The organism is Flavobacterium sp. Arc3, from assembly GCF_041431375.1.
GTDB lineage: Bacteria > Bacteroidota > Bacteroidia > Flavobacteriales > Flavobacteriaceae > Flavobacterium.
In genome coordinates this window covers 1-98,543 of record NZ_JASMRI010000017.1, presented here as the reverse complement: position 1 = coordinate 98,543, position 98,543 = coordinate 1, and the positions used below count along the sequence as shown (strand labels likewise).

The 98,543-nt window shown below is 34.4% G+C and carries 87 protein-coding genes and 1 tRNA gene; 43 read left to right on the top strand and 45 right to left on the bottom strand.

Annotated features, from left to right (window positions below; all coding sequences use genetic code 11):
* Positions 1-66 precede the first annotated feature (66 nt).
* Positions 67-480, top strand: coding sequence for a toxin-antitoxin system YwqK family antitoxin (locus QO200_RS13255; RefSeq protein ID WP_371540927.1), 414 nt, complete (start codon positions 67-69; stop codon positions 478-480).
* Positions 470-1,126 carry an SCO family protein gene (locus tag QO200_RS13250; RefSeq protein WP_371540926.1) on the top strand — a complete coding sequence of 219 codons (657 nt, stop codon included), beginning with the start codon at positions 470-472 and terminating at the stop codon, positions 1,124-1,126. The genes QO200_RS13255 and QO200_RS13250 overlap by 11 nt, the downstream gene beginning before the upstream one ends.
* Before the next feature lie 328 nt (positions 1,127-1,454).
* On the opposite strand, the gene QO200_RS13245 is transcribed toward QO200_RS13250, so the two are convergent.
* On the bottom strand, positions 1,455-1,817 hold the full coding sequence (locus QO200_RS13245) for an RNA-binding protein (RefSeq protein ID WP_007137132.1): 363 nt from the start codon (positions 1,815-1,817) through the stop codon (positions 1,455-1,457).
* 148 nt (positions 1,818-1,965) lie between these two features.
* Positions 1,966-2,451 carry a DUF6252 family protein gene (locus QO200_RS13240; protein ID WP_371540925.1) on the bottom strand — a complete coding sequence of 162 codons (486 nt, stop codon included), beginning with the start codon at positions 2,449-2,451 and terminating at the stop codon, positions 1,966-1,968.
* 199 nt (positions 2,452-2,650) lie between these two features.
* Here QO200_RS13240 and QO200_RS13235 point away from each other — a divergent pair, with 199 nt between their 5' ends.
* The 3 genes from QO200_RS13235 to QO200_RS13225 all read left to right on the top strand — a co-directional run bounded on the left by QO200_RS13235 (position 2,651) and on the right by QO200_RS13225 (position 4,562).
* Positions 2,651-3,211, top strand: coding sequence for a 30S ribosomal protein S16 (locus QO200_RS13235; protein WP_371540924.1), 561 nt, complete (start codon positions 2,651-2,653; stop codon positions 3,209-3,211).
* 14 nt (positions 3,212-3,225) lie between these two features.
* Complete coding sequence (rimM, locus tag QO200_RS13230; RefSeq protein WP_371540923.1) at positions 3,226-3,750, top strand: ribosome maturation factor RimM; 525 nt, start codon at positions 3,226-3,228, stop codon at positions 3,748-3,750.
* Between the two features lie 149 nt (positions 3,751-3,899).
* Positions 3,900-4,562, top strand: coding sequence for a tRNA1(Val) (adenine(37)-N6)-methyltransferase (locus QO200_RS13225; RefSeq protein ID WP_371540922.1), 663 nt, complete (start codon positions 3,900-3,902; stop codon positions 4,560-4,562).
* Positions 4,563-4,729: 167 nt separating this feature from the next.
* Here QO200_RS13225 and QO200_RS13220 read toward each other — a convergent pair whose 3' ends face one another.
* Positions 4,730-5,569 carry a hypothetical protein gene (locus QO200_RS13220; RefSeq protein ID WP_371540921.1) on the bottom strand — a complete coding sequence of 280 codons (840 nt, stop codon included), beginning with the start codon at positions 5,567-5,569 and terminating at the stop codon, positions 4,730-4,732.
* Positions 5,570-6,027: 458 nt separating this feature from the next.
* Between QO200_RS13220 and QO200_RS13215 the strand changes: the two genes are divergently transcribed.
* From QO200_RS13215 to QO200_RS13205, 3 genes are all read left to right on the top strand, one after another.
* On the top strand, positions 6,028-7,206 hold the full coding sequence (locus QO200_RS13215; RefSeq protein WP_371540920.1) for an acyl-CoA dehydrogenase family protein: 1,179 nt from the start codon (positions 6,028-6,030) through the stop codon (positions 7,204-7,206).
* A gap of 90 nt (positions 7,207-7,296) precedes the next feature.
* A complete protein-coding gene (locus QO200_RS13210; protein ID WP_371540919.1) occupies positions 7,297-8,079 on the top strand; it encodes a DUF3050 domain-containing protein in 783 nt (260 codons plus the stop codon).
* A 68-nt stretch (positions 8,080-8,147) separates the two neighbouring features.
* Positions 8,148-8,921 carry an SGNH/GDSL hydrolase family protein gene (locus QO200_RS13205; RefSeq protein ID WP_371540918.1) on the top strand — a complete coding sequence of 258 codons (774 nt, stop codon included), beginning with the start codon at positions 8,148-8,150 and terminating at the stop codon, positions 8,919-8,921.
* Between the two features lie 36 nt (positions 8,922-8,957).
* On the opposite strand, the gene QO200_RS13200 is transcribed toward QO200_RS13205, so the two are convergent.
* From QO200_RS13200 to QO200_RS13170, 7 genes are all read right to left on the bottom strand, one after another.
* On the bottom strand, positions 8,958-9,275 hold the full coding sequence (locus QO200_RS13200; protein ID WP_371540917.1) for a 2Fe-2S iron-sulfur cluster-binding protein: 318 nt from the start codon (positions 9,273-9,275) through the stop codon (positions 8,958-8,960).
* A 143-nt stretch (positions 9,276-9,418) separates the two neighbouring features.
* The gene (locus QO200_RS13195; RefSeq protein WP_371540916.1) at positions 9,419-9,658 is read right to left on the bottom strand and encodes a NifU family protein; all 240 of its coding nucleotides are present in this window, start codon (positions 9,656-9,658) and stop codon (positions 9,419-9,421) included.
* Positions 9,659-9,703: 45 nt separating this feature from the next.
* Positions 9,704-10,840: a P-loop NTPase gene (locus QO200_RS13190; RefSeq protein ID WP_371540915.1), complete on the bottom strand. Its 1,137-nt coding sequence runs from the start codon at positions 10,838-10,840 to the stop codon at positions 9,704-9,706.
* A gap of 209 nt (positions 10,841-11,049) precedes the next feature.
* The gene (locus QO200_RS13185) at positions 11,050-13,479 is read right to left on the bottom strand and encodes an ABC transporter permease (RefSeq protein WP_371540914.1); all 2,430 of its coding nucleotides are present in this window, start codon (positions 13,477-13,479) and stop codon (positions 11,050-11,052) included.
* Positions 13,480-13,552: 73 nt separating this feature from the next.
* Positions 13,553-15,970 (bottom strand): ABC transporter permease, encoded by a 2,418-nt coding sequence (locus QO200_RS13180; protein ID WP_371540913.1) that lies wholly within the window; start codon positions 15,968-15,970, stop codon positions 13,553-13,555.
* A 147-nt stretch (positions 15,971-16,117) separates the two neighbouring features.
* On the bottom strand, positions 16,118-16,819 hold the full coding sequence (locus QO200_RS13175; RefSeq protein WP_371540912.1) for an ABC transporter ATP-binding protein: 702 nt from the start codon (positions 16,817-16,819) through the stop codon (positions 16,118-16,120).
* A gap of 57 nt (positions 16,820-16,876) precedes the next feature.
* A complete protein-coding gene (locus tag QO200_RS13170; RefSeq protein WP_371540911.1) occupies positions 16,877-18,115 on the bottom strand; it encodes an efflux RND transporter periplasmic adaptor subunit in 1,239 nt (412 codons plus the stop codon).
* Positions 18,116-18,273: 158 nt separating this feature from the next.
* On the opposite strand from QO200_RS13170, the gene QO200_RS13165 reads away from it, so the two are divergent.
* Both QO200_RS13165 and QO200_RS13160 read left to right on the top strand, forming a co-directional pair.
* Positions 18,274-19,623 carry a sigma-54-dependent transcriptional regulator gene (locus QO200_RS13165; RefSeq protein ID WP_371540929.1) on the top strand — a complete coding sequence of 450 codons (1,350 nt, stop codon included), beginning with the start codon at positions 18,274-18,276 and terminating at the stop codon, positions 19,621-19,623.
* Positions 19,623-20,972 carry a PAS domain-containing sensor histidine kinase gene (locus QO200_RS13160; RefSeq protein WP_371540910.1) on the top strand — a complete coding sequence of 450 codons (1,350 nt, stop codon included), beginning with the start codon at positions 19,623-19,625 and terminating at the stop codon, positions 20,970-20,972. The genes QO200_RS13165 and QO200_RS13160 overlap by 1 nt, the downstream gene beginning before the upstream one ends.
* 133 nt (positions 20,973-21,105) lie before the next feature.
* Here the strand turns inward: QO200_RS13160 and QO200_RS13155 are convergent, their stop codons facing one another.
* From QO200_RS13155 to QO200_RS13140, 4 genes are all read right to left on the bottom strand, one after another.
* Positions 21,106-21,432, bottom strand: a complete 327-nt coding sequence (locus tag QO200_RS13155) for an MGMT family protein (protein ID WP_371540909.1) — start codon at positions 21,430-21,432, stop codon at positions 21,106-21,108.
* 50 nt (positions 21,433-21,482) lie between these two features.
* Positions 21,483-22,118 (bottom strand): LysE family transporter, encoded by a 636-nt coding sequence (locus tag QO200_RS13150; protein ID WP_371540908.1) that lies wholly within the window; start codon positions 22,116-22,118, stop codon positions 21,483-21,485.
* 53 nt (positions 22,119-22,171) lie between these two features.
* Positions 22,172-22,849 carry a tRNA (guanosine(46)-N7)-methyltransferase TrmB gene (gene trmB, locus QO200_RS13145; RefSeq protein WP_371540907.1) on the bottom strand — a complete coding sequence of 226 codons (678 nt, stop codon included), beginning with the start codon at positions 22,847-22,849 and terminating at the stop codon, positions 22,172-22,174.
* 125 nt (positions 22,850-22,974) lie between these two features.
* Positions 22,975-23,481: a nuclear transport factor 2 family protein gene (locus tag QO200_RS13140; protein WP_371540906.1), complete on the bottom strand. Its 507-nt coding sequence runs from the start codon at positions 23,479-23,481 to the stop codon at positions 22,975-22,977.
* Between the two features lie 152 nt (positions 23,482-23,633).
* Between QO200_RS13140 and QO200_RS13135 the strand changes: the two genes are divergently transcribed.
* From QO200_RS13135 to QO200_RS13120, 4 genes are all read left to right on the top strand, one after another.
* Positions 23,634-25,244 carry a murein L,D-transpeptidase gene (locus QO200_RS13135; RefSeq protein ID WP_371540905.1) on the top strand — a complete coding sequence of 537 codons (1,611 nt, stop codon included), beginning with the start codon at positions 23,634-23,636 and terminating at the stop codon, positions 25,242-25,244.
* Positions 25,245-25,457: 213 nt separating this feature from the next.
* The gene (locus QO200_RS13130; protein WP_371540904.1) at positions 25,458-27,026 is read left to right on the top strand and encodes a murein L,D-transpeptidase; all 1,569 of its coding nucleotides are present in this window, start codon (positions 25,458-25,460) and stop codon (positions 27,024-27,026) included.
* A 111-nt stretch (positions 27,027-27,137) separates the two neighbouring features.
* Entirely contained in the window at positions 27,138-29,180 is a 2,043-nt protein-coding gene (locus tag QO200_RS13125; protein WP_371540903.1) for a M13 family metallopeptidase, read from the top strand.
* Positions 29,181-29,473: 293 nt separating this feature from the next.
* Positions 29,474-31,072: a murein L,D-transpeptidase gene (locus QO200_RS13120; protein WP_371540902.1), complete on the top strand. Its 1,599-nt coding sequence runs from the start codon at positions 29,474-29,476 to the stop codon at positions 31,070-31,072.
* Positions 31,073-31,266: 194 nt separating this feature from the next.
* Here QO200_RS13120 and QO200_RS13115 read toward each other — a convergent pair whose 3' ends face one another.
* From QO200_RS13115 to QO200_RS13065, 11 genes are all read right to left on the bottom strand, one after another.
* Entirely contained in the window at positions 31,267-33,363 is a 2,097-nt protein-coding gene (locus QO200_RS13115) for a prolyl oligopeptidase family protein (protein WP_371540928.1), read from the bottom strand.
* 147 nt (positions 33,364-33,510) lie between these two features.
* Positions 33,511-34,800, bottom strand: a complete 1,290-nt coding sequence (locus QO200_RS13110) for a DASH family cryptochrome (RefSeq protein WP_371540901.1) — start codon at positions 34,798-34,800, stop codon at positions 33,511-33,513.
* Positions 34,797-36,332, bottom strand: coding sequence for a cryptochrome/photolyase family protein (locus QO200_RS13105; RefSeq protein ID WP_371540900.1), 1,536 nt, complete (start codon positions 36,330-36,332; stop codon positions 34,797-34,799). The genes QO200_RS13110 and QO200_RS13105 overlap by 4 nt, the downstream gene beginning before the upstream one ends.
* A 1-nt stretch (position 36,333) precedes the next feature.
* On the bottom strand, positions 36,334-36,471 hold the full coding sequence (locus QO200_RS13100) for a DUF2256 domain-containing protein (protein WP_371540899.1): 138 nt from the start codon (positions 36,469-36,471) through the stop codon (positions 36,334-36,336).
* A complete protein-coding gene (locus tag QO200_RS13095) occupies positions 36,458-37,192 on the bottom strand; it encodes a YqjF family protein (protein ID WP_371540898.1) in 735 nt (244 codons plus the stop codon). Before QO200_RS13095 ends, QO200_RS13100 begins: the two co-directional genes overlap by 14 nt.
* On the bottom strand, positions 37,192-38,724 hold the full coding sequence (locus QO200_RS13090; protein ID WP_371540897.1) for a deoxyribodipyrimidine photo-lyase/cryptochrome family protein: 1,533 nt from the start codon (positions 38,722-38,724) through the stop codon (positions 37,192-37,194). The genes QO200_RS13095 and QO200_RS13090 overlap by 1 nt, the downstream gene beginning before the upstream one ends.
* Positions 38,725-38,942: 218 nt before the next feature.
* The gene (locus tag QO200_RS13085; RefSeq protein ID WP_371540896.1) at positions 38,943-41,153 is read right to left on the bottom strand and encodes a TonB-dependent receptor domain-containing protein; all 2,211 of its coding nucleotides are present in this window, start codon (positions 41,151-41,153) and stop codon (positions 38,943-38,945) included.
* 118 nt (positions 41,154-41,271) lie between these two features.
* A complete protein-coding gene (locus QO200_RS13080; RefSeq protein ID WP_371540895.1) occupies positions 41,272-41,622 on the bottom strand; it encodes a hypothetical protein in 351 nt (116 codons plus the stop codon).
* Positions 41,623-41,722: 100 nt separating this feature from the next.
* Positions 41,723-42,718, bottom strand: a complete 996-nt coding sequence (locus QO200_RS13075) for an aspartate-semialdehyde dehydrogenase (protein WP_371540894.1) — start codon at positions 42,716-42,718, stop codon at positions 41,723-41,725.
* Between the two features lie 169 nt (positions 42,719-42,887).
* The gene (gene mscL, locus QO200_RS13070) at positions 42,888-43,304 is read right to left on the bottom strand and encodes a large conductance mechanosensitive channel protein MscL (RefSeq protein WP_371540893.1); all 417 of its coding nucleotides are present in this window, start codon (positions 43,302-43,304) and stop codon (positions 42,888-42,890) included.
* An 89-nt stretch (positions 43,305-43,393) separates the two neighbouring features.
* Positions 43,394-45,838 carry a bifunctional UDP-N-acetylmuramoyl-tripeptide:D-alanyl-D-alanine ligase/alanine racemase gene (locus tag QO200_RS13065; protein WP_371540892.1) on the bottom strand — a complete coding sequence of 815 codons (2,445 nt, stop codon included), beginning with the start codon at positions 45,836-45,838 and terminating at the stop codon, positions 43,394-43,396.
* Positions 45,839-46,303: 465 nt separating this feature from the next.
* Between QO200_RS13065 and QO200_RS13060 the strand changes: the two genes are divergently transcribed.
* Positions 46,304-46,702 (top strand): hypothetical protein, encoded by a 399-nt coding sequence (locus tag QO200_RS13060; RefSeq protein WP_371540891.1) that lies wholly within the window; start codon positions 46,304-46,306, stop codon positions 46,700-46,702.
* On the opposite strand, the gene QO200_RS13055 is transcribed toward QO200_RS13060, so the two are convergent.
* From QO200_RS13055 to QO200_RS13035, 5 genes are all read right to left on the bottom strand, one after another.
* Positions 46,697-47,398, bottom strand: a complete 702-nt coding sequence (locus QO200_RS13055) for a porin family protein (RefSeq protein WP_371540890.1) — start codon at positions 47,396-47,398, stop codon at positions 46,697-46,699. The genes QO200_RS13060 and QO200_RS13055 overlap by 6 nt on opposite strands.
* 299 nt (positions 47,399-47,697) lie before the next feature.
* Positions 47,698-47,784: transfer RNA gene (locus QO200_RS13050), tRNA-Ser, on the bottom strand.
* Between the two features lie 61 nt (positions 47,785-47,845).
* Positions 47,846-48,874, bottom strand: a complete 1,029-nt coding sequence (locus QO200_RS13045) for an asparaginase (RefSeq protein WP_371540889.1) — start codon at positions 48,872-48,874, stop codon at positions 47,846-47,848.
* A complete protein-coding gene (locus QO200_RS13040) occupies positions 48,858-50,000 on the bottom strand; it encodes a 1-acyl-sn-glycerol-3-phosphate acyltransferase (RefSeq protein ID WP_371540888.1) in 1,143 nt (380 codons plus the stop codon). The genes QO200_RS13045 and QO200_RS13040 overlap by 17 nt, the downstream gene beginning before the upstream one ends.
* Positions 50,001-50,059: 59 nt before the next feature.
* Positions 50,060-50,827 carry a TatD family hydrolase gene (locus QO200_RS13035; RefSeq protein ID WP_371540887.1) on the bottom strand — a complete coding sequence of 256 codons (768 nt, stop codon included), beginning with the start codon at positions 50,825-50,827 and terminating at the stop codon, positions 50,060-50,062.
* A gap of 93 nt (positions 50,828-50,920) precedes the next feature.
* On the opposite strand from QO200_RS13035, the gene QO200_RS13030 reads away from it, so the two are divergent.
* A complete protein-coding gene (locus tag QO200_RS13030; protein ID WP_371540886.1) occupies positions 50,921-51,358 on the top strand; it encodes a retropepsin-like aspartic protease in 438 nt (145 codons plus the stop codon).
* A 27-nt stretch (positions 51,359-51,385) separates the two neighbouring features.
* Positions 51,386-52,126, top strand: a complete 741-nt coding sequence (locus QO200_RS13025) for a hypothetical protein (protein WP_371540885.1) — start codon at positions 51,386-51,388, stop codon at positions 52,124-52,126.
* A 56-nt stretch (positions 52,127-52,182) separates the two neighbouring features.
* Here the strand turns inward: QO200_RS13025 and odhB are convergent, their stop codons facing one another.
* Together odhB and QO200_RS13015 are read right to left on the bottom strand one after the other, a co-directional pair.
* Complete coding sequence (gene odhB / locus QO200_RS13020) at positions 52,183-53,394, bottom strand: 2-oxoglutarate dehydrogenase complex dihydrolipoyllysine-residue succinyltransferase (RefSeq protein WP_371540884.1); 1,212 nt, start codon at positions 53,392-53,394, stop codon at positions 52,183-52,185.
* A gap of 183 nt (positions 53,395-53,577) precedes the next feature.
* Positions 53,578-56,355 carry a 2-oxoglutarate dehydrogenase E1 component gene (locus tag QO200_RS13015; RefSeq protein WP_371540883.1) on the bottom strand — a complete coding sequence of 926 codons (2,778 nt, stop codon included), beginning with the start codon at positions 56,353-56,355 and terminating at the stop codon, positions 53,578-53,580.
* A 106-nt stretch (positions 56,356-56,461) separates the two neighbouring features.
* Between QO200_RS13015 and QO200_RS13010 the strand changes: the two genes are divergently transcribed.
* Positions 56,462-57,004: a hypothetical protein gene (locus tag QO200_RS13010; protein WP_371540882.1), complete on the top strand. Its 543-nt coding sequence runs from the start codon at positions 56,462-56,464 to the stop codon at positions 57,002-57,004.
* Positions 57,005-57,076: 72 nt separating this feature from the next.
* Here the strand turns inward: QO200_RS13010 and QO200_RS13005 are convergent, their stop codons facing one another.
* The gene (locus QO200_RS13005) at positions 57,077-57,430 is read right to left on the bottom strand and encodes a hypothetical protein (protein ID WP_371540881.1); all 354 of its coding nucleotides are present in this window, start codon (positions 57,428-57,430) and stop codon (positions 57,077-57,079) included.
* 62 nt (positions 57,431-57,492) lie between these two features.
* Entirely contained in the window at positions 57,493-58,467 is a 975-nt protein-coding gene (locus QO200_RS13000; protein ID WP_371540880.1) for a polyprenyl synthetase family protein, read from the bottom strand.
* A 163-nt stretch (positions 58,468-58,630) separates the two neighbouring features.
* On the opposite strand from QO200_RS13000, the gene QO200_RS12995 reads away from it, so the two are divergent.
* The 5 genes from QO200_RS12995 (at position 58,631) to QO200_RS12975 (ending at position 65,568) form a co-directional block, all read left to right on the top strand.
* Positions 58,631-59,173, top strand: a complete 543-nt coding sequence (locus QO200_RS12995) for a YceI family protein (RefSeq protein ID WP_371540879.1) — start codon at positions 58,631-58,633, stop codon at positions 59,171-59,173.
* A 146-nt stretch (positions 59,174-59,319) separates the two neighbouring features.
* Entirely contained in the window at positions 59,320-59,919 is a 600-nt protein-coding gene (locus tag QO200_RS12990) for a TetR/AcrR family transcriptional regulator (protein WP_371540878.1), read from the top strand.
* Positions 59,919-61,259, top strand: coding sequence for a TolC family protein (locus QO200_RS12985; protein WP_371540877.1), 1,341 nt, complete (start codon positions 59,919-59,921; stop codon positions 61,257-61,259). The genes QO200_RS12990 and QO200_RS12985 overlap by 1 nt, the downstream gene beginning before the upstream one ends.
* Before the next feature lies 1 nt (position 61,260).
* Positions 61,261-62,325 (top strand): efflux RND transporter periplasmic adaptor subunit, encoded by a 1,065-nt coding sequence (locus QO200_RS12980; RefSeq protein ID WP_371540876.1) that lies wholly within the window; start codon positions 61,261-61,263, stop codon positions 62,323-62,325.
* A 66-nt stretch (positions 62,326-62,391) separates the two neighbouring features.
* Positions 62,392-65,568 (top strand): efflux RND transporter permease subunit, encoded by a 3,177-nt coding sequence (locus tag QO200_RS12975; protein WP_371540875.1) that lies wholly within the window; start codon positions 62,392-62,394, stop codon positions 65,566-65,568.
* A 158-nt stretch (positions 65,569-65,726) separates the two neighbouring features.
* Here the strand turns inward: QO200_RS12975 and QO200_RS12970 are convergent, their stop codons facing one another.
* A complete protein-coding gene (locus QO200_RS12970; protein ID WP_371540874.1) occupies positions 65,727-66,074 on the bottom strand; it encodes a toxin-antitoxin system YwqK family antitoxin in 348 nt (115 codons plus the stop codon).
* 299 nt (positions 66,075-66,373) lie between these two features.
* On the bottom strand, positions 66,374-67,378 hold the full coding sequence (locus QO200_RS12965; protein WP_371540873.1) for a TlpA family protein disulfide reductase: 1,005 nt from the start codon (positions 67,376-67,378) through the stop codon (positions 66,374-66,376).
* A 250-nt stretch (positions 67,379-67,628) separates the two neighbouring features.
* Here QO200_RS12965 and aspS point away from each other — a divergent pair, with 250 nt between their 5' ends.
* The 16 genes from aspS to QO200_RS12885 all read left to right on the top strand — a co-directional run bounded on the left by aspS (position 67,629) and on the right by QO200_RS12885 (position 83,022).
* Entirely contained in the window at positions 67,629-69,380 is a 1,752-nt protein-coding gene (gene aspS / locus QO200_RS12960; RefSeq protein ID WP_371540872.1) for an aspartate--tRNA ligase, read from the top strand.
* Between the two features lie 126 nt (positions 69,381-69,506).
* Positions 69,507-69,701 carry a cold-shock protein gene (locus QO200_RS12955; protein WP_007137066.1) on the top strand — a complete coding sequence of 65 codons (195 nt, stop codon included), beginning with the start codon at positions 69,507-69,509 and terminating at the stop codon, positions 69,699-69,701.
* Between the two features lie 241 nt (positions 69,702-69,942).
* Positions 69,943-70,308, top strand: coding sequence for an NADH-quinone oxidoreductase subunit A (locus tag QO200_RS12950; protein WP_091085077.1), 366 nt, complete (start codon positions 69,943-69,945; stop codon positions 70,306-70,308).
* A gap of 72 nt (positions 70,309-70,380) precedes the next feature.
* Entirely contained in the window at positions 70,381-70,929 is a 549-nt protein-coding gene (locus QO200_RS12945; protein WP_371540871.1) for an NADH-quinone oxidoreductase subunit B, read from the top strand.
* A gap of 4 nt (positions 70,930-70,933) precedes the next feature.
* Positions 70,934-71,455, top strand: coding sequence for an NADH-quinone oxidoreductase subunit C (locus QO200_RS12940; protein WP_371540870.1), 522 nt, complete (start codon positions 70,934-70,936; stop codon positions 71,453-71,455).
* 32 nt (positions 71,456-71,487) lie between these two features.
* On the top strand, positions 71,488-72,726 hold the full coding sequence (locus QO200_RS12935) for an NADH-quinone oxidoreductase subunit D (protein ID WP_371540869.1): 1,239 nt from the start codon (positions 71,488-71,490) through the stop codon (positions 72,724-72,726).
* 4 nt (positions 72,727-72,730) lie between these two features.
* A complete protein-coding gene (gene nuoE / locus QO200_RS12930; protein ID WP_371540868.1) occupies positions 72,731-73,261 on the top strand; it encodes an NADH-quinone oxidoreductase subunit NuoE in 531 nt (176 codons plus the stop codon).
* 1 nt (position 73,262) lies between these two features.
* Complete coding sequence (gene nuoF / locus QO200_RS12925; RefSeq protein ID WP_371540867.1) at positions 73,263-74,630, top strand: NADH-quinone oxidoreductase subunit NuoF; 1,368 nt, start codon at positions 73,263-73,265, stop codon at positions 74,628-74,630.
* An 82-nt stretch (positions 74,631-74,712) separates the two neighbouring features.
* The gene (locus QO200_RS12920; RefSeq protein ID WP_371540866.1) at positions 74,713-75,762 is read left to right on the top strand and encodes a 2Fe-2S iron-sulfur cluster-binding protein; all 1,050 of its coding nucleotides are present in this window, start codon (positions 74,713-74,715) and stop codon (positions 75,760-75,762) included.
* A 3-nt stretch (positions 75,763-75,765) separates the two neighbouring features.
* Complete coding sequence (nuoH, locus tag QO200_RS12915) at positions 75,766-76,818, top strand: NADH-quinone oxidoreductase subunit NuoH (protein ID WP_371540865.1); 1,053 nt, start codon at positions 75,766-75,768, stop codon at positions 76,816-76,818.
* A gap of 98 nt (positions 76,819-76,916) precedes the next feature.
* Positions 76,917-77,462 carry an NADH-quinone oxidoreductase subunit I gene (locus QO200_RS12910; protein WP_074723987.1) on the top strand — a complete coding sequence of 182 codons (546 nt, stop codon included), beginning with the start codon at positions 76,917-76,919 and terminating at the stop codon, positions 77,460-77,462.
* The gene (locus QO200_RS12905) at positions 77,462-77,974 is read left to right on the top strand and encodes an NADH-quinone oxidoreductase subunit J (RefSeq protein WP_091085098.1); all 513 of its coding nucleotides are present in this window, start codon (positions 77,462-77,464) and stop codon (positions 77,972-77,974) included. Before QO200_RS12910 ends, QO200_RS12905 begins: the two co-directional genes overlap by 1 nt.
* Position 77,975: 1 nt before the next feature.
* Complete coding sequence (gene nuoK, locus QO200_RS12900; RefSeq protein ID WP_074723985.1) at positions 77,976-78,296, top strand: NADH-quinone oxidoreductase subunit NuoK; 321 nt, start codon at positions 77,976-77,978, stop codon at positions 78,294-78,296.
* A 6-nt stretch (positions 78,297-78,302) separates the two neighbouring features.
* Positions 78,303-80,186 carry an NADH-quinone oxidoreductase subunit L gene (gene nuoL / locus QO200_RS12895; protein ID WP_371540863.1) on the top strand — a complete coding sequence of 628 codons (1,884 nt, stop codon included), beginning with the start codon at positions 78,303-78,305 and terminating at the stop codon, positions 80,184-80,186.
* A gap of 9 nt (positions 80,187-80,195) precedes the next feature.
* Positions 80,196-81,638, top strand: a complete 1,443-nt coding sequence (locus QO200_RS12890; RefSeq protein ID WP_371540861.1) for a NuoM family protein — start codon at positions 80,196-80,198, stop codon at positions 81,636-81,638.
* Positions 81,639-81,651: 13 nt separating this feature from the next.
* Complete coding sequence (locus QO200_RS12885) at positions 81,652-83,022, top strand: NADH-quinone oxidoreductase subunit N (protein WP_371540859.1); 1,371 nt, start codon at positions 81,652-81,654, stop codon at positions 83,020-83,022.
* 185 nt (positions 83,023-83,207) lie between these two features.
* Here QO200_RS12885 and QO200_RS12880 read toward each other — a convergent pair whose 3' ends face one another.
* Positions 83,208-83,855: a hypothetical protein gene (locus tag QO200_RS12880; RefSeq protein WP_371540857.1), complete on the bottom strand. Its 648-nt coding sequence runs from the start codon at positions 83,853-83,855 to the stop codon at positions 83,208-83,210.
* A 550-nt stretch (positions 83,856-84,405) separates the two neighbouring features.
* Positions 84,406-85,167, bottom strand: coding sequence for an NUDIX hydrolase (locus QO200_RS12875; protein WP_371540855.1), 762 nt, complete (start codon positions 85,165-85,167; stop codon positions 84,406-84,408).
* A 326-nt stretch (positions 85,168-85,493) separates the two neighbouring features.
* On the opposite strand from QO200_RS12875, the gene QO200_RS12870 reads away from it, so the two are divergent.
* Entirely contained in the window at positions 85,494-86,978 is a 1,485-nt protein-coding gene (locus QO200_RS12870) for a mannitol dehydrogenase family protein (protein ID WP_371540853.1), read from the top strand.
* Between the two features lie 114 nt (positions 86,979-87,092).
* Here the strand turns inward: QO200_RS12870 and QO200_RS12865 are convergent, their stop codons facing one another.
* From QO200_RS12865 to QO200_RS12840, 6 genes are read right to left on the bottom strand one after another with little or no spacing between them, the layout of a single operon-like run.
* Positions 87,093-87,983, bottom strand: a complete 891-nt coding sequence (locus QO200_RS12865; RefSeq protein ID WP_371540851.1) for a carbohydrate kinase — start codon at positions 87,981-87,983, stop codon at positions 87,093-87,095.
* Entirely contained in the window at positions 87,983-89,479 is a 1,497-nt protein-coding gene (locus tag QO200_RS12860) for a mannitol dehydrogenase family protein (protein WP_371540849.1), read from the bottom strand. Before QO200_RS12860 ends, QO200_RS12865 begins: the two co-directional genes overlap by 1 nt.
* Before the next feature lie 3 nt (positions 89,480-89,482).
* Positions 89,483-90,457, bottom strand: coding sequence for an ABC transporter permease (locus QO200_RS12855; protein WP_371540848.1), 975 nt, complete (start codon positions 90,455-90,457; stop codon positions 89,483-89,485).
* A 17-nt stretch (positions 90,458-90,474) separates the two neighbouring features.
* Complete coding sequence (locus tag QO200_RS12850) at positions 90,475-91,992, bottom strand: sugar ABC transporter ATP-binding protein (protein ID WP_371540846.1); 1,518 nt, start codon at positions 91,990-91,992, stop codon at positions 90,475-90,477.
* A 19-nt stretch (positions 91,993-92,011) separates the two neighbouring features.
* Positions 92,012-93,061 carry a substrate-binding domain-containing protein gene (locus tag QO200_RS12845; protein ID WP_371540844.1) on the bottom strand — a complete coding sequence of 350 codons (1,050 nt, stop codon included), beginning with the start codon at positions 93,059-93,061 and terminating at the stop codon, positions 92,012-92,014.
* A 49-nt stretch (positions 93,062-93,110) separates the two neighbouring features.
* A complete protein-coding gene (locus QO200_RS12840) occupies positions 93,111-94,007 on the bottom strand; it encodes a hypothetical protein (RefSeq protein ID WP_371540843.1) in 897 nt (298 codons plus the stop codon).
* Between the two features lie 504 nt (positions 94,008-94,511).
* Here QO200_RS12840 and QO200_RS12835 point away from each other — a divergent pair.
* Together QO200_RS12835 and QO200_RS12830 are read left to right on the top strand one after the other, a co-directional pair.
* Positions 94,512-95,228 carry a DsbA family protein gene (locus QO200_RS12835; RefSeq protein ID WP_371540841.1) on the top strand — a complete coding sequence of 239 codons (717 nt, stop codon included), beginning with the start codon at positions 94,512-94,514 and terminating at the stop codon, positions 95,226-95,228.
* Between the two features lie 399 nt (positions 95,229-95,627).
* Positions 95,628-96,620, top strand: a complete 993-nt coding sequence (locus QO200_RS12830) for a Gfo/Idh/MocA family protein (protein WP_371540840.1) — start codon at positions 95,628-95,630, stop codon at positions 96,618-96,620.
* Between the two features lie 58 nt (positions 96,621-96,678).
* Here the strand turns inward: QO200_RS12830 and QO200_RS12825 are convergent, their stop codons facing one another.
* Positions 96,679-97,269 (bottom strand): hypothetical protein, encoded by a 591-nt coding sequence (locus QO200_RS12825; RefSeq protein WP_371540838.1) that lies wholly within the window; start codon positions 97,267-97,269, stop codon positions 96,679-96,681.
* A gap of 633 nt (positions 97,270-97,902) precedes the next feature.
* On the opposite strand from QO200_RS12825, the gene QO200_RS12820 reads away from it, so the two are divergent.
* Positions 97,903-98,469, top strand: a complete 567-nt coding sequence (locus QO200_RS12820) for a cupin domain-containing protein (protein WP_371540836.1) — start codon at positions 97,903-97,905, stop codon at positions 98,467-98,469.
* Positions 98,470-98,543: the final 74 nt, after the last annotated feature.

Below are 98,543 nucleotides of genomic sequence, written 5' to 3'. Positions count from 1 at the left end.
TCCGAGAAAAAGATTTAATTTTGAAACACCAAATTATATGTTTAACCAAAAAGTTGCATTAGTAACTTGAATCCAGCTATTGATAAAAAGAAAAAAGAATTAATTCTCTTTTTTGAAGGAAAGAAAAATGGTTTAAGTCAAAAGTGGTATAGTAACGGAAAGCTTCAAAAAGAATCTTTTTATAAAAATAATAAACTAGAAGGTGAAGGAAAATCATGGTGGGAAGACGGTAAACTAGCCTCTGAATCATTTTATATCAATGGAGTTGGCAATGGAGTTCAAAAAGAATGGCACCCCAACGGCAAAATGTCTAAATTAACTACCTTAAAAAACGGTGTTGAAGAAGGAATACAACAAGCTTGGCTTGAGAACGGAAAAGTTTATGTTAACTGCGAAATGAAAAACGGTCGCACTTTTGGTCTTAAGAAAGCGATATTATGTTATGAATTGAAAAAAGAAGAAGTACAATATGAAAAATAGTTTTTACCTACTTGTTAGCCTACTCCTTTTAATTGGATGTAAAAATACAACAGAAGAAAAAGTTGTAAGCAGAGTAGACACTTTGCCTTTTTATGACGATCCAACATTTACACCTAAGTGGCTATCAAAAAAGAGTGATTCATTAAAAAATTTTCATTCTATCGCTAATTTTTCGTTGATTGATCAAGAGGGCAATCCTATCACTAATGCTACTTTTGCTAATAAAATATATGTTGCCAATTTCTTTTTCACCACTTGTCCTGGAATTTGCCCAAAAATGGCGGCTAGCATGACTGTACTACAAAAAGAATTTTTAAATGACGATGGAGTACTGCTACTGTCACATTCAGTTACACCCGAAACTGATTCCGTGTCTGTTCTAAAAAAATATGCAATTGAACACGGGGTAGTTTCATCAAAATGGCATTTAGTTACTGGGAAACGAAAAGAAATATATGCTTTAGGACGTAAATCGTATTATGTTGAAGAAGATTTAGGAAAGAAAAAATCTGAGGATGATTTTTTACATACCGAAAATTTTGTTTTAATTGATAAAAACAAACACATCAGAGGGATTTATAATAGTTTAGATGTCAACAGTGTAAAATTATTAATCGAAGATATTAAAACTTTACAAAAAGAATAAATACAATACAGACAATTATGTTCTAAAATCAGCAAGTTATAATCATACAATAGCAACGTTTACTCAATATAAAGAGCAAATGTTATTCGATTAGAAAAGAATTAAAAACTAAAAGAAGCCGCCTCAAAATAAATTTTGAGGCGGCTTCTTTTAGTTTTCATAGTTAACTGACTTTCTTGAACAATTTCACAATAGTTACAAAAACATTTTATCTATGATTTGCTTTAACGATTCATTTCAAAATAAATGTATAAACCAAAATTGAATTAAAAATAAAAAAGGTGTCAATTTGCATTGACACCTTTTTATATAGTTGTAGAAAAAAATATTAATATCCTCCTCTGTTTCCACCACCACGGTTTTCTCCACCACGGCTGTTTCCACCACCATAACCACCGCGTGAATCTCCACCACGACTGTTATTGTTAAAACTTCTTCTTTCTCCTTCTGGTTTTGGCTCAGATTTGTTAACTACAATTGCACGTCCTTGAACAGTTGCACCGTTCAATTCATCAATCGCTTTTTGAGCTTCATCATCATTTGTCATTTCAACAAAACCGAATCCTTTACTTCTTCCAGTAAATTTATCAGTAATAATTTTTACAGAATCAACTGCACCATAAGCCTCGAAAGACTCTCTTAAATCTGCTTCCTCAATACTGAATGGAAGGCTTCCAACAAAAATATTCATATGTACTTATTTATAATATGAAACAAATATACTCGTTTTATTTTATAACCCACTATAAATTAGCTTATTTCTACTTTTATTTTATTTCAAAAACGCATAGAAAAACAGAAAACCACATCATAAAGCAATGTAATAACCTCCCTCTTCCTTAATTTACTGATGCTTGTGCAATTATAGGCACCTTATAAAAAACTCCTTGTTGGAAATTTAAAATAGCTCCAGCCAAAGGATTATTGTAACTATTTTCCGCATTAAATTTAAAAGTACCTGATATTGTATTATTTTCAATATCATAATCCGTTACTACGATTTGACCATCACCTTCGCCTAAACCAGTGGTAAAAGTTAGCGTACCACTTGCATCCGTTAACTCATAGACTGCAGTATTAGAATCGCCGGTTCCTAAAGAATAGGTTCCTTTTACAGTTGAAGTAGTTTTCAAGGTGATTACTTCATTCCCAGAATAGCCCTTAATTATAAGGTCCCCATTAACACCTAAAGAAGCTGTAGATGCGATAGCTCTCCAAAAGACATTATCTTTTACTCCCTGAAATGACGGGTTATTAAAACTGATATCTTCCTCACAAGAGATTAAGGTAAAAAGCACAATAATAAAAAGAAACGCTTTTTTCATAAATTAGATCTTTAAACAAACAAAAGTATACAATTGACGGATAAATACAGTCAATTATTATAATAAAATGTGGCTAGAAATAGCTTAACTCATTCTAATTCATAATAATAACAAGCTATTGGCATATTAAAATAAATAGTATATCTTTGCAGCCTTAATTAATAGAGGTCGAGTACCTCAAAATTTAATCATTTAGATTATGTCAGTAAAAATTAGATTACAAAGACACGGTAAAAAAGGAAAACCTTTTTACTGGGTTGTAGCAGCAGATGCTCGCTCAAAAAGAGATGGTAAATACTTAGAGAAAATCGGTACTTACAATCCAAATACAAACCCAGCAACTATCGACTTAAACCTTGATAGTGCAGTTAGATGGTTGCACAATGGTGCTCAACCAACAGAAACTGCTAAAGCAATTCTTTCTTACAAAGGAGCTTTATTGAAACATCACCTTGACGGTGGTATTCGTAAAGGTGCCTTAACTCAAGAACAAGCTGATGCAAAATTAGCTACTTGGTTAGAAGCTAAAACTGGAACAGTTGACGCTAAGAAAGACGGTTTAACTAAAGCGCAAGCTGATGTTAAAGCTAAAGCTTTCAAAGCAGAACAAGATGTAAACGCAAAACGTTTAGCTGCTGCAGCTAAAGCGGAGGCGGATGCTATTGCAGCTGCTGCTCCTGCTGAAGAAGTTGCTGAAGTTGAAGCTTCAACTGAAGAAACTCCTGCTGCAGAAGAAAACAACGAAGAAACTCAAGCATAAATTTATAAGCGAAGATGCGCAAAGAAGATTGTTTCTACTTAGGTAAAATCGCCAAAAAATTTAGTTTTAAAGGGGAAGTCCTTGCCTATTTAGACACGGATGAACCAGAGTTATACGAAAACTTGGAATCAGTGTTTGTTGAATGCAACAAACACTTGGTTCCTTTTTTTATTGAAAATAGCTCTTTGCATAAAAACGATTTTCTCAGAATTCGTTTTGAAGACATGAATACCGAAGAAGATGCCGATGCCATTATGGGTAACGATATTTATCTTCCTTTAAAAATGTTGCCAAAACTTAGTGGTAACAAATTCTACTATCACGAAGTTATTGGTTTTGAAGTTGAAGACAAACGCCTTGGCATTGTTGGAAAAATCGAATCCATAAATGACTCAACTGCCCAACCTCTTTTTGAAGTGCTTAACGGTGAAGTAGAAATACTTATTCCAATGATTGATCATTTCCTTGTCAAAATCGACCGTGAAAACAAAAAAGTAATCATGGATTTGCCAGAAGGCTTAATCGAGATGTACCATTAAAAAAGCAATCAGTGATCCGTATTTAGTAGACATTTTTACAACATAATATTCCTATATTACCTCCCAATGTTTATCGGGATGTTAATCCTCAATCTAAAATCATTTTGTTTCAATTCAAACAATTTATTATTCAACAAGACCGTTGCGCCATGAAAATTGGAACTGACGGTGTGTTATTAGGTGCTTGGACTCCAATTGAAAATGAACCCTTTAGCATACTTGACATTGGCGCAGGAACAGGTGTAATTGCTTTAATGCTTGCCCAAAGAAGTACAGCAGAACAGATTGATGCATTGGAAATCGACGAAGAGGCGTATGAGCAAGCCGTTGACAATTTCGAAAACTCTCCTTGGAGTGATCGTTTATTTTGTTTTCATGCTGGGCTTGATGAATTTATTGAAGAATCAGAGGACGAGTACGATTTGATTGTCTCCAACCCTCCTTTTTATTCTGAAGATTACAAAACTAATAATGAACAACGTGATTTAGCACGATTTCAAGATGCAATGCCCTTTGAAGATTTAATCGAAGCTGCCGCAATGTTCTTGTCAGAAGATGGAATTTTTTCGACTATTATCCCCTTTAAGGAAGAAGAAAATTTTATAGCTTTAGCTGTGGAAGCAGAATTATATCCTGTAAAAATCACCCGTGTGAAAGGCACTCCTACAAGCGAAATCAAACGTAGTTTATTGGCTTTTAGCCGAAATGAAATTGGTAATTTTCTTGTTGACGAATTAACTATAGAAATAAGCCGACACAATTACACTCCGGAATACACTGCTTTGACAAAAGATTTTTATTTGAAAATGTAGCACCCAATACAAAGGCACTATATTACACAATCATTCATCTGTTTGATTTGAAACTGAATTACAACTAAGAGACCTAATTGACCAACTTGCAACTTCCTTCTTTATAAATTCTTGATTCATTGAAAAATTAATATCATTTTTTTAAAACTTTAATTATTCATCTTCTTTCATTCCACTGCATTGCGCGTCCTTTTCAAACCAATACTTCTCCTTTTACGGTTTACTTTTTTAAGATCTGAAAAATTAAACAAATATTCACCGTAGATGATTTCCCGTTTATTTACATATTCATGTCGATCTATCATTGTTCCGTATTCATTTGGCGAACATTCTCCAGATTTTACATACTTCAATAATACATCTTTAAAATAAGGATAATATTCTGGAACATTACCACCTATATGACTCATAAATGTCAGCATTGGCATAAACACACCATCGTTTCCCCATAGCCCTATTTTTTGTGGCGAGGGATAACCATAATTTTCGATCGTCCATTTAAGAAGTTTGGCATTTATTCGATCATTTTTAACATTGTTTAATGAATCTAAACGCCCTAGTTGTTGGTCGCGAACAAAAGCAACAGAAAAAGAATCGATTAGTCGTTTATTCAAATTGTTTTTACTACTCGTTATTTTTCGTTCAACACTTAAACTGTCTATACCGTACTTTGCACAAATAGGAAACAATGTCTTATAATGATCGCTATAAGGAGCTACTAAATCGAGTAGCTTATACAAACTTTCCTCTCCTCCAAAGTTTTTGCCGTACTTATCAGCATAAGCAATGTAGGTTTCATATTTACTAAAGGCAAAATTACTCTGAGGTGGGTTATATTTTTTAAATAGCTTATCATACCTTTTTATAAAAGCAATTGTGTCATGATTAGCCTTAAATTTTCTATCAATGGTGTTTGCTTTATTGTAATATGTGATATAACCATTACATGAGGAGACAATGAATATTAAAAATGCAATGCAAACAAGTTTAAATAAAAATGATTTCATAGTATGCTGTTATTTATTAAGAGTAAAGAGACTAGTTATCAAAAGTGAAGGTATTATTTTTTAGCACAATTAACGAACTAAAACTGAAATTTTCATGAGAACTATATTACATATTTACACTCCCGAATATATTGAATTGACTAAGGAGTTTTATTTGAAAATGTAAATTAATTATACCCGAATACTATTCTGTAGGTCGTTATTTATTCCTCCTTATAATAATCCAACACTCTTATTTACCTGAACTTCAAACTGTAGATTTCATAAATAAAAGGGAACATTACAGTCATTATTTTTACAAAAATCAAAAAATATAACATTTGACTTTGGTTTTGTTATATTTCTTTATGTAAATTTGTCAGGTAAAAACAAACAATCAAGCAATTAGCCTTAATTTTATTCTCCAGACTGAATACGATTCCTTTGCTACTGCAATACTATTATAAAAAAAGCTCAATATGAAACCAGATTTATTTCAATCTCCTGATTATTACAACCTCGACGATTTATTGACAGAAGAACACAAATTAGTACGTGACTCTGCTCGTGCATGGGTAAAAAAAGAAGTTTCTCCCATCATTGAAGATTATGCACAACGTGCTGAATTCCCAAAACAAATTATCAAGGGTTTAGGCGAAATTGGTGGTTTTGGCCCATACATTCCTGAAGAATATGGTGGTGCTGGTCTAGACCAAATCTCTTACGGATTAATCATGCAAGAAATTGAACGTGGAGATTCCGGAGTACGTTCTACTTCATCGGTTCAGTCTTCTTTGGTTATGTACCCTATTTGGAAATATGGTAACGAAGAGCAGCGTATGAAGTATTTACCCAAATTAGCTACTGGAGAATTTATGGGTTGCTTTGGCTTGACCGAACCTAATTATGGTTCAGATCCAGGTAGCATGATTACCAACTTTAAAGATATGGGAGACCATTATTTATTGAACGGTGCTAAAATGTGGATTTCAAATGCCCCTTTTGCAGATATCGCTGTTGTTTGGGCAAAAAATGAAGAAGGAAGAATACACGGACTAATAGTAGAACGTGGCATGGAAGGTTTTACTACTCCAGAAACACATCATAAATGGTCGCTTCGCGCATCATCAACAGGAGAATTAATCTTTGATAATGTCAAAGTGCCAAAAGAAAATTTACTACCTAACAAATCTGGCTTAGGAGCACCACTTGGATGTTTAGATTCAGCACGTTACGGTATTGCTTGGGGCGCTATTGGTGCCGCTATGGACTGTTATGATACTGCACTCCGCTACGCTAAGGAACGAATTCAATTTGACAAACCAATCGCCGGTACTCAATTACAGCAAAAGAAATTAGCCGAAATGATTACAGAAATCACAAAAGCACAATTACTAACATGGAGATTGGGTGTTTTGAAGAATGAAGGAAGAGCGACAACCGCTCAAATTTCTATGGCCAAAAGAAACAATGTCGACATGGCAATTAACATTGCACGTGAGGCAAGACAAATATTAGGAGCAATGGGAATAATAGGTGACTATTCAATTATGCGTCATATGATGAACTTAGAGTCAGTAATCACGTATGAAGGAACACATGATATTCACCTATTAATTACGGGTATGGATATTACCGGAATTCCTGCTTTTAAATAGTATTAAACAACTATTAAAGTATCAATAAAATTGATAAAAAAGCTTCTTGGAGACAAGAAGCTTTTTTATCTTTACAGCAAAATCGTACCTATGACTATTCAAGATATCAACAGCACAATTGAACCACAAAAAAAGGTGCTGCTACAGCATTCCTTGTATGCAAAAGTAAAAACAATAGACGATTTGAAGTCTTTCTTAGAAAACCATGTCTTTGCCGTATGGGACTTCATGTCTTTACTAAAAGCACTGCAATCTAAATTAACCTGCACAACGACTCCTTGGTTTGCAACTAAAAATCCAGAAACAAGGTATTTAATCAACGAAATCGTACTAGCAGAAGAATCTGATTTGACTCTTGATGGCCGCCGACAAAGCCATTATGAAATGTACATCGAAGCCATGCATGATTGTGGCGCAAGCACGCTTGAAATCGAAAGCTTCCTTGAAGAGATTAACTCGTTGCAAAATATCTTTGTAGCGATAAAAACCAGCAATTTACATCCCAACATAAAAGCGTTTCTAGATTTCACTTTTAGTGTTATAGAACAAGGAAAACCACATGAAATTGCAGCCGCTTTTACCTTTGGCAGAGAAGATCTAATCCCGAGCATGTTTACGGAAATTCTTAAAAATTTTCAAACTAATTTTCCCGATACTGATTTAAGTAAATTAATTTATTATTTCGAAAGACATATTGAATTAGATGCAGATGAACATGGCCCTATGGCGATGCAGATGATTACAGAATTATGTGGCGAAGATGCTCAAAAATGGACAGAGGTCGAAGAAATCTCGGTATTGGCCTTAGAAAAAAGAATTGGTCTTTGGGATGCTATCGAAGAAACCATTACGATGAACGTAGAGATGGTATAATCCTTCTAAATCCAATGACACAAGATTTTCGTACATACTATTACAATTGACTACTAATAATGTACGTTATGAAAAACCATATCAAAATCACAATAATTGCTTTTTTAGTACTGTTTGTTGTAAGCTGCAGCACCGAAAGCCCGGTTACCGAAAGCAGAATAACACCCATAGTCCAACCAAACTCCACTGAGACAACCGTAGAGCAAATCCCAATTGTAAAAACCCGAGACAACCCAATACACTATTTGGCTCTTGGTGATAGTTATACCATCGGACAAAGTGTTTGCGAAAGCTGTAGGTTTCCAGCACAGTTAAAACAAAGTTTACAGAACACAAACTCAAATAACAGTTTCGTTCTAAAAATAATTGCACAAACTGGATGGACAACCACTAATTTAGTTTTAGCGATTAATAGTCAGAATTTAGTTCCCGATTATGATTTAGTCACCTTATTAATTGGGGTAAATAATCAATATCAGCACAAGTCCTTTTCTCTGTATGAAAAAGAATTTCCTGAGCTAGTAAATAAAAGCATTGCTCTCGCAAAAGGAACAAAAGCAAACCTCATCGTGGTGTCTATTCCCGATTATACATATACGCCGTTTGGTCAAGGTTCAGGGAATTCATCTTCCATTTCATCTGAAATCGATAACTATAATGCTTTCGCAAAAAAATATTGCGACGAAAATAGCATACGATTTATAAATATCACCGACATAACTCGAAAAGGACTTACGAATAAGGGCTTAGTAGCGCAGGACGGCTTGCACGCTTCTGAAGAAGCCTATCGTTTGTTTGTGGAACGAATCGCACCTAAGGCCGCGAGTTCTCTCAATAACTAAAAAAAGCGTCACATTTAAATGTGACGCTTTTTTTTTTTAATTTTCTGGAGCTAACTCTAATTCTAAACCTTCTAAACTTTCAGTAATAGGAATTTGACAACCTAAACGACTATTAGGCTTAACATAAAATGCCTCTGAGAGCATCGCTTCTTCATCCTCTCCCATTTCAGGTAACACGACATCATTAAGCACATAACATTGACAAGAAGCGCACATTGCCATTCCTCCACATGTACCTTCCACAGGGAGCTCATACGCCTTACAAAGTTCCATGATGTTCATTGCCATATCTGTGGGAGCCTGCAATTCATGCACTACTCCTTCTCTATCCTTAATTTTTATTAATACATCCATAATTAAATTATAGTTATAAGTTTTTTACGTTTAGTTAATACCGTTTTGTGTTTGATAAAAGAATAAATCTCCCTAATTTATTTGAAAGATTACAACAAACAGCACGTCCCCGCTTTTACAAGCAGGGATACGGCCAGCATATTTTATAGGATGTTCACAACAGTTTCTATTTGGGGAGCAAACTTTTTAATAGTCGTTTCCACTCCGGCTCTCAATGTCATTTGGTTCACACTGCAGCTTGTACAGGCGCCTTCAAGTCTCACTTTCACATGTTTGCCTTCTTCGATGGACACTAAAGTAATATCTCCACCATCTGAATTCAAAAAGGGTCTAATTTCCTCTAGTGCTTTTTGAACTTCTATTGTTAATTCTTCTGTTGTCATTTTATTTTATTTAAAGATTATAATAGCGAGCTATCTAATCTTATATTATTTTTTAACTGCTGAACAGCCTGCCATTGTAGTAATTTTAACGGCCTCTGAAGCAGGTAAATTTTCATTTCGTTTTACTGTTTCCTGAACAACATTACGTGTCACTTCATCAAAAACATGCTCTACTGCAGATGCAGTTTGCATTGCTGCTGGACGACCGTAATCACCAGCTTCACGTATCGATTGTACAATTGGTATTCCGCCTAAGAACGGAACTCCCAAATCATCAGCTAAGTTTTTAGCTCCTTCTTTTCCAAAAAGATAATACTTGTTATCAGGTAATTCTTCAGGTGTAAAATAAGCCATGTTTTCGATTATTCCTAAAACAGGAACATTAATAGCCTCTGACATGAACATAGAAACTCCTTTCTTAGCATCAGCCAAAGCTACCGCTTGCGGTGTACTTACTACAACCACTCCCGTTATTGGCAAAGCCTGAACAATAGAAAGATGAATATCTCCAGTTCCTGGAGGTAAATCGATCAACATGAAATCTAGTTCACCCCAATCTGCATCAAAAATCATTTGATTCAACGCTTTGGAAGCCATTGGTCCTCTCCAGATTACAGCTTGACTTGGTGCAGTGAAAAAACCAATCGATAGTATTTTTACTTCGTAGCTCTCTACTGGTTTCATTTTAGATTTACCATCAACAACTACAGAAACCGGTTTTTCATTTTCTACATCAAACATGATTGGCATAGAAGGCCCGTAAATATCAGCATCTAAAATACCAACACTGAATCCCATCTTTGCTAATGTTACCGCTAGATTTGCAGTAACTGTAGATTTACCTACTCCCCCTTTACCAGAGGCAACAGCGATTATATTTTTTATTCCTGGAATAGCTTTTCCTTTAATCTGATTTGGACTTTCAGCAACAGCAGCTTCCACTTTAGTATTTACTTTCACTTTTGCTTCTGGCGAAACTAAGTCGTGAATGGTTTTTTTGATATCTTCTTCCGCACGTTTCTTGATGTGCATCGCTGGTGTGTGTAATACTAAATCAACCACAACCTCATCTCCAAAAGTGACTACGTTTGCAACCGCTCCGCTTTCCACCATATTCTTTCCTTCTCCCGCTATAGTAATTGTTTCTAAAGCTTTAAGAATTTCTTTTCTATCTAATTTCATTATAATTGTACTATTTTCAATTGATATTTACAGTTAGAACGTTATCTTTATTTAAACTGATTTCAGATTGTAAAGATACTATGAAAAGTTCTTAAAATAAAGGAATTGGATTGGATTTATTGATGGGGCGATAAGGCAGAATTTGACAAAATAAAAACCCGACTGGCTTTGAATCGCTGTCGGGTCTAATTAGAACTTTTCTTAAAACATTATTCGTATTTTAAATATTTCAAAATATCCATTTTGGTAACTTGATACGCTTTGGCTAAAACAATTACTAAAGTCAAAAACAGTAAGCTCACCAACGCTACAACAAATGGAAAAAAAGGAATATTGATGCGAAACGCAAAATCTTCAAGCCACTTTTGCAATAGAAAATAGGCAGGAAATATACCAATTAGAAAGCCTACTAAACAAAAGAACACATATTGTTTTGACAACTCTTTCAGTAACGTATTGGTTTCAGCTCCAAGCGTTTTACGAATGGCGATTTCCTTTAGTCTTCTTTCCATTGAAAAAGACGCCAATGCAAATAATCCAAAAATAGCGATCACGATCACGATCAAATTAAGAATAAAAAACAAGTTTTTTTGTTTTAGTTGTTCTAGATAGGTTTTGGCAAACGTTTTATTTACAAATTCGTATTCAAAAGGATAATCTTGATTAATATTCTTGTTCCAATAGGTCTCTAATTCTGAAAGTGTTGCCTCTAAATTATCAGGACTCACCTTGACATACACAAATTGAAAATTACTCCATCCTAAGGTTTTTAGATTTACAAAAATCATGGGAGGAATCTTATTTTTTAAACCAGTAATGTTAAAATCTTTAACTACACCTACTATTTTAAATTTCAAGTTTCCTTTATCATTCGCCCAACCCGAGGTGATAATTGTATTTATTGGCTTCTTTAGATTCAACGTTCGTACGCAAGTTTCATTCATCAACATATTGCTTACCGTGTCTGAAGCAAATTCAGGCGATAAATCCCTTCCTTCTACAATCTTAATTTTCATCATATCCAGAAAACCAAAATCCATATTCACATTATGACCCTGAACAAAAACACCATTGTGGGTAAACCCAGAAGTAGAATTGGTATCACCACCAAAAGACCCCTCGAATGTCGAAACTTCTTGGATACCTGACATCTTGAGTAGTTCTTGCTTACTGGTTTCATACTTTTTTAATTTGGTTTCCCAATCATCATATCTAAACCTGATTTGAATAATCTGATCTCCACTAAAACCTAAGTCTTTATCACTCATATAACTCACCTGTTTGTACACTACCAAAGCTCCAACGATAAAAAACGCAGCTATCGAAAATTGAAAAACCAACATGGAGTTTCGCATCCAAATTCCGCTTTTACTTCTAGAGAAATTTCCTTTCAGCACCTTTAAAGTTTCAAATTTCGATATATAAATTGCTGGAAATATCCCTGCTAAGACAATTACTAGAACAAAAATTAAAACAATTTGTAAGTAAAACTCGCTCCCATTTAAAGTTAAATCTTTATTCAAAAAATCATTATAAAAAGGCAATACAAGTTCTACAATAGCTAATGCAAGAATAACCGAAAAACAAACTACAATAGCCGTTTCAAAGATAAATTGCATACTAATCAATGATTTACTAGCCCCTACAACTTTTCTAATACCTACTTCTTTTGCTCTTTTAATAGCCGAAGCTGTTGCCAAATTAATATAATTAACAATGGACAAAACCAATATCAAGATAGACAAACCCATCATAATATAAACCAACTGTAAATTACCCTGTCCTTCTGGAAAATTACTTCCTATAGATGCTTTTGTACCATACAATCGCGCCGTTTTTAGTTGATCTAAAATAATCTTAGACTCCCCATTCTCCTTAATAAACTGAGCAACAGTTTGCCCATTTTCTTTAGCGTTTTTTTGAGTTTTATTCTCTAAAACAATCTTCTCCATTTTTTTAACAACATCTGCAATGGCAACCTCTTTCTTAACTTTGATCATCAATCCATAGTTGTAATTCCCCCAATGCTCGAGGTCTCTTTCCTTGATTAGTCCATTAAATACATAATCAGGTTCTACCGCCGATGATTTTATGATTTTATAAACTGCTTTTACAGTATAAAATTCATTCTCAAAATTGACAGATTTGCCAATTGGATCCTCCTCTTTAAACAGCAATTTTGCACTTGCTTCAGAAATAGCCACACTATTTTTTTCTTTTAGAATAGCAGTTTTCGCCCCTTTAACAATAGGAAAAGGGAAAATATTAAAAAACTCTTCGTCAGAAATGACTGCTTTTTTTATAATCAATTTTTTAGACTGATATTTTAAAAGCCCCCCGTCATAACTATTATGGAAAAAACAAATGGATTCTATTTCTGGAATAGTCGCCTTGCATGTAATGCCAAAAGGAGTTGAGTTAGACGCCCAAATTTCTTTCTGCGGGCCCATTTGATTCAAGACCTGATAAACATTCTCATTGTTAGGATTCCAAGCGTCGTAAGAGTGCTCATTATTCCAGTACAAGGTTGCAAAAATCAACCCCGCAATACCGATACTCAATCCTAAAACATTGAGAAACGAAAACAGTTTATTTTGCTTGAGGTGGTATATAAATATTTTTATCCAGTTGTGTAACATCGTTTATCTTGTTTTAAATTAATCGGCTTTAAAAACCTTTCTAACCTGTTTAATACTGTTTTTACAAAACCTATTATTCGTATTTTAAATATTTCAAAATATCCGTTTTTGTAGCAAAATAGGCTCTGTAAAGCACAACGGATAGAGTTAAAAATAATAAAGTTCCAAATCCAATTAAAAAAGGATAAATAGAAACATCAACTCGATAAGCAAAATTATCAAGCCATTTATTAAGTAAATAGTACGCCGGAAATAAAGCTATCAAAAACCCAATGACACAGAAAAGGATGTATTGCTTAGATAGTTCTTTGAGTAGCATATTCGTTTCTGCACCTAATACTTTCCTAATCGCAATTTCTTTCATTCTTCTTTGTATCGAATAAGAAGCTAAAGCATATAATCCAAAAAGTGCTATTAGAATTACTACTATATTTAACAATGAAAATAGATTCTTTTGCTTTACATACGATTCATAGGTTCTCGCGTATTGTTTATCTACAAAATCATATTTAAAAGGATATCCAGTATCAACCTTAGTCCATAATGTTTCGATATCAGCAATTGTATTTTCAATATTATCCGATTTTAGTTTTACGAAAACCTTATTGATATTTTGAGCAATATCTACCGTTTTAAGATGATAGAAATACATCCCTGACACCTCTACTTCAGGACTTAATAAATTAAAATCTTTAACAACTCCTATGATTTTTAATTTTCTTTGTTTGATAATTAGTTCTTTTCCTATAGGCTCTTTCATGTTCATCAACTTTTGTGCTGTTTCATTAATCACCACAGAAGCAATAGTATCCGAAGCATGTTTCTGATCAAGAGACCTTCCTTTAACTACTTCTATTTTCATCATTTCGAACATACCAAAATCAACTGCAATTGTTCGTGCTTTAAAAAGTTCATCATTGTACAATACACCTCCTAATGAATCATCTGAACCATCAAATGAAATCAATCCTGTAGAAGCTTGTTCTACCCCTTTTATTTTAGCCAGTTCTTGTTTTATTGTACTGTATTTATTGTAGATATTTTGCCCTACGTTTTCCACTTCATAATCCGAATTAGGAAAATTCAAATTAATTTCAATCACTTGATCTCCTTTAAAACCTAAATCTTTATTGGTTAGATAATCGATTTGCTGATACACAATATAAGAACCAACAATAAAGAAAGTAGCCACTGTAAACTGGAAAATCAACATTCCGTTACGCAACCAGATTCCGTTTTTACTTCTTCCAAAATTACCTTTCAGAACTTTTAAAGTTTCGAAATTAGCAACATAAACGGCTGGAAGTATTCCTGCCACCAAAACTGTAATACTGAAAATCAGAATTAATTGCATATAGAATTGACTGCCAATTATTTGTAAACTCTTATTTAAAAAATCATTGTAATACGGCAAAGTCAACTCAACAATAACCAATGCTAGTAAAATCGAAAACAAACTTATTAGAGCAGTTTCAAAAATAAATTGAATAACAATAGTACTTTTTGAAGCACCCACAACTTTACGAACACCAACTTCTTTAGCACGTTTAACTGCATTAGCTGTAGCCAAATTGATATAATTTACAATCGAAAGAATGAGAATTAAAACTGACAACCCGACCATAATCAACAAAAACTGATAATTCCCTCTGCCCTCTGGATATCCATCTGTAATAGAATGTAATCTTGCTTTTGAAAGGGGCTCTATAACTACATCAAAATGTCCAATTTTTTTAGCCATTTCTTCGAAAGTAAAACCTGCTTCCTTGGCATTTCTTTTAATAAAATCAGTATTGTATAAATTTTCCAAGCTGTTTCGAGTATTCTCAATTTTTGATGGATCTTTAACTTTTAAAAGTAATTTAAGGACAAAAGGAGCTGTCGTATTCCCACTTGTAAACTCTTTCATTTTATTCATTACAACATCTGGAGCAATTGAAGAATTCCCCGGAATATGATACACAGCGCGTACCACAAACATTTGATCCAAACATGTTATTTGTTTCCCAATTGGGTTTTCATCACCAAAAACTCGTTTAGCAATAACATCTGAAATAGCTATGCTCGAATCATCTTTTATTGCTGAAACAGCATCCCCACTAATAATTTTGAATGGAAAAAAAGAAAAGAAATTACTTTCTACGTTGATGATTTTATTGACAAATTCTTTCTTTCCATTATAAATAATTTTATCCTTTTGGTACCAACTGTCAGCATATAAGATAGTTTCAACATTTGCGTCTTCATCTAAAATAGGCTTTAGGAATAAAGCACAATCTGAAAAAACTGGCATTCCTGTTAACTCTACTAAAACCTGATGCACATTGTCTTTTTCGGGATTCCAGACGTCATAACTTTGTTCGTCATTCCAATACAACAAAGCGAAAATCAACCCCGCAATACCAATACTCAATCCCAAAACATTAAGAAATGAAAACAATTTGTTTTGTTTGAGATGGTAAATAAATATTTTTATCCAGTTGTATATCATAATTTTTAATTCGTTGATTTTGATTGCTTCGCCAGTTCGCCACTTTGGCTCGTGTGATGATTGAAATCGTAGTTTATTAAAAAAGTTCGCTGCAGAGCAATTCAAAAATGAATTCGATGATTAATAGTATTATAAGTATCATGATTGTTAAATTTTAAAAACATCTACATTTCTTTGATTCATTTTTTCAGAGAAAACAAAGCCATCCTTCATGAGAATGGTTCTTTGAGAAAACGAAGCATCATAATCAGAATGGGTAACCATCAAGATAGTCGCACCTTTAGCATGCAAATCAGTTATTAATTCCATAACTTCATTTCCATTTTTACTGTCCAAATTTCCAGTAGGCTCATCGGCCAAAATGATTTTAGGATCGTTTATCAAAGCTCTTGCCACAGCCACACGTTGTTGTTGCCCACCAGAAAGTTGTTGGGGATAATGTTTCAATCGATGCGCAATGTTTAACTTTTCGGCAATTGCTTGTACTTTTAATTTTCTTTCCGAAGCCTTTACGCTATTGTAAATTAACGGTAATTCGATATTATCATAAACCGAAAGCTCGTCGATAAGGTTAAAATTTTGAAAAATAAATCCAATATTTTCCTTACGAACACTCGAACGTCCTTTTTCTTTTAGTCCAATCATTTCCTGGTTCAACAAGGTATAACTCCCGCCTGAAGCACTATCCAATAGCCCAACAATATTGAGCAATGTTGATTTTCCGCAACCCGACGGACCCATAATCGAAAGAAAATCCCCTTCATTGATTTGCAAATTGATGCCGCTTAAAGCCGAAGTTTCTAACTCTTCTGTTCTGAAGATCTTGGTTAGGTTCTTAATTGTTATCATCCTTTTATAATTTTTTATGTTTTTGATTTAAGAACACAGTACATCTGCATTCGGTTTTTATTGTATATTCAGTTCGGCTACTTCTGTATAGTCGGCATAAGATGACGTTATTACTTTCTCCCCCTGTTTCAATCCTTCTAAAACTTCATAATAAAGTGGATTTTCTCTGCCTAATTTTATTTTACGTCTCACCCCTTTGTTTCCGTTGATAACAAACAGCCACTTTCCAGCGGTTTCTTGATTGAAACTTCCTTTTGGAATCACTAAAATTTTGTTCTTTTCAGATAAAATAAGTTTTACACCAAAGCTTAATCCGTCTTGCAGTGCCAAATCTTCTTTAGAATCAAAAAACAATTCCACTTGAAAACGACCGCTTTTAACCTCCGGAATCACTTTTACAACAGACACACTTACTGTTCTCCCCTTATATTCAATTTGGCCTTTCAAGCCCGCACGGATTTTCTCTAAGTAAAATTCATCCACTTGCGCGCCCAACTTGTAGCCTTCACGAGAATCAATTCTACCAATACTTTCTCCGGCTTGAAATGTTTTTCCTAAAATAGGTTCAAATGAAGTTAATCTTCCTGAAACTGGCGCCGTAATCAGGAAGTTTTTTTTATTACTTCTTAGAATATCCAAACTCATTTCCATCGTTTGGATCGAACGATTAATCTGCGAAATCTGTACCTGATTGGTCTGTTTCTCCTTTTGAATACTCGTACGAATATTACTTTTACGTTCTTCTTGAAAACGCAGACTTTCCTTTATTAAACTCCAGTCATTTCTGGAGATAATATCTTTTTCAAATAATTTTGAATTCATATCATACACTCTTTTAGCATCATTGTAATCATGTTCAATTAGAGCTAGATCTTTAGTCAAACTCAATTCTTGGTTTCTAATATTTAGTTTACCGGTATTCAAATTATTGATTTGCTCAATGATTGCGGTTTCCTGAGTCAGGTAGTTCAATTCTGTGTTAGGATTGTACATGCGTGCTAGCGGTTGTCCTTGTGCCACCATTGCGCCATTTTCTACAAAAATTTCTTTGACTGAACCGCCTTCGACGATATTGACCAACACCAAATTCAATGGCTCCACTTTGGCCTGAAAAACAATAAAATCTTCAAAAAACTCTTGGCTTACTTCTTTTACCAATAGTTCCTCTGCTTTTACATTTAGACTTCGTTTTTTAGATACCGAAGCATAAACAACTGCTCCTGCAACTAAAAAACTCACAAATCCTATTGTTAAGTGCCTGAATTTTCTATTTTTACGGGGAATAACCTTGTCCATTTTTTATAATAATTTACTGGTTATCAACATACAAAAGCATGCCAAGGAATTTATAATTTCTAAAACGATGGTTTTCAATACGGTTGCAAAAAATCAAAAAAATGAAGTGTTCGGAAACGGACAGTCCCTTGTTCAAAAGTGAACAAAAACAAACAATGATGCGAAAAAAACAAGCCAAAATACTTATTGTTGACGACCAAGAAGAAATTCTTTTTTCGGCAAAAATGATCTTGAAGAAGCATTTTGAGGAAATTTTTACAACAAATGACCCAAAAAAAATAATTACTATCCTTGGTGAAAACCAAATTGATGTTGTTATGCTAGACATGAATTACCGCATTGGTTTTGAAGATGGACGCGAAGGCATTCATTGGCTCAAAGAAATAAAAACCCTATCTCCAAAAGTAATTGTACTATTAATGACCGCTTTTGGCAAAATCGAAACCGCAGTAGAAGGCATGAAAATAGGTGCTTTTGATTATATTTTAAAACCTTGGGATAATGAGAAATTACTCTCCACTATAGATAAAGCCGTTGTGGAAAGTCGAAAACTGAGTCGAACATCGAACTCGGAAACCCCTCCTAAAAAACACTTTATTGGTAGTTCCCTAAAAATAAAACAAGCGTATTCCATTGCTGAAAAAGTAGCAAAAACAGATGCGAACGTCCTTATTTTAGGAGAAAACGGAACAGGTAAATTTGTGTTTGCTGAACATATTCATCAGCATTCTGATCGAAAAGACAAACCATTCGTTCATATTGATTTGGGTTCGTTAAGCGAAAACTTATTTGAAAGTGAACTTTTTGGCTATGCCAAAGGTGCTTTTACCGATGCCAAAACCGATACACCAGGACGATTTGAAACAGCCGACAATGGGACTGTTTTTTTAGACGAAATAGGCAATATCCCCTTACATTTGCAATCAAAACTATTGCATGTTTTACAAACAAGAAAAGTCACGCGCTTAGGCGAAAGCAAACCCAGAAATTTAAACGTAAGAATCATCTCGGCAACCAACAGCGATATTAAGGAAGAAGTAGAAAACAAAACTTTCCGAGAAGACTTATTGTATCGTATTAATACCATGGAAATCAATCTGCCTCCTTTGCGAGAACGAAAAGACGACATTGTGCCCATGGCGCACTTCCTTCTAAAGCAGTTAGGTGAAAAATACAATCAAAGCGAAGTCATTTTTGACAAAAACGTGGCCGAATATATGGAACGTTACCCTTGGAAAGGAAATATTAGAGAATTAGAAAATAAGATTGAGAGGGCATTGATCATGTCCGATGACAATACGATTTCGGTAACTGATTTAGACCTACTCAGCTTTGAATATACTGAAACCGCTGAGGAATATCCGTTATTAGAAATGGAAAAAAACGCTATCGAAAAATCCCTTTATAAAAATAACGGAAACATCACTAAAACCGCCGAAGATTTGGGTTTATCCAGAGCCTCATTGTACCGGAGACTTGAAAAATACGACATTAAAAACAACGACTAATGAATAGCTGGAAATTTTACAATGCTCTTTTTGCAAGAGTTTTTATTGTCATTATAACGCTCGCTTTTTCACTTTACCTATTTGGAAACGGCTATTCTTATAGCGCTATTCTAATTTTGGTTTTTTCTTTTTTAATCTGTGCCGAAATGTATTCGTACATCAAAAACAAATTGACTTTTTACGACAAAACCATACTTTCGATACTTAACAACGATTTTTCTGCTAGTTTTCCTGCTGCATACAAAGAAGGAGATTATAAAAATTTGTGTCTGCTGTATGATACTTTAAAAGAGAAACAACACGACCTGAGTTCAAAAGAATTAATCTATCGCTCGATAATAAACAATATCGACACGGCTGCTTTAATTTTAGAAAAAGAAAATGACGACTGGACCATTTTCTTGATGAACGATTGTTTTTCAACTCTTTTTAGCGTCCCGAAAGTGACTAATTGGGAATATCTCAAAAATTACCTGCCGACACTTTGCCAAGAAATTGAAAATACCGGTTTTAACGAATTAAAGACGAGCATTAACATCAAAATCGAGCAACAAGAAGCGCAGACATTTATGTTACAAACTTCGTTAACAAAATCGTTTAACAAAGACTACTTCATCATTCTATTGGACAGCATCCAGCGTGTTATTGAGAAAAAAGAAAAAGAAGCTTGGATTAATTTGATGAAAATCATCTCTCACGAATTAATGAATTCCTTGACACCTATTCGATCGCTTTCGCAAAATTTACTGCAAATCGTAGATCAAGACCATTTAGAAACCGAAGATTTTGAAGATATCAAAAGCAGCATTTCGACCATTATAAACAGAAGCGATCATTTGCAGTTTTTTGTAGAGAATTATCGAAAGCTGGCTGCGCTTCCTACACCAAGCAAAAAACCAACACCAATTCATTTGCTTTTTGAAGATTGTCTTAAAATGATGTCGCCCATTTTCGAATCCGAAAACATAGTAATTATCAACGAAATAGAGAAGCATAAGATAATAGACATTGACAAAAATCAAATAGAACAGGTAATTATCAATTTAATTACCAATAGCATTTTTGCCTTAAAAAACAAACAGGAAAAGAGCATACTTTTAACTACTTCAACAAAAAATAATCGTTTTTACATCACCATATCTGATAATGGTGGAGGAATTGAAAGCGCAATTAAAGACAAAATATTCTTACCATTTTTTACTACTAGAAAAGATGGTGCCGGCATTGGACTTACGCTTTCGAAAAATATTATAGAAGCACATGGCGGTTATCTGAGTCATCAAACTGATTCTGATCTATCAGGAGGTAAAACGCATTTCACCATCTGTTTTATTCCTGGAAATAGTTAAAACGGGAGGAATTCTTGATGCGGGAATTTAAAGGAATTACGCTCAACATTTCAGTACAGAACAGCCGTTTTTTACTGACTAATTAGTGAATGCCCCTATTACATAAGCGTGTTAATCAATTGAAAACAGATCACTATTCACTCATTGGCGGTTGCCAAAAATATTTTTCAAAATCAACAATTTGATTTTCGACTACTTCAATTCCTTCACTTTCTAATAATTGCTGCATCAGATTAGTTCCATCAAAATGAAACTTTCCGGTAAGCAATCCGTTTCTGTTCACCACGCGGTGCGCGGGAACATCATCCATATTATGAGAGGCATTCATTGCCCAGCCTACCATTCTGGCTGAACGGGCTGTTCCTAACGCTTTTGCAATAGCGCCATAAGAAGTAACTTTCCCGTAAGGAATTTGCCTTGCGACAGCATAAACCCTTTCGAAGAAATTCTCGTTTGACATCGTTTTAAATTATAAAAATGGCTTTCGCCGATTGGTAAGTATGCGCTAATCTACCTTAAATAATACCTTATGATATTGAATAAAGTAACTATAGAAATCACGCCCGTTATAGTACCTATGATAGTATTCATATTCCTCAATAGGTAATCAGCTTTGTTTTCTATTTTTTGAAAAAAGGTAATATAAAAATAAAAAACAAGTGAAGAACCTAACACCACTCCGATGACAAAAATAAGAATTGAGCTTGCAGTAAAAGAAAAAATTTCATAGGAAGACAGCGTTATACTGACAAAAACGTAATATGGAATTGGAAAGAAATTAAGTGCCGAAAGCAACATTCCAAGAAAAAATCGCTTCTTTTTACTGCTTTTCTTAATTTTAGCTTTCTTGATTTTTGGCTTTTTGGCTATCCACAAAAAAAACACTGTCAAAGCGCCAAATATCCCGAAGCCAATCTCACGCAAAAGAATGACTATATCTGGCCGAACATCTATAACCCGAGCAAACAATATAGCCAAATAAGCCTGAAAAAAAATAATTATTACTGCTCCAAATACGAACCAAATTGCATTTCTTTTCCCTTCCTTCAAGTTCACTTTAGCTGCCGTCATATTGAGCAAGCCTGGCGGAGTAATACCTATTAAAGCAGTTACAAAACCGGAAAGTAAAGATATAATTAAATTCATAAGCAGGGTGTGAGCATACACAAAAGGCAACCAATTTAAACTTTAAAAAATAATTACTCTTTGATTCTGAATCGAATATACGTAATTGCTTTGTTAACTTCCAAATATTGTTTTTCATAAAAAGTCTGAAAAGCAGTTACTTCCTCTGGACTTCCTTCGTTGACATATACATTGTGATTTGCATACAAAACTTCATGCCCTTCACCATGGAGTAAACCAAGTGTATAACCATGCATGAATTCACTGTCTGTTTTAAGATTTACAACACCATCTTTTTTAAGCACTTTTTTATACAATTGTAAAAACTCAGAATTTGTCATTCTATGTTTAGTACGTTTGTATTTTATTTGGGGATCCGGAAAAGTAATCCAGATTTCATCTACTTCGTTTTCGGCAAAAATATGATTGATTAATTCGATTTGAGTTCGAATAAAAGCTACATTATGCAATCCAGTTTCAACAGCAGTTTTTGCACCACGCCAAAAACGAGCCCCTTTAATATCAATTCCAATGAAATTTTTATTAGGGTATCTTTCGGCTAGACCAACTGAATATTCTCCTTTACCACAACCTAGTTCTAAGACTACAGGGTTATCATTTTTAAAGAAATCTGAATTCCATTTCCCTTTTAAAGGAAATAAATCACCTACTACTTCTTCCCTTGTTGGTTGAAAAACATTGGTAAATGTTTCGTTTTCCTTGAACCTTTTTAATTTATTTTTGCTTCCCACGATTTTTCAAATATTTTTGCAAAATTAAGGAAATATATAAGACCGAAGGCCGAACAAAAGAAAAATTAATAGCAACCACATTATACCTCCTAAAAAAGCAGGATTTGTATTAAATCATTTGGCCATCAGTTTGCTTTATTGTAACCCGATATCAGTTTATCTTCTATGGGCGCTTTGATTTTAGTAACTTCACTTACATTTTCATTAGGAATGGTCATTGACAAGACATAATGTTTGATTTTCCATTCCCCTTCTATCTTTGCTAATACGCCTGAACCCCTGCATATTTTCATTTGTGTATTGAGTAACTCATCAAACCAAGCCGTTTCTTTTGTTTTATCGAAATAAATATGACGCTCCAACACTGTAAAACTCCAAGCTTTGCCTTTATCAAAATAAGGTTTAGCAAATACCTCAAAGGCAGGCTTACTCCAGTTCTCTGTAGCATCGGTACCAATGAAAACAGCATCCTCTGTCATCTTTTCAAAATAAGAATCATACTTTGCTTCTGCTGCGGCTTTATGCCAGGAATCTAGTAAGGTATCGATTTTATTTTCATCAGAAGTAATAGTGTATTTAGTTGGTTTACAAGACACTGCAATTAGAATTAGAACAAAAATGATTTTTTTCATGAGATCAGAATTTAGATAAAAATATAAAATCTTTTGCTCTTTGAAAGAAAAACTGAATTGAAATGATCGAAAAACCTTCTCCAAACGATTCTTAAGCTCTATTTATTTCATAAAAGGACCTAATTCTTTACCTTTATGCAAATGATTGTACCGTGAAAAATTTATTATTATCCATTGTCGTTGTTTTATGTGGTTTTTCCTTAGCCGCTTTCCATCATTACTCAAATGAAGGCATTGCAGCAAGGATGATTTCTAATGCCGGAACGCTTCAACCAACTCTTGTTGAAAAATCTGTGATTCCTATTGACAATGCTATTATTAGTGCTTTTTTTGTAAAATATCCTAATTTAAAAATTTACCAATACGACGTAATTACTTTATATAAAAATAGAAGTTACAATTCCGTTTGGTACGATAAAAAAGGGCTTATTGAATTTGCTGATTTGCTTTATTCCAAAGTAAACTCTCTCGAAGAAGAAGGACTAAAATCCACTATGCCCTATGCGTCCATTATTAACGGAATATTCAACATCAATACGGCGAGTAAACTTACTCAAAGTGATACAGAACTATTCTTAACTACTATGTATGTGTTCTATGCAAAGAAAGTATTCCACGGAATTGACGTAGCTAAAACTACCGAAATCGGATGGTTCTTACCCCGAAAAAACGTTTCCTATGAAAATCTATTAGATTCTCTTTTAACAGCCCCTGATTTATTAAAAAAAAATGAGAGACAGCTGTTTGGCCAATATTACAAACTTCGTGAAGTCCTAAAAACATATCGAGCGATAGAAAAAAGCAGTGATTGGGCGCCTATTGAAATTGACCCATCAATAGAATATTACAAAGCGTATGATAGTTCAAAAACTATTGGCCAAATCAGACATCGTCTCGCGCTTATGGGAGATTTAAAACAAGATTCTAAAAGCAACCTTTATGACGAGGAGTTAATGGCAGGCATTATAAATTTCAAAAAAAGAAATGGCTACAAAGCCAACAAAATACTTTCGACCTGGCAACTACAGCGAATGAACACACCTATAAAGAAACTCATCAGTACTATTATGGTCAATATGGAGCGCTGTCGATGGATTGATCCTAATATGACAAAAGTACCTGAATATATATTTATAAACATTCCCGCTTTTAAACTGAATTATGTAAAAAACGGCAAAAAAGAACTAGAATCTAATCTTTTAGTAGGTAAAGATATGACCGAAACAGTCGTTTTCAGTGGTTCCATCAGTTCGATTGTTTTTAGTCCGTATTGGACTGTCCCTAGAAGTATCATCGAAAACGAAATAAAACAGGCTATATTTCAAGACAAAAATTATCTTGAATCTCACGATATGGAATGGAACAATGGAAACATTATACAAAGACCTGGAGTAGATAACCCAATGGGATTGGTTAAATTTATGTTTCCAAATTCTAATGACATTTATTTACACGACACTCCATATAAAAGCTTATTTGAATTTGATTACCGCGCATTTAGTCATGGTTGTATCAATATGGACAAAGCCAAAGAACTGGCAATTCTGATACTAAGAGATGATCCAAACTGGACTCCAGAAAACATAAATGAAGCCATGAAAGGAGAAAAACAAACCATCCACATCCTTAAAAATAAAATTCCGGTATATATTGGCTATTTTACGGCCTGGGTTTCTGATGATGGAGCGATTAACTTATATAACGATTTATATCGAAGAGACGATCGATTAGCTGATTTATTGTTTTCTGATGTCACAGAATAAGAGTATTCTATCATTTTAAATATCCTCAAAATCTATTTAATATGCGACTAAATAACTAGAATACGAATTAAGTGTTTGTTAACTAGACGAATACAAAAAAACCTTCGAATATTTAATTTTCAAAAGAATTGTACTAAAAGTAACTGCCTATTATCCCACAAAAAATTAATGTATTTTAGCATTAGTTTCAAAAGAAAGCATAAGCCCCATAGTATGAGAAAGTTATTTATATCGATTGAATTTGTTGTTTTTTTACTTTTAATTACAACAGTATCCTGCAAAAAGAAAGGTACTGTTGTTGCTGTTATTCCAGACCAAATCGAAACTTCATTTGACAGTACGCTGGTACAAACTTTTTTTAAGGAGCATCCAAAGTTAGAAAAATACCAATCTGATGTAGAGGCATTATACCGCAAGCATAAATTTCATTATGTCTGGTATGGGCACAACGGAATAAATGAATTTGGTAATTTGTTACATAACAAACTTAACAACCTGAGCGAAGAAGGAGTCCAAGAACCTGTTCCTTACAAAGATAAGCTAGACGCTGTTTATGAGAATTTTGACGGCAATCAGAAACCAAATACTGAAACCGAATTGCTGAATTCAGCACTCTATTTTTTTTATGCTGACAATGTATATCATGGTATCGATCCTAAAAAATCTACTAAAATGGAATGGTATCTCCCGAGAAAAAAGCAATCGTACGGCAGTTATCTCGATTCTCTTTTAATTGATCCCTCTTTAATAAACAAAGACGAAAAAACGGTTTTAAGCCAATATTTTTTACTAAAAAAAATACTAAAAGAATACCGCCAAATAGAACAAAAAGGAGGTTGGAAAACCATAACTATCAATAATAATGTGAAGTCATTTGACCTTGGTGACAGCACTATTACAATTGCGCAGATAAGACAACGATTATTCATCACAGGAGATCTATCTAAAGATTCTAAAAGCGCGGTGTATGATAAAGAACTAGCGGATGGAGTTTTAAAATACAAAAATAGAAGCGGCAGCAAAACCAATACTAAAATTCTTGCGGCAAACATTAAAGACATGAACATCCCGGTCGATCAACGCATCAAAACACTGATCGTTAATATGGAACGCTGCCGATGGGTTTCAAGTGACATCACTAAAGCAAAAGAATTGATTGCCATTAACATCCCTGCTTATCAATTAACCTATTTTAGAAACGGCGTGCCAGAGTTAAGGTCTAATGTTGTAGTAGGAAAAGTGATGAATCAAACCGTGATTTTTAGTGCCCCTATGAAATCTATCGTCTTTAGTCCTTACTGGAATATCCCAAAGAGTATCCTTCAAAAAGAAATTCTTCCCGGTATTGAAAAAAACGAAAACTATCTGGAGGAACACAATATGGAGTGGCACGGTGATTACGTGCGCCAAAAGCCGGGGCCCAAAAACTCATTGGGGTTAATTAAGTTTTTATTTCCTAATTCGAATGCTATTTATTTACACGACACCCCTGCAAAAAGCCTCTTCAACAGAGAAGATCGAGCCTTCAGCCACGGTTGCATCCGAGTAGAAAAACCCATTGAATTAGCGACTCTTATTCTGAAAAATGATAAAAAATGGGATGAGCAAAAGATTATAGAAGCCATGAATAGCGGAGAAGAAAAATGGTACACACTTAAAAATAAAATCCCCGTTTACATTGGCTATTTTACCGCTTGGGTAGATGATAAAGGAGAAATTCATTTTTACGAAGACATTTATAAAAGAGATGATGAACTGGCTTCATTGTTATTTATAAAATAGATTTTTCAAATGTCCTTTTAGAAAAATAAAACTATAAAATACTTATTTTTAGTTATTTAAACATGCCATGATAATTTTTAATTATATTTGATACTGTAAAAAATAACAATTATGAAACGCAAACTCTCCTCTTTTAAAATTGCTTTACTATTACTTCCTATTCTGATTCTTGGCGCATGCAATAAAATTAAATCAGATGGAAAACTAGCGTCAGGTTTGATGCTAAAAAACATGGATACCCTAATAAGGCCCGGTGATAATTTTGATGCTTATGTCAACGGAACTTGGCAGCGCAATACATTAATCCCAGCAGACAAACCTAACTATGGTGCTGGTTATATAGTCTATGACAAATCGCAGGAAGATGTTAAAGCTATTATCGAAAACGCATCTAAAAGTGATTTTGCGGATGGATCAGATGAACAAAAAATTGGTGATTATTATGGAGACTATATGGATTCCATAGGTAGAAATAAAATAGGAGTTGCGCCACTGCTTCCCGAATTTAAGAAAATTGATTCTATTTCAAATTATAGTGATTTAGCAGAATACTTTGGCCATGCGAACCAATCCGGAAACAACAGTCCTTTCGTAATTGGGGTTATGGAAGACCTAAAAGACCCTTCTCAATACATGCTGTACGCTTGGCAAGGTGGTCTAGGACTTCCAGACAGAGAGTATTATTTTCTAGAAGACAATAAATCAAAAGAGATTCGTAAAAAATATGTTACTCATATAGACAAGATGCTTCAGTTGGGTGGTGTTGAAAGCTCGGTTGCACTCGCTCCAAAAATTATGGCTTTAGAAACCTCTTTGGCTGCTAAGCACATGAAAAAAGAGCAAACTCGGGATATGATGAAGCTTTACAACAAATACCCTATTAAAGATTTAAAACAACTCATGCCTTATTTTGACTGGGCATCCCTGCTAACTACTGCCGGAATCAAAAACCAAAAAAATATTGTCATCCCTCAAGTCGAATATATTAAATCGCTTAATGACATAATAAAAACAACCCCATTAGCCACTTGGAAAGCCTATCTAAAATGGAGTGTAGTTCATGGAGCAGCAACGTCCTTAAATACTGCTTTAGAAAATGAAAATTTCAATTTTTATAGTACAACACTTAGAGGTACAGAAAAACAAAGACCTCTTTGGAGAAGAGGAGTTGAAACAGTGAATAAAAACCTTGGCGAAATAGTTGGTAAGGTGTATGTTGAAAAACACTTCTCCCCAGAAGCTAAAGAAAAAGTAAGCTTCTTGGTTAAAAACCTAATCAAAGCTTATGAAGAAAGTATTAAAAAACTGGATTGGATGAGTCCTGAGACAAAAAAACAAGCCTTAGATAAGGTGTCAAAATTCACCGTTAAAATTGGCTATCCTGACAAATGGAGAGACTACTCGTCATTAAAAATTATTAAAAATGACTATTTTGGAAACCAACAAAGAGCTACTGCCTTCGAATACAATCGACAACTTAACAAATTAGGCAAAGCTGTCGATCGTACAGAATGGGGTATGACACCACAAACCGTAAATGCCTATTACAATCCTCCTTTAAATGAAATTGTATTTCCCGCGGCTATCTTACAGCCACCTTTCTATGATGCTAGTGTAGAAGATGCTGTAAACTATGGTGGGATTGGAGCGGTAATTGGTCATGAGATTGGTCATGGCTTTGACGATCAAGGAAGTACTTTCGATGGTGATGGAGTTATGCGCAACTGGTGGACTCCTAAAGACTTAGTGGCCTTCAAACAAAAAACGGGAGAGTTAGTAGCCCAATATAGTGCATTCAAAGTATTTCCGGACCTGAATGTTAATGGAGAATTTACGCAGGGTGAAAATATTGGTGATCTTGGTGGCTTATCTATTGCCTTAAAGGCTTACAAAATGAGTCTCAATGGAAAAGAATCTCCAGTTTTGGATGGCTTCACAGGAGAACAAAGGATATTTCTTGGTTGGGGACAAGTTTGGCTAGAAAAAGCACGTGAAGATGATTTACGTGGCCAAGTAGCTAACGACCCACATTCACCTGCAAAATTCAGAATAAATGGTGTTGTCCGCAATATTCCTGAGTTTTATACTGCTTTCAATATAAAACCTACTGATTCCCTATATTTGGCTCCAAATAAAAGAGTTAAAATCTGGTAAGTGGATAAAAAAAATGGCCCTTAAGACAAATATTCAACCATCATATAAACCTCTTGCTTCACGCAGGAGGTTTTTTTTTAACACTAAATCAACAGGGCAAATCAAAAAGATAGAGCTTGTAAACTATTGCTCTAACAAATATAAATTCAATTTCAGCTGTTATTTTGGTTTCTAAAACCACTTAAATTAAGCTTCAATGTTTTATATTTTCAATAAAGATTATAACAATTCAACACTTCTAAATTTTCCTTGTTTTTTCGTATATTTATAGTCAACACTATAAATATATTGGCATGAAACGCATACTTGTCATCTCTGTTTTTTTACTAAACTGCTTGCTAATATTGGGACTTCCTACTACAACAAAAGCGAGCAGCCTATCAAAGGCCTGTGTCGCTCTACATTACCAAAAGATTCCTTCATTTCCTCCGATTCCTTTTGACAGTACTTTAGTAGTTTCTTTTTTTGCAAAATATCCAAAGTTCAAATACCTAAAACCGGAAGTCATCCAACTCTATCGGAAACACAATTATCAATTCCTTTGGAATGATGGCAATGGCATGAACGAGTTTGCAGCGTTGCTATATAACAAAGTCAATAATTTAGATCAGGAAGGAATAAAAACCCACGTACCTTATGCTGAGAAATTACAAACCATTTTTCAGGATGAAGAAAACATGGAAAAGTCAGATATTGAAGTAGAACTTCTAATGTCTTCGCTCTATTTCTTTTATGCAGATCGCATGTTTAAAGGATTAGACGTAAAAAAAACGGTAGAACTGGGTTGGTATCTTCCTCGAAAAAAACAATCGTATGTAAATCGATTGGACTCGTTACTTCAGGATCCGAGCCTGATCAACAAACAACTAAAAGACCTTCCTGGTCAATATTATCTTTTAAAAGATGTACTTCATAATTACAGTACTATTGAAAAAAATGGGGGCTGGGCTCCAATTCTCTTTCCCAAAAACATAAAACCCCTGAAACCCGGAGATACTTCTGATGTTATCTTACAAATTAGAAAACGTTTGTTTATCACCGGAGATTTAAAAATTGATTCTCAAAAAAAAATATTTGACAATGAGCTACTAGAAGGCATCTTAAAATACAAAGAGCGCAACGCATTCGACACTGATTCCTTATTGTTGCCAAAACATATCAGCAACATGAATATCACCGTACACGAGCGTATCAAGACTCTTATGGTCAATATGGAGCGATCGAGATGGATTTCACCTGGTTTAACAAAAACCGAACAATCCATAGTGGTCAATATACCTTCTTTTACCCTTACTTATTTTAAGGAAACCAGACCCGTACTTGTCTCCAAAGTGGTGGTAGGGAAATCTATGAATAAAACAGCCGTTTTTAGTGGTATGATGAACCAAGTAGTGTTCAGCCCGTATTGGAATGTGCCACCAAGTATTTTAAGAAAAGAAATTTTACCAGCTATTGCCAGAAACAGGAGTTACTTGGCTAAACACGATATGGAATGGGTTGGCAACCGAGTACGACAAAGACCAGGACCACAAAATGCCTTGGGTAAGGTGAAATTTGTTTTTCCAAATTCTCATATTATTTACATGCATGACACCCCCTCAAAAAGCTTATTTGACAAGGAACAAAGGGCATTTAGCCATGGTTGTATTCGTGTAGCCCGCCCAAGAGATTTAGCAATCGCGGTTTTAGAAGGCGACACAAACTGGACTGTAGAAAAAATAGATGCTGCCATGAATAGAAGAGTTGAGAAAACTTACAATCTAAAAACCCAAATACCAGTGTACATTGGTTATTTTACCGCCTGGGTTGATCGCGAGGGCCTAATCCATTTTTATGATGATATCTACGGACACGATGAGCCTTTGTCTAAAATATTACTTTCCGACTTATAAAATCCAGACCCTTTCTAGTATAACTTCTACAAATACAAAACGCCAATCTCCCGATTGGCGTTTTGTTATAAAAAATATTTATTGTGTGTCTATTCCCTAGCCCTGCTTGAAGCGGCATCCTCTTGTTTTCTCGTTTTTAAGAGATAATAAGAGATATAGCGAAAAGCAGGAAGTAGCTCCCAATTAAACCTCTATTATTTTAATTTTGGTAAGGTTTTGAAGCCCATATTATAAAGTGTAAATGCTTGAACATCTACATTCTCTTGAATACTAGCCGCCACTGATTTTCCTGCACCGTGCCCCGCTTTTACGTCAATACGTATTAATGTTGGATTAGTTCCCGCTTGTTTTTCTTGCAATTCAGCTGCAAATTTAAAACTATGTGCTGGCACTACTCTATCATCGTGATCTCCCGTAGTGACCATAGTTGCTGGATAATGTGTTCCTTTTTTTACATTATGCACTGGTGAATATCCTTTGATATATTCAAACATTTCTTTGCTGTCTTGTGCTGTACCATAATCATACGCCCAACCTGCACCTGCTGTAAAAGTATGGTAACGCAACATGTCCATCACGCCCACTGCTGGCAAAGCGACTTTCATCAATTCAGGACGCTGAGTCATGGTTGCACCTACTAGCAAACCTCCATTTGATCCACCGCGAATGGCAAGAAAATCTGAGGAAGTATATTTTTGAGCAATCAAGTATTCAGCAGCAGCGATAAAGTCATCAAAAACATTTTGCTTTTGCATTTTAGTTCCTTCATCATGCCATTTTTTCCCATATTCACCACCACCTCTTATATTTGGCACAGCATAAACACCACCGTTTTCCATCCATACTGCATTAGCGATACTAAAAGCTGGCGTTAAACTCACATTAAAACCACCGTAACCATAAAGCATAGTCGGGTTTTTACCATCTAATTTCAAACCTTTCTTGTAAGTTATAATCATTGGAATTTTAGTACCGTCTTTAGAAGTATAAAAAACCTGTTTAGATTCAAAATCTTCACTTTTAAAGTCCACTTTTGGCTGTGCGTAAACCCCAGATTTTCCTGATTTAGGTTCAAAAGAGTAAATCGTCCCTGGTGTAGTATAATTTGTAAAAGAGTAATACAATGTTTTCTCTTTTTTCTTTCCGCCAAAACCTCCTGCTGTTCCTACAGCTGGTAATTGAATATCACGAACTAATTTCCCATTATAATCATATTGTTTAACCACTGAAACAGCATCTTTCATATAATTAGCAAAGAAATATCCACCACCTGTAGAAGGAGACAGTACATTCTCAGTCTCCGGAATAAAATCAACCCATTTTGATGGAGATGGACTACTTGCATCTACCGTTACAATGCGTTTATTGGGCGCGTTTAAATCAGTTACAATAAACAACTTCGTTCCTTCGTTATCAATAATATTATTATCGCTATTGAAATTATCTACAATTGTAGCGATAGGACTATTTTTAACCGTTAAATCTTTAATATACAATTCATTTCCATAGGTAGAATTAGCTGCTGAAATCACTAAATAGCGATCATCCTCTGTGACATAACCTCCTACATACCTGCGTTTTTGGTCTCCGCCAAAGATGACTTTGTCTTCTTTTTGAGCAGTCCCTAGTTTATGAAAATACAATTTATGTTCGTCTGTTTTAGCAGACAATTCACTTCCTTTTGGTTTTTCGTAACTAGAATAATAGAAACCTTCATTTCCTCTCCAAGACAATCCACTGAATTTTACATCAATTAAGGTGTCTTCTATTATTTTTTTAGATAATGCATCCATAATAATTACTTTTCTCCAGTCGCTTCCGCCTTCAGAAATGGCATAAGCTACTTTAGAACCGTCTTTTGAAAAATCAATTCCTCCTAGTGAGGTTGTTCCGTCTTTTGAAAAAGTATTAGGATCTAAGAAAACTTCTTCTTTTCCAGAAGCATCTTTTCTATACATTACCGATTGGTTTTGGAGTCCGTTGTTTTTAGAATAGTAAGTAAAGTTTACTTCTTTCGAGGGTGCGCCTATCTTTTCATAATTCCACAATTTCTCCATGCGGTTTTTAAGCGCATCACGAAAAGGAATTTGGTTTAAATATCCATAAGTCACTTCGTTTTCTGCTTTAACCCAAGCTGCAGTTTCTGCAGAGCGATCGTCTTCTAACCAGCGATAAGGGTCTGCCACTTTACTATCAAAATACTGATCTACCGTTTCTCCTTTTTTGGTTTCTGGATAGTGTACTGCTTTTTGGTTTTGTCCAAAAGAAGCTATTGTGGGTAATACAGCCATTATTAGAATTAGTTTTTTCATTAGTATCTTTTTAATTGGTTAACAAAAATAAGGAAAATCTCTTGCTTTCTTGTGATAAGAAAAGCGTTAGTAGGATTGGTCGTTAAATGTCGGTTTTTGTTACATTTTATAATTTCAAAAAAAAAGCTATTGCAACCACAAATCCCGGAAAGCCCTGTCCTTATCATAGTCACTAGCCTGTTTTTCGATATTAAAATAACGGTGTTTTCTTGGGTCATTTCCAACGCCTGCTAAATACGCCCAATTCCCCCAGTTACTACAAACATCATAATCTATTAACTGCGATTCAAAATAAGCAGCTCCAATACGCCAATCCATATTGAGTTCGTTACAAAAATAACTAGCAACATTTTGCCTACCTCTATTGCTCATAAAACCCGTTTGTTTAAGCTCTAGCATATTAGCATTAATAAAATCTGAATCAGTTGTGCCATTTATCCATTGTAAGAGTAATTTTTCACTTAAGGATTTCGAATTCACTTTATCAGCCTTTATACCAGAATACAAGAAAAATTTAGTTTGGTATTTTTTAAACATAAATCTAAAAAAATCACGCCATAACAACTCAAAAATCAACCAATATGTAGATTCGTTAGCGCCATGTTCCTTTTCATATTTTTTTATTTCATGATAAATTGTTCTCGGTGAAATACATCCCAAAGCCAACCAAGCTGAAAATTTTGAAGAATAATCATCCCCTACCATTCCGTTTCTAGTTTCTTTGTAAATGGATAGTTTTTTTGTTTCAAAAAAATAATGGTTTAATCGCTTCATTGCTTCTGTTTCTCCGCCTTTGAATTGAATGGCTGCACGAGAATCCATTGGAGAAAAATGCAAACCTAAATCTTTTAAAGTAGGTAAAATTAATTCTGGGATTTCTGGAGACACAATTGTTATTGGTTGGTCAAAAACATTTCTTACAGCGGCATCTAATTCTGTTTTCTTCCTAAAGGTGGTAAAAACATCTGGAATGTCTTTTAGCGAAAACGGCAGATCTTCTGCATGATATAAAGTACTCGTACTATAAGTATCTAGTTCACAACGCAATTTGAAAAGTGCCGTTTGAACCAAGCTTTCTGTTTGTTTTTCTTCAAATGCTACTTCTCTTTTAGCAAAAACTTTTCGAACTCTATATTCTGCTACAATTTTCGGGATTTCAACTTCTGGCTTTCCTTTTAAAATAATCAAGCCCGAACCCATCTTTCGTAAATTATTGTCTAAATCTTGTAATGATTCCAATAAAAACTGCGTTCGAAAATTACCTGATTTTTTAAAACCATATTGGGTAGTTTCAAAATGGGAATCATCAAAACAATAAACAGGGATAACACTTTCACTTTGAGTAATTGCTCTTTTAAGCGCTTCATTATCATATAATCGTAAATCAGTTGTAAACCAAACTATAGCCGTTTTCATAATTCATTTATTTTTTTTAGATAATAATCTGCTTGTTCTAATAAGGCTGCCTTTGCTTCTGGTTCCATTTTTCTCCAAACATTATACATCATTCCAATCCTTGGGTTTTTTGCTAATTTATCTTCATTTTTATCATAAAAGTTCCAGTATAAACTATTAAAAGGACAGGCTTTTTCACCTGTTTTAAGTTGTTTGTTATAATAACAACTGCCACAATAATGGCTCATTTTATTAATATAAGATGCCGAACTTACATAGGGTTTTGTGCCTACAATTCCACCATCTGCAAATTGACTCATGCCACGAGTATTTGTAATTTCAACCCATTCAATCGCGTCAATATAGATTCCGAGATACCAAGCATCTAATTCATCAGGATGAATTCCGGCTAAAAGCGCAAAATTCCCAGTTATCATTAATCGCTGAATGTGATGGGCATATGCATAATTTAAAGATTGATTTATAGTATCTTTTAAACAATTCATTTTAGTGTTGCCTGTCCAGAACCAATCTGGCAACTTTTCTTGATTATTAAAAAAATTCATGCTAGCATATTCAGGCATCTTCAGCCAATAAATCCCTCGCATGTATTCGCGCCAACCTATTATTTGTCGCACAAATCCTTCTAATTGATTGTATTCAATTTCACTGGGTCTACTTTCCCACTCTTTTATAGCTTTATCAATAACTTCTTGTGGTGAAATCATCTTTAAATTCATAGAAAATGAAAGTCGAGAATGATATAAAGACCACTCATTTGGGGACATGGCATCTTGATAACTTCCGAATAAAGGCAAACATTCTACTAGAAAAAAGTCTAATAACTGCAACGATTGTTCTCGGTTAATTGGCCAAAGAAAATTTACAGCATCAATATTTCCGATGGTTTTAATATCCGTTTTACTGATTTCATCAAGAACCTCTGAAACATTATTATTAAAAACTAATGGCGGTGTCGGTTTATGATTTTTGGGCAACTTTTTTCGGTTGTCGCTATCATAATTCCACTTGCCAGTTAATGGCTGATTGCCTTCCATTAAAACAGTATGCTTTTTTCTAAGCATCCGATAAAAATTTTCCATCACAAAGGTTTTCTTACCTTCAAAAAAGTGCTCTAATTCATTTCGTGTTGTGAAAAAGTGCTCCGAATCAGCGATCGAACTTGAAATTGTGATTACTTTACTCAGATTTTTTAACGCTTCATCAACACGAAATTCATCTGGCAATTGGTATTCAAAATGAGTAAAATTATGTTTTGAAATTAAGTTTTCAATGTTGTTTTCAAATGATTGTAAGTTGTTTTCATCAACTAGATTGATATAAATAATGTTATGCTTTTTTAACTCTAGTTCCTTGCTAAAACTTCTCATTGCAGAAAAAATACCAACCACTTTTTGAATGTGATGCGATGCATAATCGGTCTCCGTTCGAATTTCCATCATAACATAAGTCACCGAATCATCTACAGTTTTAAACCAAGAATGATTGCTGTTTAGTTGATCGCCTAGAACAAGTCTTACTTTTTTACTCATTTTATTTGTTGCTTCTGCATTTATCGCTACAATATTTTACCTCATCCCAAACCTTTTCCCATTTTTTACGCCAAGTAAAAGGTCTATTACAAACAACACACGTTTTAGAGGGCAAGTTTTGTTTTTTAATACCTTTCATTACCCATATTTAATCTGTTTCTTTTCCACTCTATACCCACCGATGAACCTTCGGCTATAAAAACCGCTTCTGGCTTGGTCGTATTTAAACCCGAAAAGGACTCACCATACATCGCTGTAAAATCACAATCAATTTTATAATCTAATACTTGATTGACTAACCAACTCGGATGCTGTAATTTGTATTCTTCGGTATTATTTTGGTCGACTTTAGTGTAGCCATAATAATGTTGATATATAAATTTTTCTAAAGATTGACTTTTCATCACCTTAGATTCCGTGGTTGCTTCTACATAAATACTATTCCATTTTTTATTTAAAAGCCATTTAAATTCTACTTTTTGACTTTTTGTCTCCCTTGTAATTTCATGCTTTGTTGGTACCACGGTATAGTGCTCTTTGTATAATTTATTAGCCATCCAAGCCACAATAGGATACGGAATAGTTTCATTGACAAAAACTACACCGCGTTTTAACGTATTCCCCTCCTTTCGAACCACATAAAAACGCAAATTAATTTCTTCGAAAGTGCCAAAATAAGGAATTGGAACATTGAAAAGTTTGGTTTTCTTGAACATAAACCCAACTAGACTTACGTAGGCTTTTCCATCATACAAATCAAGCTCCACACCTTTAGGCAAGAAAGGAAGTAGTATGTTAGGATCAATTTCATAATTAGCCATTATAATGTTTTCCCAGTTTGCTTTTAAAAAAATAGTCATTATGTTTTTGTTTTTTTAGTTCTTCGATTCGGATTGGAAACGTGCTTTTTCAAAATCCGTTTTCCTTCCTCTTTCACTTCATCTGTTTTCCGAAAACTCCAGACTATATCACTAGCCCGTTTTCTAGTTTCTTCAATATTAACAATAGGTTCGGGATAATCTTTCCCTATTTCACAGCTATAAAATTGTTGTTCAATTGGATTTAACTTCCACGGTTCATGAATTAAGTTGACTGGAATTTCTGCTAATTCAGGCAACCACTGTTTAATAAAAACACCTTCTGGATCGTGCTCTTCAGAGTTTTTTATTGGACTATAAATCCGAATTGTATTTATTCCCGTTGTTCCTGATTGCATTTGGATTTGTGGATAGTGAATTCCAGGTTCGTAATCCAGAAACTGTCTTGCTAGAAAATGCAAGTCCCGCCAATCTTGCCAAAGATTAAATGTGAAAAAAGAAACCACCATAGCTCGCATCCTGAAATTGATATATCCTGTCACTACTAAACATCGCATGCAGGCATCTACAATTGGCACACCTGTTTTTCCTTCTTGCCAGGCTTTGATATAAATTTCATTCCTTGGCTTTACCAAAGTGTCATATGCTCTATTTACATTTTCAAATTCCATTCGGCATTCATCTTCAAATTTTTGCATGAAATGACAATGCCAATGCAGTCGAGAAACGAAATTAAGAATCGCTCGTTTATTCTTAGAATTCTCGTAATGCTGATTTGTGTATTGATAAATCATTCGCATGCTAATATTTCCATACGCCAGATAAGGCGATAAGCGACTGCAACCTTTTCTACTCAAGGCCGGTTTAGAAATATGCTTGCTGTAATTGATATAGCGTTCTTTTACAAAACTATCCAAATAGCGCCAAGCGAGATTCTCGCCTCCTTTTTGGAAATTCTTATTGGTCTTCGTAATAGCTTCTGAAAGCGGATTCCCTTTTATAGAATTATAAACAGCATCCTCAAGTTGAATTAAATTAAAATCCTGAATGGCACTCATTTTTGGTTCAGCCCGCATCACTTCTTCCCAGCGTTTGTCCCAGTGCTGTCGTGATTTTAATTTTCTAATTACTCCGTGTAACTGAGATTCTTTCCAGATAATATTATTGCTTTCGAAAAAATCCTGCATTGCTATATCTCTATCAAAAGTGATTTTGTTACCAATTTCTTGATGAGAATAAACTTCCTTAATATCGTAGTTCTTTAGTAGCTCGACAAAAACAGCCTGTACTTCATTGTGAAAATAATAGAATGTTCCATTGATTGCATTGAGCTTCGTTTGTAAATCCTGAATCGACTCATAAATAAACCGCCAATGACGCACATCGGCATCATCGTACTCCATAACACTTGGTTCAAAACAATATACAAATAGTACTGGCAATACCGAATTTTGCGCAGCAAACAAGGCTTCGTTATCTACAAATCGCAAATCACGCTTGAACCAAACAATATTTATAGCAGCTTTAGTCACTAATTTATCCGTGTTTAATCTTTTGTTGTTTATGTTAAACAAATATACAAAACTTAGAATTAAAAGAGGGTTGTAATTTTAAAACATATTAGTTATTTCACTCAGATGTGCAGAGGTTTCATAGAGAGTTAAAAATTAAAAAATGTAAGCGCAAAATCAATTTAAATTACATGAGATATACAGTAAAAAACATACCGAAGCTTTATGCAGTTATCGGTTAAAAAAAACGCTACCCTTTCGGATAGCGTTTTATGATTTTTCTACAAATTAAAATTAACTCCCAGAACTATATTTCTTCCTATGTTTGCAATCCCATCGTTTTTCAAACGAGAAAGGTGCGCGATATATTTTTTGTCAAATAAATTATTTCCGTTTAGGTTAACGTCGAAAACAGTTTTACCTAGTTTTACTGTTCCACCAAGTCCTAAATTTACTAAAGTATAACCATTAGACTCCGTTTCAAAACCACTTACATTATCTTGATTGAAAGTCGTAGAAACGTTGAAAGTAGCAAAACCTTCTTCAAACCAGTTCTTCATTTTGAATTCAGTTCTTATGGTATTACTCCACTTGTTCGCAGGGATCAAAGGTAAATAATCGCCATTTTGTTTCTTGCCCGTAACGGTTTCAAAACTGGTTTCATAATGCAACCAATCCAAAGGATGCGGATGAAAATGCAGACCAACTTCACCTCCATACAGTTTAGCATTGTTTTGAATATAATTAAACACATCATTATTATCCAATACCGTTCCTGTAGGTGAAGTATAAATATAATTGTTGATATGATTGTAAAACCCATTTACAAAAAACTCAAAATGACTGTTCTTGTATTCTAAATTAAGATCAGACTGTACATTTTGTTCTGTTTTCAGATCACTGTTTCCTATTTCATAACGGTTTGTCCCTTCATGAACTCCGTTAGAAGTTAGCTCAGCTAAATTAGGTGCTCTAAATCCTGAAGCTAGATTTAATCGCAAGGTCAAATCATCAGCTAAGTTTGTTTTGTAACCTAAAGAAGCATTAAAACTATCAAATGATTTGTCGATCGCTTTAAAATACCCCTCTTCTCCAACCGTACCGTTTTCAACACTAGTAATTTTTCTGTTATCAAAACGCAAACCTGCTTGCACTGCACTATTGCTTCCCCACTCATAATTAGCTGTTCCAAAAACACCAAAATCATTTGTTGTTGCATCTGGAATTAGATACTCCTCGCCAAAATTTGTATTAGTTTGATGCATACCTTGAATTCCGAAAATTGATTCTAATTTACCCATGCTTGGTAAATGGTACTTCGCATCGTAATTAAAAGTTTTCAACTTCATACGCAATCCTGCCACATTGCTATCCTCAAACTCAGAACGATCATTAGCAATATATCCCAAATCAACATCCAATTTTGAATTTTTTAAATAGATAATAGAGTTCAAACTCAACAAATGGCTAAAAACCCCTTGCCTTGGAAAACCCGTGTTTTTACTTGTGCTTTGATCTGCTATACCATCCTCAGGAATTCCTAAGTCTAGATTATTGTAGTTGTATCGAAGAACTGAAGAAAAACTAGAATTACTGTATCCAATTCCGGTTTTAAAATCTGTTTCATTGTATCGGGTGTTTGTAACGCGATCTCCTCCTGAAATACGGTAATCAGAATGCGTATTGTAACTCCCTCTTGCCAGAAATTTCCAGTTCTCAGTCGACGTTTTTAATCCGAGAGAGGAATTACTACCTAAAGTATTAGAAAACAACTTTTGACTAAAATTAGCTTTGAATGTGTTCGCATCAGCAAATTTCTCCGGATTGAAATACAAAACCCCACCAAGTGCATCTGAACCGTACAATAACGAAGCTGGCCCTTTGATAACCTCAACACTTTCTACGCCGGCATCATTCAATCCCAAACCATGTTCGTCACCAAACTGTTGGTTTTCCATTCTTACTCCTTGTGAGTAGACTAAAACGCGGTTTCCGCTCAAACCACGGATTACAGGTTTCCCTATTGAAGTTCCAGTTGAAACTTGAGAAACTCCAGGAATAGTTGCTAATCCTTCTATTAAGGTTGCTGTTCCTTTTTGTTGTAATTCCTTAATGGTTTCATGTTCTACCTTCATGACATTTTGTGACTGTATTTTATTGAAAGCGGTAGAAACAATTACCTCATCCATCTGAAAAATAGTTTCTTCAAGTATCACATCTAATGTGCTTTCTTTTTCAAGTCCTTTTATTGTTTTATTCTCAGTTGTGAAACCCACGAAAGTAAAACTCAGTTTAACATTTCCGTCAGGAAGATTTGTCAAAATGTATATTCCGTTTTCATCAGTTGTGGTGCCTTTATGTAATTCTGGCGCATAGACTGAAACCCCTTTTATAGGTTGGTTTGCTATATTCGTTACCGTACCAGATACTTTACTTTGCGCATGAAGCAGCGCTGAAAACCCTAGTAATAGCGTAATTATAATTTTTTTCATTAGAAATGATTGTGATATACTCAAACAGAAATCTTTAAAAGATAACTGATTTGAAATTATTTAAAAAGTGAAGCGTTCCAACAAAACATAATAAGGATTGGTTGGAAATTAATATAATTTAAATAATAACTAAAGGCGGACCCCGAGGAGAATACAAACTGCCGGGAAACGAAATAAAGGTTTTTACCTTCTCAAAGAAATAGGGAGTGTTTTCGAAATTTGACTGAAGTGAATATACAAATACGTCAGGAGAAACATAAGACCCAAAAGTAAAATGACACACTTTACAATCATCAAAATTATGATGTTGATGCGTTATTTCAGGTTCTCCATTACTATATTTATGATGACACTCTGTTTCAGAGAATTGCTTTACAAAATGCTCATAGGTATGAAGTGACTGAAACAGTATTGAAAACAATACCGTCAGTGACAAAGAGAGACTAATTACAAGTTGCTTCTTTTTCATACACTGCAAAGGTAGGAAATCTTAAAAAAAGAAAACCATCTGTTTTAACAAAACTGATAGAATGTTAAAACAGATGGTTTAGAATATAATATTAAATTGGTTACACCAATTTAGATGCTACTAAGTATTCAGCAATTTGAATTGTATTTGTAGCTGCTCCTTTTCTTAAATTATCAGCAACAATCCACATATTCAATGTGTTGGCTTGGCTTTCGTCACGACGAATTCTACCCACAAAAACATCATCTTTTCCTTGCGCATAAATTGGCATCGGATACGTATAAGTATCATTGTTGTCTTGTACGACAACACCGTCTGTATGGTGTAAAATATTTTGAATGTCTGAAACTACAAAATCATTAGAAAATTCGACATTTACAGCTTCACTATGTCCACCTACGATAGGCACACGCACTGCAGTAGCCGTAACAGCAATTGTTTTATCATCTAATATTTTTTGAGTCTCACGAACCAATTTCATTTCTTCCTTTGTATATCCGTTTTCTTCGAATACATCACATTGAGGAATTGCATTTCTATGAATTGGGTACTTATAAGCCATTTCACCTTGAACTCCTGCATATTCATTTTCCAATTGTTCAACCGCTTTTACGCCAGTTCCAGTAATGGACTGGTATGTAGAAACGATAACGCGTTTGATATTGTATTTCTTATGTAAAGGTGCTAAAACCAATACCATTTGAATTGTAGAACAGTTTGGATTAGCTATAATTTTATCTTCTTTAGTTAATGAAGAAGCGTTAATTTCAGGAACGATCAATTTTTTAGTTGGATCCATTCTCCATGCTGATGAGTTATCAATCACGGTTGTTCCAGCAGCAGCAAATTTTGGCGCCCACTCTAAAGAAGTATCACCTCCAGCAGAAAATAATGCGATATCTGGTTGCATTGCAACAGCGGTCGCTAATCCCACAACACTATAGTTTTTACCATTAAAGGCAATTTCTTTACCCACTGATCTTTCTGAAGCTACAAGAATTAATTCATCAGCATCCGATATAAAATTTCTTTCTGCTAATACTTGTAACATAACCTCTCCAACCATACCGGTTGCACCTACAACTGCTATTTTCATTTCTATATTTTTATAATTGAATATTAAATTTGAATTACAAAAGTAAGTAATATTAAAACCAAAACAAGGCGCTTCACAAATAATAACAAAATGTTACAATTATAACAACAAAGAAAAACCATCCGTTTTTGCAGATGGTTTTTCTTAAATATACAGTCTAGCAATCTTCTTATTTTTTCAATAAATCTCTAATTTGAGTAAGCAATTCTTCTTGAGATGGTCCAGTAGGTGCAGTAACAACTACTTCTTTTTTGTTTTTTGTTTTTTCAGCAGCTCTAAGTATTACGAAAACAAAAAATGCGACAATGACAAAATTGATGGTAGCTTGTACAAGATTTCCATAAGTGATCACAGCTGCGCCTGCTTTTTGAGCGGCTTCAAGATTGACATAAGTATTACCATCAAGGGTAATAAATTTTTGTGTAAAATCAATTCCTCCAGTTATTAACCCGATAATGGGCATAATCACATCATTAACAGCAGAAGTTACAATTTTACCAAATGCGCCACCAATAACTACAGCGGTCGCCAAAGCTAATACATCACCCTTTATTAAAGAGGATTTAAAATCATTGAAAAATTTCATAATTGTTTTTTTTAGTTAAATAATATTTTAGAAAACTAAATTATCAAATAATCAAGACACTTTTAAAATCGTCTTAATTATTTGTCAATTTATCGGTAAAAAACACGCTTTACCCGCTGTGAAATACTGGTGAGAATCTCATAGGGTATCGTATTTAGCTTTTTGGCGATATAAGAAACCGTTGGGCTTTCGCCAAAAATAATTACTGAATCTCCTTCGGTACAATTAATTTCAGTAACATCAACCATCAACATATCCATGCAGACACTCCCTAAAATCTTTGCTTTTTTGTCTTTTATGGATACAAATCCAACCCCATTTCCCCAACCTCTAGATATACCGTCAGCATAACCAATGGGAATTGTTGCAACCTTTGTAGGTTTCTCAGCCATAAATTTTCGTCCATAACCCACGCTCTCCCCTGCTGAAATAGTCCGAATTTGGGAAATAACAGATTTCAAAGTCCCCACATTTTCCAAGTATTTTTGTTCCGCAGGATCATTCGACACTCCATAAAGTCCGATTCCTAAACGAACCATGTTGAATTGAGAATCCGGATAATTACTTATTCCAGAAGTATTCAAAATATGACGAATCGGATTCACTCCTAATTCCGCCACGATTCTAGATGACATCGTATCAAATAAATTAATCTGCGAAAGCGTAAAATCACGATGCTTCAAGTCGTCACTTGTTGCCAAATGTGACAGAATACTGCGTATTTGAACACTATCATTCCCTTTTAAAGTAGCTATTAATTCATCGATTGTATCTTCCTCAAAACCGAGACGATGCATCCCCGTATCGAGTTTAATATGAATAGGAAAATGATGCAGATTCTTTTCTTTTGCAATTTTCAAAAAGGCATAAAGTCCTTTTAAACAATATATTTCTGGCTCTAATTGATATTGTATAATGGCAGAAAAACTCGTATTCTCTGGATTGAGAACCATAATTGGTAATTGAATACCACCATTCTTTAGTGAAATTCCTTCATCGGCAAAAGCCACCCCAAGATAATCCACTTTGTGGTGTTCGAGTAATTTAGCAATCTCCAGACCTCCATTTCCATAACCGAATGCCTTTACCATAACCATGATTTTTACATTTGGTTTCAATTTGGATTTAAAGAAATTCAAGTTGTAACTGAGTGCATTCAAGTTAATTTCCAGAATGGTCTCATGAGTTTTTTCTTCGAGTAAATAAACGATTTCTTCAAATTGGAAAGACCTTGCTCCTTTTATCAAAATGGTTTCATTCGCAAAATCAAGACTTTCAAAATTAGAAATAAATTCGGCCGTAGTATTGAACGTAACGCAATTGACGAACTTGTCTTTGAATTGCGAAATAGTTTCTCCGATGCCAATAACCCGACTTATGTTATTAGAAACAATCAATTGCGAAACCTTAGAATACAGCTCCTCATTTGATAATCCGCTCTGAAAAATATCAGAAAGTACGACAGTCTTTTTTTGGAACTGCGTTTGACTTTCCAAAAAATCCAGTGCAATTTTCAATGACTGAAAATCTGAGCTATAACTATCATCAATAAGACTACAGTTATTGATTCCCGTTTTTACTTTTAGTCGCATTTCGACAGGAAACAGCAATAGCATCCTCGATTGAATCGTCTCAATATCATAATCAAAATATAACAATGCCATCAAACAAGAAATCGCATTTTCTATAGAAGCCGTATCTTGAAATGGGATTTTCAACTTATAGGAATCTCCATTGTACTTGTAATATAATATTGTATTTTGATCCTCTGTTTCTTTTTTATAAACAAAAACATCAGCCTCCCCCTTTCTAAAACTCCAGGTAAAGGTTTTTGTTTTTGCTAAAATATATTTATCTACAAGATCTCTTTTTTGATAGATTATAATTTCAGTCTCTTGAAAAAGAACTAATTTTTCTTTGATTTTTTCATCTAAATCAACAAAACCTTCATCATGCGACGAACCTATATTAGTTAGAATCCCAATGGTAGGCTTAATGACCTTTTCTAACCTTTTCATTTCATCAATAGTGGAAATTCCTGCTTCAAAAATACCTAGATTGTGCTTTTCATTAATTGCAAATATTGATAGTGGAACACCTACCTGAGAATTGTAGCTCTTAGGACTTCGGATGACATTAAAGTCTGGACTTAACAAGAAGTTGAGCCATTCCTTTACTATTGTTTTACCATTACTTCCAGTTAAACCAATAACGGGAAAATGAAAACCACTGCGATAATAAGCGGCAAATTGCTGTAATGCATCCAAAGTGTTTTCGACAATAAGAAAATTAGCTTTATCTGCACATCCTTCAGGAATATGTAAAACAACAAAGTTCTGCACCCCCGTTGCTATCAAATCTTTAATATAGGTATGCGCATCATTATTGGGGCCAACCAATGCAAAGAATAAAGTATGGGTACTGTTTTGCAACGATCTACTGTCTATAGAAACTGTATCAACTACTGCTTGTTCAATATTACCCACGGCTCTTGCCTTAAGAATAGGAACTATATTTTTAATAAGTATGCTCATTTTTATGTACTGCGATTAAAGCAGATTTTATTTATAGTTGTGTGGTAAACGATATACTATTGTAAGAATCATAGCGTATTTAAAAATAATCATCATTTATAACTTCCTCAAAAATAACACTTGTTTTCAAAGTTACGACAACACAACATAATTAAAAAGGGAGAAACCATTTTACCTTTCCTATAAATCCTAAACATTTTTAAAGAGACTTTTTTACTATATTCCTTATATTTGTCTGTATAATTAATTGCAGTACTCTTGAAAAAAATCCTACCCTTATTTTCTTATGTTTTCCATCCGGTGTTCATTCCGGTATATGCAACGCTATTTTATCTTTTTTCAAATAATTCTTATTTTATAAATCAAGAAAAATATTTTGTATTACTTCAGGTGTTAATTATTACCGTCGTGGTTCCGCTACTGTTTTTCATTCTCTTGCGCGCAAGCGGTAAAATTAGTTCTATAATGGTTCCACTAGTATCTGAACGGAAAATACCACTTCTCATCCAATCCTTTTTACTAATCCTTTTGGTTCGAAAAAGTATTACAATTGAACGGTATCCCGAGTTGCACTTTTTCCTTTTAGGAGCCTTATTGAGCGCTTTATTTGCGATGATGTTGTTATTTGTTAAGACAAAAGCGAGTCTTCATATGATGGGTATAAGCGCATTGACCGTATTTGTTTTTGGGCTAAGCCTGCATTATCAAACCCAAAACATGTTTGCTATTACATTTCTTACTATTACGAATGGATTTGTCGCTTCATCCCGTCTAGTGATGAAAGCACATACTTTTAAGGAATTAATTATCGGGCTTTTTCTGGGTACTATCCCACAAATGTTTCTATTGTACTTATGGCTATAGAATATAAAAAATAATTCCAATATTAAGCGACTTCATATTTACCTTTTCCCCATCGATTTCTGCTGTCTTAAAAATAGAATTTAATCCATAATAGGCATATACATTTATGGTATTGTAGCCCCCAGAAAGATAGATCCCGTATAACAATTTATTAAAGTCCTTGTTATTAGTAATTGTTACTTTGTTTTCAGCATCACTGTAGAAAGACCTATTGTAAAGGACATAACTAAATTTCATACCACCATATATTCTCCAAAATTTATAACTCTCATAATTAGAGGTTCTCCATCTAAATTCAATGGGCAAATCAACTAATAATTGTGTGAATTTATTTTTGTCGTACACGGTATTATCGTCAATTACAGAATAAACAGGCATTTCTTCCGTTCCCTTTATGGCAAGGTTCTGAATGTAATTGTTATATGTAAAACCAAGTCCCGCTGCTATAGCATGGGTTCGCTCTTTATTTATTGGCATATCTCTCAGAAAACCAACAGACAAACCTGTTGAGAACTTACTTTGCGATATCCCTGCAGGTTTCTGCTGTAATGTATTGTAAGTAAACCCAAAATAAAATTGATCTTCTCTGTAGAGGGAGTCAACCTTTACTTCAGGACTATCCATAATTGGTTCTATTTCTTGTGAAAAAATAGCAGAAACCGATAGTACAAGAAAAAAACTAAAAATGATTCGCATAGTATTATTTTTGTTGAATGATTGCTTCATAGCGGTCTTACTAGAATTTTCGATTGGGCTCTTTTCTATTATTATACAAATATAGGATTTTGAAAGGTTCTTGATGCGTATTGCTTTCAAAAAACAATTTGAAGCACTATTCCCGACCAAGCAAGATAATTATACCAAAAGGCTCGGTAAAAAAATAAGCTGCGCTTTGTCTTGTTGTTGATCGAAAGAGATTACCCATGGCCTCTCGGAAAACAGAGAGTCTCACAAACAAAAAATGCTTCCCTTTCAGGAAGCATTCAATTATTTTGCAGAGAGGATGGGATTCGAACCCACGATGCAGTTACCCACATACTAGCTTTCCAGGCTAGCTCCTTCAACCACTCGGACACCTCTCTATTTATTTAAGGTTTGCAAAGAACACTAAAAAAAGTGACTTACAAAAGTAAAATCACAATATTATAGTACCTCACCTCGCAAAGAAGTTTCAAAAATAGTTTTAAAGTCATCTCGCGCACCATTTCGACTCAATAAATACATCAATTTTGTAATGGCAGCCTCTGTTGTGATGTCTTTTCCAGAAATTACCCCTATTGCTTTCATACCAGTACCCGTTTCGTATTTTCCCATATTAACACTTCCGCCAGAACATTGGGTCACATTAATAATATGCAGACCATTGTTTATTGCTTTAGCTAATAAAGCAATAAACCAATCTTCAGTAGGCGCATTTCCTGAACCATAGGTTTCAAGTACAATTCCTTTTAAACCGGGTATGCCAAAAATCGCAGACAAAACAGTTTCACTCATTCCCGGAAACATTTTAACTATCACTACATTAGCGTCCAAGTTCTTATGCACTAACAATTTCTCCCCAATATTTTTAGCTAAAAACAACTCTGGCCGCATATTTAAATGCACCCCAGATTCAACTAGTGCGGGATAATTGGGTGATGTAAATGCGTTGAAATGCTCGGCACTTATCTTCGTCGTTCTATTTCCTCTGTATAATTTGTATTCAAAATAAAGACAGACCTCAGTAATAACAGGCATACCGTTTTCTTGCAATGACGCAATTTGGATAGCGGTAATCAAATTCTCTTTAGCATCGGTACGTAAATCCCCAATCGGTAATTGAGAACCCGTAAAAATGACAGGTTTCGCCAGATTTTCAAGCATAAAACTTAATGCTGACGCAGAATAAGACATAGTATCGGATCCGTGAAGAACAACGAAACCATCAAATTTTAAATAATTTGACTCTATTATGGTTGCAATTCTTACCCATTCTTGCGGATTCATGTTTGAGGAATCAATTGGCTCTTCAAATGAAAGCGTTTCAATCTCACAATCTAATTGCTTCAACTCAGGAATTCTATGCAATAATTTACTAAAATTGAATGCTTTCAGGGCGCCAGTATTAAAATCCTTGCGCATCCCTATTGTTCCTCCAGTATATATTAAAAGAATTTTAGCCTTTAAGTTCATCCGTGTACTTTAATTTATTAACAACCGGGTTAGCATACATATCTAACAATCCTTGCAATGCAACCGGGTTTTCAGCATCTATCCGCATCTCCAATCTACGTTCAAACAGGGATTTTTCATCGGCTGTATACATACTAGAATAAGTACTGGTTTTATTTAAAATATCATAAGCTATATAATTAGTAGGCCATAATTTATAATTCTGTATTATAGAATCATCAATTACCTGAGCAAGCGCTTGAATTTGCTTGTTTGAATTATTAAATTCTTCCTTAATTACATCAACTTCAGTATCAATAACATCACCAATATGAATGTGAATACGCTTCTTTTGCCCCATTACACCACTCAAAAGCGTCATGAAATCTTCATTCTTTTCCTTGATATATACTTCATTATTGGCCTCAGCCAATAACTGCGGAATTTTCAAAACATCTGTTGGGTCATACTCATAAGAAATTGACACCGGAACGACTCTTATTTTTTTGAAATAGTCCATCAGGTTATCCTCATCAGATCCCATCCCAACCATTTTTAACACACCAGGATTAGTCTCGTCATTACCGTCTTTAGTCCTACCCTCACGTTGCGCAATCCATACAGATCGACTTTCATGTTGCAATAAATGACTAATGTATTCTGACAATGTTTTTGAGCTTTGTAACATCTCACGCGGCGTCAAGCCTCTTTGAACCAAAAAATTACGGTTCAACTTCGCCAAGATGTTAAGAAAGTCCTTTTTTACTAAGTTATCGCCAATCGCTGAGGCAGTCATTACTAAACCATGTTCGAACAAAGCTACATTAAGCAATGTAGTGTCCAATAAAATATCTCTATGGTTTGATATAAATAAATACGATTCTCCTTTTTCTAACTTTTCAAAACCTGAGGTGGTCAAACCATCAGAACTTTTTTCAAGTACTTTTAAAAGTGTGTGGTAGATAAAATTACATTGAAAATCACGTATGGAATGTGTTTTTTTTAGTTGTTCCTTCCATTCTTCATCAGGCGTCTCAGGGAAAGAGAAATTCATCAGTGCTTTCATCATCGGGTGATGAACCACATTTAGTATAGCCTCGTTAATTTCGGAATCATAAAATGGCCGAATAGCGTCAAATTTTTGCATTTTGGTAATTTTAAGTGGGCAAATGAACAAAAAAAAAATTAATTTACAGTGGGTTTTGTTTAAATACCGAAAATCGATTTAGAATTCTCGGTTGTCATAGTGGCAATATCTTCTATAGAGCATTCATAAATCTGTGATAATTTTTCAGCTACCTTAACAAGATAACTACTTTCATTTCGTTTTCCTCGATAAGGAATAGGAGCGAGATAGGGCGAATCGGTTTCCAAAACGATGTGCTTCAACTCTATTTGATTTAAAAACTGATCGATTTTTCCGTTTTTAAAAGTCACCACTCCACCAATTCCCAATTTCATATTATAAACGATTGCCTGTAATGCCTGTTCATAATTTCCGGTGAAACAATGAAAAATCCCAAATAAATCATCGGACTTTTCTTGTTCTAAAACTTCAAAAACTTCATCAAATGCATCACGACAGTGAATCACTATGGGTAATTTATATTTTTTGGCTAATTGAATCTGTTTTCTAAATGCAATTTGCTGCTCCTTTAAATAGGTTCTATCCCAATATAAATCGACACCAATCTCCCCAATGGCATAGAATTTTCTTTTGGCCAGCTCCTCCTCTACATGTTGCAATTCCTCCAGATAATTTTCCTTTACATAGGTAGGATGCAATCCCATCATCAGAAAGACATTGTCTGGATAGTTCTTTTCTAAATCATACATGGACTGTGTACAAGAGGAGTCTATTGCCGGAATAAAAAAACGGGAAACACCAGCATCAATTGCTCTTTGAATCATTTCACCGCGATCCTGATCGAATTCCTCTGAATATAAATGGGTGTGAGTATCTGTAATTATCATTGTTTTCATTTAAAGTAGCAAAGTTAGCATTTTGAATTGTTGTTTTTTAGATTCTTAGTAATTTAGATTACTTTTGGCTATTAGCTTTGAACTATGAAAAACCTCCACGATATCCTGAAAAAGGAAAAATACAAAAAAATCAAATTTAAAATAACTAAGACACAGCATCTTTTGATAAAAGCAAAAATCAATGGCGTAGTTGGTAACTTTATCCTAGACACAGGAGCATCAAATAGCTGTGTCGGTTTTGAAAGCGTGGACTTATTCCAACTTGAAGCCGAAGACTCGAAAACTAAAGCGTCCGGAGCAGGAGCCACAGGAATGCAGACGCAAACGGCCTCCAATAACACTCTTCAACTAGGTTTATGGAAAGATATCGAGTTCAATTTGGTAATATTCGATTTATCTCATGTTAACGAAGCTTTAATTCAACACAAATCAAAACCGGTGCATGGCATAATTGGTGCCGATGTACTGATGAAAGGGAAAGCAATTGTGGATTACTTTAATTGTTTCGTATATTTACTATAGAAGAAAATGTAAAAAACAGTCAAAAAGATGAAACCTAGTACTAAAATTACAACCCTGTTTATGGGACTGTTTTTATTTTCTTGTTCCCCCGACACTACTGACGAGGGCGTTAACGCAAAAAGGGTTTCGGAAGATTCCTTGTCCAGTAACAAAATCGACACTTCCGTAGTTTGGAATTTTAATGATTTAACGGGATGGGAAGACGCAACACAGATTGGACTTCCAAACTATTGGGTAAAAGACGGCAAACTTACTATTTTCACTAATCCAAACACTTGGGAAAGAACCAAAATTAAAACTCTTTCAACTTTTACCACCGGCACTTATACCTGGAGAGTGTTCATTCCCGAAATGGGAGCTGGAGACATGGCGAGTATAGGTGCATTTTTATATATTAATGATACTCAAGAACTTGATTTCGAAGTGGGCTACGGAAAACAAATTACCCGAAATCTATTAAAAGCAGAACCTGACGATTTAATTGTGTACATGACTTCACAGGGAAATCCATTCCAATCTCATAAAACAAAAATCAAAAGGGGGCAATGGCACACTTTTTCAATGGAACTGACATTAAATTCAAAGCGTAATTACAACCTGAGCTGGATCATCAATGGTGCAAAAGCAGCAACAACAGAGCTTAATTACGGAAACAGAAACAAGTTTAAAATCTTTTGCAGTTTAGAAAATTTAACTTTCATGGGAGACCATATTCCTAAAAATCAGAACAGTGCTATTTTTGATTTTGTCAAATATAGTAGTAAATAAAAAAATCCCGTTTGATTACTCAAACGGGATCTTTTATTTATTTTAAAACAGAGTTCTTACAATTCGAAAGCTCTCTTAGGATTGTTATCCAATAATAGCTCCATTGGGTTTTCTAATGCTTCTTTAATAGCAACCAAGAAACCAACAGACTCTTTACCATCAATAATTCTATGGTCATAAGATAAAGCTACATACATCATTGGGTGAATTTCCACTTTACCGTTTACGGCAATTGGACGTTCAATAATGTTGTGCATTCCAAGTATTCCTGATTGTGGAGGGTTGATAATAGGCGTAGACAACATAGAACCAAATACACCACCGTTAGTGATTGTAAAAGTACCACCCGTCATATCATCAACAGTAATTTGACCATCACGTGCTCTAATCGCTAATCTTTTGATGTCAGCTTCTACACCACGGAAAGTTAAATTCTCTGCATTACGAACAACAGGGACCATTAATCCTTTTGGTCCAGACACTGCGATAGAGATATCACAGAAATCGTAAGCAATTTTATAATCACCATCCATCATTGAGTTAACATCTGGATACATTTTTAATGCTCTAGTAACTGCTTTTGTGAAGAATGACATATATCCAAGACCTACACCAGCGTGTTTTGCCTTGAACTCTTCTTTATATTGATTACGAATCAAGTTGATAGGCGTCATGTTTACTTCGTTAAAAGTAGTTAACATAGCCGTTTCGTTTTTGGCAGTTACTAAACGTTCTGCTACTTTACGACGCAACATTGACAATTTTGTACGCTCAGATGCACGGCTTCCACCAGTAGGAGTACCCATTGATGGCACTGCATTTACAGCATCATCTTTAGTAACTCTACCGTCTTTACCAGTTCCTGTTACAGACGCTGCTGCGATATTTTTTTCGTCTAATATTTTTCTTGCTGCTGGAGAAGGAGTTCCTGAAGCATACGTTGCTGCTGCTGCTACTGGAGCCGGAGCTGCTGCTGGTGCTTCAGCAACTGGAGCTGCTGCTGGTGCAGGAGCTGAACCTTCTGGTTTAGCTGCAGCTGTATCAATTAAACAAACTACTGCTCCTACTGCTACTGCATCGCCTTCTTCTGCTTTTAATGTGATAATCCCACTAGCTTCTGCTGGTAATTCCAGAGTTGCTTTATCAGAGTCAACCTCAGCAATCGCTTGGTCCTTCTCTACATAATCTCCGTCTTGAACTAACCAAGTTGCAATTTCAACTTCTTTTATAGACTCCCCTGGTGATGGGACTTTCATTTCTAAAATCATCTTGTATAATTTTTAAATTATGAATTTTATTGTTTGAATTGTTATAACAACAATTACTGTTTATTTTATGTTTGTATTTTTTAGCCCTGATGATAGCGGCATCCTTTCTTGTCCTGAATTTAGTTCAGGATCCAGAAACAAGTTCTGGACAAGAAAGATACAGCGAACAGCAGGAAATAGCTTCTAAGAATTAAATAAATCTTTATCAAAAACCATTCTTATTGCATCTGCCTGACGACGTTTTGCTCTTGTAGAACTTCCAGCAGCTGATGCAGAATAGGCTTTTAATGACGCTAATCTCCATTTAACTAAATTGAAGTTCATCAACATAAAGCTGTATGCCCCCATGTTTTTTGGCTCTTCTTGTGCCCAAACGTAATCATCTACATTTGGATATTTTGCTATGATTGCTTTTAATTGTTCTACCGGTAATGGGAATAATTGTTCTATTCTTACTACTGCGACATCTTTACGACCGTTTTTCTCTCTTTCGGCTGTAATGTCGTAATAGAATTTACCTGTACAGAACACTAGTGATTTCACTTCTTCTTTGTTTACTGAATCGTCATCAATCGTTTCTTGGAAAAATCCATTTTCGAATTCTTCGATAGTAGACACACATCTTGGATCACGCAACAAACTCTTAGGTGTAAACACAATTAATGGCTTACGGAAATTTGTTTTCATTTGTCTTCTCAACAAGTGGAAAAAGTTAGCTGGCGTTGTACAATCTGCTACATACATATTTTGTCTTGCACAAAGTTGTAAGTAACGTTCCATTCTTCCTGATGAATGCTCTGCTCCTTGTCCTTCATATCCGTGAGGTAACAATAGTACAATTCCGTTTTGGTTGTTCCATTTATCCTCACCACATGAAATATATTGGTCAATCATGATTTGGGCTCCATTACTGAAATCTCCAAATTGTGCTTCCCATATTGTCAAAGTATTTGGGTTTGCTAAGGCATATCCATAATCAAATCCAAGAACACCGTATTCAGACAATAGCGAATTAAAGATATTAAAATTACCTTTTTTCCCCTCTAGTCTATTAATTAATGTCACTTCTTCTTCGGAGTCTTCTACTTTTACTACCGCATGACGGTGAGAAAAAGTTCCACGCTCAACATCTTGCCCAGAAATACGTACATCAAAACCTTCTTGTAACAATGACCCATAAGCTAAATGCTCAGCCATTCCCCAATCAAGCTTGTTTGTTTCGAAAAACATTGTTTTTCTGTCGTTGATCAACTTTTGGATTTTGTTGATAAACTTTTTATCTGTTGGTAAATTACAAACAACATCCGCAACCTGAGTCAGTCCTGCTTTTGGGTAAGAAGTGTCTACTTTTTTAAGCATTTGTACATCTGTAACCTGCTCAAATCCTAACCATTCATTTTTCATAAAAGGAGTAATGACTGTCAAGGCTTTCTTACGAGAGGCTTCCAAATTCATTTCCATATCAGATTTGTATTCTTTTTCAAGTCCTTTTACATAAGTGGCGTCAATTACCCCTTCTGCTATTAATTTTTCAGCATAAAGATCTCTAGGATTTTTATGTTTTGCTATAATTTTATATAATACTGGTTGTGTAAAACGAGGCTCATCACCTTCATTGTGCCCGTATTTTCTATATCCTAGCAAGTCAATAAATACATCGCGTCCAAACTGCATTCTGAAATCCAATGCAAAAGACATGGCGTGTACTACTGCTTCAGGATCATCTGCATTTACGTGTAATACTGGTGACAATGTAACTTTAGCTACATCCGTACAATAGGTAGAAGAACGTGCGTCTAAATAATTAGTAGTAAAACCAACTTGGTTATTAATTACAATATGAATCGTTCCGCCTGTTTTGTATCCTTCAAGTTGTGCCATTTGGATAATTTCATACAATATCCCTTGTCCTGCAATCGCAGCATCACCGTGAACGGCGATAGGTAATACTTTTGAAAAATCATCTGGGAAATACTTATCTTGTTTTGCTCTTGTAATTCCTTCGATTACCGCACCTACTGTCTCAAGGTGTGAAGGATTTGGAGCTAAATTGATATTGATTTTCTTCCCTGTGCTTGTTATTTTGTCAGCAGTTAAACCAAGGTGGTACTTAACATCTCCGTCAAAATACTCTTTATCATAATCTTTACCGTCAAATTCTCCGAAAATATCTTGAGTTGATTTCCCGAATATGTTTGCCAATATGTTCAAACGACCACGGTGTGCCATCCCCATCACAAATTGTTCCACTCCCATTTCGGCAGCTTTTTCAATTAAAGTGTCAAGAGCTGGAATTATCGATTCTCCACCTTCTAGTGAAAAACGTTTTTGACCAACATACTTAGTATGTAAGAAATTCTCAAAAGAGACTGCTTCGTTTAATTTATTCAGGATTGATTTCTTTTGATCAATTGAAAAATTAGGTTGGTTGTCATTAACCCCTAATTTATCTTGTATCCAAGCAACAATCTCTGGCTTTCTGATATACATATACTCAACACCAATATGTTGACAATATATAGTATCCAAATGTTTTATAATTTCAGTAAGTGTAGAAGGTACTTTTCCAACTATTTTACCTGCATCAAAAACAATGTTTAAATCCGCTGATGAAAGTCCGAAATTAGTGATGTCAAGCGATGGCTCAAAAATCCTTCTGTCTCTTACGGGATTTGTTTTTGTAAACAAATGCCCCCGAGTACGGTATCCTTCAATCAGTTTTAATACATTAAATTCTTTGTGAAGTTTTTGCGAAATTTGCTCATAGTCCAGATTTCCAGAAGAAGTGGTAGCTGGGCTCTGTGTTGGAATTTCCCCATTGTAAGATTCCATACCAAAGTCGAAACCTTGAAAGAAACTTCTCCAACTTGGCTCTACGCTATCTGGATTCTCTAGGTACTGGTCGTATAATTGTGCAAAAAACTCTGTATGTGCTGCGTTTAGAAATGAAAACCTATCCATAATATTAGTGAATATACTTTTTGTTAAAATAGTTCTGCAAAAGTACAATAATCCGCTAAATTTATATTTACTTTTATATATTAAAATGTTAAAATATTAGATACTTATGAGAAAAAGCAACTATAAGACCTATTTGAAGTCAATTTTGATTGTCATTATCGCATTAATTTCAAATGCCTTGTTAGCACAACAACAAACAATTACATCAAATTCAAGCAGTGATTTTTGGAAAAACGTACAGTTTGGAGGCGGAATCGGCTTAGGTTTTAGTTCTGGCTACACGAACATCTCTTTAGCACCGAGCGTCATTTATAATTTTAATGAATATGTATCTCTGGGTCTTGGTGCGCAATATACTTATGCAAAGCAAAAAGATTATTATGCTTCTCATCTATACGGTGGTAGTATTATAGGATTGTTTAATCCCACACTACAAGTACAGCTTTCTGCTGAATTAGAAGAGCTACGCGTAAATGTTAATTTAGATGGATCTAATAGCAATTCTCATGATTACTGGAATACTGGTTTATTTTTAGGAGCAGGATACCGCAGCGGAAACGTAACAATGGGAGCTCGCTATAATGTGCTCAACGACAACAACAATATTTACGGAAGCGCTTTCATGCCGTTTGTCAGGGTTTATTTTTAAGAAATAAATATAAAATAGATTAAAAAGAAAGAAAATAGAACCGACGTTAGTCTTTGCTCAACCTTGTACCTTCTAACGATATTTATTCCTAAACCAAACTTTTTGCCATTCTCTTTTCAATATTAAAAAAGAGACTTGCTCCGCTAATACAACTAAATCAGAACCATCCATTTTTTTGACTTCATCTTCAGAGACGTCGACGATGTAAAGCAGATTAAGATACTCGGCAAATTTGTATTGAATCAACCTATAAATTTTTTCATACAATTGAATTTTCAATTCATGAGGAGAAACACTCATAGGAAAATCGATTCCTTCATTTGCAAGATTAAAGTCCTTATTAATTTGTTCAATTAACTTAAGATATAAGGTTTCATTCTCTGCTTCAGCAAGTAATAAGTCAGAATTTTTTGGAGCTATAAACATGGCCATTATGATTGTGTGCTATTGATTTGTAGAATATACATTTTGCTATACAAACTGCAAAATTACACTTTTCGTCCCATTAAACTTTCACCGAAAGCTCTTAAAACCTCTTTTTTATCGTCCTCAATATTCATTTTGTCCAAAGTTTCAAAAGCCTTGAAAGTATAATCGTGTATTGCTTCTTGAGTCACTTTTGACGCGCCTGATTTATTGAAAATTTCTTTTACAGCTTCAATTTTAGCTGCATTATCGTCGAGCTGCATCGAGAACAATTGCAACAATTGCGACGCTTCTTCTTTGGCAGAAAAAGCCATTGCTTTTAAATATAAATAGGTTTTTTTATTTACAATAATATCTCCACCTACTTGCTTTCCAAAAGTTTTTGGATTGCCAAAAGCATCAAGATAATCATCCTGCAATTGAAAAGCCAAACCTAAGTTTAACCCGAACTCATAAATCAAATCAGCATTTTCCTCAGAAGTTTCAGCAACTATCGCACCCATTTTCATGGCAGCAGCAACAAGAACCGCTGTTTTATATTCGATCATTTTAAGGTATTCTGGAATGGTAACGTCGTCGCGAGTTTCAAAATCAACATCCCATTGTTGTCCTTCGCAAACTTCAAGTGCCGTTTTGCTAAATAATTTTGCCAATCGCATAAAAATAACGGGGTCATATTTTTCAAAATATTGATAGGCCAAAATAAGCATAGCATCACCTGATAAAATTCCGGTGTTAATATCCCATTTTTCATGAACTGTTGTGTTTCCACGACGCAAAGGAGCATCATCCATAATATCATCATGGACTAAAGAAAAATTATGAAAAACCTCAACCGCCATCGCAGCCGGAAGTGCTTTCTTATAATCTCCGTTAAAAACCTCTGTAGTCATCAATGTTAGGACTGGTCGAATTCGCTTTCCCCCTAAACCTAATATATAAGCAATGGGGTCATAAAGATTTTCAGGTTCTTTAGTGATAGTCTGCTTTTCTAAATAAGTAATGAAAAAATCCTGGAACTGGTCAATGGCGTGCATAAAACTAATTTTTGGGGCTAATTTACTGCATTCATTCTTGATTACAAACTCCGTTTTTAAATGAAATGAAAAATAAACAAAAATACATCGGAAACTATTTTGGTATCCAAAGTTTCCGTATTACATTTGCACTCAAAATTTAACTTATTGTAATTTATAAATCATGAATGCAACTTTGCCTCTTACAGCTACAAAATGGGCTATTGACCCAAACCAATCAGATGTTCAAATTAAAGCAAGACACTCTATCATTGCCTACATAGCTGGATCTCTTAATAAATTCAAAGGTCATTTAGACATTCATGACGACGAGATCGAAGATGCATCAGTTGAATTTCAACTAGACGTTAAAAGTAAAGACACTAACATAGATCATGTTGACACTCATTTAATGTTAAACGATTATTTAGACATTGATTCGTTTCCTTTTATCAATTTCAAATCAACATCTTTTCAAAAAATAAGTAAGAACATTAATTTCTTAAAAGGAAACCTAACTGTCAAAAACATTACAAAAGTAGTTGAACTTGATGCTGCATTAATAGGCATAACCACTTATGAAGGAAGAAGAAAAGCATTGTTTGAAATTACGGGGCAAATAAATCGTAAAGATTTTGGTTTGACAACAAATTCTTATAATCATACTGCTGGAATTGCTCTAGGTCAAGAGATTGAACTAATTGCCAACTTAGAATTCACAATTTAAATCTTACAATTTTAAGTTTACGTAACCTTTAAGGAAACTATTTTAACCCTCAAAGTTCCGTATTACTTTTGCATTCAAATTACATTACCAATCGCTTATTGGATTGGAAATAAATCAATAGAACAAAATCAATTTCAAAATAAATAATGAAAGAGAAAATAATTAGCAAAGCAAGCGAGATGTTCATAAAGCTGGGCTTTAAAAGCATTACGATGGACGACATTGCAGGAGAAATGTGTATTTCAAAAAAAACAATTTATAAATATTTCTGCAATAAGGAATTACTGGTTGAAGAGAGCACAGCGTTATTACACAAAGAAATACACGAAACGATTGACTCTATTATTCAGATGAATTATAATGCCATTGAAGAGAATTTCAAGATAAGAAAAATGTTTAGCGAAATGTTTCAGTCATCAGCTGACACTTCACCCATATTTCAATTAAAAAAGCATTATCCCGAAATATACGAGAAAGTAATGCTTAAAGAAATTAATGAGTGCTCCATGTGGTTTCAGCAAAACATACAAAAAGGAATTCAAAATGAATTATATAGAGCAGACCTAAGTATTAACACCTATGTTAAATTTTACTACACGTTGATATTTAACATAAATGAAAATACAAAATCCGAAAAAGAAGCCCGAATATTAGAACTGGAAGCATTAGAATATCACACCAGAGCAATGGCAACTCCTAAAGGAATTGAAGAACTAGAAAAAAACTTACTAAACCCAGACATCTAATGAAAAAACTAATTTTATTAACGTTCTTAACATTGGCGGTTACAGCCCAATCACAAGAGGTAAAATCGTTAACATTAAAAGAAGCTATAAATTACGCGCTAGAAAATAAAGCCGATGCAAAAAAAGCAAAGCTTAAGGTAGAAAATAGTGAATACCAAATTCAGGAAGTTCGCTCTAGAGCTCTACCACAAATTTCAGCAAATGGTAGCTTAACATACAACCCAATACTTCAAACTACAGTTATAGACGGGGCCAGTTTTGGTTCACCAGGAACAAGTATCCAAGCTGTTTTTGGTCAAAAATGGGGTTCCACAGCAGGAATTTCGCTCACACAAAATTTATTTGACCAGTCCGTTTTTACAGGTTTAAAAGCCGCAAAAACAACCCGAGAGTTTTATTTAATAAACGAACAACTTACTGAAGAGCAAGTAATAGAAAGAGTAGCGAATAACTATTATGCCGTGTATGTTCAAAGACAAAATTTAACCGTTTTAGATAGTACTTTCAACAATACTACAAAAGTTAAAAACATTATCAAAGGACAATATGACAATGGATTAGCTAAAAAGATAGATTTAGATCGAATTTTAGTAAAAATATCAAATATCGACACACAACGTCAGCAAGTTTTAAATGCGGTGCAACTGCAAGAGAATGCTTTAAAATTTTATATGGGAATGCCTATTGCAACAGTAATTGAGATTCCGCAAGCTGAGTTTGAAGTAACTCCTCAAGCATTTGCCGAAGCTCCAAATACGGAGATAAGAACGGAATATTTGTTAATGAAAAAACAAGAACAATTATTAGAATTTCAAAAACAATCAATAATGGCAGCATACTACCCTACCCTATCATTGTCTGCTGGATACAATTATATTGGGCAAGGTCCTAAAATGCCTTGGGGAGCAAAACCGTCTGATGGTGTATACTGGTCTGATTACTCTGCCATAGGATTAAACCTAAGCGTACCTATCTTCTCAGGATTTTCTACTCGTTCAAAAATTAGACAAGCAGATGTTGACTTGCGTTCTATCAAGGAAGATTTGGTTGATACTAAGCTTTCTCTTGATTTGGCTTTCGCCAATGCTAAAACACAAATTGACAACAGCGTTATTACTATCAAAAATCAAAAAAGCAACGTCCAACTTGCTCAAGAAGTACTAGACAATACTAAAAACAATTACATACAAGGATTAACTTCTTTAACTGACTTACTAGATGCTGAAAATGCATTTACAGAAGCGCAAAACAATTATACTGCTGCAGTATTAGACTATAAATTAGCAGAAATTCAATTAATCAAATCTAAAGGAGAACTAAAAACACTTATAAATAACTAATATGAAAAAGAATATTACAATAGTACTGGTAATTGTTGCTGTCTTAGCAGTAATCGGTTATGTTTTAACAAAAAACAAAGAAGAAAACAAAGCTAAAACAGATATTGTTGCCACAAAAAATGCTGCTGTATCCGTTAAAACGACACAAGTAAAAACTGAAGAAATTTATTTAGACTTTTTAGCTAATGGTAACTTTGAACCAATACAAGAATTGACTTTTTCTGCAGAGAAATCTGGAAAAGTAATCAGTGTTTTAGTAAAAGAAGGTGATTATGTAAACGTAGGACAAACATTAGTAATCGTAAGAAGTGATATTATAAATGTGAATGCACAAACGGCAAAAGCATCTTATGACAATGCAAAAGCGGATTACGCTAGATACGAAAATGCTTTTAAAACGGGTGGTGTTACTAAACAACAATTAGACCAAGCAAAATTAGCGTTGACTAATGCAGGAGCTAATCTAAAACAAGCTAACATTAATGTAGGCGACACTAGAGTAAAAGCACCTATTAAAGGATTTATTAATAAAAAATACATCGAGCCAGGTTCTATATTGACTGGAATGCCAGCCAGCGCAATGTTTGACATCGTGAATGTTTCTAAACTTAAATTAAAAGTTACTGTTAATGAAAGCCAAGTAGCAAGTTTAAAAAAAGGAACTCCTGTTAATGTAACTGCAAGCGTTTTCCCAGACAAAGTGTTTACTGGTAAAATAACTTTTATCGCTGCAAAAGCAGACGAAAGCTTAAATTTTGCTATTGAAATTGAAATCGCAAACAATTCAGATAACAACCTAAAAGCAGGAATGTACGGTACCGCTAATTTTGCCGCTAAACAAAAACAAGAGTTAAAAGTAGTACCTAGAAATGCTTTTATAGGAAGTGTGAACGGCAATCAAGTATTTGTTGTAGAAAATGGAAAAGCTAAACTAAAAAAAGTAGTTGCAGGTAGAATATTAGGGGAACAAGTAGAAATAGTTGACGGATTATCTGATGGAGAAGCTGTAATTACTACAGGACAAATAAACCTTCAAGACGGTAGCTTAGTAGAAATTATCAAATAGTTTTTAGTTATAAAAAAAACTATCCTAATTCTTTATAACCTCTGGGGTTAAACTAAATAAAAACATATGAAATTAGCAGAAATATCCATAAAGCGTCCGTCGTTAGTAATTGTATTGTTTACAATTCTAATACTTGGTGGACTATTCAGTTATAGCCAGCTGGGCTACGAATTGATTCCTAAATTCGAGCAGAATGTAATTACGATATCAACTGTTTATCCAGGAGCGTCTCCTAGTGAAATAGAAAATACTGTTACAAAAAAGATTGAAGACGGAATTGCATCCTTAGAAAATATCAAAAAAATCGATTCTAAGTCTTACGAAAGTCTATCTGTTGTATCGATTACATTGACATCAAATGCAAAAATTGATGTTTCGATGAATGATGCACAACGAAAAATCAATCAACTAATTAGTGATTTACCTGATGATGCCGAAACGCCATCACTTACTAAATTCTCCTTAAGTGATTTACCAATTATGACCATTGGTGCAAACGGAAAAATGGATGAAGCAGAATTTTTTGATTTAATTGATAAAAAAATCACTCCTGTATTATCTCGTGTTGAAGGGGTTGCTCAAGTAAATATAATTGGAGGGCAAGAACGTGAAATTCAGGTAAACCTGGACGCCGATAAAATGCAAGGCTACAACCTTTCTATTCCTGCTGTACAGCAAGTTATTTTAACATCAAACTTGGATTTCCCTACAGGAAACATTCAAACTCGTGATCAAAAAATATTAATTCGTTTAGCCGGTAAGTATAAAAGTATTGACGAATTAAGAAACTTAGTTGTTTCTTCAAAAGATGGAATCGAAATCCGTTTAAAAGATATTGCTGACGTACAAGATACTCAAAAAATAGCCGAAAAAATCTCCCGTGTAGATCAAAAAAGCGCCATCATTTTGCAAATAATCAAACAATCTGATGCAAATGCTGTTGCGGTAAGTGAGGAGCTAGTAAAAAGTATTAAAGCATTAGAAACTGATTACAAAAGCAGTGATTTAAAATTACAAATAGCAAAAGACAGCACCGTTTATACCTTAGAAGCTGCGGACTCAGTATTACACGATTTATTAATTGCAGTAATATTAGTAGCACTTGTAATGTTGTTTTTCTTACACAGTATTCGTAACTCCTTAATTGTAATGGTTTCGATTCCTGCATCCTTGATTTCTACATTCATCGGAATTTATCTTTTAGGATACACTTTGAACTTAATGAGTTTATTAGGACTATCACTCGTGGTGGGTATTCTGGTCGATGATGCCATTGTGGTACTGGAAAATATTTACAGGCATATGGAAATGGGTAAAAACCGTGTACGTGCTGCCTATGAAGGAACTGCCGAAATTGGCGGAACAGTAACTTCGATTACCTTAGTAATTGTGGTAGTCTTTTTACCCATTGCAATGAGTTCAGGATTAGTTTCTAATATCATCACACAGTTTTGTGTTACCGTTATTATTTCGACATTATTTTCCCTTTTAGCGTCCTTTACAATTATACCATGGTTGTCTTCACGTTATGGAAAACTAGAACATATTGAAGGTAAAAATGCATTTGGAAGAATTATTTTAGGATTCGAAAGTTACTTAACACGTTTTACAAACTGGGTTTCAGAACTGTTAGTATGGTGTTTAAACCATTACTTCAAGACTATTGCTGTGGTATTGGTTTTATTCTTCGGATCTACAATAGGATTACTTGGAGGAGGTTTCATCGGTGGAGAATTCTTTGCTGCTTCTGATAGTGGTGAATTTTTAGTTCAAATTGAAATGCCAAAAGACGCCTCTTTAGAGCAAACGAATTTCATGACTCAAAAAGCAGAAGCTTTCTTACAAACCGAAGAATACGTTCACAGTCAGATAACAACTGTAGGACAAACCAGTGAAGGTTTTGGTGCTTCTCAAGCAACTGCTTACAAAGCAGAGATTGATGTAAAAATGATTGAACAAAGTGAACGTAGCGACGGTGCATCAGTATATGCTGCAAAAATCAAACGTAAACTAGAAAAAGTTTTAGTAGGTGCCAAAGTAAAAACAGTTCCCGTAGGTATTTTAGGAACTGCCGAAAATGCAACATTGGGATTAATCGTAACAGGACCTTCTGTAGAAAGTGCGATGAAATTTGCTAAACTAGCAGAAGCCGAATTACGAACTATTCCCGGAACTACTGAAATTAAATTGACCGTTGAAGATGGAAATCCAGAAATCAATGTTCAAGTAGACCGTGATAAAATGGCCGCATTAGGTTTAACACTCCAAACAGTAGGTATGACTATGCAAACAGCTTATAGCGGTAACACTGACGGAAAATTTAGAGCCGGTGAATATGAATATGACATCAACATTAAATACAATGCTTTTGACAGAAAAAGCATCACTGATGTAGGTAATTTAATTTTCATAAATAACTTAGGTCAACAAATTAAGCTAACTCAATTTGCTGCTATCACTGAAGGTTCAGGACCTAGCCAATTAGAGCGTAGAGATAAAACAGCATCGGTAACCGTACAAGGACAAAATGTAGGGGTTGCTTCTGGAACGATTGTAACACAATGGCAAGAGAAACTGGACAAACTTGAAAAACCTGTAGGTGTAAACTACATTTGGGGTGGAGATCAAGAAAACCAAAGTGAAGGTTTTGGTACTTTAGGAATAGCCTTATTAGCTGCAATTGTTTTAGTATATTTAGTAATGGTAGGACTTTACGATAGTTTTGTTCACCCATTTGTAGTACTGTTCTCAATTCCACTTTCATTTATTGGAGCATTATTAGCGTTAGCATTAACAAACAATACTTTAAATATATTTACAATTTTAGGTATCATTATGTTAATTGGTCTGGTGTGTAAGAATGCCATCATGCTTGTTGATTATACAAATCAAAGAAGAGCTGCTGGTGAAAGTATCAGAACAGCATTAATCCAAGCCAATCATGCAAGATTACGTCCTATTTTGATGACTACTATTGCGATGGTTTTTGGGATGTTCCCAATTGCATTGGCTTCTGGAGCTGGAGCAGAATGGAAAAATGGTTTAGCGTGGGTAATTATCGGAGGATTAATTAGTTCATTGTTCTTGACTTTAGTTATTGTTCCTGTAATTTATGAAATCATGGAAAAACTAATTAGCAAGTTTACTAAAGGAGACAAAGTAGATTATGAAGCAGAAATGGTTGCTGATTATGACCATAAAGCATTAAGCGAAGATGGTTTTAATCCAGAGCATACAATTTAAGTATACTTTTAAATAAATCTAAAAGGCCTATTCATTAATTTGAATAGGCCTTTTACTTTAAAATAACATCTTCACTAGAAAAATATCCAAGCTTTTCGATAATTAAAAAAGGCTTTCGTAAATTACGAAAGCCTTTTTTAATTTTATGAATTTTTTACTTATTCAGCACTAACCAAAGGATCATGTTTCCAATTTTTAACAGAGGCAATTTGATTCTTTGAATAATCTACTTCGCTTAAAACAGCATTATTCCAGAAAAACCACTTCCCTGTTTTTTCTCCTTTATCATAAACCGCTACACCTGTTTTATTCCCTTTAGTATCGTAAGAAGTCCATTCTCCCTGTAGCTTCCCGTCTTTAAGAAACCCTTGTTGTTGAATGTTCCCATTCTCGTGAAAGTAGGTTGCTTTAACTAAATTCCCAACAGCTTCCAACTTTGGTTTTGCATCTTGCGCGAAAATCATTCCTGAAATTAACACTGCCGCTACAATTATATATTTTTTCATGATGTTAGTTTTTAATAGTTTATCTAACAAATATAAAATAATATTTACATTTAAAACACAATTTAATAACAATTTAATAACATTAGACAAAAACTTAACATTGGGAATTAAAAAGAGATGCAATCCGTTTATCAAATAGTTCTTTTTCTAAGGTATTCTATGCTTAAACAACTATTGAAAAAACAAAACCTAAAAAAGGATCTCGTCACCATATCGAACTCTTTTTTATCCAACTAATTTTAAGCACTTATATACCTAGCAGATTAAAGAAAGCTTCCTTTATTCAATCTTGCAATTACTTAATTTAAAAGTACATCTAATTCATTCTGAAGATCTGCATTTGATGGTCTTGCAGCATCACCTTTAACGATTTTTCCATTTGGATCAATTAAAATAAACCTTGGAATACTAGTGACTTTAAAATCCTGAATGAATTTAGAATTCCAATCATTATCAGCAAAAACCTGAACGCCACCTAGATTTTTATCCTTTACCATCTTCTTCCATTTCTCAATATCCTTGATTTTATCGATGGACATGCTCACGAAAGTAATGTTTTTATCGTGGTATTTCTCCTCTAATTTCTTGAGTGAAGGAATCTCGGCAATACAAGGTCCACACCAAGTAGCCCAAACATCGATATAAACATATTTTCCCTTAAAGTCTTCCAACTTTGTCCTTCCTCCTTTATAATTTTCAAAATCAAAAGTTGGAGAAATAGAACCGTTCAACTTGTTATTATCTAAAACTTGCTTATAATATTGTGTTAGTCCAACTGTAGACATTTCAATGTTCTTTTTTTGAAGCGCTTTATAATTCGCGTCCAACTTTTTACTATCCAAACTTATAAAATCAGCAGTTTTTTTGTCTTCTACTAATTTTTTAAAAGTTTCTTCATCTGAAGCTAAAAGCGCAGTATAGTCATATTTAGAATCTAAAAGTGAGTTTTGTACTAAATCATTATTTTCTGCAGCTCCACTTCCAGAAAATTTCATAGACTCGTCAAATTGCTTAGCGTCCATTTTAAGTTTCAAATCATATCCGTTTTTAACGAATATTTTAGCATACTCCTTACCATCGTACAACATGTAAATCCCTTCATCAACACTAAAAACATCTTTAAAAATCCCTTCTTTATTGACGCCCATTTTTTTAATAACATTTCCGTTTTGTACGTTTCGAATAGTTAGAGAATCCGTATTTCGATTAGCTATTTCAGCTTGAAAAGCCATTCTCGATTTGACTTGTCCTATGCTAATGAAGGAACAAAGCAATCCTAATCCGATAAAAATTATTTTTTTCATAAAATGTACTTTTTATACTATTAATCAAATCTAATTTATTATTCTGAAGTGAGATAACAAATTAACAAAAAATAAATTTATTGAAGTTTCTTCGTTTTGGGTGTTAATTTGATTTTTGTCGTTACTTTTGTATCCTAAAATTTTGATAATGTATACAAGTCATAATTGTGGCATTTGAAATTAAAAGGAGGAAGCCCAGCGGGCTTCAGGTATTTTGCATTAGTAAAAACAGCATATAAAAATAAATAAAATGTATAGAAGTAATAACTGTGGCGAACTCAACGCCTCACATATAAATACTGAAGTTACTCTTGCCGGTTGGGTTCAAAAATCCAGAGACAAAGGATTCATGAATTGGGTTGATTTGCGTGACCGTTACGGAATAACACAATTAATTTTTGACGAAGGTCGTTCAGATAAAACTGTCTTTGAATTAGCAAAAACACTTGGTCGCGAATTCGTAATCCAGGTTAAAGGAAAAGTAATAGAAAGAGAGTCTAAAAATCCAAATTTACCAACTGGAGATATTGAACTATTTGTTACAGAACTAACTATATTAAATGCTGCCTTAACACCTCCTTTCACAATCGAAGATGAAACTGATGGTGGAGAAGACATTCGAATGAAATATCGCTACCTCGATATAAGAAGAAATCCGGTAAAAAATAGTTTGCTATTCCGTCACAAAGTAGCAATGGAAGTACGCAAGTACCTTTCAGATTTAGATTTCTGTGAAGTAGAAACACCATACTTAATCAAATCAACTCCTGAGGGAGCCCGCGATTTTGTTGTTCCTTCTCGAATGAATGAAGGTCAATTTTACGCTTTACCACAATCTCCTCAAACCTTCAAGCAATTATTGATGGTAGGCGGAATGGACAAATACTTTCAAATCGTAAAATGTTTCCGTGACGAAGATTTACGTGCAGACAGACAACCCGAGTTCACACAAATTGATTGCGAAATGGCTTTTGTAGAACAAGAAGACATTCTGAATGTTTTTGAAGGACTTACAAGACATTTATTGAAAGAAATAAAAGGAGTTGATGTAGCTAAATTTCCTCGTATAACGTACGACTATGCTATGAAAACTTATGGAAATGACAAACCGGACATTCGTTTCGGAATGGAATTTGGTGAATTAAATAAAGTGGCGAAACACAAAGACTTTCCTGTTTTCAATGCAGCAGAATTAGTTGTTGGTATTGCAGCTCCCGGTGTTGGAAACTACACCAGAAAAGAAATCGATGCATTAATCGAATGGGTAAAGCGTCCCCAAGTGGGTGCTTCGGGAATGGTTTATGTAAAATGCAACGAAGACGAAACATTCAAATCATCTGTAGATAAATTTTACGACCAAGAAGATCTAGCAAATTGGGCTAAAACTACAGGAGCAAAACCGGGAGACATGATTTTTGTTCTTTCTGGTCCTGCGGATAAAACAAGAACACAGTTAAGCGCATTGCGTATGGAACTAGCAACTCGTTTGGGATTAAGAATACCAACAGAATTTGCACCGCTTTGGGTAGTTGATTTCCCATTATTGGAGTTTGACGAAGAAAGTGGTCGTTACCACGCCATGCACCATCCGTTTACTTCCCCTAAACCGGAAGACATGCATTTATTAGAAACGGATCCTGGAAAAGTACGTGCTAATGCTTATGATATGGTATTGAACGGAAATGAAATAGGAGGTGGATCTATTCGTATTCATGATAAAGCAACGCAACAACTAATGTTCAAATACTTAGGCTTCACAGAAGACCAAGCCAAAGAGCAGTTTGGGTTCTTGATGGACGCATTTCAGTTTGGAGCTCCACCGCACGGAGGACTAGCTTTTGGATTGGATCGATTAGTTGCTATTCTTGGAGGACAAGAAACCATACGTGACTTTATCGCTTTTCCTAAGAATAATTCAGGAAGAGATGTTATGATTGATGCACCATCGGCAATTGATGAATCCCAGTTAAAAGAGCTACATATAAAATTAAATATTCAGTAGTTAATCGGTAAAAATTGCCGGAAAACGTTGAATATCAATTATTTTCAAAAAAAAAGAATATTTATTAACAATCATATGATATTAAATATTACATTTGCTTCATTATAAATTATTATTACTATTACAATGCGTACAGGTACAGTTAAATTTTTCAATGAGTCAAAAGGTTACGGATTCATTACAGACGAAGAAACAGGAAAAGACATTTTTGTTCACGCTTCAGGAATCAACGCGGAAGAATTACGCGAAGGTGACAGAGTTAGCTATGAAGAAGAAGAAGGAAGAAAAGGAAAAGTTGCTGCGAAAGTAGCAGTTATCTAAGCAAAAAAATATTTTTTTGCCTACGAATGTTTAAAACGTTTCGATTTATATCGGAACGTTTTTTTTTGCTTAAATCTTAAAAACAGACTTGCAAAAAAGAGAATTCAAATTATTATTTATAATCATTAAAAATTACGAAGTACTTTGATTTTCAATGTAACTAAATCTTGTATTACACTTGTGTTTTAATTCCTTGAAACCTATCTTTGCTGCTTATTTTAGCACATAAAAATCATTAATTATGCAATCTGATCAGTTAAGTTATATACCGATTTTAATACAGTTTTTATTAGCTGCCGGTTTTGTAGTGGGAACTATTATCGTTTCTGGGAAATTAGGACCTAAAAGAAAGTCAGAAATCAAAGACAAAAACTTTGAATGTGGAGTTGAATCCATAGGAAATGCACGTATTCCGTTCTCTGTAAAATACTTTCTTGTCGCGATTTTGTTTGTTCTGTTTGATGTAGAAGTTATCTTTCTTTATCCGTGGGCAATCAACTTCAAAGAATTAGGAATGGAAGGAATGGTTAAAATGGTCATATTCATGCTTTTACTTTTAGTTGGTTTTTTCTATATCATCAAAAAGAAAGCGTTAGAGTGGGAATAAAAATTATTTAAAGATTGAATTTAAATTCTAGACAATTTATAATTCAAAATTTATAATTCAAAATAATAAAAAATGAGTAATTCAAGTATAAAAATGGTTGAGCCGCCAGAAGGTGTTGTTGGAGAAGGATTTTTCGCCACAAAACTGAATGATGTTGTAGGTATGGCTCGTGCCAATTCGCTTTGGCCATTACCCTTTGCAACTTCTTGTTGTGGTATTGAATTCATGGCTACCATGGCTTCGCATTATGATTTAGCACGATTTGGCTCTGAACGTGTGAGTTTTTCTCCTCGTCAAGCAGATATGCTAATGGTTATGGGAACTATTTCTAAAAAAATGGCTCCTATTTTACGTCAGGTATACGAACAAATGTCAGAACCAAGATGGGTTATTGCCGTTGGTGCTTGTGCTTCCTCAGGAGGTATTTTTGACACCTACTCAGTTCTTCAAGGAATTGATAAAGTAATACCAGTTGACGTTTACGTACCAGGTTGCCCTCCTAGACCAGAGCAAATTGTAGATGGCGTAATGAAATTACAAGAATTGGTTAGAACAGAATCCGTAAGAAGAAGAAGTTCTCCGGAGTACCAAGAATTATTGGCCTCTTATAATATCAAATAACGATATGGCATTAGAAAATATAGATATTCAAGATAAATTAACGGAAACGTTTGGTGATCATGTCTTTCATTTTAATCAAGAAAAAGACATCTTTTCATTTGAAGCAGCTGCAGACAAAATCACAGCTATTATCCTTTTTTTGAAAAACGATCCTTTATTGCGTTTTAACTTTTTAACTGACTTATGTGGAATACATTATCCAGATAATGAAGTTGACAGACAATTTACAATCGTGTATCACATGCACAATTGGTACGATAACAAGCGTATCAAAATCAAAACTTTTATTAATGGTGAAAAACCGGAGATAAAAACCATCTCTAACATTTTCCTAAGTGCAAACTGGATGGAAAGAGAAACCTACGATTTTTACGGAGTAGACTTCATCGGTCACCCCCAATTGAAACGTATTTTAAACATGGATGAAATGATTTCATTTCCTATGCGTAAAGAGTTTCCTTTGGAAGACGGCGGACGAACAGACAAAGACGACCGTTTTTTCGGTAGAACAGTAGACAATTGCTAAAAAAACAATCTATAATTTTTCACATTCTATAAATGTCAGAACTATTATTACCACCAGAGCATCGATATGCTAAAATCATAAAAGAGAAGCTAAATGAGGATGGAAGCGAACTTTCAATCCTAAATTTAGGTCCTACTCACCCCGCTACGCACGGAATCTTTCAAAACATTTTGTTGATGGATGGGGAACGTATTTTAGAAGCGGAACCTACTATTGGTTACATACACCGCGCTTTTGAAAAAATTGCAGAAAATCGTCCTTTTTACCAAATTACTCCCCTTACAGACCGAATGAACTATTGCTCCTCTCCTATTAATAATATGGGATGGTGGATGACTTTAGAAAAACTACTAGATATTGAAGTACCAAAACGTGCTCAGTATTTAAGGGTTATTGTAATGGAATTAGCGAGAATTACAGATCACCTTATTTGTAATTCCATTTTAGGAGTTGACACCGGTGCTTACACTGGGTTCCTTTACGTTTTTCAATTTAGAGAAAAAGTATATGAGATTTACGAGGAAATTTGTGGTGCTCGATTAACAACTAATATGGGAAGAATTGGTGGTTTTGAAAGAGACTGGTCGCCAGAAGCTTTCAGAAAATTAGATGTGTTTTTAGAAGAATTCCCAGTTGCTTGGAAAGAATTCGAAAATCTATTTGAAAGAAATAGAATTTTTATGGATCGTACCATAAATGTAGGGGCCATATCTGCTGAGAAAGCAATTTCCTACGGATTTACAGGGCCTAATTTACGTGCTGCAGGTGTTGACTACGATGTACGTGTCGCACAACCATATAGCTCTTATGAAGATTTCGACTTTATAATTCCTGTTGGAAAATCTGGAGATACCTATGATCGTTTTTGCGTTCGTAATGCTGAAGTTTGGGAAAGCTTAAGTATCATTCGTCAAGCACTGGCAAAAATGCCAGAAGGAAACGATTTTCATGCTGAAGTTCCAGATTATTATCTTCCTCCAAAAGAAGATGTTTACACTAGTATGGAGTCCTTAATATATCACTTTAAAATTGTAATGGGAGAAGTTCCTGTTCCAGTTGCAGAAATATACCACCCTGTAGAGGGAGGAAACGGAGAATTAGGTTTTTATTTAGTAACTGACGGAAGTCGCACACCGTATAGACTTCATTTTAGAAGACCTTGCTTTATATATTATCAAGCTTATCCAGAAATGATAAAAGGTGCATTACTATCTGATGCGATTGTTATTTTATCAAGTTTAAATGTAATTGCTGGAGAATTAGACGCATAAAATTATGGAACGTAAACATTACAAACAAGAAATAAATATGACTGAAGCATTGATGACTCGCATCAATGAATTAATTAGTCATTACCCTGAAGACAAAAGAAAATCAGCTTTATTACCCGTTTTACATGAAGTTCAAGATGCTCACGACAATTGGTTGAGTATTGAATTAATGGATAAAGTAGCTGAAATCATCCAAATATTACCAATTGAGGTATATGAGGTTGTTTCTTTTTATTCGATGTACAATCAAAAACCTGTTGGAAAATTCCTATTTGAATTTTGTCAAACTTCGCCATGTTGCTTAAACGGAACAGAAGATTTGATGGACTACACTTGTGAAAAACTAGGTGTGAAAATGGGAGAAACTACTGCAGACGGACTTTTTGAAGTAAAAGGAGTAGAGTGTTTAGGAGCATGTGGTTATGCACCAATGATGCAATTAGGCGATTTTTACAAAGAGCATCTTACACAAGAAAAAATCGATCAATTAATCATTGATTGCCGAGATAATAAAATAATACTACACGATAAATAATATGTCAAAAAAGATATTATTAGACAAAATCAAGATTCCAGGAATCAAAACCTATGAAGTATATCGCCAGAACGGTGGTTATGCCTCAGTGGAAAAAGCAATGAAAGCGATGACTCCTGACGAAGTTGTTGAGCAAGTTAAAGCATCAGGACTTCGTGGTCGTGGTGGTGCTGGATTCCCCGCTGGATTGAAATGGAGTTTTATTGATAAAAAATCAGGAAAACCAAGACATTTAGTATGTAATGCAGATGAATCTGAACCAGGAACGTTCAAAGATCGCTACTTGATGGAATTTATTCCTCATTTATTGATCGAAGGAATGATTACTTCCAGTTTTGCTTTGGGTGCAAACCTATCGTACATCTACATACGTGGAGAATACATGTGGGTTTATAAAATTTTAGAAAGAGCAATTGCCGAAGCGAAAGCCGCAGGTTGGTTAGGTAAAAACATACTAGGAACAGGATACGACTTAGAACTATACGTTCATTGTGGTGCTGGTGCCTACATTTGTGGTGAAGAAACCGCTCTTATTGAATCATTGGAAGGAAAAAGAGGTAATCCTCGTATTAAGCCACCATTTCCAGCAGTATCTGGATTGTGGGCTAACCCTACAGTGGTAAATAATGTTGAAACTATTGCATCAGTGCCATGGATTGTAAATAATTCAGGTGATGATTATGCTAAAATTGGAATCGGAAGATCTACGGGAACCAAATTAATTTCGGCTTCAGGACACGTAAAAAATCCTGGTGTTTATGAAATTGAGTTGGGACTAAGCGTTTACGAATTCATGAATTCAGATGAATATTTAGGAGGAATGAGTTCTGACAGACCCTTGAAAGCATTAGTGCCAGGAGGTTCATCAGTGCCCATTTTACCTGCTGATTTAATATACAAAACAGCTAACGGTGAAGACCGTTTGATGTCTTACGAATCACTAAGTGATGGTGGATTTGCAACAGGATCGATGTTAGGTTCTGGAGGGTTCATTGTATATAATGACACTTCTTGTATCGTGCGTAACACTTGGAATTTTGCTCGTTTTTATCATCATGAAAGTTGTGGACAATGTTCGCCATGTCGTGAAGGTACGGGCTGGTTAGAAAAAGTGCTATGGCGTATTGAAAATGGTCAGGGACGTGAAGAAGACATTGATTTGCTATGGAGTATTCAAAGTAAAATTGAAGGAAACACGATTTGTCCACTAGGTGATGCGGCTTCATGGCCAGTAGCAGCAGCTATTCGTCACTTTAGAGATGAGTTTGAATATCACGTTCGTTTCCCAGAAAAAATAAAAAACAGAAATCATTTTGTTGAAGAACCATTTGCTCAAGTAAAGCACTTAGTAACAAAACAAATAGTTTAAAATAGTATCTAAATTTTCATATTTAAAGTTTTGCGTCCAACAACTTGAAACTTTAAACCTGAAACTTTAAACAAAAAGATAAATGAAAGTAACAATAGACGGTCAAGCAATTGAAGTAGAACCAGGAACAACTATTCTGCAAGCAGCGCGTATGATAGGTGGAGAATCTGTGCCACCAGCAATGTGCTATTACTCTAAATTAAAAGGAAGTGGTGGAAAATGCCGTTGTTGCTTAGTTGAAGTAGCTAAAGGTAGTGAAGCAGACCCTAGACCTATGCCAAAACTAATGGCTTCCTGTGTTACAGGATGCATGGACGGTATGGAAATTAACAGTAAATCTTCTGACAGAGTAAAAGAAGCCAGAGAATCAGTAACAGAATTCTTATTGATCAATCACCCACTAGACTGTCCTGTTTGTGACCAAGCGGGAGAATGTGATTTACAAGATCTAAGTTTTGAACACGGTAAAGCTAAAAGTAGATTTATAGAGGAGAAAAGAACATTTGAGCCAGAAAACATTGGTCCAAATATTCAATTACATATGAATCGTTGTATTCTTTGCTACCGTTGTGTGATGGTTGCTGATCAATTGACAGACAATCGTGTACACGGTGTGATGGATAGAGGAGATCATTCGAATATTTCGACTTGTATTTCTAAAGCTATCGACAATGAGTTTTCAGGAAATATGATTGATGTATGTCCAGTAGGTGCATTAACTGATAAAACTTTTAGGTTTAAATCTAGAGTTTGGTTCAACAAGCCTTACAATGCTCATAGAGAGTGTACAACCCCTGGATGTTGCGGAAAAACAACCCTTTGGATGTTTGGAGACGAAATTCAAAGAGTTACGGGCCGTAAAGATGTTTATCATGAAGTAGAAGAATTCATTTGCAACGAATGTCGTTTTGACCACAAAACACCTGCTGACTGGGTTATTGAAGGGCCAAGAGCATTTGACAAAGATTCTGTTATCAATCAAAATAATTACACGCAAGAATTAAAAACAGTTGTAATCGATACCGAAGATTTTATATTAAGAGGTAGAGAACAAGACCGTTTAAAAATAAGCATGCCAGCTATCCCTTTGGATAAAGAAGAAGAGGAAGATTTTAAACATGGTAACATTTAGAAAATGGATAGTACTATAATTATAGAGAAAAGCGTTATTATTTTAGTTGTTTTTGGAATTACAATGCTAATGGCAATGTATTCTACTTTGGCTGAAAGAAAAGTAGCCGCTTGGCTTCAAGATCGTATCGGTCCAAATAGAGCTGGAAAAGGTGGACTATTACAACCGCTGGCAGATGGATTAAAATTATTTTCGAAAGAAGAATTTGAACCAGATACACCAAACCGTTTATTGTTTTTTGCAGGACCTGCCATCGCGATGACTACTGCTTTAATGACAAGTGCCGTTATTCCTTGGGGTGATCATTTTCACCTTTTTGGTAGAGATATCATCTTACAGGCAACTGACATAGATGTTGCCTTGCTTTACCTTATTGGAGTAATGTCAATAGGTGTATACGGAATCATGATTGGTGGATGGGCTTCTAATAACAAATTTTCATTAATTGGTGCTGTTCGTGCGGCTTCCCAAATGATCTCTTATGAGGTTGCCATGGGACTTTCGTTGATCGCTCTATTAATGATGACCGGAACGTTGAGTTTGAGAGAAATCTCGTTACAACAATCTGGAATGAACTGGAATGTTTTTTACCAACCGTTGTCGTTCTTGATCTTCTTAATCTGTGCTTTTGCAGAAACAAATAGAACTCCATTTGATTTAGCAGAATGTGAAACAGAATTAATTGGTGGGTACCATACAGAGTATTCCTCTATGAAAATGGGTTTCTACTTATTTGCTGAATATGCTAATATGTTTATCTCTTCTACTATCCTTGCTGTTTTATTCTTTGGAGGATATAATTATCCGGGAATGAGTTGGGCAGTTGAAAATTGGGGTGTAAACCTTGCCAATGTAATAGGAATCGTCGCTTTATTTATCAAAATATGTGGTTTCATTTTCCTTTACATGTGGGTACGATGGACTATTCCAAGATTTAGATACGATCAACTGATGCATTTGGGATGGAGAATATTAATACCCCTTTCCATCGTCAATATTATTATTACTGGAATTGTAATTTTGAGAGCAGAAATAGCAATTTATTTAGGATTTTAAATAGAAGTGAAAAATGTCTAGCCCTGATAGAAGTGAAAATCCAACGCCTTTTGCGTGGATTGTAACGGATAGCGGGAATAGCTTCAAAAAAATAAAAAATGTCAATAGAAACCATATCCTTATCTGGAAGAAAAAAAGTAGTCTCTAACAAAGAGATGTCTTTTTTGGAAAAAATGTATCTACTTGCGATTGTCAAAGGAATGATAATCACGATTAAGCATTTATTTACAAGAAAAGTCACCATTCAATATCCTGAACAGGTACGTGAAATGAGTCCGGTTTACCGTGGTCAGCACCAATTGAAACGTGACGAACAAGGTAGAGAAAATTGTACTGCTTGTGGATTATGTGCTTTGTCATGTCCTGCAGAAGCGATAACAATGAAAGCGGAAGAACGCAAGCCAGAGGAAAAACATTTGTATAGAGAAGAGAAATATGCTTCGATATATGAAATCAATATGTTGCGTTGTATTTTTTGTGGATTGTGTGAAGAAGCGTGTCCAAAAGACGCCATCTACTTGACAACCTCAAAAACACTAGTTGCTTCCAGTTATGACAGAGAAGATTTCATTTATGGAAAAGATAAATTAGTCATGCCTTTAGATATCGCAATGCAAAATGCACAACTTAAAAACGCTAACTAATGTCAACTATACTAATTATCTTTTGTGTTTTAGCAGCTGTCTCTATTGCTACAGCTTTTTTGGCAATCTTTAGCAGAAATCCTATTCACAGTGCTTTATGGCTTGTAATTTGTTTTTTCTCAATTGCAGGACATTATCTATTACTTAACTCTCAATTTCTAGCCATTGTTCACATCATTGTCTACTCTGGAGCGATTATGATTCTATTCTTATTCACCATCATGTTGATGAACCTGAATAAAGAAAATGAAGTTCATAAACCTAGAATTACACGATTAGGAGCAATTGTTTCTTTTTGCTTAATCTGTATCGTTTTGATTTTGGTTTTCATCAACTCTAAACCTATCGTTGGAGAATACATCACTACTGGAGAGGATTACCAATCTATCAAAGTATTGGGTAAAGTCTTATTGAATGAGTATATGGTTCCGTTTGAATTTGCATCTATATTGCTTTTAGTAGCAATGATTGGAACGGTTTTATTGTCTAAAAAAGAAAAAACAGAGAAATAACATGAACAATATTTTAAATGAAATAGGCATCGAAAACTACATTTTCCTTTCTACGATACTTTTTTGTATTGGGGTATTTGGAGTTTTATACAGACGAAATGCAATTATCGTATTTATGTCTATCGAAATTATGCTGAATGCAGTCAATCTTTTGTTTGTTGCATTTTCTACGTATCACCAAGATGCCCAGGGACAAATTTTCGTCTTTTTCTCTATGGCTGTAGCTGCTGCCGAAGTTGCTGTAGGTTTAGCTATTCTAGTTTCTATATTTAGGAATTTAGGCTCAATTGACATCAATAATTTAAAAAACTTAAAAGGATAAATTATAATGAATACGAATTTAGCTTTACTCTTATTATTAGCTCCTTTTTTAGGATTTTTATTTAATGTTTTCTTTGGAAAAAGTATCGGAAAAACAGCTTCTGGAGTTATTGGAACCCTTGCTGTTTTTACTTCCTTTTTGGCTTCAGCTTATTTCTTCGGAGTAATTGTTGCAAATCCTGAGGGGATTCAAATTTCGCTTTTCGATTGGATTCAAATCAGCAACTTTAAAGTAGATTTTGGTTTTCTATTAGACCAATTATCGATCTTATGGCTGCTTTTTGTTACTGGAATTGGTGCACTGATACATATGTACTCTATCAGCTATATGCATGATGACGAGAACATGCATAAGTACTTTGCTTATCTGAATCTATTTATCTTCTTTATGATTACTTTGGTAATAGGAAGTAACTTATTAGTGCTATTCATCGGTTGGGAAGGCGTTGGTCTTTGTTCTTACCTACTAATTGGATTTTGGCATAAAAACCAAGAATTCAACGATGCTGCTAAAAAAGCGTTCATCATGAATAGAATTGGAGATTTAGGTTTACTAATTGGAATCTTCATCATAGGATCATTATTTTCTACTTTAGATTATGCTACATTAAAAACAGCAATTACTGGCGCTACAGATTTAAACATGTATTGGATCTCTGCTGCTGCTTTTGCTCTATTCATTGGAGCTTGTGGAAAGTCAGCACAAATTCCATTATATACTTGGTTACCTGATGCGATGGCAGGTCCAACACCGGTTTCAGCTTTAATACATGCTGCAACGATGGTAACTGCGGGTATCTTTATGATTACGAGATTAAATTACATATTTGATCTAGCTCCCGAAGTACAAAACATAATCGCCATTGTAGGTGCTGTTACTTCTCTTGTAGCTGCAACGATCGCTTTGGTTCAAACCGACATTAAAAAAGTGCTCGCTTACTCTACCGTTTCTCAATTAGGATTGATGTTCTTGGCTTTAGGACTTGGTGCTTATGAAGTAGCCGTTTTCCACGTAATTACACATGCTTTTTTCAAAGCTTCTTTGTTCCTAGGTTCTGGATCAGTTATTCATGCTTTACACGGAGAACAAGACATGCGTAAAATGGGTGGATTGAAAAAAGTAATGAAAATCACATTTATTACCTTCTTAATATCTTCATTAGCAATATCAGGAATACCTCCTTTTTCTGGGTTCTTCTCTAAAGATGAAATCTTGATGGTGGCTTTTGAGCACAACAAAATACTTTGGTTCATCGCTTCATTAGCATCTTTAATGACCGCTTTCTATATGTTTAGATTGTTATACCTTACTTTCTTCAAAGAATTCAGAGGTACCGCAGAACAAAAAAGTCATTTACATGAAAGTCCAGCTTTGATTACATTCCCTTTAATTGTTTTGGCAATTTTAGCAACAATAGGTGGATTGATTAGTTTACCAACTAATAGCTGGCTGAACGAATACTTAGCGCCTCTATTTACAAAAGTAGCAACAGAAGAACACCACTTTGGAACTTCAGAATATATGTTGATGCTAGTTGCTGTTATTGGTGGACTAGTAGGTATTGGAATTGCTTATGCCAAATACATCAAACAAAATCAAGTTCCTGCTGAAGATGCAGCTATTACAGGTTTTACAAAAGTGTTATACAATAAATATTATGTAGATGAAATCTATGACTTTTTATTCGTGAAATCAATCAATGGCTTGTCAAGATTCTTTAGAGATAATGTGGAAACCACCTTGACCTCTCTAGTTTTTGGATTAGGAAAAGTAACCAATGAAATAGGGTTTCAAGGAAAAAAATTACAAAGCGGAAGTATTGGTTTTTATCTTTTTGCTTTTGTTTTAGGCATGTGTGCCATTGTAACCTATTTATTTTTAGTTCAATAATTTTATACTATGAATGTATCTATACTGTTAATTATACTTTTTGTTGGCGCCTTTGCAACGTATTTGGCTGGTGACAAACTGGCTTCAAAAGTAGCATTGTTCTTTTCCCTAGCATCTCTAGGATGTGCAATTGTATTGTTAAATCAATTTAATGCTGGCGAAAACATTAGTGTTATCCACCAATGGATCAACCAACCTAACATTTCATTTGCACTTCAAGCAGATGGTTTATCAATCGCAATGCTTCTATTGACATTAGCATTGACACCTATCATTATATTTTCTTCTTTTGAGAATGAATATAAAAATGCAAAAGCATTTTATGCTCTGATTCTTTTTATGGCTTTTGCCATGGTAGGAACGTTCTTAGCTTCTGATGGTCTTTTATATTACATCTTCTGGGAACTATCTTTAATCCCTATTTATTTCATTGCCTTAATTTGGGGTAACGGTGATGCTGAAGAACGTAAAAAAGCGGTAATAAAATTCTTCATCTACACACTAGCTGGGTCTTTATTTATGCTAATTGCATTTGTTTATTTATACCAACAAGCGGGAAGCTTTTTACTAGAAGATTTATACAAATTAAATTTATCAGCAACAGAACAATTGTGGATATTCTTGGCCTTTTTCTTAGCTTACGCTATTAAAATCCCACTTATTCCTTTCCATACTTGGCAAGCAAGCGTATATCAAAAAGCACCTGCAGTAGGAACGATGTTGCTTTCAGGGATTATGCTGAAAATGGGATTGTACAGTATTATTCGCTGGCAATTACCTATTGCTCCACTTGCCGCAAAAGAATACATGTATATCTTCATAAGCCTTGGAATTGCTGGAGTAATCTATGGTTCAATTGTTGCTTTGAGACAAAAAGACTTAAAGAAATTACTAGCTTACTCTTCATTAGCTCACGTTGGACTAATTGCAGCAGGTACTTATACATTGACAATTGACGGATTACGCGGTGCAGTTTTACAAATGATTGCTCACGGATTTGTAGTAGTTGGATTATTTTTTATCTCTGAAATCATATTTAGGAGATATGAAACTCGAAACATCTCTGAAATGGGTGGTATTCGTTCGCAATCACCAAAATTTGCTTCGATGTTCTTACTTCTGGTATTAGCGTCTGTTGCGCTTCCTACTACTTTCAACTTTGTTGGGGAATTCACGGTATTATACAGTCTTTCACAAATAAATGTATGGTTTGCCTTTTTAGGAGGAACAACTATCATCTTGGGAGCTTACTACATGTTGAAAATGTACCAACAAGTGATGCTTGGAGAAACAAATACAAAAGTATTTGCCGATGTTACTTTTAAAGAAGGATTTGCTTTGGTTGCTATCATAGCAGTTTTATTCTTTTTTGGGATGTATCCAAAACCAATTACAGACTTAATCACACCAAGTTTGGAAAATATTTTAACTCATATTAATAGAATTAACTAGTCAAATAAAAAAAATGAATACATTAATAGCTATAATAGGATTAGGTGTTTTATGCCTTTTATTTGAAATTTTCGATCTAAGAAAAGCCATTGTTCCCATAACAATTATTGGGTTACTTGCCATTCTAGGCCTTGATATCTCAGAATTTAATTCTCCTGAAGCCTACTACAACAACATGATTATTGTGAGTAAATTTTCTACTGCATTCAGTGGTCTGTTTATCATCCTAACCATTTTCTTAGTGGCCTTGAGTCATAAATTCTATGAGCATCACCAAACTAAAATCTCAGATTTTATTGCCATAAAAGTATTTTTATTGGCAGGAACAGTTGCCATGGTTTCTTTTGGAAACTTAGCGATGTTCTTTTTAGGAATCGAAGTATTATCTATTGCCCTATACATTTTGGCGGCAAGCAATAGATTAAGTATAAAAAGTAATGAGGCGGGTTTAAAGTATTTCTTAATGGGATCTTTTGCTTCGGGAATTATCCTTTTTGGTATCTGTCTAATATACGGAGCGATGGGAAGTTTTGATGTTATTGAAATTAGCGAATTATCGCAATCTGCCGAATTGCCTGTTTGGTTCCCAATTGGAATTGTACTGGTTACTATCGGAATGTTTTTCAAAATTGCAGCTGTACCATTTCATTTTTGGGCACCTGATGTTTATGAAGGATCTCCTACCTTGACCACTGCTTTAATGAGCACATTGGCAAAAGTTGTGGCTATCGCCACATTATTTAAATTGCTAACGATTATGCATGCGGACATTTCGCCTTCATTCCAATTAGTTATTGTTATCATATCTATGGCTTCCATGACCGTAGGAAACATAATGGCATTAAGACAAGTAAACGTAAAACGAATACTAGCATTTTCTGGGATATCCCACGCTGGTTTTATGTTAATGACTTTACTAAGTACTACAAATGCTGCTGGGACATTATTGTATTACACCTCAGCTTATGCATTGGCAGGAATCGCAGCCTTTAGTGTAATTATATATGTTTGTAAAAACAACGAAAACGAAGACATCGTTAACTTCCACGGATTAGGAAAAACCAACCCTTTATTAGCGGCTATCTTAACTGCTTCACTATTATCTATGGCGGGAATTCCAATTTTTGCAGGTTTCTTTGCCAAATTGTTTTTATTCAATAACATGCTGCAAGCAGGTTTTCTTGCTTTAGTTATAGTTGCTGTAATCAATTCAATTATAAGCGTAGGATACTACTTTAAAGTGATCATAGCGATGTATACAAAAGAGCCTAATCAAGAAAGAACAGGAACTCCTTTTGTTATTTACGCAGTCGCGGTTATAGCGATTGTCTTGAATATAGCGCTAGGTTTGTATCCATCATTCGTTTTAGATCTACTAGCATAAACTTTATTTAAAATTATACAAGAAACCGTCAAGAATAATTTTGACGGTTTTTTTGTGTCTAAACTTTACGACCATAATCAATTCGCTAGCTTCTAATATCCATTTGACATCTCAGTCTATACAAAACAAAAATCCCGCTGATACAAATACCAGCGGGACTTTTTAAACCAATAATGTACAACAAACTAATTTCTTTTTACGATTCTAACATCTACAGTAGTTGCTACTCTATTATCACGTTGTACAACTTTCGTATCATTAGCTCTATAATCACGGTCGTTTGAGTTCCTGTCACTTCCATATTCATAATCATTATCTTGGTTATGTGCATACCCTCTACCGCCTTTTACAGACCCATAAGTGTCAACAACTTGACCTCTTCGGTTATAGATAATCTCTAAGCCTCCTACTCGTTCCAAAGCAAAACGATTGTATGACATCTGAACAGAACCTATTCGTCTTATTCTATCATTTGAATCAAAATTGATTGAAACATTTCCGATTCGTGTCACATTCCCCCTTCTATCGTATTCCACTTTTACACCGTAATTATCTCTATGAGAAGAAGCAACGTTACCATAGTTTTTATTTCCATTTCCTCTCTTATATGGTTTAAAAGATTTATCTCGGGCTGAAGAACGGGTATTAAAATCAAATTGACCATCGGCAAATACATAGAACTCAATTCCACCTTCTGTGAAAACAACCGGTTCCGCATTTCTAAAATCTACAGCAACTCTTCTCTCACTAGACAAGTTATTTTTTTCTGTTGCATTTGCTACACCACCTCCCATTAAAAGGATACTAGCTACTAAAAAGGTAATTTTTTTCATGATAATTATATTTTGTGTTTTGCCTACTCTTGAGCTTTTCGGCTTACGCTATCTCATTGTTATTTGAAATGAGATATTCAAGTAGTGTGCCAAAATTTAGAATTACCATTTTACAGTTATAGCACAGATCTAGTTTTTTAATTTGTAAAACACTTAAATACAATAATATAAACCACCGTTTACTTGCCGAAAAATAATTTACAGCTAGCCAATATTAACTTTGTTTTAATATAATTACTCTTCGACAAATTCTGTTTTCTTCTGCTTTTGACGACCATTAACTGAAAAAGAAGAGTCGTTTTCTACTAGTTTCATACTTCCCGCAACTACAAATCCACCAAAACAAAACTTCGGTCTCTTATCTAATTTCGATAAAACAAGGCCCGTTAAATTTGCAAATACAAACAACTATTTACTAAAAAGAGTATATTAGAAATAACCAAAAATTATAAGACAATTAGAAAATGTACCAAAAATGTAAAAGCTCCGTAAATTATCCTTAAGAAAATAGATTTACCCAAAAAAAAGCTGCGATTGGGGTTTAGCGTGCTTAAATAAAAAGTTTAACGATCAAGACTAATATCGTACTTACTATATAATCTTTCTCAACAACTTTGTCATATACATCTTTACTAAACATGTATAATTTAGAAGGTTTTTTAGAAATGCCTACTTTTCGTTTGTCTTCTAAAGGAACGATGTAGGGTTTACTGATTGTTTTTTTTCTGAAATTTCGATTATCTAACTCGATATTAAGCAAAATCTCAAAGGCTATTTGAAGTTCATTTAACGTAAATTTTACTGGAACCAAATCAAACATGATAGGTTCTGTCATAATTTTACTTTTTAAATCTTCATATGCATCATTAATAATCAATTGGTGATCAAAACCAACTTCAGGAAGCGATTTAACAGGAAACCATTTAAAATCACTATCCGCACCAATTAGAATATTCTCTTTGGGCAACGTCAAATAATACACTACTGTAATAGTTCTAGCCTCTCCGCCTTGGCTCCTAACCCACAATAAATCTTTGTCTGATTGAACACGTTTCTGATTACCGTAGGTTCTAAACTGTTTTTTGTTAGTGAAACTTTTCTGTGTAACATCCTTTAAAACCCGATCTGCAGACTGCCCTAAATTATTACTCTTAAAAACGTTTTCACCTGGCAAGATCCAATCATCGATTACCGGGTAGTTTTTGTTGTATAAGTTTAAACTACGTTTTTGGAGTAATACACTAAGACTATCTGACCCTAAACCAAAAATTACACAATCGACCGATAAGTTACTTATTTTTCTAAAGTCCATAATTTGATATTGGATTTGCCATCTATTCGCACATTACACAAATATAGCTGTTTTAATTTTTTTATTGGATAATAAATCATTAATCAAGAGTAAAAATCACTCTCTTTTTGAATACTCAATACCTATTAGTAACAAGAAATACACTTCACATTTTCGCAGCCTTATCACCCAATATCCATATGTAATAATGCACATTTAGTATTAACAGTTATTCCCTTGCACTGTATTAAATATCAGACGAAGACATCAACTTAGAATGCCTAATTTCAAATATAATTACGTATTTTTAACGTTTTTAAATTCACTTTTATAGCGTACCAAATACTATGGCAAAATCTTATTATCTTAATGCAGAAAACTTAAGTTCGTTGCCTAAAGATGTTTCCATTCCTTCGTATGATAGGACTCAAATTAAAACTAGTATTTTACACATAGGAGTGAGTAATTTTCATCGCTCACATCAAGCGTATTATATTCACGAGCTAATTGACAAATACAAGGAACTTAACTATGGTATTTGCGGCGTCGACCTATTAGATTCCGACCGTAAAATTTATAATATTTTAAAAGATCAAGACGGACTTTATACTCTTTACACCAAAGAACTTAATGGAAGTCATAAAGCCAAAATAATTGGTTCAATAGTGGAATATTTTTTTGGTCCCGAAAACCCATTAGCTGTTATTGAAAAAATGGCAAATCCAGACATCAAAATAATATCCTTGACTATTGCAGAAGATGGATATCACCTAAATGAGATAACGGGAGAATTTGACATCAATCATCCCGCAGTAATGGAGGATATTAAAAATCCTTTTAGTCCAAAAACAGTTTTTGGTTATCTAACTCAAGCTTTCAAATTAAGAAAACTAAGAAACCTACCGGGTTGTACCGTGCTTTCCTGTGACAATATTAAGTCTAATGGAGATTCCATAAAACAATCACTCTTTAATTATGTGAATAAAACAGAACCTGATCTAGTAGATTGGATTTCAAAAAACACTAGTTTTCCAAATACCATGGTGGACAGAATTACACCAATTACCAATTCTACAGACGTCCAAACGCTTAAAGAAGACTTCTTTATCGATGACCAATGGCCAGTTGTTTGCGAATCTTTTTCGCAATGGGTGATTGAAGATAAATTCATACATGAAAAGCCTACATGGGATAAAGTGGGCGTACAATATACGGATAACATTGGACCATTTGAAAATCTAAAACTTCGATTACTGAATGCCAGCCATACCATACTAGGGATTCTAGGCACTTTACATGGCTATAAGACAGTGCATGAAGCTGCTAACGACTCAGATTTTATGTTTTTTCTAAAAACATTTTTGGATAATGAAGTGACGCCAACACTGACCGATTCAAACAAAGAAAACATAGAGAACTATAAAAACAATTTGTTTTCCCGTTTCCAAAATCCCCATATCAATGACCAATTGTTCCGTATTTGCCAGCAAAGTTCGGCTAAGATTCCCTTATTCATTCTGCCGACAGTCAAATACCAATTACAAAACGGAAAGAACGTTAAAGAAGCTGCTTTTATCATTGCAGCATGGGCAAAATACAATGACGGCGTAGATGATAACGATATGCCTTATGACATTATCGACTCCATGAGTGGCAGACTTATTAGAACGGCGGCACTTTCTATCCAAAACCCACTTAAATTTCTTGAAATCAAATCCGTTTTTGATGACCTGATTGAAAATGAAACTTTCACTTCTTATTACTTAGACGCATTTACTCAACTACGAGAAAATAAAGTAAAGGAATGCATCCAAAATTGGAATGCTAACTAATTTTCAAAAGTAATATCTCATAACAAACGGTGGTAAATAAAAAAGCTTCATGACTCACATCATGAAGCTCTAGTACAAATAAAATCCAGTTCAAGTTAAAAAAAATATATTCCTTTACGAATGTGTTTTACCCATCAAGTCATTAATTGCCGTTTCCTCAATCTTTGGGTTAGCACCTTGGTGACTGGCTACTAATGCACCCATCGCACAAGCGTAATCTATAGACTCTTGCGGGTCTGATTTTTTTACTAATTTATTGATAAGAGTTGCTAAAAAAGAATCCCCAGCCCCTACTGTATCTGCAACAGTAATCTTGTATCCCGGATTAGAATAAAAATCACCTTCAAAATACAAAATAGCACCTTCACTTCCTCTAGTCACACAAATGCAATCTGTATTGGTTTTTTGAGCAATAAACAAAATGGTTTCTTCTAATGTTTTATCTTCTGTTCCTAATAATCCAGCGATCTCAATAATTTCGTCGTCATTAAACTTTACAAAATTTGCTTCATTCATTAAGTGCGATAAAACATCAATCGTATAGTAAGGCGCACGTAAATTCACATCAAAAATTTTATATTTTGCTAATTTCAATAGCTCATATAATGTCTCCTTAGATGTTGTCTCTCTGCATGCTAAACTTCCATAAATAAAAATATCAGCGGCTTTGGTAACTTCTATTGCAACATCAGTCATTTCGATTTTGTCCCAAGCGCGCGGTTGCATTATCTCATAAGAAGCAGACCCTTTATCATCTAAGGTCACATTGACTTCACCTGTTTTAAATTTAGAGTCAATTTGGATTCCTTTAGTCTCCACATTATTCTCTTTTAAAAAGGCTATTACTTGGTCTCCTATTTTATCAGTTCCAATTCTACTGATAACAGCCACCTCATTTTGCATAGATTCTAATCTAACAGCAACATTGAGCGGTGCTCCGCCAATCTTTTTATGAGTAGGAAATACATCCCACAATACTTCACCAAAACAGCTTGCTTTTATCATTATTTCTTAATTGAAAAATTACTATTCATCTCCAATATACATTTCTCTACACCAAAAGTTACGATATTTTGATAGGCTTTCGCGAAAGCGTCACTAAAAATCTCCGATTGACTTAAGTTTCCAAAAACAGCTTCCACTTCTAAAAATACTTTTGGATCTTCTTTTGCTAATTTGGCTTTTGCCAAAAGTGTTTCCTGCAAAGCATCTTTAATATTAATCGCTTCATTTTTTTCATTGAAACCTAAACTATAAATTGCCCATGCAGCCACAACAAAAGCAGCATGTTCAATTGCTTTATTCGCTTTTAATTGCTCTTGTACAGTTGGCAAGATGAATTTTGGAATCTTTGCTGAAGTCTCAGAACAGATTCTGTCAATTTGATCCTTGATATAAATATTACTGAAACGGTTTATAAGTGTTTGTTTGTATGCCGTTAAATCCATTCCATCTAAATCACGAAGAATAGGCGTTACCTCAACATCTAAATAGTCAGCTAAGAAAGTTCCAATCGCTGGATCACTAATAGCCTCGTCAATTGTTGAATAACCCATTAAACTACCGAGAATGCCCACAACGGAATGTCCTGCGTTTAGTAAACCCAATTTCATCTTTTCAAATGGAGCTACATTTTTTACAAATTGAACGCCGACAGCCTCCAAATTTGGTCTTCCTGCTATAAACTTATCCTCGATTACCCATTGTTGAAAAGATTCACAAACCACAGGCCATTGGTCTTCTATTCCTGAAACTTCACTAAGTTCAGCAATATCAGCAGGCATTGTAGCAGGCGTAATACGGTCAACCATACTGTTAGGAAAAGATACATTTGCAGCAATCCATTCTAATAAATCAGGTTGCGCAAATTCTACATAAGACAAAAGCATTTTCTTTGCCACGTCTCCATTTCCTTCAATATTATCACAAGATAAAATGGTAACAGCACCACTATTACTTTCTTTACGAAGTTTTAAAGCTTGGGTCAAATATCCAAAAATAGTTATTGGAGCATCGGCATTTTTACTATCGTGTATAATTTGAGGATTGCCAAAATTGAAGGCACCAGTCGCTTCGTTCAAATTATAACCGCCTTCAGTAATGGTAAGGCTTATAATTTTAACTTCAGGATTTGCCATTTTTTCAATCACCGCTTTTGGACTATCCGGAGCAAATAAATATTCAGTAATAGACCCAATAACTCTTTTAGTTAAAGTTCCATCAAGCTCTTTAACTACTAGTGTATATAGACCATCCTGATCTTTAAGCGTATTATATATTTTTTGATCGTAAGACAACAAAGCCACTCCGCAAATACCCCAATTTGCATTAGACTCATCGTGTAACAATTGGTCTAAATACATGGCCTCATGCGCTCTATGAAACCCACCAACACCTACGTGCACGAAGCCTGTCTTAATATTTTCTCGGTTGTAATTGGGTACAGCGACCCTATCAGCAAGTTCTTTTAAACTCCTGTTGTTTAATTTAATATGTTTCATGATTTATTGTTTTTTGCCTTCGAATTTTTGAAATAATACTGCTAGAATGATAATACCTCCCTTAACCACTTGCTGTGGATAAGATGGCACATTTAATAAGTTTAAGATATTCCCTATTAATCCTAAGATAAGCACACCCATTAACGTATTGATTGCTGTTCCTTTACCTCCATTTAAGCTAGCACCACCAATAACTACTGCAGCAATAGCATCTAATTCCCAAGAAACTCCCATGTTAGGAGATCCTAAATTTGTTCTCGAAGCAGTAATAATCGCCGCAATTGCAGCCAAAGAACCTGATATGGCATATACTAAAAATTTGTATTTATTGACTTTAATCCCTGATAAACGAGAAGCTTCTTCGTTGCTTCCCATCGCGATAACTAACCTTCCAAAAACATTGTACTTTAACATTACAGATGTGATTGCCACGATAATAAAAAATACGATGGCAATATTTGGAACCCCAAGTGTTGATTTATTTGCAAAGTCAGACATGAATGTCCCTCCAGCTGAATTAAATGTAACAGGTGAACCTTTAGAATAAATAAATCCTAAACCTCTAGCGATTGTCATTAAAGCTAAAGTGGCTATAAACGGAGCAATTTTTTGATAAGCGACTAAATAACCCGAGAAACTACCTAGAGCAAAACCAAGTAGAACAGTTAATAGTATTGCAAAAGGCAATAAAACTGTATTAACCAAGATAGCAAAGGTAACCGCCAGTAAAGCTACTAACGAACCTACAGAAAGGTCAATTCCGCCTGTTAAGATTACGATTAACATCCCAATACTAATAATTCCTATTCCAGCAACTTGTTTTAATAAATTAGAAAGATTGGTTTCTGTAAAAAACACATCTGAAATTAATGCTGAAAAAATCATTAATAACACAAATATTACAATCGTGTTGTGCTTGATCAAAAACTTTAATATTCCACCAGGAGTACTAAGTTGCTCTTTTATAGTCGTATTCATTGTTTTATATTTAAAATTTAATTTTTTAATTCTTCACCAATAGAATATCTTAAAATATTTTCTTCTGAGAATTTATCTTTAGGTAATTCACCAAATATTCTTCCTTTGTGCATCACTAAAATTCGGTCTGCGATTCCCATAATTTCTGGCATATCTGAAGAAATTACGATAACAGCTACCCCTTTTTTTGCCACTTCATTTATAAGGTTATAAATTTCAACTTTGGCACCAACATCAACTCCTCTAGTAGGTTCGTCAATAATAATCAATTTACTATCGATACTTAACCACTTTGCAAGTGCTACTTTTTGTTGATTACCTCCAGATAAATTTTTAACATCAACCTCAGAACTTGGAGTTTTTATATTTAGTTTTTCTATTAAACCAAGAACATTATTATATTCCTTTTCATTATTTATAAAACCTAGTTTACTTGAAATAGGACTAAAACTAGTAATACTTATATTTTTTCTAATTGAAAGCGGTAAAAACACCCCTTCTTCTTTTCGGTCTTCAGACACAAATCCTATTTCGTGTTTTACAGCTTCAACAGGCGTTTTTATAGTAATCACTTTTCCGTTTAAGATAAGTGTTCCCGATCTCTTTTTATCGGCACCAAAGATTAGCTTCGCCATCTCGGTTCTTCCACTTCCTCCTAAACCGGCAACACCTAATACTTCTCCCGCTCGTACTGAAAAAGACACATCTTTTACAAAGCCATCAATCCCAGTAAGATTTTTTACTTCAAAAATGGGATCCTCACTTATTGTAGAAGTTCTTGCAGGAAACAAATCGTCTAATTCTCTACCAATCATTAAACGAATAACACCGTCTTTATCAATGTCTTTAGTTGCCATGCTACCAGTATCAATACCATCTTTAAGGACAGTAATAGTATCGGCTATTTTAAATATTTCTTCTAAATGATGCGAAATATAAATGATAGACATACCTCCTTTTTTTAATCGGATAAGGTTTTCAAATAATTTCTTCGCATCATTTGGGTCAAAAACGGTAGTAGGTTCGTCCAAGATCAATACTTTAGTATCTTCTGATAAAGCTTTAGCAATTTCCACTACTTGCTTTTGAACAATACTTAAATCTCTCACCTTGGCCGAAGCATCGATAACAAAACCCAAAGAATCAATTAATTCCTGAGCATCTTTGGTTATTTTTTTCCAATTCATCCAAAACTTACTTGCCCCTAATTTGTGCAAGTAGATATTTTCGGCTACTGATAAATCATTAACTAAAGATAATTCCTGGTATACAACACTAATTCCTAATACCTGACCTTCATGCGTATTTTTAGGATTTATTTCTTTACCATTAAGCAATACCGTACCACTATCTTTTTGATGTACGCCGCTAAGAATTTTAACTAATGTTGATTTTCCCGCGCCATTTTCGCCAAGTAAAGCATGAATTTCCCCATGCTTTACTTTTAAATCAACACCTTCAAGAACAGAAACAACACCAAAACTTTTGGTTATTCCGCTGACTTCAAGTCGGTATTCACTTTCTGAATTTCCCATTTAATTTAGTTTTATAATATTAAAACAATGCTTTTGGATTGTAATATTGTGCAGCATTTTCTTTAGTAATCAATAATGGCGCTGTATAAGATTTTTTAGCAAAATCTCTTTTACCATTAATATATTGAATTGCAGCTTCAACCGCATTTTTTCCAATTTGAACAGGACTATTCATAGCAGTACAACCGTAGAAATCAGTATCCATAATGTATTTGATTGCTTCTTTTTGACCATCGGCACCTGCAACAATTAAGATGTCGTTTGTTTTTCCAGCCTGAGCAATCGCTTTAATAGCACCCAATACGCAAACATCAGATTCTGTAATTACAACATTCACATCTGGATGAGCAACTAATATATCTTCCATAGCTTTCAAACCACCAGCATATGTCCACTCTGTGTACATTTGTGTTACCACATTAAGATCAATATATCCTAAACTTCTTAATTGCTCCTCAGTAATACCCTGTAAAAGTCCTTGTTTACGAGTTAGTCCAACAGGATTTCCTGCATTCCCACTCAATAAAGCAATTTTCATTTTTTTAGAACCAAACTTTTTAGCAACCCATTCTCCAGCTAATTGTCCGTTAGCTAAGTTATCAGATTGAATTGTAGTCACAAATTCAGCTGAAGGATCTATAGAACTATCGATGATGAATACTGGAATATTAGCAGCTTTAGCCACTTTAGTAACCGCAACTAATGCCATAGGATCTTTTGGGTTCAATAATAAAGCGTCAACACCTTTAGTGATCAAATCTTCGACAGCAGCAATTTGCTTATTGATATCTCCTTGACCGTCAGCAGATAAAAACTCCATTCCGTTACCCTCGGTATTTTCTTTGATACTTGTTAAAAGTGCTTGATAATAAGGAGCGTCTAGTGATGGAGTACAATATCCTATTTTCATCCCTTTTAAATCCTTTGCACTTTCAATTTTAGTAATCTCTGCATTACTGGATTTAATTTCCTTTGTTGCATCTTTACCTTTATCGATACAGCTAGCTAAACTAACCGTTATGGCCATTACTAATAATGGTTTAATTGATTTCTTTAAAAAATTTTTCATGGTTTTTTTGTTTTTGTAATCGTTAATAAATTTAAAAAAATAAGTGCTGTTAAAATATTCTTAGATCAACCTGCAAAACTGCTTTTTCCTTTTCGGGATTCCACATTGCAGTAACCTCAACTGGTAATACAAAACCAGCCGCTTTTATTTTTCTTGAATAAACCGCACCTACATTAATGATATTTCCTTTGCCTTCAGTATAGAATGTTTTATCAGTGATAAAAGACCAAGCACCACCAGCAAATAAACTCAGGCTATTGTTATCCTGCTCCCATACTTTACTTTTTACTTCAAAATAATGTGTGTAGGAATCCTTCAATGTCCCGTTTGCTTGCACCTCATAATCACCAGATCTTCCAGCAATTATAGTCGCTAAATACAATGAAGTACTCTTAGTAACCTGATAACCAAAGTTTAAATCTACAAAATTATATCCTTGTGTTTTATCGTAACTCCAATAATGTAATTTATCCCCTCTTTCCTCAACACCAGTATAGTTGTTATGAGAAACCGCTTCAATGAAAAATTTATCAGTAATATGGTAAGAAGTATAAATAGACAACTCTTTGTAACTCGCATTGATTTGCTCTCCATTGTAATTTGTTGTAGTAGTCGCCGAAAAACCAGCTCCACCCCAAAGACCAAAAGTGAATTTCTTATTTCTAGAATTGTATTCTAAATTAGTAGCAAGCATAGGGGCTGGCGTTACTACAAATCCATGCCATGTATGCATGTTCTTTAAATGCAGTCCTATATTGAATGATTTGTATTCATCCTCAACCATAGAAGTTTTTTGAGTGTCCTCTTTTTTCCCCTCCTGCGCTTGAACAGCACTATGCGAGAGAAATAAACCTACAGTTAAAAGTTTAAAAATTAATTTGCCATTAGGTTTAAATTGCCCCGCTAAAAAAGTAGCGCTTTTCGATTTTAACATTAATAATTTCATATTTGATATTTTTGGCTCGGCTTGTTTTTATAAAACGTATTATTTACGTTTATTTAAAACAAAGATATAATTATATTTGACATATCTAAAAATATTTTACTTTATAAAAACAGTAAATGCAATTAAATAGACTCTTTTATATTATTTTACCACGTAATATATGGTATTAACAAGAATACTTTATTACGTAAAAAATACGTCTTATAAATTATAAAAGTAAGAAAAATCAACTATTACGATATCGCTACACGTAAAAAAAAAGATTTTTTTTATGTTAAAAAAAGCTCCAACAGCTAATAAAACCATAGTACAACTAGACCAATTATTATCGATTTTAACCTCAATAATCGAACTCTCCCCCTATTCATTTTCCAAAAATCTATAACGAGATGAATCCCCTATTCCGCAAACGCTATTCAGAAATACAAATCCCAATAAAATCATAAACCCAATTACAAATCATTTATTTATTACTAAATTTGTATATACAAATATTAAATAAAGATGGAAAATAAATTAAAAGTACAAATCTGGTCGGATATTATGTGTCCTTATTGTTATATAGGAAAAAGAAGAATTGAAGGAGCTTTAGCAGAGTTTCCTCATGCAGCTAATGTAGAAATTGAATGGAAAAGTTTCCAACTCGATGCTAGCTTTGTTGCATCTGAAGATGACAATATGGTCGAGCATCTAGCCGAAAAATACCGCAAAGACAAAGAATGGGCTCAAGAAATGATGGATAGCATGACTCAAAATGCTAAAAACGCAGGATTGGACTTTCATTTTGAAAAAGCTATTATGGCTAATTCTTTCAATGCACACCGACTTTTACACTTGGCAAAAAAATACTACAAGTCAAATGAATTAGAAGAATTATTGTTTAAAGCCTACCTTACAGATGGCGAGAATGTAGACGACATTAAGACTTTGACTAATCTAGGTACCCTTGTTGGACTTGATGCAACAGAAATCAACACCGTATTACATTCAGATGAGTACGGAACTGCAGTAAAAGAAGATATCGAAATGGCACAGAAAATAGGAGTTCAAGGGGTTCCTTTCTTTGTTTTCGACAATAAATATGCAGTTTCTGGCGCTCAGCATGTTGAAACATTCGTAAAAACACTGGAAAAAGTGTGGGAAGAAGGTGATTTCGATTCAAAAGTGACCTTAATAGAGACAAATGACGGAAACAGCTGCGGCATTGATGGTTGCGACTAAACATTCGATACAAATCAAAACTCAAATTCTTAAACATCGCTAAAAGTGGGTATTGCACAACCTCATTCTTCTTTGTTTCTTTATTAGAATACAGTTCATTATCAATAATTCAGTGTTTTAAAGATCATTTACGAAACGAAAAAGAGACTCAAAAAGGATAAGAAGCTGCAACAAAATACAACACAAACAAAGCGGCACACTTTTACATCGGTGGTTTTTTCTTAATTACCACTAGCCTATCAGTATTAGCATTGTTGTTAAAGCTGTATGTAGAATAAGTTGAAAAGAATATAGATCAAAAAAAAAAATAAAAGAGACTGTTTCAAAATAAACTTGAAACAGTCTCTTTTTCTTATTTTAGCCTTTATATAAACGCTAAGAGAAACAAAAAAGAACTGAATGTCAAATTCAAATAAAGAAACAACTATTGTTCGCTGGGGAATACTAGGCTGTGGTAATGTAACCGATAAGAAAAGTGGACCCGCATATCAAAAAACAGCTGGTTTTGAGATAGCAGCAGTAATGAGAAGAGACAAGGACAAAGCGGCCGATTACGCCAAAAGACATGGTATAAAAAAATATTATACTGACGCCGATAAGCTAATTAACGACCCTGAAATTGACGCCATTTATATCGCTACTCCCCCAGACACCCACAAACTATATGGTCTAAAAGTAGCCGAAGCAGGTAAAATATGCTGTATCGAAAAACCATTATCCCCCAGTTACGAAGACAGCAATGCGATATACGAAGCCTTTCGAGAAAAAGACCTTCCGTTATTTGTTGCTTATTATAGAAGAACTTTACCTCGTTTTGAGCAAGTAAAAAATTGGCTAGAAACTAACAGTATCGGTGAAGTCAGACATATCAGCTGGCATTTTAGCAGACCAGCCTCTGAGCAGGATTTATCAAGAATCTACAATTGGCGCACTGATGCGAAAGTAGCAACCGCAGGCTATTTTGATGATTTAGCAAGTCATGGCCTTGACCTATTCAATCACCTACTAGGAGACATTCAAGAAGTTTCAGGGAATAGTCTTAATCAACAAGGACTGTATTCAGCTAACGATGCGACTACAGCATGCTGGATTCACGAGAAGGGAATAACAGGAACAGGAAGCTGGAACTTTGGCTGTTTCACGAGAGAGGACAAGGTTTCCATCTACGGAAGTAAAGGTAAAATTGAATTTTCCATTTTTAACGACGAAAATATAATCCTTTCAAATGAAGATGGAAAAACATCACTCTTTATCGCACACCCAGAAAACGTACAATTCTACCATGTAAAAGCAATGAAAGAACAACTATCAGAAAACACTATGCATCCTTCAAATGGAAAAACAGCAACACATACCAGCTGGGTAATGGATCAAATTACAAATAATAGATAACAAAAAAAAACAGCTCAAAAAATTGAGCTGTTTACTACTTAAAAAAACAAACTATTTATTATTTAGCCGAAACCGTTTTAACCATGATACCATCAGCATAAGAGACAACAAACGTATACTTGTCACGCGGAAACATTTTAATGTCAAAAAACTTACCTACATATTGCTCGTTAGTGGTCATACTGTACATTTCAGCTCCACCCTCATTGTAGATTTTAACAGTAACAGGCTCTTCCTTAGAATTTAAAACACTTAACGAAACCACACCATTATTGTTCACAAGCATAGGTTTATAAACTACTGACTCTGCTGTTTGTTCCAAAGTAGCCGTTTCTCCAACAACAGCTATTTTATACCTAGCTATTTTTATATCAGATTCTGCTTCTAAGAAATAAGTCCCTTCAGGTAAATTGTTCAGATCATATGTTCTGTTAATACTTCCTTTTGACTTAATACTTTCTGAATGAATCAGTTCTTTATTTGCATCATAAATAGACAATTCAACATTATCCATTTTATCTAAAGCAAAAATTACCGTCTTTCCTTCTCCTTTTTTCACATTTAGTGAAAAGTCTACCTCTGCAGCTTGTACATTCATAGCTGTTAATACTACTAACAATACCAAACCAAATTTTAAGATCTTTTTCATAATTAAAGTTTTTAGATTTATAATCCTTTTAACTATTACAAATCTACAGCATCCATTTCGTTGAATATAATGCAGGTTTTTCACGATTATACGGTATTTTACCTTTTACGAAAACGATAAAGCACACTATTTTTGAATATTTCGCAATAATCTTATTTTTGCAAAATCGGATAAAAAATGAAGATTCCTATTTTTAACCTGCTTTTTAAACACATTTGACAATTAATACGGAATTGCTTTTTCAATCTGAAAAATTAAACTAAATAACACAATTTTACCTTACCAAGAACCGCAACTAAAACCACTAACGCTAGGAAATGCAACATTTGATAAAAACGCTTTTTATTTCTTAAAAAAAAATGCAGCGTTATTACAGACAATTATATACTATTTAAACAAACATTTTACCTCCATTATAAGGACAAGTACAAAACAGTTATGATTTGCTGTACCGCTAATACCTCAAAAGAGCAACGTTTGTATTATAACTCATAAACTACAGCAAGCGCATTACGCATTATGCATCATTTTTACACTTTACCGTTATTTTATCACTAACGAAATCGATAAAGGTTAAATACATTAACAAATTCGCAATGTTTCTTATCTTTGCATAAAAATAAATCAAAACAAATGAGACCTATAATACCTAACCTAAAAATTATAGTTCCTTCCTTTGGGAGTTCATTTTCTATATCAAATCACGAAAAAAGCAATAACAGTCACAACAATCAGTGGCACTACCATCCAGAAATTGAATTAGTATACATTAGTACTGGCTCAGGTAAGCGACAAGTAGGCAATCACCTTTCTTATTTTCATGATGGTGACCTTATATTAATAGGTAGCAATTTACCACACTGCGGTTTTAATAGTGAAGAGACCGATCATTCAAGAGAAACAGTTATCCAAATGAAGCCCGACTTTCTGGGCGACCATTTTTTTGATATTGCAGAAATGGTTAACATCAAAAACCTCTTTAATAAAGCAAAACAAGGGATTCTGTTTGGCGACCGTATTAAAAAAACTGTTGGACCTCAGATCGAAGCACTATCCACTTTGGATCCTTTAGCACGTTTGCTTGGTATACTCACTATTCTTAATGAACTAGAACTATCTAATGACAGCACCATCTTAAATGCAGAAGAGTTTACAATTGAAACACAAATGAAAGACAATGACCGAATGAGTCTAGTTTAGGATCAAGTCTAAATGTTGTGGGGAAATATATAAATAACGACTTTTGCAATTATAAAATATGTCTCAATGCAAGA

What these genes read in the sequence shown, in the direction of transcription:
- QO200_RS13250 (WP_371540926.1), top strand. Translation starts at nt 470, where the DNA reads ATGAAAAATAGTTTTTACCTACTTGTTAGCCTACTCCTTTTAATTGGA.
- QO200_RS13245 (WP_007137132.1), bottom strand. Translation starts at nt 1,817, where the DNA reads ATGAATATTTTTGTTGGAAGCCTTCCATTCAGTATTGAGGAAGCAGAT.
- QO200_RS13240 (WP_371540925.1), bottom strand. Translation starts at nt 2,451, where the DNA reads ATGAAAAAAGCGTTTCTTTTTATTATTGTGCTTTTTACCTTAATCTCT.
- QO200_RS13235 (WP_371540924.1), top strand. Translation starts at nt 2,651, where the DNA reads ATGTCAGTAAAAATTAGATTACAAAGACACGGTAAAAAAGGAAAACCT.
- rimM (WP_371540923.1), top strand. Translation starts at nt 3,226, where the DNA reads ATGCGCAAAGAAGATTGTTTCTACTTAGGTAAAATCGCCAAAAAATTT.
- QO200_RS13225 (WP_371540922.1), top strand. Translation starts at nt 3,900, where the DNA reads ATGAAAATTGGAACTGACGGTGTGTTATTAGGTGCTTGGACTCCAATT.
- QO200_RS13220 (WP_371540921.1), bottom strand. Translation starts at nt 5,569, where the DNA reads ATGAAATCATTTTTATTTAAACTTGTTTGCATTGCATTTTTAATATTC.
- QO200_RS13215 (WP_371540920.1), top strand. Translation starts at nt 6,028, where the DNA reads ATGAAACCAGATTTATTTCAATCTCCTGATTATTACAACCTCGACGAT.
- QO200_RS13210 (WP_371540919.1), top strand. Translation starts at nt 7,297, where the DNA reads ATGACTATTCAAGATATCAACAGCACAATTGAACCACAAAAAAAGGTG.
- QO200_RS13205 (WP_371540918.1), top strand. Translation starts at nt 8,148, where the DNA reads ATGAAAAACCATATCAAAATCACAATAATTGCTTTTTTAGTACTGTTT.
- QO200_RS13200 (WP_371540917.1), bottom strand. Translation starts at nt 9,275, where the DNA reads ATGGATGTATTAATAAAAATTAAGGATAGAGAAGGAGTAGTGCATGAA.
- QO200_RS13195 (WP_371540916.1), bottom strand. Translation starts at nt 9,658, where the DNA reads ATGACAACAGAAGAATTAACAATAGAAGTTCAAAAAGCACTAGAGGAA.
- QO200_RS13190 (WP_371540915.1), bottom strand. Translation starts at nt 10,840, where the DNA reads ATGAAATTAGATAGAAAAGAAATTCTTAAAGCTTTAGAAACAATTACT.
- QO200_RS13185 (WP_371540914.1), bottom strand. Translation starts at nt 13,479, where the DNA reads ATGTTACACAACTGGATAAAAATATTTATATACCACCTCAAGCAAAAT.
- QO200_RS13180 (WP_371540913.1), bottom strand. Translation starts at nt 15,970, where the DNA reads ATGATATACAACTGGATAAAAATATTTATTTACCATCTCAAACAAAAC.
- QO200_RS13175 (WP_371540912.1), bottom strand. Translation starts at nt 16,819, where the DNA reads ATGATAACAATTAAGAACCTAACCAAGATCTTCAGAACAGAAGAGTTA.
- QO200_RS13170 (WP_371540911.1), bottom strand. Translation starts at nt 18,115, where the DNA reads ATGGACAAGGTTATTCCCCGTAAAAATAGAAAATTCAGGCACTTAACA.
- QO200_RS13165 (WP_371540929.1), top strand. Translation starts at nt 18,274, where the DNA reads ATGCGAAAAAAACAAGCCAAAATACTTATTGTTGACGACCAAGAAGAA.
- QO200_RS13160 (WP_371540910.1), top strand. Translation starts at nt 19,623, where the DNA reads ATGAATAGCTGGAAATTTTACAATGCTCTTTTTGCAAGAGTTTTTATT.
- QO200_RS13155 (WP_371540909.1), bottom strand. Translation starts at nt 21,432, where the DNA reads ATGTCAAACGAGAATTTCTTCGAAAGGGTTTATGCTGTCGCAAGGCAA.
- QO200_RS13150 (WP_371540908.1), bottom strand. Translation starts at nt 22,118, where the DNA reads ATGAATTTAATTATATCTTTACTTTCCGGTTTTGTAACTGCTTTAATA.
- QO200_RS13140 (WP_371540906.1), bottom strand. Translation starts at nt 23,481, where the DNA reads ATGAAAAAAATCATTTTTGTTCTAATTCTAATTGCAGTGTCTTGTAAA.
- QO200_RS13130 (WP_371540904.1), top strand. Translation starts at nt 25,458, where the DNA reads ATGAGAAAGTTATTTATATCGATTGAATTTGTTGTTTTTTTACTTTTA.
- QO200_RS13125 (WP_371540903.1), top strand. Translation starts at nt 27,138, where the DNA reads ATGAAACGCAAACTCTCCTCTTTTAAAATTGCTTTACTATTACTTCCT.
- QO200_RS13120 (WP_371540902.1), top strand. Translation starts at nt 29,474, where the DNA reads ATGAAACGCATACTTGTCATCTCTGTTTTTTTACTAAACTGCTTGCTA.
- QO200_RS13115 (WP_371540928.1), bottom strand. Translation starts at nt 33,363, where the DNA reads ATGGCTGTATTACCCACAATAGCTTCTTTTGGACAAAACCAAAAAGCA.
- QO200_RS13110 (WP_371540901.1), bottom strand. Translation starts at nt 34,800, where the DNA reads ATGAAAACGGCTATAGTTTGGTTTACAACTGATTTACGATTATATGAT.
- QO200_RS13105 (WP_371540900.1), bottom strand. Translation starts at nt 36,332, where the DNA reads ATGAGTAAAAAAGTAAGACTTGTTCTAGGCGATCAACTAAACAGCAAT.
- QO200_RS13100 (WP_371540899.1), bottom strand. Translation starts at nt 36,471, where the DNA reads ATGAAAGGTATTAAAAAACAAAACTTGCCCTCTAAAACGTGTGTTGTT.
- QO200_RS13095 (WP_371540898.1), bottom strand. Translation starts at nt 37,192, where the DNA reads ATGACTATTTTTTTAAAAGCAAACTGGGAAAACATTATAATGGCTAAT.
- QO200_RS13085 (WP_371540896.1), bottom strand. Translation starts at nt 41,153, where the DNA reads ATGAAAAAAATTATAATTACGCTATTACTAGGGTTTTCAGCGCTGCTT.
- QO200_RS13080 (WP_371540895.1), bottom strand. Translation starts at nt 41,622, where the DNA reads ATGAAAAAGAAGCAACTTGTAATTAGTCTCTCTTTGTCACTGACGGTA.
- QO200_RS13075 (WP_371540894.1), bottom strand. Translation starts at nt 42,718, where the DNA reads ATGAAAATAGCAGTTGTAGGTGCAACCGGTATGGTTGGAGAGGTTATG.
- mscL (WP_371540893.1), bottom strand. Translation starts at nt 43,304, where the DNA reads ATGAAATTTTTCAATGATTTTAAATCCTCTTTAATAAAGGGTGATGTA.
- QO200_RS13065 (WP_371540892.1), bottom strand. Translation starts at nt 45,838, where the DNA reads ATGAGCATACTTATTAAAAATATAGTTCCTATTCTTAAGGCAAGAGCC.
- QO200_RS13060 (WP_371540891.1), top strand. Translation starts at nt 46,304, where the DNA reads ATGGTTCCACTAGTATCTGAACGGAAAATACCACTTCTCATCCAATCC.
- QO200_RS13055 (WP_371540890.1), bottom strand. Translation starts at nt 47,398, where the DNA reads ATGCGAATCATTTTTAGTTTTTTTCTTGTACTATCGGTTTCTGCTATT.
- QO200_RS13045 (WP_371540889.1), bottom strand. Translation starts at nt 48,874, where the DNA reads ATGAACTTAAAGGCTAAAATTCTTTTAATATATACTGGAGGAACAATA.
- QO200_RS13040 (WP_371540888.1), bottom strand. Translation starts at nt 50,000, where the DNA reads ATGCAAAAATTTGACGCTATTCGGCCATTTTATGATTCCGAAATTAAC.
- QO200_RS13035 (WP_371540887.1), bottom strand. Translation starts at nt 50,827, where the DNA reads ATGATAATTACAGATACTCACACCCATTTATATTCAGAGGAATTCGAT.
- QO200_RS13030 (WP_371540886.1), top strand. Translation starts at nt 50,921, where the DNA reads ATGAAAAACCTCCACGATATCCTGAAAAAGGAAAAATACAAAAAAATC.
- QO200_RS13025 (WP_371540885.1), top strand. Translation starts at nt 51,386, where the DNA reads ATGAAACCTAGTACTAAAATTACAACCCTGTTTATGGGACTGTTTTTA.
- odhB (WP_371540884.1), bottom strand. Translation starts at nt 53,394, where the DNA reads ATGATTTTAGAAATGAAAGTCCCATCACCAGGGGAGTCTATAAAAGAA.
- QO200_RS13015 (WP_371540883.1), bottom strand. Translation starts at nt 56,355, where the DNA reads ATGGATAGGTTTTCATTTCTAAACGCAGCACATACAGAGTTTTTTGCA.
- QO200_RS13010 (WP_371540882.1), top strand. Translation starts at nt 56,462, where the DNA reads ATGAGAAAAAGCAACTATAAGACCTATTTGAAGTCAATTTTGATTGTC.
- QO200_RS13005 (WP_371540881.1), bottom strand. Translation starts at nt 57,430, where the DNA reads ATGTTTATAGCTCCAAAAAATTCTGACTTATTACTTGCTGAAGCAGAG.
- QO200_RS13000 (WP_371540880.1), bottom strand. Translation starts at nt 58,467, where the DNA reads ATGCACGCCATTGACCAGTTCCAGGATTTTTTCATTACTTATTTAGAA.
- QO200_RS12995 (WP_371540879.1), top strand. Translation starts at nt 58,631, where the DNA reads ATGAATGCAACTTTGCCTCTTACAGCTACAAAATGGGCTATTGACCCA.
- QO200_RS12990 (WP_371540878.1), top strand. Translation starts at nt 59,320, where the DNA reads ATGAAAGAGAAAATAATTAGCAAAGCAAGCGAGATGTTCATAAAGCTG.
- QO200_RS12985 (WP_371540877.1), top strand. Translation starts at nt 59,919, where the DNA reads ATGAAAAAACTAATTTTATTAACGTTCTTAACATTGGCGGTTACAGCC.
- QO200_RS12980 (WP_371540876.1), top strand. Translation starts at nt 61,261, where the DNA reads ATGAAAAAGAATATTACAATAGTACTGGTAATTGTTGCTGTCTTAGCA.
- QO200_RS12975 (WP_371540875.1), top strand. Translation starts at nt 62,392, where the DNA reads ATGAAATTAGCAGAAATATCCATAAAGCGTCCGTCGTTAGTAATTGTA.
- QO200_RS12970 (WP_371540874.1), bottom strand. Translation starts at nt 66,074, where the DNA reads ATGAAAAAATATATAATTGTAGCGGCAGTGTTAATTTCAGGAATGATT.
- QO200_RS12965 (WP_371540873.1), bottom strand. Translation starts at nt 67,378, where the DNA reads ATGAAAAAAATAATTTTTATCGGATTAGGATTGCTTTGTTCCTTCATT.
- aspS (WP_371540872.1), top strand. Translation starts at nt 67,629, where the DNA reads ATGTATAGAAGTAATAACTGTGGCGAACTCAACGCCTCACATATAAAT.
- QO200_RS12955 (WP_007137066.1), top strand. Translation starts at nt 69,507, where the DNA reads ATGCGTACAGGTACAGTTAAATTTTTCAATGAGTCAAAAGGTTACGGA.
- QO200_RS12950 (WP_091085077.1), top strand. Translation starts at nt 69,943, where the DNA reads ATGCAATCTGATCAGTTAAGTTATATACCGATTTTAATACAGTTTTTA.
- QO200_RS12945 (WP_371540871.1), top strand. Translation starts at nt 70,381, where the DNA reads ATGAGTAATTCAAGTATAAAAATGGTTGAGCCGCCAGAAGGTGTTGTT.
- QO200_RS12940 (WP_371540870.1), top strand. Translation starts at nt 70,934, where the DNA reads ATGGCATTAGAAAATATAGATATTCAAGATAAATTAACGGAAACGTTT.
- QO200_RS12935 (WP_371540869.1), top strand. Translation starts at nt 71,488, where the DNA reads ATGTCAGAACTATTATTACCACCAGAGCATCGATATGCTAAAATCATA.
- nuoE (WP_371540868.1), top strand. Translation starts at nt 72,731, where the DNA reads ATGGAACGTAAACATTACAAACAAGAAATAAATATGACTGAAGCATTG.
- nuoF (WP_371540867.1), top strand. Translation starts at nt 73,263, where the DNA reads ATGTCAAAAAAGATATTATTAGACAAAATCAAGATTCCAGGAATCAAA.
- QO200_RS12920 (WP_371540866.1), top strand. Translation starts at nt 74,713, where the DNA reads ATGAAAGTAACAATAGACGGTCAAGCAATTGAAGTAGAACCAGGAACA.
- nuoH (WP_371540865.1), top strand. Translation starts at nt 75,766, where the DNA reads ATGGATAGTACTATAATTATAGAGAAAAGCGTTATTATTTTAGTTGTT.
- QO200_RS12910 (WP_074723987.1), top strand. Translation starts at nt 76,917, where the DNA reads ATGTCAATAGAAACCATATCCTTATCTGGAAGAAAAAAAGTAGTCTCT.
- QO200_RS12905 (WP_091085098.1), top strand. Translation starts at nt 77,462, where the DNA reads ATGTCAACTATACTAATTATCTTTTGTGTTTTAGCAGCTGTCTCTATT.
- nuoK (WP_074723985.1), top strand. Translation starts at nt 77,976, where the DNA reads ATGAACAATATTTTAAATGAAATAGGCATCGAAAACTACATTTTCCTT.
- nuoL (WP_371540863.1), top strand. Translation starts at nt 78,303, where the DNA reads ATGAATACGAATTTAGCTTTACTCTTATTATTAGCTCCTTTTTTAGGA.
- QO200_RS12890 (WP_371540861.1), top strand. Translation starts at nt 80,196, where the DNA reads ATGAATGTATCTATACTGTTAATTATACTTTTTGTTGGCGCCTTTGCA.
- QO200_RS12885 (WP_371540859.1), top strand. Translation starts at nt 81,652, where the DNA reads ATGAATACATTAATAGCTATAATAGGATTAGGTGTTTTATGCCTTTTA.
- QO200_RS12880 (WP_371540857.1), bottom strand. Translation starts at nt 83,855, where the DNA reads ATGAAAAAAATTACCTTTTTAGTAGCTAGTATCCTTTTAATGGGAGGT.
- QO200_RS12875 (WP_371540855.1), bottom strand. Translation starts at nt 85,167, where the DNA reads ATGGACTTTAGAAAAATAAGTAACTTATCGGTCGATTGTGTAATTTTT.
- QO200_RS12870 (WP_371540853.1), top strand. Translation starts at nt 85,494, where the DNA reads ATGGCAAAATCTTATTATCTTAATGCAGAAAACTTAAGTTCGTTGCCT.
- QO200_RS12865 (WP_371540851.1), bottom strand. Translation starts at nt 87,983, where the DNA reads ATGATAAAAGCAAGCTGTTTTGGTGAAGTATTGTGGGATGTATTTCCT.
- QO200_RS12860 (WP_371540849.1), bottom strand. Translation starts at nt 89,479, where the DNA reads ATGAAACATATTAAATTAAACAACAGGAGTTTAAAAGAACTTGCTGAT.
- QO200_RS12855 (WP_371540848.1), bottom strand. Translation starts at nt 90,457, where the DNA reads ATGAATACGACTATAAAAGAGCAACTTAGTACTCCTGGTGGAATATTA.
- QO200_RS12850 (WP_371540846.1), bottom strand. Translation starts at nt 91,992, where the DNA reads ATGGGAAATTCAGAAAGTGAATACCGACTTGAAGTCAGCGGAATAACC.
- QO200_RS12845 (WP_371540844.1), bottom strand. Translation starts at nt 93,061, where the DNA reads ATGAAAAATTTTTTAAAGAAATCAATTAAACCATTATTAGTAATGGCC.
- QO200_RS12840 (WP_371540843.1), bottom strand. Translation starts at nt 94,007, where the DNA reads ATGAAATTATTAATGTTAAAATCGAAAAGCGCTACTTTTTTAGCGGGG.
- QO200_RS12835 (WP_371540841.1), top strand. Translation starts at nt 94,512, where the DNA reads ATGGAAAATAAATTAAAAGTACAAATCTGGTCGGATATTATGTGTCCT.
- QO200_RS12830 (WP_371540840.1), top strand. Translation starts at nt 95,628, where the DNA reads ATGTCAAATTCAAATAAAGAAACAACTATTGTTCGCTGGGGAATACTA.
- QO200_RS12825 (WP_371540838.1), bottom strand. Translation starts at nt 97,269, where the DNA reads ATGAAAAAGATCTTAAAATTTGGTTTGGTATTGTTAGTAGTATTAACA.
- QO200_RS12820 (WP_371540836.1), top strand. Translation starts at nt 97,903, where the DNA reads ATGAGACCTATAATACCTAACCTAAAAATTATAGTTCCTTCCTTTGGG.